Genomic DNA, 112614 nt, shown 5'->3' with positions numbered 1-112614 from the left:
GTCCTCCAAGCCGATCCGGGCCTGGACGCGTTTCGCGCCCGCGTGTTCCAGTAGGGGCCAACAGCTTTCGTCTTCGCCGTGCAACAACACCGGCATCGGCAGGTTGGCGGACATGATCTCGCCGAGGAGCACGTCGGCGGTGGTCGTGTCACTGTCAGGTGGCAGCTCCACCATGGCGCGCATACAGTGCTCGGCGAGATCTGACCCCGCCCACGCCAGCGCTGCCTCGGCGTCGAACAGCCCCGCCTCGACGCCGATGCCCTTGCTCAGCAAGAGCCGAGCGAGATCCTCGGTACCCGGCTCGTGCCAGTTGACCGATGCGAAGTCGGGCAGTACATCCCATGCCTCGACGGCCCGCAGTCGAGCCCGAGGATCGGGTAGTGCCCAGTAGCCGGTCGTGACACCGAGCGGTAGGCCGGGGACGGCTTGGCGCACCGCCGACACCGCCGCGGCGACGTGCTCGGGCGCCAGGGAGTCCACGCCGTCTGCGGTCTTGGGGTGCAGGTGCACGGCCACCGCCCCGGCACGATGGACCGCGACAGCCGCGTCGGCCAGTTGCTCAGGCGTCACCGGCAGGGATGGGTGTTGATCCGGGGTGCGTGCGCCGTTGATGCACGCCTTGAGGTAGATCTCGTGACGAGGCATGGTTTCAGAGGTACCCGCACCCACCCCGTCGACACACCTCAGCCCTGCAAAGATGACAGGTTGAACCCGGCTCCGGTCGGGTCGGCCACCGCGGCCAGCCTGCCGTACGGGGTGTCCTCGGCCGCGCGCGCCACCGAGCCGCCGTTCTCGACGATCAACTCGATGGTCTTGTCGACGTCTTCGGCGCCCATGAAGCAGGTCCACGTCGACGGCACGCCCTCCGGCAGGTACACGCTGCCGTCCATCACGCCTACGAGTTCCTCACCGTCGAATGCTGCTGTGCTGTAGCGGAATTCGTCGGTGTCCGACACCGTCTTGGTGGTCCAGCCGAACACCGTGCGGTAGAAGTCGAGCGATCCGGCATAGTCGCGGGTGGTCAGTTGGTGATACAGCGGCGCCCCATGTTCGTTGAACGCCTCCGATCCCTGATGCCCCGCGGGCTGCCACACCCCGAAGAACGCTCCGGCCGGGTCCGTGATCATCGCCATCCGGCCCTTGGCCGGGATGTCCATGACGCCACCACAGTTGCTGCCGCCGGCCGCAGTGGCCGCGGCCACGGTGGCCTCGGCGTCGGCGGTGTGCAGATAAGTGGTCCAGAAGTCGGGCGAATTCCACTGCGGATCGTTGTGCATGATCCCGGCGACCACGCGCCCGTCCAGGAACGCACTGACGTAGCCGCCGTACTCCTCGCCGCCGGTTTCGAAGGTCCAGCCGAACACCGCGCCGTAGAACCGCTTGGCCCGCTCGACGTCGGAGGTGGTCAGGTCGATCCAGGTGGGGGCGCCCAGCGGGGCGGTCTGACGGGTAACCACGATGTTGTCTCCTTCACGGTGTGCGGTCGGTCATGGGTACCGACCGCAGCCGCGAACAAAACTCATCGCGGACGTGTCAGGCGACGATGCGCAACGGGTTTTCGAGCAGCGTCGTCAGATCACGCAGGAACACCGCACCGGTCGCGCCGTCGATCGCCCGATGGTCTGCCGAGAGCGTCAGCCGCAGGATCTTTCGGGCCACCACCTCGCCGTCGATCAGGCGCAATTCGTCGCTGGCCGCGCCGACCGCGAGGATCGCGGCCTCGGGCGGATTGATGACCGCGGCGAACTGCTCGATACCGAACATGCCGAGGTTGGAGATCGTGAAAGTGCCGCCGGACATCTCGTCGGCCCGCAACTTGCCGATCCGGGCGCGCCCGGCCATCTCCTTGGTCTCGACGGCGATCTGCGACACGGACTTGCGGTCGGCGTCGCGGACCACCGGCACGACGAGACCGGCCTCCACCGCGACCGCGACGCCGATGTGCACACCGTGGTGGTGCAGCAGCACGTCACCGCCGAACGACACGTTCACGCCGGGATTGCTGCGGAGAGCCGATGCCACGGCCCGGACGATGAAGTCGTTGACGCTGACCTTGGGTCCGTCCGCGGCCAGCAGGCTGTCGTTGACGGTCTCCCGGAACGTCAGCAATGCGGTGACGTCCACGGCCGCGGTGAGATAGAAGTGCGGTGCGGTCTGCTTGCTCTCGGTGAGGCGCTTGGCCGCGACCCGCTGCAACGTGGTCAGCGGCACCGCGTCGAAGTCGCCTTCGACAGGGGTTGGGGCGGCGGGTGTTTCGGCGGGGCGCAGGTTCTCGACATCCTTGCGGATGATCCGGCCTCCGGGCCCACTCCCGGTCACGGCGGCCAGGTCGACACCGTTCTCGGCGGCGATCTTGCGAGCCAGCGGTGAGGCTTTCGGCCGATCGCCGGACGCCTGCGGTGCGGCTGGCGCAGGTGCCGGGGCTGGTGGGGTTGCGGCGGGAGCGGGCGCGGGCGTGGGTGCGGGGACCGGTTCGGTCGAGGCGCCGCTGCCGTCGCCGATGACGGCGATGGGGATGCCGATGGGCACCCGGTCGCCTTCCCCGGCGAGCATGCGCTCCAGGATGCCCTCGTCGTAGGACTCGAGCTCCATGATGGCCTTGTCGGTCTCGATCTCGGCAAGAATGTCGCCGCGCTCCACCCGATCGCCGATGTTCTTGTGCCAGGCGATGATTACGCCCTCTTCCATCGTGTCAGAGAGCCGGGGCATGGTGATTTCAGGCACGTGTGTTCCTCAGGTTGTCTCAGAGCCGGCCGACGGCGGCCAGTGTTTCGCGTGCCGCGGTGTAGAGCGATTCGGCCGAGGGCAGCGCGGCCTGCTCGAGCGGTTTGGCGTAGGGCAGGGGAACTTCGGCGGCCGCGACGCGGCGCACCGGGGCATCGAGGTAGTCGAACGCGCCGTCGGAGATGGACGCGGCGACCTCGGCGCCGATGCCGTAGGTGAGCCAGTCGTCCTCGGCGATGACGGCACAGCCGGTCTTGCGGACCGAATCCACCAGGGTGTCCCGGTCGAGCGGACGCAGGCTGCGCAGATCGATGACCTCGGCTTCGATTCCGTCCTCATCGTGCAGCCGCCGCGCGACCTGCTTTGCGACAGCGGCCATCCGGGAGTAGCCGATGATCGTGATGTCAGTTCCGGCCCGGCGCACCGCGGCCTTGCCGATCTCGGCGGGCGCGAGGTCGGCGGGTACCTCACCCTTGGTGTTGTAGAGCGCGAGGTTCTCCAGGAACAGCACGGGGTCGTCGTCGCGGATCGCGGCCCGCAACAGCGCACGTGCGTCGGCCGGGGTGCTCGGTGCGACCACCTTGAGCCCGGGGACGAACGCGTAGTAGAGCTCGATGTTCTGGGAATGCGTTGCGCCGAGCTGTTGTCCGCCACCGCCCGGCGTCCGGATGACCATGGGCACGCTGGTCTGCCCACCGAACATGCCGTAGATCTTGGCGGCGTGGTTGACGATCTGGTCGAGCGCGAGCAGCGAGAAGTTGATCGTCATGATCTCGACAACCGGCCGCAGCCCGAGCATCGCGGCCCCCACGGCAGCGCCGACGAAACCTTCCTCGGCGATCGGGGTATCGCGCACGCGCTTCTCGCCGAACTCGGCGAGCAGCCCGGCGGTGATCTTGTACGAGCCTTCGAAGATCCCGATCTCCTCGCCGATCAGGAAGACCGAATCGTCGCGCTGCATTTCCTCACGCAGGGTGTCGCGCAGCGCTTCGCGATAACTGATGACAGACAACGGTTTTCCTTCTTGCTGGGAATGCGGTCAGAACAACGGGTCAGCGGGCAGCCGGCGTGACTCACCGGGAACCGGGGTCGCATACGTGTAGTCGAACAACGTCGACGGATCGGGGTGCGGGCTGGCGTCGGCGAACGCGACGGCGGCGTCGGCCTCTTCCTGCGCGGATTTCTCCAGCGCCGCGGCGCCGTCTTCGTCGAAGGCACCGGCATGTAGCAGCGTGTGTTTGAAGAGCGTCAGCGGATCGGCCTCGTGCGCGGCGGCCACGTCACTTTCGGTGCGGTACTTGGCCGGATCGACCACGGAGTGCCCGCGCAGGCGATGGCTGACGGCTTCCAGCAGTGCGGGTTTGCCTTCGGAGCGGGCCGCCTCGACCAGCCGGCGTGCGGCGTCGCGGACTGCCAGCACATCGGTGCCGTCGACCCGCTCACCCGTCATGCGGTACGCCGCGGCTCGTTTGTAGAGCTCGGGTTCGGCCGACGACTTCTCGACGGTCGTGCCCATCCCGAGGTTGTTGTTGATCACGACGAACACCACGGGCAGCCGCCACAACGCGGCGATGTTGAGCGACTCGTGGAAGGCACCGATGTTGGTGGTGCCGTCGCCCATCTGGCACATCACGACGTCGTCGCCACCGCGGTAGTCGATCGCCAGCGCGGCGCCGACTGCGAGCGGAAGTTGGCCGCCGACAATGCCGTAACCGCCGAGCAGGCGTGTCTCGGTGTCGTACATGTGCATGGACCCACCCCACCCCTTGGAGGTGCCGGTGGTGCGGCCGAACAGTTCGGCCATGACCCGTTTGGGGTCGATGCCTTTGGCGATCGCGTAGCCGTGCTCGCGGTAGTTCGTGAACAGGTAGTCGGTGGGGCGCAGCGCAGCCATCAGGCCGACGACCGTTGCCTCCTCACCGAGGTTGAGATGGCAGTAACCACCCACCTTCGCCTGGGTGTAGCCCTGCGCGGCGCGCTCCTCGAACCGCCGGATCAACACCATCTGGCGGTAGTAGCCGCACAGGGTTTCGAGATCTTCTCCGACATGGGTCGGCCGGTCGATCGTGTCGGTCATCGGGTGCTCCTCAACGCTTCGGCGGAGTGATGTGTACGGGCAGGCCCAGCGCGGCGAGTGCGGCTTCCATGCCGATCTCGCCGAGCGTCGGGTGTGCGTGGATGGTGTCGGCGAGTTCGTCGAGCGTGGCCTCGAGCGTGATCGCCAACGCACCCTCGGTGATCAGGTCGCTGGCGGACGGACCGATGATGTGCACGCCGAGTACTTCACCGTACTTCCGGCCGGCGACGATCTTCACGAAACCCTCGGTGTCACCGAAGGTTCGGGCCCGGCCGAGCGCGGCGAACGGGAACTTCGCCGTGACCGGGTCGTGCCCGGCCGCCTTCGCCGCGTCCGCGGTGAGGCCGACGCTGGCGATCTCGGGGTGAGTGAACGTGGCGGCGGGCACGACGTTGTAGTCGATCTGCTTGTCGTGGCCGGCAAGGACGTCGGCCGCGGTGAGACCCTGGTGCGATGCGACGTGGGCGAGCAAGGCCTTACCGGTGACATCGCCGATCGCGTAGACGTGTTCGATGTTCGTGCGGAGTTTGTCGTCGACGGCGATGAACCCGCGCTCGTCGACCGCTACGCCCGCCGCGTCGAGGCTGAGGTCGGCCGTGTTCGGTTTGCGGCCCACCCCGAAAAGCACCACATCGGCGTCGATTTCGGCGGCCTTCGGCCCGTCGACCGTCACGCGCAATGCGTCCGCTTGGGCGATCGAGGTGACGGTGGATTCGGTGAGCACCGTGATGCCGCGTTGCTTGAACGAGCGGCCCAGTGCCGCACCGATTTCGGCGTCCTCGGCGGGGACGAGCGTACTGCGCATCTCGACGACGGTCACCGTGCTGCCGAATGCCGCGAACAGACTGGCCCATTCGGCGCCGACGGCGCTGCCCCCGACGATCACGACCCGTTCGGGCACACTGGTCAGCCCGAACGCGCCGTCTGACGTGATCACGCCGGGCAGGTCGGCACCCGGTATGGGCAACGGGATGGGCGTGGAACCGGTCGCGATGATGACGTCGCGCGCGGTGGCGGCGTCGACGAGCTGCCCCGGGGTGGCCGCGTAGCGCGGTCCGTCGATTGCTGCGACGTCGTAGATGTCGACCGTCGTCGCGCCGGTGAACCGGGCGTGTCCTTCAATCACGGTGACGCCGTTGGCTTTCAGCAATCCGGCGACACCGTCGGTCAGGCTGGTGACGACCTCGGTCATGCGGCCACGCACCGCGGCGTAGTCGAAACCGACGTTGTCGGCCCGTATTCCGTACTCGGCGGCGTCGCGCACGGTCTGCAGCACCTCGGCGGACCGCAGCATGGCCTTGGTGGGGATACAGCCCCAGTTCAGGCACACCCCGCCCGGACGTTCCTTTTCCACCAGACCGACCGAGAGCCCGTGTTGGGCCGCCCGGATCGCCGCCACATAGCCGCCGGGGCCACCGCCGATAACCAGAAGGTCGAACTCACGCACGCCCTTGAGTCTGCTGCGGTGTGAGCGCGGCCACCATGCGCGACGGCCCAGCGTTGAGTCACCCAGATTGGGCAGACTGCCCAATCTGCGGGAGGTCGAGCACCGACAGCGCGAGCGACAGTTCGACGTAGGCGGCTCTGCCGTGCAGTGTTCTGCCGACCAGCTCGGTGATCCGGTGCAGCCGGTTGAGCACCGTGTTGCGGTGGCAGTGCAGCCGCACCGCGGCGTTGGCGGTCGACCGGTCCTCCTCGAGCCAGACGACGAGCGTCTCGAGCAGGACCTCACGTTCGCGGGCGGGCCGGTCGAGGATGCCGCCGAGATTGCGGGCGACCAGCCGCTGAGCCAGGTCGGGCGACCGCACGAGCAGCGCCTCCGGGTAGTGCTCGTCGAGGCATACGAGCTCGGTCGCGGTCGACGGCGCCATGCTGAGCGCGATCATCGCGAGCGTGTAGGCGGTGGCGGCTTCGGCGAGCCCGGACACCGCGGGCGAGGCCGCGGACCGCCCCCGGGCCAACGGGCGAAGACATGCGACGACGTCGGCGGCGTCGCGCTGCTCCAGTGCCACCACGCCGATGCGGGTGTCGACCTTGGTCTGCCAGACCGACCGGAAGCCGAGCGCGTCGAGCACCGTTCGCGGGCCGGCGAGCGCGGGTGTTCCGTCCGGCCGGACATCGGCAACCACCACCAGATAACCGCCGGTCGCAGGCAGTTCCAGCTCGCGCGCGACGCGCGCGGCGAAACCGGTGTCGCCGGCTCGCCGCCCGAGCAGGTCCTCGATGAGGGCGTTGCGCCGCTGCTCGTCGTGGCGGACGCGCTCCTGCTCACTGTCGCGATAGGACGTCGACAGCGCCGAGGACAGCTCGTCGATCACGGTCCATGTGGCGGTGCCGGCGTCGAGTACATCGTCGGGGGCGACGCCCGTCTGCTCGGCGCGCTCCAGCAGCGCCTCCCACACGATCCGGCCGCCGAGCCGGAACGTACGCAGCATGACCTCCAACGGGACGCCCTGCTCGGCCCGGTGCCGGGCGATCGCCCCGACCACCTCGTCGGCCGGATCCGGGCCCGGCACCCGCCCACTCAGCAGTTCCAGCACGCGGGTGAGATAGTCCCGGCAGCCTTCGCGCAGGTCGTCGCGGGGCACACTGCCGTAATCGGTCCACTCGGGATTGTCGGTGAAGATCGCCGACAGCAACCGGTCGATCAGCGTTTCGACGTCGGGCAGGGTGGCTTCGGCCAACTCACGCGTGACGGTCGTCGCGAAGCCCGGGTGTCGCTTTTGCACAGGCCGCACCGTACTCCCACTACGGTCGGCACCTACCGATAACGCTGGGCCAGCCGGGCGCGGTGGGCTGCCGGGGATCCGAACAACGACCGGTTGAGCGCGGCTCGTTTGAGGTAGACGTGCACGCCGCTCTCCCACGTGTAACCGATGCCGCCGTGGAGTTGCATGGCCTTGCCTGCGATGTCCACGGCGGTGTCGCAGGCATAGGACTTGGCCATCGAGATCGCCGTGCTGTCGGAGTCGGCCACCGCGGCGGTCACGAGTTGGCGAGCCACCGAGATCTGCACGAGCATGTCGGCGCAGGCGTGTTTGACGGCCTGGAATGACCCGATCGGCCGGCCGAACTGCCGGCGCACCCCGACGTAGGAAACGGTGGTGTCGAGCATGGCCTGCGCGACACCGAGACTGTCGCAGGCGACCGCGAGCGCGGCCCGCTCCCCCAGCTCGCGCAGCCGCGTGTCCGGATCACCGTCGAAGCGCCATACCGCGGCGTGGTCGACCTCGACGCCGTGCGCGCTCACCGTGGCGAGGCTGCGACTCGCGTCGAGCACCGGCTGATCGGCGACCGTGAGTCCGACGGCATCGGCCGTGACGTCGACGATCACCGCAACCCCGTCGGAGTCGCGCGCGGGCAACAGCAGTCGCTGTGCGCCCACGGCGTCGGACACGAAGGTCGCCTGGCCGTGAACGCGCCAGCCGAGCCGCGTGGTGGCAAGCTCGAACGGTTCGTCGGCCGTTTCCCCTGGCAATGCGAGCGTGACCCGTTGGCGGCCTTCTACCGCCTCTGCCAGCAGCTCGTCGCGGAACTCGTTGGGCTCCAGGCCAAGAAGCGCACCGATGCCGAGCACTGCCCCGCCGAGATATGCGGTTTTCGCCGCCGCGCGGCCGATCTCCTCACAGATCACCGCAACCTCGGCGAACGTGGCGCCGGCGCCGCCGAGGTGGTCGGGCACGTCGAGGCCGACCCAGCCCGCCTGGATGAGCAGCGGCCAGTCGACGGTGTCTTTGGCGAGCAGATCGGCGGCAACCGAGCGCATTTCGTCATGGAGTTCGGAGAAGTTCATCGGGGCAGCCCCAGTCCGCGTTCGCCGATGATGGTCCGCTGAATCTCACTCGCCCCGCCGGGGATGGTCCATTCCCACGAGCCGATGAAGTCAAGCATCCATGCACCCGATTCCCAGCCGCTCGACACTGGTTTGGCGAGCACGGTATGGGCAGCAAGACCGCCGATCTCGGCACCGAAGCCGGTCATGCGCTGTAGCAGTTCGCTGTAGTACAGCTTGACAATCGAGGCATCGGCAGGTCCGGCCGCACCCGCCTCCGCCCGCTCGACCAGATCGCGGCAGAGCCCACGCAGCCCCGCAAGCTCGATCTCGAACTGTGCCAGTCGATCTGCCACAACCGAATCGGCCACGGGTGAGCACGCTTGCACGAGCCAACGGAATCCGGCGTTGCTCAGCCGCTCGGCCAACTCGAGCATCGTCATGCCGCGTTCGGCTCCCAGGGTGGCTTGGGCGACCTGCCAGCCCTCGTTCACCGGGCCGATCAGGTTCGCGGCCGGTACGACGACGTCGTTGAGGAAGATCTCGCAGAAGTGGGAATCGCCGACAGCGTTGCGGATGGGCCGCACGTCGATGCCCGGTGTCGTCATGTCCATCAGGAAGTACGAGATGCCATGGCGTTTCGGCGCGTCGGGGTCGGTGCGTGCCAACAGCAGGCACCAGTCCGCGTGCATGGCGCCGCTGGCCCAGAGCTTTTGACCGTTGACGATGAAGTTCTCGCCATCGGCGCGAGCACTCGTCCGCAATGCGGCGAGATCCGATCCGGCCTCGGGCTCGGAGAATCCCTGCACCCAGATCTCGCCGTCGAGGATCGCCGGCAGGTGTCGCTGTCGCTGCGCGTCGGTGCCGGCCGCCAACAATGTCGAGGCGGCGTGGTGGATCCCGACGAAGGCCAGCACGAGCCGCGGCGCGTCGTGCGCGGCAAGCTCCTGGAAGAGCACGATCTGCTGCGGCACCGGCATCGGCCCTGTTGCTCCTCGCGTCCGCAGTCCGCCGCCCCATTCGGCCGGCCAGTGCGGAACCGCATAACCGGCGCTGTGCAATTCGGCGAACCAGGATTTCTGGAACGTCACGAACTCCTCGTCGCTGACACCGGTCTGGGCTTCGCGCCAGTCTGTCGGCACATGCGCGTCACACCAGTCCCGCACGGTTGCGCGGAATTCATCGAGCTCGCTCACGAGAACAATCCCGTGAGTCCGCGCCGGCCAAGGCGGGCCGTCAGAGCGTCGCGGGTCTGCGACAGCCCGAACGGCAAGCGCCGCAACGGCTGGCTGTAGCGCGACAACCACGACAGCGTCGTCTCGTCACAGAACCCGACCGCGCCGTGCAGTTGATGGCAGACGCGAAAGACCACCTCTGAAGCCTCGACCGCGGCCATCCGCAGCGCGAGCGCGTCATTGACGGCATCCGGTGTGCCGAGGCTCCACAGCGCATATTTGGCGAGCATGTCGACGCCGCTGCGTTCCACCTCGGCCTCGGTCAGCTGGAACTGGACCCCCTGAAACGACGACAGCGTCTGGCCGAACTGCTTTCGCAAGCTCACGTGCGCGACGGTGAGATCGATCGCGCGGTCGAGCATGCCCAGCAGCGTCCAGCACGGCAGTACCAGGCCGAGTGCCACGTCTGCGTCACCGTCAACCGCGGCGAGCTCCAGCGCCGTGGTGAACGCCGGGCCGGCACCTGAGGTGCCGGCGACGCGAAAGCATCGGCCATCCAGTGTCACTGCAGCCCAACTGGTATCGAGCCCGGCGACAGCGGCTTGCGGAGCATCTTCTGCGATGACGAGTGTGCCGGCCAGCCGCTCGGCCACCGGATAGGGCAATGCCCAGTACCCGGCACTGCGGCACAGGGCCGCGGCCGCCTCCAGCGAGTCGGGATCGGTGCGCGGGTCGAGTTCGTGTGCACCGAGCCCGTCGAGCACCGGGGTCACCAGGGCCTCACGGGCTTCGGGTTTGGCCTCGGCTTGTTGCAACAGCGCATCTCCGCCTGCGGCTTCGAACGCGCGGAGTGCTTGGCGGCCAAACTCTTTCGCGTCGTCGCTGAGGTCGAGGTTCATGCCCGCGCCCCCGCCAGCATCGTGCGCGACAACAGGATGCGCTGCATCTCGATACTGCCCGACGACACCGTCGACGCCTGCGAATAGCGCCAGTGATCCTCCACCTCGGCGCGGAAGTACTCGCCGTCACCGCGCGGTAGAACCGCGGCTATCTCCATCAGCACCTCGGCGCTGTCTTGATCGAGGCGCGTCACCGCGATCCGATAGGCCGCGGCGTCACCGGGATTCACCCGCCCGGTGGCCTGCATCGCCACGACTCGGTAAGCCATCAGGCGGGCGCGCCGGCAATGCGTGAGCATCCGGGCCCACCTGCCGCGCAGTTCGGCGGGCAACTCCTCCCAGGCGTCGCCGAGCACATCGGGCGCGGCCTGCAGGAGCCGTTCACACCGGGCGTATCTGGCGATGCCGACCCGCTCGAACGACACCACATCCTGCACGATGGACCAGCCCTGGTCGACCGTGCCCAACACGTCGGCCTCGGTGACCTTCAACTCATCGAAGAACACCTCGTTGAGGTGGTGCGGACCCATCATGGTGCGAATGGGCCGGACCGTGATCGCCGGATCGTCCATCGGCACCAGAAAGATCGTCATGCCCTGCTGCTTCTTCTCGCCTTTGGAGGTGCGGGCCAGCAGGAAACACCACTGCGCCATGGTCGCGTACGACGTCCAGATCTTCTGGCCGTTGATGCGCCAGCCGTCGCCATCGCGGCGCGCCGAGGTGCGCAGCGACGCCAGGTCGGAGCCCGCCTCGGGCTCGGAAAATCCCTGGCACCAGATCACTTCGCCGTTGGCGATCGGCGGCAGGTGTTTGCGCTGCTGTTCCGGTGTTCCGTGGCGCATGATGATGGGGCCGACCCAGTTCACGCCCATGTACTGCGCACCGCGCGGTTCGTGGTGCGCCCACATCTCCTCGCGCACGACGGTCTGCTCCCACACCGACGCGTCGCCGCCGCCGAATTCCTTGGGCCAGGACATGCACAACAGCTGACGCTGGGCCAGCATGCGGCAGAACTGTTGGGCCACCGCGAGATCCGCCGGGTCGTCGGTGAATGCACCGAGAAAATCGGCGGGTACCTGCTCGCGGATCAGCTCACGCAACTCACCGCGCAGCGTGTCGGCCGACTCACCCAGATCGAAATCCACTCGAAGCCTCTCTATCCCGCTCTGTCGTGCGAGCTCAACTCGCCGAGCACCTCGGCGGTGTCCGCGCCCAACTCCGGCGCGTATCCGCCGACCCGGCCGGGTGTTCGCGAAAACCACGTCGGCACACCGGGGAACCTGACGGGACCGTGGGGTGTCTCGACGGTTTCGAACAGCCCGACGGCGTTCAGATGCGGGTTGTCGAACAATGCGTCCGGGCTGTTGATGGGTGCGGCGGGGATTTCCAGCACCCGGAAGAGATCCAGCCACTCGTCGGTCGTGCGTTCCTTGAGGGTCTGCGCCACCAGGCCGTATACGGTGTCGATCTGTTTGGCGCGGAGTTCGAGTGTGGCGAAAGCGTCGCTGTTCCAGGCGGGTTGCACGGCGTCGATGAATGCGTTCCAGTGCTTGTCGTTGTAGATCAGCGCGGCGATGTGACCATCCTTGGTCTCGTACGGCTTGCGGTTGGGCGCGACCGTGCGCGGATAGACGGCCGGCCCGAGTGGCGGGTCGAACATCGCACCGTTGGCATGTTCGACGAGCATGAACGAGGCCATGGTCTCGAACATGCTGACCTCGACCTCCTGCCCGTCGCCGGTACGTTCGCGATGGAACAGCGCCATCATGGTCGCGTAGAGCGCCGTCAGCCCGGCCACCTTGTCGGCCATGATGGTGCCGACGTAGGCCGCCTCCCCGGTCAATTGCTCTTGCACCGCGGGCAATCCGCATTCCGCCTGGATGGTGTCGTCGTAGGCCGGGCGGTCCGCGTCCGGTCCACGGCGGCCGTAGCCGTAGCAGTTGGTGTAGACGATGCGCGGGTTGATCGCGTTGACGTCGTCATAGCCGAAGCCGAGGCGGGCAACCGCCTTGGCCCGCATCGAGTGGATGAACACGTCGGCACCTGCGATCAGGTCTCGAAGCGTCTCCTTGCCCGCCTCGGCCTGCAGGTCGAGCACCACGCTGCGCTTGCCGCGGTTGACATTGACGAACACGCCGCTCATCCCCGGAGCGGGGCCGACCGAGATGTAGCGCGTGTTATCCCCTTGCGGGGGTTCGATTTTGATGACGTCGGCCCCCATGTCGGCCATGATCTGGGTGCAGTACGGACCCATCACCATCGCGGTGAGGTCCACCACCCGCACACCTTGCAGCGGACCGCCGGTCACGTCCCGACCCCCTGTGACGCCATTGCGAAGCTGTAGCGGATGTGATCGGCATGGCCGTCGGGCACCACGGGAAAGATCACCGAGTTCTCGAGATCCCGGATGGCGCCGAGGTTCTCGGCGACGTCCTCGATCGTCCACGACGGCCGGTAGACGCCGGAGGTCTCGGCGATCAGCGCCCTGGCCACCCGCCCGCCGATGGCGATCAGCATCTCACCGGACACCGAGCAGGACTCGTGGGCCAGCCAACCCACCGTCGGAGCGACCAGTTCGGGCCCCATCGGCGGGTAGGCCGAGGTGTCGATGCCCTCCGCCATCCGGGTGACTGCGCTGGGCACGATCACGTTGCATGTGACGCCTTCGGCGGCACCTTCGAGCGCGACGACGTTGGACAGTCCGATCAGCCCGGCCTTCGCGACGGCATAGTTCGCGACGTTGTGGTTGCCGTACAGCCCGCCGATCGACGAGGTCAACACCACTCTGCCGTACCCGGCATCGCACATGATCGGAAATGCCGGTCGCACAACGTGAAATGCGCCCCGCAGATGTACGTCGAGCACCGCTTCGAAATCGGCGAAGCTCATCTCTTTGAGTGAACCGCGCCGCACCGTTCCGGCGTTGTGGATGAGGATGTCGACACGGCCGAAGTGCTCGATCGCGGTGTCGATGATCGCCCGGCCGCCGTCGGGCGTGACCACCGAGTCCGTCGACACGACGGCCACGCCGCCGGCAGCCGCGATCTCGGCAGCCACGTCGTGCGCGGGTGCGGCGTCCGCGCCATCACCGGTCAGGCTTCCGCCGGAATCGTTGACCACGACCTTCGCGCCTCTGGACGCCAACAGCAGGGCGTAGGCGCGCCCGAGACCTCGTCCGGCGCCGGTGATGACGGCGACGCGGTCGTCGAACCTCAGCGTTGTCACTTGATCTCAAGACCTTCGAGGTCGCCCGTGGCCCGCCACTCCGCGATGAGCTCGTCGAAGGCGTAGAAGCCGGGCGAGTAGAACTCACCAAGGAACGCGCCGTTGCGCACCGCGCCGCCACGTCCCTCGTTGTTGTAGTAGCCGGGCGTGCAGGACAATTCGAATGCCGAGTTGTCGATCGCCAGTTCGCGGACCGTCGCGACCCAGGCGTCCTGGCCCTCCTGGCTGGGTTCGACCACGGTGGCGCCCCGGTTCTGCGCCTCGGCGACGATGTAGGCGATGTGCTTGGCCTGCTGCTCGAACATCGCCGTGGTGTTGGCCGACACGCCGCCCTGGATGAAGCCCATGAAGAACTGGTTGGGGAATCCGCGGCTGGTCATGCCGTGCAGGGTCTTGTAGTCGTTCTGCCAGTAGTCGAACAGTGACAGTCCGTCGCGGCCCACGATGCGGTCGATCGCGAACCGGCGGCTGATCTCGGTGGAGATCTCGAAGCCGCTCGCAAAGATCACGCAGTCGACCGCGTATTCGACGCCGTCGGCGACAATTCCCTTCTCCGTGAGCCGTTCCACACCTTTTGATGCCGACACGTCGACGAGCGTCACGTTGGGGCGGTTGAACGTCGCCAGATAGTGCTCACTCGAAGTCGGTCGCTTACACATGAAGCGGTAGTACGGCTTCAGCGCCTCGGCGGTGTCGGGATCCTCGACGATCTCGGCGACATGGCGACGCAGCCGCTCCATGATCTTGAAGTCTTCTTCCTCGCGGAAGGCCATGATCTGCTCGATGGTCACCTCTGCGGGGTTCTCGGTGGCCGCGATCCGGGCCGTCAGGTTGCGCCCGAGCTCGGTCCAGAAGTCACAGACCAGGTCTGGTTCACCGAACACCACCCCCACGAACGGCGACCAGTTGTGGAAGTTGCGCTTGCGCTCTTCCTGCCATCCCGGTTGCAGCGACGCCACCCAAGCCGGATCGGTGGCTGGGTTGGTTCGCGCGTCGACCGATGACGGGGTCCGCTGGAAGACGAACAACTCCTTGGCATCGCGGCCGAGGTGCGGCACCAACTGGATGCCCGTCGCACCGGTGCCGACAAGGGCGACGCGCTTGTCGGCCAGCTTGTCCAGGCCGCCGTCGGCAGTCCCGCCGGTGTAGTCGTAATCCCAGCGGGCGGAGTGGAACACGTGGCCGCCAGCAGCCCGGTAGTCCTTGATGCCGGGGATGCCCGGCAGCTTCGGACGGTTGTAGGAGCCCTGCGCCATGACCACGAAACGGGCCCGGATGTCGTCGCCGCGGTTCGTGCTGATCTGCCAGCGCTGTGAATCGTCGTCCCACCGCAGTTCACGCACCTGTGTGGAGAACAGTGCACCGTCGTAGAGGTCGAAATGCTTGCCGATGTTTTGGCAGTGCTGGAGGATCTCGGCGCCGTCGGCGAATTTCTTCGACGGCATGAAGCCGAGCTCTTCGAGTAGCGGGATGTAGCAGTAGGAGTCGTTGTCGCACTGGATACCCGGGAAGCGGTTCCAGTACCACACCCCACCGAAGTCGCCGGCCATCTCGATGACCCGGATGCCCTCGACGCCGGCTTTTTTCAGGTACGCCCCGGCGAGCAGCCCGGCGAAGCCGCCGCCGAGGATGACGACGTCGGCGTCCTCGGTGATCGGGTCCCGCTCGGTCACCGTTGTGTAGGGATCGACCTCGTAGAACTCGGCGTACTCACCTTCCAGTTCCAGGTATTGATCGCCGCCCTCGGGGCGCAGGCGCTTGGCCCGCTCTGCGGCGTATTTCTCGCGCAGTGCATCGATGTCGATGTCGGTTGGGGTTTCGGTGGGACCGCACGTCGTTTCCGTCATGCTTTGGCGCCTTCCGGGAGCACCGCGGGATGCAGCGGCGCGTCCATGTCGTGCACCGCGGGCAGCACCTCGGCGGCGAACAGCTTGACGCTCTCCATCGCGTCCTCGTACGGCATGGTGCCGAACTGCGGCACGATGGTGACCTCGGAGAACGAGCAGGCCTCCTGAGCGGCCTTGAGCCGCTTGAAGATCTCCTCGGGCGTGCCGATCAACAGGTTCGACGCGTGATAGCCCGGGGGGCCTTTCTTGTCACCGGGCTTCGGCCCGCCGGTTCCGTCGCCCTGCACCGATTCGGCGAGCAACGCCGTCGCCGATCCCTCGCGATTCGCATAGGCCTCATAGCCCTTGACGCCCTTGAAGTTCGACGCGTCGGCGAAACCGTAGTGCACCGTGACGTCCCGGTTGGCGGTGTAGATCCATTCCTCGGTCTTGGGTACGTCGTCCTCGGATGCCACGCAGTACATGAACATCACGTTCTTGGGCTGGCACGGCGGCAGGCCCTCTTCGGCGCGAAAGGTGTTGACCTTCTTGACTTCCTCACCGGCGTCCCAGATGGGCTTGTTGCCGACGAACAACGGCACCATGCCACGCCGGGCCAGGATCTCCAGGGACTCCGGCGTCGACGACGAGCTGTAGATGCGGTCGAACAGATCCTTGCTGAGCGGCTCAGGCCGCAGCGACATCTCCGGGAACTTGAAGATCTCACCGTCGTAGGAGAACCGCTCCCCGGAGAACGCGAGCTTGAGCACGTCGAGGGTCTCGTTGAACCGCTGCCGGCTCTCCTCGCGGGGCACGCCGACGGCGTCGAACTCACTCTTGGACACGCCACGGCCCAGGCCGATCGTCGTGTAACGGCCATTCGAGACGATGTCGAGGTAGGCGATCTGGTGGGCGAGCCGCACCGGATGCCACCACGGCGCCACCGCGACGAACGTGCCGAGGCTCACCCGCTCGGTGCGCGCGGCGAAGTACGTGAGCGCCTGAATGGGGTTGGGAGTCATGCCGTATGGCGTGCCCTGGTGCTCGGGGAACCAGATCCCGTCGAAGCCCAGCGGTTCGGCGAGATCGCCGAGCGCCAGCGCGGCCTGCACGCACTTGTAGTCGGGGGTGGCGGGCGGTGTGCTGAAGTCACCGGCCAGCACGCGATCCCAGTCATGGGAGTTCTGTGCTCCCGTACCCAGATTGACTTTCATTACGGCTCCTAACTGGAGTGATTTGTGCACCTTCAGCGGCGGTGGGCGCCGGTGGGTGTGCACAAATCACTGGATTTCGCGGGGCTCTCCGACACCCATGTATTTGGACAGTTGGTAGTGCAGGTTGACCGTGCTGCGTTCGCGGTACGGGTTCGGCTTCGTGCCGGGGAAGCCCATGGACTTCATGCCCTGCTGGACGGCGGCCATATTGGAAAAGTCCTGCGGCAACACCGAGAGCCAGTTGGGGCTGTCGGCCGGGGTGTACTGCCACTCGGTCTGCGGCTCTTCGCCTTTCGGATACAGCTCGAACACGCTGACCTCGAAGATGCACTTGTCCGGGTTGTAGCTCGGATCGGGCCTGGCGCTGTAGCACAGCGCGCTCGTGAGCCCCTGGCCGATCTGGAAGTTCGGGAAGATCTGCCACGCCGTACCGCTCTGCCCGAGGATGTCGGCGGGGATGGTCGGCCAGATCACGCCGCGAGCCTCATCGTCGCGGCGGGCCGAGGACAGCCAGTGCTCGAGCACCTTGTCGGCGGGCGTGCCCTCGGGAAGTTCGTCGACGAGCCGTTTGGCGGCATTGACCAGCGTCTGCGTGGTCGTCGCGTTGGTCTCCTCCATGGTGTAGACCTGCATCTCGGCGGTCGAGATGCGCGGATCACCGGTGCCAAGCCGGATCTTGGACTTGGTCTCGTCCATGCCCTTCGGGGCCTCATAGCCGATGTTGCTGTGCCGGCCCTGGGCTTTCGCCCAGCCCTTGAACTCGCCGAATCGGTTGAACTCGGGATGCGTGGTGAAGACGTGGTAGGTCTCGTTGAAGGCCTCCATCGCGACTTTCCAGTTGCAGTCGAAGTACAACCATTTGCGCCACTTGTAGCGCATGTTCTCCAAGCCGAACGGGTCGAGGATCTTCGCGGCCGGAAACAGGTAATCCGCAAGGGGTTCCGGGTCGGTGTCCATGTTGATGAACAGCCAGCCGCCCCAGGTGTCGACGGTCACGGGTGGCAGGTGGGTGTTCTGCGGTGTCAGCGCACCTTTCCAGTCGTCCTGTTCCCGGATGTGGGTGCATGCGCCGTTGAGGTCGTAGGTCCACCCGTGGAATCCGCACACGAACGACTTGCGGGTGCGGGCGCAGGCGTTCTTGGCCCCCTTCGGGGTATCGATGAGACGCCGGCCGCGGTGCATGCACACGTTGTGGTGGGCCGCGAACTCGTTCGGCCCGGTGCGTACCACGATGATCGAGTCGTCGAGGATGTCGTAAGTCAGGTAGCTGCCGATCTCAGGGATGTCCTCGACCCGGCCCACCTGCTGCCATACCTTGCGCCACAACCGGTCTCGTTCGGCGCGCGCGTACTCCGGTGAGATGTAGGCGTCGACGTCGATCGCCATCGGGTCGGCGAGCTCTTCGGTCATGAATTCTCCTCCTTCAGGGCCGGGTGATGGCCGCGCGGAAGTTCTCGTCTTTGAGGAACAGCGAGGTGTTGTCCCCGCCGAGGTGGGTCCAGCGCAGGTTCAGACCGCCGTCGACAAGCAGGGTCTGACCGGTGATATAGCTCGACAGATCGGACAGCAGAAAGAGGATCGCCCCGGCCTGCTCTTCTGGTGTGCCGCGGCGGCCCATCGCAATGGCGCGGCGGTCCCGTTCCGGGTCGGCATCGACATATGTTGCCGATGCCGCGGTTTCGGTCACGCCCGGCGCCACCGCGTTGACGCGGATACCGGCCGCGGCGAGTTCGGCCGCCATGGTGCGGGTAGCCGCGACGATCGCGGCCTTCGCCGTGCCGTAGGCGACATGGAAAGGCGCGGTGTTCATCCCGCTGATCGACGACACCGAGACGATCGAGCCCGGATTGCCGCCGGCCCGAATCTCGGCGGCCACGGCCTGGCTCATGAAGAACATCGTTTCGAGGTTCGCGGTGAACAGCTCGCGCCAGTCGGCGCGTGACACCCGGGTCGACGGCATCCACGTCGACGGCGCGGCACCGCCTGCGACGTTGACCAGACCGTAGAGATTGCCGTCGGTACGACGTACGGCGTCGAGCACGGTCGCGATGCCCTCGTCGGTCGATGCGTCGGCGGCCACCGAGATCACCGCAAGGCCCTTGTCGGCCAACGGGCCGACGTGAGCGTCGAGGTTGTCCTGCGACCGGCTGACCGCGACGACCGTGGCACCCGCCTCCGCGGCCATGCGGGTCACCGTCGTGCCGATGCCGCCGCCGCCGGCGCCCGACACCACCACGATGCGGCCGTCCAGGTTCAGTGGATTGTCCATGCCGGTCCTATTTGTCCGGACAACATACGGTGCTCTGCATATTGAAGAACACTATTCCGCAGGGATTATTCAGCCGTCAAGGCCGGATATTCACGATTCGACGCCTATTGTCTGGACTAGATGCGCTTGCTAACGTCCGAGGTCATGAGTGCGCTGTCGATATCGGACGCGAGATACACCGCAAACCCTTCCGTCGCCGAGGGGTGGCGGCTGCAGCAGGTCACCGCTCCGAGCCGGCTCTTCGGCGCAAACGGTCTGCGGACCGGCCCAGACGGCCGTATCTATGTCGCGCAGGTGACCGGAAGCCAGATCAGCGCGCTCGACATCGACACCGGGTGCATCGAGACCGTCAGCGCCAAGGGCGGCGACATCATCGCGCCTGACGACGTCGCCTTCGACCCGCGCGGCAACCTGTACGCGACCGAGGTGATGGACGGCCGCGTGAGCGTGCGCGACACCACCGGCACGTCGCGGGTGCTGCGCGACGACGTCCCGTCGGCCAACGGCATCACGTTCCATCAGGGGCGGCTATTTATCGGGGAATGCCGCGAGGGCGGAAGGCTCATGGAGTTCGATCTCAACGGCGGGGCTCCGCGGATCCTGCTCGACGACGTGCCATCGCCCAACGCCATGGAGGTCGGCCCCGACGGGCTCCTCTACTTCCCCGTCATGGGGGCCAATCAGATCTGGCGTATCGACCCTGACCAAACAGGCCCGGTCGAACCCGAGGTGGTCGCCGGCGACCTCGGCGTACCGGATGCGGTCAAGTTCGACGCCGACGGGTTCATCGTCTCGACTCAGGTGGCCAGTGGCCAGGTGTTGCGCATCGATCCACGCAGCGGCGCACAGACGCTTCTGGCGCAGCTCACCCCGGGTCTGGACAACCTCACGTTCGTCGGCGATCGGTTGTTCGTCTCGAACTTCACCGGGCAGATCACCGAGGTCCTCGACGGTCAGACCCGCACCCTGCTCGACGGCGGGCTGAACTGGCCGCTCGATCTCACGGTCGGGCACGACGGCAGCCTGTACGTCGCCGACGGCACGTACTTCTATCGCGTCGACGGCGCGCTGCAGACGGTCGGGATGCTGTTCTCGCCGGGGTACCCCGGCTTCCTCCGCGGGGTGACAGGCTCGGACACAGGCGAATTCGTCGTCACGACGGCCGGTGACCAAGTCGTGCGGTACCGTCCGGAAGCTTCCGAAAGTGAAGTTCTCGCCGACGGGGTGGATCAGCCTTATGGCGTGGCCCTAGCGCCGGATGGCACGCCCGTGGTCGTGGAGCAGGGCGCCGGACGCTTACTCGCCGTGCGGCCCGGCGGCATCGAGGTGCTGGCGACCGGTCTGGACACGCCGGTCGGTGTGGCGATCGGACCCGACGGTGCGCCGTTGGTGTCGGTGTCCGGCGGCGTGGTCCGGGTGACGAGTGTGGGCGTCACACCCCTGCTCGACGGATTACACACGCCGCAGGGCCTTCTCGTGCGCGATGGAGCGCTCTACATCGTCGACGCCGGCACCAAGGAACTGATCAACTACGACCTGGACACCGCTGCACGCACCACGATCGCCACCGGACTGCCGGTCGGCCCGCCGCCCGGTGTGGTTCCCAAGCCGCTGCGCGGGATGCCACCGTTCTCCGGTCCGCAGGGTCCGTTCGCCGGGATCACCGCGGGACCCGACGGCACGCTTTATGTTTCGGCCGACGGCGACGGCAGTGTGCTGGCGCTGCGGCGCGGCTAGGAGCATTATGACTGTCACCCCTGCCGAGCACCGCTACCTGCAAGTCGCACGCACGCTGCGCAAGGAGATCGTGGACGGCGTGTATCCGGTCGGTTCGCAACTGCCCACCGAGCACGAGCTCTGCGAACGTTTCGAGGTCAGCCGCTACACCATCCGCGAGGCACTGCGTCGCCTCCGCGACGACAACCTCGTGTCCTCCCGACCGAGGGCCGGAACTCTGGTGGTGCCCCGAGCCGCGACGAATTCCTATGCGCAGGACGTGATGTCGATCAACGACCTGCTGGCGTTCGCGACCGGTGCGCAGTTCACGATCGAATCCAACGCCATGGTCACGATCGACGACGAGCTGGCTGAGCGCACGGGCCTTCCGGTGGGCCAACAATGGCTCGCGGTGCGCGGCTATCGCCAGGCCGACGGCGACGCACCACCCGTCTGCCGCACCGAGTACTACATCAACCGCTCGTTCGCCGCCGTCGGGCGGTTGCTGCAACGCCACACCGGCCCTATCTTCCCGCTGATCGAGGACTTGTTCGGGGTCAGCATCGTCGAGGTCCACCAGGAAATCACCGCGGTGCTCGTGGATGCCGAGCTCGCCGAGCTGCTCAAGGTCGAACCCGGAAGCGCTGCACTGCAGATGCAGCGCACCTATACGACTTCGGACGGCGAGGTCGCCCAGGTCACCGTCAACACCCACCCCTCGGACCGGTTCCGCCACGCCATGACGATGCGCCGGGTCAAAGGCTGAGCCATGGTGCACACCACACTGGCCGATGCGCTCGCCGATGCGGCGCGCAACACCCCGGGCCGGGTGCTGCTGATCGACGGCGACGTTGAGCTGAGCTGCCGCGAACTGTCCGACCGGGCAACGGCGTTGGCAGGGCATATGACTCGGCGGATGCCCGCTGGCAGCGTCGTCTCCTTCATGCTGCCGAACTGGCATGAGGCCGCGATCATCTATCTGGCGGCGACGCTGGCCGGGATGGTGGCCAATCCGATCCTGCCGTCGCTGCGCGACCACGAACTACGCTTCATCCTCGAGGACGCCGACAGCCGGATGATCTTCATCCCCGAGCAGTTCGGCCAGCACGACTATGCGGGTATGCTCACGCGGGTGTGCGCCGACATGGCGTCGCCGCCCGATGTGGTGGTGGTCCGGGGACACTCGCACATCGCGTTCGATGGACTGAGCGGTTCACCGGATGCCGATCTGCCCGCGCTCGACCCAGACGCCGTCCGGATGATCCTCTACACCTCCGGCACCACCGGACGTCCCAAAGGTGTTCTGCACAGCCACAAGTCGATCAACGCGCTGATCTACCAGCTGCGCGATCATTGGTTGATCGAGCCGGGTGACACCTTCCTGGTGCCCTCCCCCATCGCGCACATCGGCGGGTCGATCTACGCCTTCGAATGTCCGTTGCTGCTGGGCACGACGGCGGTGTTGATGCAACGATGGAACGCCGATGACGGCGTTGCGCTCATGACCGAACACCGCTGCACGCACATGGCCGGGGCGACTCCGTTTCTGGAGCAACTGCTGAATGCGGCCGAACGGGCCGGCACCCGGCTGCCCGACTTGAAGGTGTTCATCTGCGGTGGCGCGTCGGTGCCCCCGTCGCTGATCCGGCGGGCGTCCGGGTACTTCGAACGTGCGCTGGTCAGTCGGGTGTACGGGTCCACCGAAGTCCCCGTCACCACGGTCGGCTCACTGCGGCCCGGCGATGTCGACCACGCCGCCGAAACCGACGGCAGGCCCGGCGTCGCCGAGATCCGCCTCGTATCGGGCGAAATCCGGGCCCGAGGACCACAGATGCTGCTGGGCTACCTACACCCGGAGGACAACGCCGACTCCTTCGACGCACAAGGATTTTTCCGCACCGGTGATCTCGGCCGCTGGGTCGACGGCGACTACCTCACGGTGACCGGCCGAGCGAAGGATCTCATCATCCGCAACGGCGAGAACATCTCCCCCAAGGAGGTCGAGGACATCTTGGTCGGTGAACTGGGGATCGCCGAGATCGCCGTCGTCGGCGTGCCAGATGACCGCACCGGCGAACGAGCGTGCGCGGTCATCGTGCCGGCCGACGATCGCCGTCCCGACGTCGCCGCGCTGGGCAAGGTGCTGGAGAAGGCTGGAGTGGCCAAGTTCAAAACGCCTGAGCAGGTGGAGATCTGGGAGGCATTACCCAAAAATGACGCCGGCAAGGTCCTGAAACACCAGATCCGGGCGACGCTTACGAAGGTGGACTGACATGCAGGTTGCGATCGTCACGGGGGCCAGCAGCGGTATCGGGTTCGGTTGTGCGACCAAGCTCGCCGAAGCCGGCATGGCAGTGCTGGGCGCCGGGCGAGACGAGGAACGCCTCGCTGCGCTGGAACGCGCGATCGGTGATCCTGAGCGCGTGCAGACAGTCGCTGCCGACTTGACCGCCGACGACGGGCCGAGCCGGGTGGTCGAGGCCGCCGTGCAGCGCTGGGGTCATGTCGACTTCCTGATCAACAACGCCGGTATCGGCAGCCCCAAACCGCTGCACGAGACCGACGACGAAACCCTGGACTACTTTCTCGGGATCATGCTGCGCGCGCCTTTCCGCTTGGCGCGGCATGTCTTGCCGCACATGGGTCCCGGCTCGGCCATCATCAACGTCACCTCGACTTTCGCGGTCGTCGGTGGGTTGCGCGGCGGCGCGTACTCGGCGGCCAAGGGCGGGCTCACTGCGCTCACCACGCACATCGCCTGCCAGTATGGCGCGCAGGGAATCCGCTGCAACGCGGTGGCCCCGGGTGTCACGGTGACTCCGATGGTCGAGCATCGGCTGCAGAACGAAGGATTCCGCAAGATGCAGACCGAGATGACGCCACACACCAGGCTCGGCCGGGTCGAGGACGTCGCTTCCACGGTGGCCTTCCTGTGCTCGGACGGCGGCAGTTTCATCAACGGGCAGACGATCGTCGTCGACGGCGGTTGGAGCTCCACGAAGTATCTGTCCGACCATGCACTCACCTCGGAGTGGGTGCCGCGATGAATCTCTTTGCGGTGCTGGATCAGGCCGCCTCCCGATTCGGCGACCGCGGGGCCCTGTTCCTGGGTGAGGAGCAGGTCTGCACGTGGTCGCAACTGCGAGACCGCGTGCTGCGGCTGGCGACGTCTCTTCAGGCGCTGGGTGATCGGGGCGCGCGGATCGCGGTCGCCAGCGAGAACCGCCCCGAGATCGTGGAGCTCATGTTCGCGATCTGGGCAGCCGAATGCGTGTATGTCCCGATCAATTACAAGCTTCATCCACGCGAGATGGCCGACATTGTCGCCGATTCCGGTGCGTCTCAGGTGTTCGCGTCGACGAAGATCGCCGCCGGGCTGTCGCTGGATGCACCCGTGGAAGTCATCGGCTCCGAAGCCTATGCGCGTCGCTTCGACGCCGAGCCGGCCGCGGTCCCGGTGACCGACCCGGCTACCCTCGCGTGGCTGTTCTACACCAGCGGCACCACCGGAAAGTCCAAGGGCGCCATGCTATCTCACCGCAACCTCATGGCGATGACCGTGTCACATCTGGCGGACTTCGACTCCCCCGACGAGAACTGCAGCCTGATTCACGGCGCGCCGATGTCGCACGGCTCCGGCCTGTACGTCCCGCCCTATGTCCTGCGCGGGGCTCGGCAAGTCGTGCCAGAATCCGCGGTATTCGAGCCTGACGAGTTTCTCAACCTCTGTGACCACCACCCGGGATGCAGTGCCTTTCTCGCACCGACCATGGTGCAGCGGCTGTTGGCAACCGGACGCGCCCGGCCGCGCAATCTGCAGACGATCGTCTACGGCGGCGGGCCGATGTACGTCGACAGCCTCAAGAAGGCGATGGCGGCGTACGGTTCGGTTTTCGTGCAGCTCTACGGTCAGGGTGAGGCGCCGATGACCATCACGGGGCTGCGTCGCGCCGATCATGTGGACGCGTCTGATGCGGTTCTGGGCTCGGTCGGGTACGCGCGATCCGGCGTCGAAGTCGCTGTGCTCCGCGAGGACGGTAGCCCGGCCGGCATCGACGAGATCGGCGAAATCGTCTGCCGCGGAGACGTCGTCATGTCCGGGTATTGGAACAATCCGGCCGCCACGGCGACGACCCTCAAAGACGGCTGGCTGCACACCGGCGACATGGGCTCATTCGATGCCCACGGCTACCTCACCCTGCGCGACCGCTCCAAGGACGTCGTGATCAGCGGCGGCAGCAACATCTATCCGCGCGAGATCGAGGAAGTCCTCCTCGAGCATCCGGCTGTGGTCGAGGCCGGTGTCGTCGGGGCGCCGGATGACGAGTGGGGCGAGATAGTCGTCGCGTTCATCGTCGGCTCGGTGTCGGCAGCTGAGCTCGACGCTCACCTCCTCGAACGCATCGCCCGGTTCAAACGGCCCAAACGCTACGAATTCATCGACGCGCTGCCGAAGAACAGCTACGGCAAGGTGCTGAAGCGGGAGTTGCGGGAGCGGTTGGGGCGCTAGGCGTCACCACATCAACCCACGGATCATCTCCGTCGGCGGAATGTCCTCGACCGCAACCAGTCCCGCGGGTGCGCGGCAGGCCCAGTCGATCGCGTTGACCGCGCGGGCTGCCGTCGAGAGGCAGCCGGCATCGGTCACGTCGAGGACCGGATGGGACAGGTGCGTGCTGACCTCGATGCGTGGCTCGCCCTCGACGATCACCTGGTGCACACCGGACAGGCCGTCGGGCGGATAGTCCCAATCCGGTGCCGCCGCGGGCGTGAGGCGAGTGGTGTGTTCGACGGTGATGACCGGCACGCCACCACGCATGCCTTCGACACCGAACCGCACTCCGGCCAGCTGTCCGGGCTCGACGGTCATCATCGTGCATTCGATGCGGTTGTCGGCGTACCACGGCTCATACCGCTGACGGACCTCGTCGAGAGTCACCCCGAGATGGCCGGCGAGATTGCGCACCAAGCCACCGAACATGGACGTGATGACTCCCGGCTGGAATGCCATCGGTGTGTCATCGTCCGGCGTGGTCCCGAAACCCATTGCCGTGCCGGTGTATTCGTAGTCATCGTAGTTGCCGTAGTCGAAGATCTCTTTGACGGTCACCGACTCGGCACGCGTCACCAGGCTCAGCGCGGCATGCACCGCGGTGTCCCCCGAATAGCCCGGGTCGATCCCATTGACATAGAGCGAGGAGTTGCCCGCCTGGCACGCCTGCTCGAGCGGGACCCGCAGCCAGTCGTCGGCCTGGCGTGGGGTCACCAGCCACACCATCGATGTTCCGACAACGTTGATCCCGGCGGCCAGGAGCTTCGACATCTGCTCGATCGCCTCCATCGGCCGGGTTTCGCCGAGAGCGGTGTAGACGACGCAGTCGGGCGTCAGCGCGATCAACGCGTCGAGGTCGTCGGTCGCGACCACCCCCGTCGGCTCCGAAAGCCCGCACAATTCGGCGGCGTCGCGCCCGACCTTGTCGGGGTTGGCTGCGTGCACACCGACGAGCTTCAGATCCGGGCGGCCGATGATCGCCCGCAGCGAGTGCCGACCGACATTGCCCGTGGAGAACTGCACCACTCTGCGCATAGATAACCCTCACTGGTTGGCGAGCAGGCACAGACTCGCACAGAAGTGCTCCGAAAGATGCGACTTTACGTCTGCTCGCGGGTGCTGAAACTAGCCGATTGACTACTGACGATTATTGACTACAGTCAGCGTCCATGAAGCTGCCGACGTTCAGCCCCAGCCGTGGCGGCACCAGGGAAGCCGCACGGCGCCCGTCGGCGAGCGGGCTCGACGAGCACATGGCGGCCTCGCGGCGCGCGCAGCGTCAGGCCGACAAATGGCTGATTTCCGGGAGCCTGCTGATCGGTACCGCAGCCCTCGGCATCTTCGGATTGCCGCTCTTCCTGCGCGGTGTGTGGCTGCTGCGCAAGGCGCAGCGCGACGGGCTGTCCGTCCGCCCGATGCTGGTCACGCTCATCGGCTATCTGGTCATCATCGACGCCGCGATCAACACCGTCGGCTGGGCACTGGACCTGGTCGCCAATCACACCATCCTGGCCCGAATCCTGTTGAACGGCTGGGGTGCGATGTTCGACGCCGGGTACTTCTGGCATTACAACGAGCTCTGGCTCGGTGGCGCATCGGGGCCCGGCGAGAAGGCCATGGAAGTCGGCATGATCCTCACCGTCTTCACCATGCGGATCGCCGCCGCGATCGGATTCCTGCAGATGAAGCGGTGGGGTCACCAGTGGATGATCATCACCTGCTGGATGGGCATCGTCATCTGGTGCCTCTACGTGTTCAACATGACGATGTTCGCCGACGTGCGATTCGCCGGCGTCGTACTGCCGGTCGTCGGGTGGTGGCTCTACGACATCTTCTACATCACCCCGTTCCTGGCGATCCCCTACCTGCATTCGGTCAACCGCGAGATCTTCTCCGACTAGTCGATGACTCAACTCATTGACTCAACTCAGTAATAAGTCTAGAAAGTACGAACATGGCGCCACAGCTCAAGCCGACGGCACGCGACTTGCGCCGCCTGCAGACGCGGGAGCGGATACTCGGCGCTGCCATCGCCGAGTTCCAGGCGTCGGGTATGGGCGGGGTAGACGTCGGCGCGATCGTCACTGCCGCGGGCGTGGCCCACGGTACGTTCTTCTTCCACTTCCCCAGCAAGGAGCACGTCCTGCTGGAGCTGCAGCGACGCGAAGAGACGCGCATGGCAACCGAATTCGCGCGCTTCCTCGACATCGATCATGATCTCGCGACGGCGCTGACCGAACTCGTCCGCCTCGTGACCCGCCTGGAGCAGCGCTTCGGCCCGATACTCTTCAAAGAAGTGTTGGCGCTCCACTTTTCGCCCTCACGCCCCACCAAGGACGAGTGGACCGACCACCCCCTCATCGTCCTGCTGGTCCGCGAGATCGAGCGCGCCCGCGGCGACGGCGAAGTACACCCCGAGGTCGACGCGTTCTACAGCGCCGCGTTCTTCCTGCTGGGGATCTATGGCGTGCTGACCACCACCGCCAACAACGAGAAGCGTGACGCGATGCTGACGGAACTCGTCGCGACGGCCCTACGCGGACTGGAGATATGACATGGACTGGGTTTGGGAAATACTGCGCTATGTGGTCGCCTGGGGCGGTACCGGCTTGATCATCTGGTTCTGGTACTGGATGTTCTCCAACATCGGCACGTTCTGAAGGCCCGGACGCACGCGATGTCGGAACTCAGCGACGCACATGCCATGGCGACCGAGCGCAGTTGCGCCGTCACCGCGGTGGCATTGAGCGGTCAGCGCCGCACCGGGGCTCGCCTGGTCAGCGGCCATCACCGCGGCTTCGGCCTGAGCTCGCTGCTCGACGTCGTACATGTGCCGTATCCACCGCATCACGATTGGACCCGCCGAACACTGACATGCGGTGTGGCACTGCAGTGCTCGCCGTCCAAGGACCGGATCGTCGACTATCGGCTCAACGAGCTGTCAACCCGCGAACTCGCCGCGCTCACCCTCATCGAGGCCGGCGTCGCTCTGGGTTGGGTCGCCGAGAACTGGCCCGGACTGCTGGCCGACCTGCACGCGAACCTGCCGCACCTCGAACCCGCCCGCGCCGACATGGACGCCGCGGAAATGCTGAACCGCGCAATCACGCTGGCACGCACCGCACAACAACTCCCACTGGACCCACTCCTCGGCAGCCTGCCGCGGGCATACACACTGCCACAGGGCTTGTCCGACAAGATGCGCCGCGCCTTCGGACGGCTGCCGTGGACATCCACGCAGAAGCGGCTGCCCCGAGCGCATTCCGTTCCCGTCGGCGGTGACGGCGGCGTGCGCAACCCGAATCTGCCGCCGCCCAGCCGGCCCCAGGACAACGACCTCGACATCACACCCGACCACCGGCCAGGTATCCCCTACCCGGAATGGAACGCGTGGACCAAGAGCTTCATGCCCGACCACGTCGCCGTTCTCGAGCAGACATACACCCAGCGCCACCGGCAGCCCGGCGTAATCGCGGTCGATGTCCGGAAGTGGTTCGAGGAGAACACCCATCGGGCGATGAAGAACCGGCTGGAGGACGGTTCCGACCTTGACGTCGACCAGTACGTCGACCACTACATCGACCTGACGACGGGCGAGGCGGTCGAACCGCGCCTCTTCCGTGAACTGTTGCCCGCAAGCCGCGACGTCACCACCGCCCTGATGCTCGATGGCAGCTCCTCGCTGGGGGTGCACGGGGGCAGGATCTTCAAACTCGAACTCGCGTGTGCCGACGCGCTGTCGCGCGCGATGACATCGGCCCGCGAACGCCACGGCATATTCACGTTCACCGGCAACACCCGCCATCGCGTGGAAGTGCGTTGTCTCAAGGACTTCGAAGAGCGCCGATTCGTTCCGCCCGGCAGCCTCGGCCTGTCCACCGGCGGCTACACCAGACTCGGTGCGCCGCTGCGGCACATGACGAGCCGCCTGCTCGCCCAACCATCGGAGAGACGGTTGCTCATCGTCATCGGTGACGGCCTGATCTCCGACGAGGGCTATGAGGGCCGCTACGCCTGGGCCGACGCCGCCCACGCGGTCGAGGAAGCCAACGAGGCCGGCGTCGCGATGTACTACGTCGGCGTCGGCCCCACCCGCGTCGATCCGTTGCCGGAAGTGTTCGGCCCCAAACGGTCCCAACGTATCCGCCGCGTCGAAGAACTTCCCCGCGTCCTCGCCCACGTCCACCGAGAGCTGGTCACCGCATGACAGACAACTATTTCGCCAACGGCAATGAGGTCCAGCTGTTCGAGCAGGCCTATCGACAGCGCCTGCCCGTCATGCTCACCGGCCCGACGGGATGCGGCAAGACCCGCCTCGTCGAGCACATGGGCCTGTTACTGAGCCGGCCGGTCATCACCATCAGCTGCCACGACGATCTGACGAGTTCCGACCTCGTCGGCCGGTTCATGGTCACCGGTGGTGACGTCGTGTGGACGGACGGCCCGCTCACGCGCGCGGTCAAGGAAGGTGCGATCTGCTACCTCGACGAGGTCGTCGAGGCGCGCCACGATTCACTGGCCGTCCTGCATTCGCTCACCGACCACCGGCGCACGCTCTACCTCGATCGCGCGGGTCAAGTCGTCCATGCACCAGAGACTTTCATGCTGGTGTGCTCCTACAATCCCGCCTACCGCAGCTCACTGAAGGAACTCAAGCCATCGTTTCGGCAGCGGTTCGTCACGCTGCCGATGCGGTATCTGCCGCCCGAGCGCGAAGCCGAGGTGATCGTCGCCGAGTCGGGGGTCGGACTGCCGACCGCGCAGCGTCTGGTCCGGTGTGCCACCGCCATCCGGACCGCGGACGAGGCGTTCCATTTCGAGCCGCCCTCGACCCGGGTGCTCGTCACAGCAGCGCACCTGATCGTCGCCGGCGCAACGGAACTCGAAGCCGCCGACGCCTGTGTTCTCGCACCGCTGTCGAGCGACGGCGCGATCACCGAAGGCCTGCGCGAGGTGGCCGCCGCGAGCCTCGCCGACGCCGAAAGCACAAGTACCTAGGAAGGAGACGCCGCCATGGTGGATCAGAAGGAACGCAACCGCAAGAAGGCGCTCATCGTCCTGCAGATCGTCATCTACGGATATCTGCTGACGATGTTCCTCATCCAGCTCTACATGTCGTTCGCACGCGGCTGGTGGGAATTGTGACGGCGACAACAGAATCCGGCAAGGAATCCCTCAGCCTCGACGAACATCACGAGCAGTCCCGGCTCGCGCAGCGCCGCGCCGACAAGTGGATGATCACCGGCGCCGCACTGATGGGCATGTGGGCGCCCGGGCTCATCGGCTTCCCGATCTTCATGCGTGGGGTGTGGTTACAGCGCCAGGCGTTACGCGCGGGGTATTCCGTGCGGCCGATGATCGTCACGCTCATCGGCTATCTCGTGCTGATCGACGGTATGCTCAACAGCCTCGGATGGGCGCTGGACCTTGTCGCCAACCACACCCTCATCAACCGGGTGCTGATGGTCGGCTGGGGCGCCATGTTCGACGCCGGTTACTTCTGGCACTACAACGAACTATGGATCGGCGGCGCCGCCGGGCCCGGTGAGAAGTCGATGGTGTTCGGCATGATCGTCACCGTCTTCGCGATGCGGTGCGCTGCCGCAATCGGATTCCTGCAGATGAAGCGCTGGGGCCACCAGTGGATGATCATCACCTGCTGGATGGGTGTGCTCATCTGGTGTCTCTACGTCTTCAACATGACGATGTTCGCCGATGTGCGCTTCGCGGGAGTCGTGTTCCCCGTCATCGGGTGGTGGCTCTACGACATCTTCTACATCACGCCCTTCCTCGCAATCCCGTACCTGCACACGGTGAATCGCGAAATCTTCACCGACTGAGGAGCAACTGTGACAACGACACCAGAAGCCACTGAGAAGTCCGAGGACCTCCCACCGGGCACCACGCCGTACTACGCCAGGATGCACAAGTGGATCAAGCGCGCGGTGCTCGTGTGCCTGGTCGCCCTCGTCATCGAGGGCGCGTTCACCCTGCCCTTCATGGCGGTCTACTACGGCTACCCCACCTTGAGTCTCACCGAGATCTGCAGTGAGCTGCTCAAAGTGCGCTATTCCGACGACACGCTCGAGTGCAAGGTTCCGTACCCGGCATTCGGTCCTCCGGAAGGCGCCGAAGGCAAAGACACCGCGCAGGACGAGTGGGGCATCCAGCCGGTACCCAAGTACAACCGGATCGGATTCCGTGAGCTCGTCCGGATCCACGACGAACGCGAGGCGCGTCAAGCCGCCGAACAGCAAGGCACGCCATGACATACCGGGTCATCCGGCCCCGCGGACTGGTCCGCCGATGATTCCGGCACTACCCCACGTCCGCTACGGCGACCTGCCCATGGCCCGTGACCGCGGCACAGGATGGGCGCACCTGCGCGATCTCGGGCCCGTCCTCTACGGCGACGGGTGGTACTACCTGACACGGCGTGAGGAAGTCCTTGCCGCACTGCGCAATCCAGAAGTCTTCTCGTCGCGGATTCCGTACGACGACATGATCAGCCCGGTTCCGTTGGTGCCGCTGGGTTTCGATCCTCCCGAACACACGCGGTATCGACGACTACTCCAGCCTTTCTTCAGTCCGCAGACGCTCGGCGCGCTGCTGCCGTCGCTTCAGGCCCAGGCCATCGAGATCGTCGAGTCGATCGCCGCCCGCGACGAGTGCGAGGCGATGGCTGACGTGGCCACACCATATCCGTCGCAGGTATTCCTCACTTTGTTCGGGCTTCCCCTCGAGGACCGCGAACGGCTCATCGCGTGGAAGGACGCGATCATCGCGTTCAGCCTGACGACCGATCCCGGCAGCGTCGACCTCGCACCGGCGGTGGAGCTCTATACCTATCTCACCGAAGCCATTGCCCAACAACGCGACAACCCACGTAGCGGCATTCTGTCCCACTTGCTGCACGGCGACGATCCACTCACCGACAACGAGGCCGTCGGACTATCGGTGGTCTTCGTACTCGCCGGCCTGGACACCGTCACCGCCACCATCGGCACCACGTTGCTGGAACTGGCCCGCAGGCCCGCGCTGCGCGCGGCGCTGGTGAAGAATCCGGACGGCGTCGCGGCGTTTGTCGAAGAGATGGTCCGGCTGGAACCGGCAGCTCCCGTGGTCGGACGGGTCACGACGCGCGACGTCACCATCGCGGGTGTCACATTGCCTGCCGGATCCGAAGTCCGCCTGTGTCTCGGCGCGATCAACCGCGACGGTAGCGACGAACTGTCCGGCGACGACTTCGTGCTGGACGGCAAGCTGCACAAGCACTGGGGCTTCGGCGGCGGCCCACACCGCTGCCTCGGGTCCCACCTGGCGCGGATGGAACTGAAACTGGTGGTCACCGAATGGCTGGCCCGCATACCCGAATTCGAGCTTGCCCCCGGCTACGTTCCGGAGATCACGTGGCCGTCGGCGACATGCAGCCTGCCCGAGCTGCCGCTACGCATTCTCAAGACGCACCTCCCGGCACACAACGGCTGAGTTCCGCAAGATCAGCATCGGCGATCTCGTGGTCCAAACCATGGACTGTGCGCCTTGACGGGCATACGCTGATGTGATCTAGACCACACGCCTGAGACCCGAGGAGGCGGGACGATGGCCACCCACCCCACGAAACAGACCACGCATTTCTCCAGAACGAAAGCGCCATGCGGACGCATGGCCGAAGGTGATCGCCACCTCGAGAACGACGACGACGGCCTGAGCTACGACGACCTCAAGTTCTCGTGCGGCTGCCGCGAGACCCGGCACACCTACCACGACGGATGCATCAGCGTCCGGACCATCCGACACGACGGCAGGATTTTGCGCGACGAACGCTGCGGCGAGCACGAGGCCTGGGAAGTGTGAGACTCGGCAGTGAGCTCCGACCGTGACGGCCTCGCACAACATCGTGGTGATCGGCGGGGGCGGCGCCGGACTGCGTGCTGCGATCGCCATCGCCGAGACCAACCCGAAGCTGTCGGTGGCAATCGTGTCGAAGGTGTACCCGATGCGCAGTCACACGGTGTCGGCCGAGGGTGGCGCGGCTGCCGTGGCCGACGCCGACGACAGCATCGACGAGCATGCGTACGACACCATCTCCGGCGGCGACTGGCTGTGTGACCAGGACGCGGTCGAGGCCTTCGTCAACGAGGCGCCGCTCGAACTCATGCAACTCGAACACTGGGGCTGCCCGTGGAGCCGTAAACCGGACGGGCACATCGCCGTGCGCGCCTTCGGCGGAATGAAGAAGCTCCGCACCTGGTTCGCCGCCGACAAGACCGGATTTCACCTGTTGCACACGCTGTTTCAGCGGGTGCTCGCCTACGGGGACATCGCGCGCTACGACGAGTGGTTCGCCACCACGCTGCTCGTCGAGGACGGGGTGGTTCGCGGCGTGGTGGCGATCGAACTGGCAACCGGTCGCATCGAGACCATCCTGGCCGACGCGGTGATCGTGTGCACCGGCGGATGCGGCCGGGTGTTCCCGTTCACCACCAACGCCAACATCAAGACCGGTGACGGCATGGCACTCGCGTTCCGGGCGGGCGCGCCGCTCAAGGACATGGAGTTCGTGCAGTACCACCCGACCGGGCTGCCGTTCACCGGCATCCTGATCACCGAAGCCGCACGCGCCGAAGGCGGTTGGTTGCTCAACAAAGACGGCTACCGCTACCTACAGGACTACGACCTGGGCACCCCGACTCCCGAGCCCAAGCTGCGCAGCATGGAACTCGGCCCGCGCGACCGGCTGTCACAGGCATTCGTACACGAACTCGACAAGGGCCGTACGGCGGAAACCCCTTATGGCCCGGTGGTTTACCTCGACCTCCGACATCTGGGCGCGCAGCTCATCGACGCCAAGCTACCGTTCGTGCGGGAGCTGTGCCGCGACTACCAGCACATCGACCCGGTGAGCGAGCTCGTTCCGGTGCGGCCGGTGGTGCACTACATGATGGGCGGCGTACACACCGACATCAATGGAGCCACACCGCTTTCCGGACTCTACGCCGCGGGTGAGACGGCGTGTGTGAGCATCAACGGGGCCAACCGGCTCGGCTCCAACTCACTGCCCGAACTGCTGGTGTTCGGGGCCAGGGCTGGGCAGGCCGCCGCCGAGTACGTCGGCAGCGCCGGCACCGCCACGTCCGCGGTCGAGCACATGGCGCGTGACGAGGAACGCCGGCTGGAACGGGAACTGCAGCGCCACAACGATGGTGGCGAGCGGATCGCCGACATCCGCACCGAGATGCAGACCATCCTGGAGACCGCGGCGGGCATCTACCGCGACGGGCCGACATTGGCCGAGGCCGCCGACAAGATCCGGGAATTGCAGGAGCGGTTCCTCAAATCCGGCCTCGACGACCACAGCCTCACGTTCAACACCGAACTGACCGGGTTGCTGGAGCTGTCCGGGATGCTCGATGTGGCGCAGACGATCGTCGAATCCGCCTTGCACCGCGAGGAATCCCGCGGCGCGCACCAACGCACCGATTTTCCGAAACGCGACGACGATCGATACCTCGCGCACAGCCTGATACATCGGCAGTCCGACGGTTCGGCACGTGTCGAGTATCTGCCGGTGACCATCACGCGCTGGCCACCGGGCGAACGTGTCTACGGGAGATGACCCATGAGCGCAGAACGAATTGTCATGGAAGTGACCCGATATCAGCCGGAGACCGACTCCGAGCCGACGCTGCAGGCGTACGAAGTGCCGCTGACCCGCGAGTGGGCGGTGCTCGACGGGCTGAACTACATCAAGGATCGACTGGACGGGACCCTGACGTTCCGATGGTCATGCCGCATGGGCATCTGCGGAAGCTGCGGCATGACGATCAACGGTGATCCGAAACTTGCCTGCGCGACGTTCCTCGTCGACTATCTGCCCGGGCCGGTCCGCGTCGAACCCATGCGCAACTTCCCGGTGATCCGCGATCTGGTGGTCGACATCAGCGACTTCATGGCCAAGCTTCCCCGCGTCAAGCCGTGGATCATCCGCGACGACGAACTCGCACCGGAGGACGGCGAATACCTGCAGACCCCAGCGGAATTGGAGGATTACAAGCGGTTCAGCATGTGCATCAACTGCATGCTGTGCTACTCGGCATGCCCGGTATACGGCCTGGAACCGGACTTTCTCGGACCGGCCGCGATCGCACTGGCCCAGCGCTACAACCTGGACTCCCGCGACGAAGGCGAACCCGAGCGCCGCGACGTGCTGGCCGCCGCCGACGGCGCATGGGCCTGCACCTACGTCGGCGAATGCTCGACCGCATGCCCGAAAGGCGTCGACCCCGCCGGCGCCATCCAGCAGTACAAGCTCACTGCCGCAAAGCATTCGGTCAGGGACCTGGTGATGCCCTTCCGGTCGAGGCGGGCCGTCCGATGAGCACCTCGATGCCCGAGTACCGTGCGCCGATGCCCATGCTCTGGTGGGCCAAACGCCGGTCCTACCTGGTGTTCATGCTGCGCGAACTCAGCAGTGTTCGTGGCGTGGTCCGTCGTCTATCTCGCGGTCGGGGTGTGGGCGGTGGGCGGCGGCGACTACCAGCAGTTCCTCGACTTCAGCGCGAACCCCGTGGTGGTCGTGCTCAACGTCGTCACGCTGTGCTTTTTGCTGCTGCACACCATCACCTGGCTCGGGTTGGCGCCCCACGCGATCGTGATTCACGTGCGGGGCCGGCGTGTGCCGGAGCGGACCGTGTTGGCCGGGCACTACGTGGCGTGGCTCGCGGTGTCGGCGATCGTCGCGTGGGTGGTGCTGATATGAGCGCACCCACCCGACGATCCCCCGAGCCGTTCTTCTGGCTGCTGTTCTCGGCGGGCGGCATGGTGTCCGCACTGGTCCTGCCGGTGCTGATGCTGTTGTTCGGCGTGGTGTTCCCACTCGGCCTGCTCGACGCCGACCCGGCACACCTCCTGGCCGTGGTGCGCCACCCGATCACCCGGGTCGCGTTGGCCGGCCTCTTCGTGCTGGCCCTGTTCCACTGGGCACATCGATTCCGGTTCACGCTCGAGCACGGGCTGCAGGTCGGCCGGTTCGACCCGGTGATCGCGGTGTGCTGTTACGGCGCAGCGGCTTTGGGTTCGCTCGCGGCGGTGTGGATGCTGGTCATCCTGTAGCGCGAACAGACGCGGAGGTACCCGAAAAGTGCCAATTTGGGGTACGTACGCGTCTGCTCGCCCAGGGAAATTGCGCCCGGGGAACTAGCTCGGGGCGTACAGCTCCTTGAACTTGTTCAGCGATTCCTGAATGTCGCTCTTGAGCGCAGCTGCAACGACCATGCCGATCGGCCCGAACAGGGCCGGCCCGCCGAGGTGCAGATCGAACCCGACCGTCGAGCCCTCACCCGCAGGCTTGATCTTGCCGATCAGTTTGACCTTGACCCCGCCGCGACCGTCGCCGTTGAGGGTCAGCGCCTCCGGTGGCTTGTAGTGGACCAGGGTCCACCTGACCCGGTTGAGCATGCCCTTGACCTCGACGATCGATTCGATGACGGTGCCCTTTTCCAGGGTTTCCGGCAACTTCGACCGCCAGGCGCGGTGAATGCTCAGCCATTCGTGGTAGCGGGACAGGTCAGAGGCGTACTCCCACGCCTTCTCCGGCGGCAGTGGAACCTCGACGGAGACTGAAAGTTTGGCCATGTGTTATTGCTGCGGTGCCTGCGGATCGTCTTTACGGATGGCGTTCTTGGCGGCGTCCTGCGCCTTGTCGACATGCTGGGCGTACTTGCCCTGCGTCTTCTTGTCGACGATGTCACCAGCCTTGTCGATCGCCGAATCGACCTTGTCGGCGTTCTTCGACAACGTGTCCTTCACCTTGTCCAGAAATCCCATTTGCCCACCCTATCGTTTCGATAACTCTGGGAACGGCCGCCATTCTTCCCGTTGCCAGCTATCTCCACAAGCGCCGCCGTTCGCCCAGTACAGCGCCCTGAACCCACCACAGCACCTCGATGAGCACGGCCCCGATGAGGCCGATGCCGAGTGCGGTCGCGGTGAGCGCCAGATTGGACGGGTCCAGCAGGAACAGGTGCTGAGTCCACGGCATCGCGAAGATCAGGAGGTACGCGACAACCGAGACCGCGACGAGGGCAACCCGCCACCACTCATACGGCCTGGCCACCACGGACAACACCCAGACCGACGACACCAGCAACGTTATTAACGCCGCCGTCGATGCCTGCGTCTCCTCAACCGGCGTCGCTGCCCGGCCTTGATACGCGATCAGGTACGAGACGAACGTGGCAGTGCCGACCACCAGACCCGACGGCAGCGCCGCCGTCATGACGCGCCGCACGAAGCCCGTGTGGGCCCGCTCATTGTTTGGTGCGAGCGACAGGATGAACGCCGGGATGCCGATCGTGAACCACGCCGCGATGGTGACGTGGATCGGCTGGAACGGGAACAACAGCGGATCGGTGCCGAAGAACCGCGCCGACAGGCCGCCGATACCCACCAGGATCGCCAGCAGCACCGAGTAGACCGTCTTGGTGAGGAACAGATTGGATACCCGCTCGATGTTGCCGATCACGCGGCGCCCCTCGCCCACCACGTAGGGCAGCGTCGCGAACTTGTTGTCCAGCAGCACGATCTGCGCGACCGCACGGGACGCGGAGCTGCCCGACCCCATCGCGACGCCGATGTCGGCGTCTTTGAGGGCGAGCACGTCGTTGACTCCGTCACCGGTCATCGCGACGGTGTGGCCACGCGATTGCAGCGCGTGCACCATGGCCCGTTTCTGATCCGGCCGCACCCGGCCGAACGTCGTGTACTCCTCGAGCGTGTCCGCGAGTTGCTCGGGCTCGTGCGGCAGCTGCCTGGCGTCCATGGTCTCGCCGTTCAGGCCGAGCTTGCCTGCCACCGCACCCACCGACACAGCGTTGTCGCCGGAGATGACCTTCACCGAGACATGCTGGGACGCAAAATAATCCAGCGTGTCGCCGGCATCGGGCCGAATCCGCTGCTCCAACACCACGAGCGCGACCGGGGTGACGGTGCCGGGCGCGTCCGGCGCATCGACCGCGACGTCGCACGATCCCACCAGCAGAACCCGCAGGCCTTGGGCGCCGATCTCCTCGGCCTGCTCGGCCACCGGAGACGTGGAGTCCAACAAGACGTCCGGCGCGCCGATCACCCAGTTGCCGTGCTCGCCGTAGGAAGCGCCGCTCCACTTGGTGGCCGATTTGAACGGGGCCGTCGCGGTCGCCGTCCAGCCCGGCGGCATCTTGTAGGCCTCGGCGATCGCGGCCATGCTGGCGTTGGGCCGTGGGTCGTCGGCCGCCAGCTGCGCCAGCACGTCGGCCACCGCACTTTCGGTGACAGGCTTGAGATCGCTGACCCGCATACCGTTCTCGGTCAGCGTGCCGGTCTTGTCCGCGCACACCACGTCGACGCGGGCCAGGCCCTCGATCGCAGGGAGCTCGTTGACCAGGCATTGACGCCTGCCCAGCCTGATCACGCCGACCGCGAACGCGATCGACGTCATCAGCACCAGGCCCTCGGGAACCATGGGCACCAGCGCACCGACCATCCGCAGCACCGCGTCGCGCCAGTCGGCATCGGTGGTGAACAGCTGCGTGTAGATCGTCAAAAGGCCGGCCGGGACCAACAGATACGTGATGAACTGCAGAATCTTGTTGATGCCGTTACGGAGTTCGGATTTCACCAACGTGAACTTCGAAGCCTCTTCGGCGAGCTTGGCGGCGTAGGCCTCCCGCCCGACTTTGGTCGCCCGGTAGGCGCCGGTTCCCGCGACGACGAAACTGCCCGACATGACGGCATCGCCCGCGTCTTTGGCTATCGGATCGGCCTCACCGGTGAGCAGGGACTCGTCGACCTCGAGGTTGGTTTCCTCGACGACCTCACCGTCGACGACGATCTGATCGCCGGGCCCCAATTCGATGATGTCGTCGAGCACGACCTCGCTGGGCATCACCGAACGGGTGCCCGACTGTCTGCGCACCGTCGGCTTCGCCTGGCCCACGATCGCCAGTTTGTCGAGCGTCTGCTTCGCCCGGATCTCCTGGATGATGCCGATCGCGCTGTTGGCGATGATGAGCAACCCGAACGCACCGTTGATCACCGAACCGGTGGACAACACGATGATCAGCAACACCCCGAGGATCGCGTTGATGCGCGTGAACACGTTGGCCCGCACGATTTCCGAGACCGTGCGGGCAGCGCGGGTCGGCACATCGTTCGTCTTGCCGTCGGCGACGCGCTCGGCGACCTCGGCGTCGGTGAGGCCGGTGGCAGTGATCGTCGTCATCTGTGCAATCTCTCTTCGCGCAAGCGGCTCATCGCAAAAAGGTCCCCATCCGGTCCTCGTCGTAGTACTCCAACGTCAGTCTGTCACCGGCGAACGTCGCCTTGGAGACCGTCCCCGGCGGGGCGTTTTCGGTGACGAACGAGAAGGTGAAGATGTCACCGTCCCAGTGCTGCAGCGGTACCACCAACTTCGGGCCCAGCGCCAACGACAGCTTGCCGTCCCGCTCGGTGACGGTGGCCGGCCCCCAATAGTCGTTGCGATAGACGCCGACATATTCCGAAAGTGGTTTGGCGGGAGCGGGTTTGGCCGGCGGTTGCTTACCGACCAGGTCACCTTCGGGAGCGTCCATGGGTGCGAACGCGTCGGCATAGAGCTTGCGCCAGTCCTGGCGGACCTCGCCGAACTGCACGAGGTCGGCGAACTCGGCGGTCAGCGTTTCGGGAATACCCGTCGGGCTCGCGTTGGTCAACGCGACGATCGCCACATCGGCCGAGGGGATGACGACGAAGTTGGTCGCGGCGCCGGTGTCGAAGCCGCCCGAATGGCTGATCTGGGTACGCGCGGCAGACGTCGTCCCGACGTTGAAGCCGTATCCGTAGAAACCCGACCGCATCGCGGGTTCGGTGGGATGGCTCGACACGATCTGCGGGCTCACCGCGGGCAGAAGTGCTTTCGCGTCGACGATCTGACGGCCCTCGAAGCTACCGTCGGCCAGGACCATGGTGAGCCAACGAGCCACGTCGTTGACCGATGAGCTCACCCCGCCCGCCGGCGACTGCGCGTCGGGGTCGCGCACATACTTGGGTTCGTAACGACCGTCGATCCGGATGTGGTCGACCGCGCGATCCGGATTGGCCTCGTAGTCGGCGAACCGCGAGCTTGCCGACTCCATGCCCAACGGCCCGTACAGGACCTCGTGTGAGAGGTCCTCCCAACTCTTGCCCGCAGCCGCGGCCACCGCCTCGGCCGCCGCGGTCAACCCGAAGTTGGTGTAGGCGTAGGAGATCCGGAACGGGTCGAGCGGTAGTTGACGGAGCCGGTCCAGCACCTGGCGGCGGTCGTAACCGAGATCTTCCAGCCGGTCACCGGCGTGGTCGGGCAGCCCGGACCGGTGGGCGAACATGTCCCCCACCGTGACCATCCGGGTGACGACGGGGTCCGACAGTGCGAACCACGGCAACTCGGACACGATCGGGGTGTCCCAACCGATCGCGCCCGCACCCACTTGATGTGCGACCACGGTGGCGGACAACGACTTCGACAGCGAGGCGAGCTGGAACACCGTGTCCGCATCGACCCGGTTGCCTTCGGCATCACCGCCGTCGGCGTTGCGCACCCCGAAACCTTTCGCGTACACGGTCTTTCCGCCATGAACGACGGCGACAGCCATGCCGGGAATCCCCGAATCGCGCATGAGTTCCTCGGCGATACGGTCAAGTTGGGCGACCGCGTTGTCGACAGCGTTCTCCGGCAACGGCATCGCGGGCACAAGAGGCGGCGGCTCGTCGGCGAACGATGACGCCCGCTGCGCGGCATCTGAGCAGCTCGTCAGTGCCAGACCCATCGCCACCGCGAGAGCCAACGTACGGAAGGTGGACACAGAACGCGAGTATGCCCGCAAACGCGCCGCCGAGCCGTGCATTGGCGCTACAACTGCCACCAGGGGTCAGCCACCGGCGAGTCCCGGTCCACCCGCTGACCCGGCTTCGGCACGGCGACCTGGATGCCGGCCGGGCCGGCAGCCGCGAGCAGCCGGCGCACCGGTTCGGCCCACGGGTGCGGAGCCAGGCGGAACGTCGCCCAGTGCACGGGCACCAGCAGTCCGGAATCCGTGATGTCGAGGTGTGCGCGGACCGCCTCTTCGGGATTCATGTGGATGTCCGGCCAGGCCGGGTGATACGCCCCGACCGGCAGCAGCGTCAGGTCGAAAGGCCCATGGTCCGACCCGATCTCGGCGAAACTCTTGGTGTAGCCGGTATCGCCGCCAAAAAATGCGCGGTGCGTCGGCCCGACGATCGCCCACGACGCCCACAGCGTGGAGTTCCGACGGAACATCCGACCGGAGAAGTGGCGGGCCGGCGTGCACACGAGCGTCAGGTCGCCGATGCGGTGGCTTTCGTTCCAATCGAGCTCGACGATCCGGTGCTCCGGTATGCCCCACTTGCGCAAGTGCGCACCGATGCCCAGCGGCACCACGAACGGCGACCGCTGCGTGCGGGCCAACCCGATGATGGTGTCGATGTCCAGGTGGTCGTAGTGATCGTGGCTGATCAGCACGGCATCCACCGCGGGCAACGCTTCCAGCGGCAGCGGCGGTTCGTGCAGCCGCTGCGGCCCCACCACCCGTGACGGCGAGCAGCGCCTGCTCCAGATCGGATCGGTGAGCACGCGGTAGCCGTCGACCTCGATCAGCGCGGTGGAGTGGCCGTACCACGACACCGCGCACGCCTCTGCCTCACCGTCGGCGGGTTCGGCCAGCGGGATCGGCCCGGTGGGCCAGCTCGCGCCCTTGCTGCCGAACATCTCCGTGAGCAGCAGCCGCCGCTCCTCGCGGTTCATGCTGATGCCCGGCGAGGCAGGCTCGATGTTGACGAACACGTCGCCGTCGTACTGCGGCGACCGCCCCGCCACCGGGCGGATGTCCCGCCGCCCCGCACCGACCGACGCATACGTGCCGCTCAACGCGCGCAACAGCCAACCTCCGGCCAGCAGGGACGCCGACCGGACCCCCCATTGCAGCGCCGCGCGCAACACGTCAGGCTCCGGTGAAGTTCGGCGGCCGCTTCTCGATGCGGGCCACCTGTGCCTCGATGACGTCCTTGGAGGCCCACGCCTTGTCGAACAGTTCCTTGTGGGCCGGCCACTGTTCCTCGTATGCGCCGTCGTCGTTCAGCACGCGCTTGGCGTGCTGCAGTGCCAGCGGCGCGAACCCCGCGATCTCGGCAGCCCACTTCTGCGCATCGGCGAGCGTGCCGATGCGGTTGGCCATCCCGGTCTGCAGCGCGACATCGGAGGTGAGCCGCTCGGCGGCGAGCAGCATGCCCCGCGCGCGGCCGTAGCCGACCAGCGAGGTCAACCGGCGGATGCTCCAGTTATCAAGTGCAAGGCCGTATTTCGCGACGGGGAACTGGAAGTATGCGTCCGGGGCGACGACCCGGAGATCGCAGATCATCGCGAGGATGACGCCTGCGCCGATCGCCGGACCATTGATCGCGCCGATGACGGGAACCGGCGTCTTGTCGATCGCCAGGTTCAGCGCGAGCGCCTTGTCGGGCAGCTTCTCCGCCATCCCGGCGGCGTCGGTCAGGTCGGCGCCGGAGCTGAAGACCGGGCCCTGGCCGGTCAGCACGATCGCACGGACATCCTCGTTGGCGGCGTTCTCCACCGCTTCCCGCAGGCTGTCGACGAGTTCACAGTTCAGCGCGTTGCGCCGCTCAGCGCGTTGGAGCTCCAGGGTCAGGACGTTGCCGTCTCGGGTGACACCAATCATGCGGCCAGCCTATATACGCTCAGACCGTGAGTCGGATCGGCGCCCTGGCCCTTCGTGATGCAGTGCTCGACGAGGGCTCGTTCCATAGCTGGGACGCGCCGCCGCTCGACGTCGCGACCAGCGACGAGTACCGGCGCGAACTGGCCGAGGCGTCGTCGAAGACCGGGCTCGACGAATCGGTGCTGACCGGCGAGGGCACGGTGTTCGGCCGCCGTGTCGCGGTCGTGGCCTGTGAGTTCGACTTCCTGGCGGGCTCGATCGGCGTGGCCGCGGCCGAGCGGATCACCGCCGCGGTACAGCGGGCGACCGCCGAGGGGCTGCCGCTGCTGGCCTCGCCGAGCTCGGGCGGCACCCGCATGCAGGAGGGCACGGTCGCGTTCCTGCAGATGGTGAAGATCGCCGCCGCCGTCGAGCTGCACAAACAGGCCCATCTCCCCTACCTGGTCTACCTGCGCCACCCCACGACCGGCGGGGTGTTCGCGTCGTGGGGTTCGCTCGGCCATGTCACCGCGGCCGAGCCCGGCGCGCTCGTCGGCTTCCTCGGGCCCCGCGTGTACGAGCACCTGTACGGCGAACCGTTCCCCACCGGCGTCCAGACCGCCGAGAACCTGCATGCCCACGGCGTCATCGACGGCGTGGTACCACTCGCGCTGCTGCGCGACACGCTGGACCGCACGCTGCGGGTCGTTGCCGATCCACCGGGCCCACCACCGCAGGCGGCGCCGCCGGAGCCGCTGCCCGACGTGCCGGCCTGGGAGTCCGTCGAGGCGTCCCGACGGCCCGACCGGCCCGAGGTCGGGTTCCTGCTGCGGCATGGCGCGACGGATCGGGTACTGCTTTCGGGCACCGAGCGGGGTGAGGCGGCGACGACGTTGCTCGCCCTGGCCCGATTCTCGGGTCAGCCCGCCGTCGTGGTCGGCCAGCGGCGCATCGTCGGCGGTCTCGTGGGGCCAGAGGCGCTTCGGGAGGCGCGACGCGGCATGGCCTTGGCCGCAGAGCTGCGGCTGCCGCTGGTTCTCGTGATCGACACGGCGGGGCCTGCGTTGTCGACCGAGGCCGAGCAGGGCGGGCTGGCCGGTGAGATCGCGCGCTGCCTTGCCGAACTCGTCACGCTGGACACCCCGACGGTGTCGGTGCTGATGGGTCAGGGCAGCGGCGGGCCCGCGCTCGCGATGGTGCCGGCCGACCGCGTGCTGGCGGCCTCGAACGGCTGGCTGGCCCCGCTGCCACCCGAAGGCGCCAGCGCCATCGTGTACCGCGACACCGAGCACGCGGCCGAACTGGCTGCGGCGCAAGGGGTCCGGTCGATGGATCTGCTGCGGCACGGCATCGTCGACGTCGTCGTGCCCGAGCTTCCCGACGCCGCCGACGAGCCCCGCGCGTTCACGTCGAGGCTCTCGACGGCCATCGCCACCGAGCTGCACGCGCTCCGTGCGGTGCCCGGTGAACAACGGCTGCAGGCCCGGCTCGAGCGCTATCGCAGGATCGGCCTGGGCTGATCCTGCGCTCAGCCCGTCAGGTGTCGTCCTGCCCGCATATCAGCGACAATGTCGCGGAAACCGCCTCTTGCGTAACAGCATTCGCAGCTATCCCACGCCGGAGATAACACCTGCCACACCATGCTCGAATGACACTTGGTTAACGCATTTTTCGGTGCCCGCCTTACAGCGACAATATCGCTGGCAGGCGGTCATCGACATTCGTTGGGCCGGAACATGGGAAGCACCCCTGCGGCTAATTGTTCACTCTGCCGAGGGTTGCAGTCAGTATGTGGCAGCGGTCCTCGGCGTAGACGTCACAACGAATGTCGTTGACAATCAAGGTCATCCGTTGCACACCTGGCGAGCGACAATGTCGCTCGTATGCGGGCACGCAACTGCTGAGGTTGATGTTGCGCCAGAGATTTCTGTGGCCGATGAACCCAAAACCGGTGTGGCAATTGAGATAACCGATGCAGCAGAGGCGATTTCCGCGACATTGTCGCTAGTAGCCGGGCAGGAGGCTACCCCGGCCCGGCTCCCCTGTGACGGCTACGCGAGCGCCCCCTCACACTTCGATGGGTGGATGCAGCCGATCCATCGTGTACTGCCGGTTTCGCCGGGCCGCCCACGAACTCGCGGCGAGCGACACCGCCAACAGGCCGACGAGCACGGCGATCGCGATCCACAGCCGCGAATCGATCCCGCCGACGATCAGTTGGCGAAGCCCGTTGACCGCGTAGGTCATCGGGTCCACGGGGTGCAGGATCTGGAACGGTTTGGCCGTGGTCTCGACGGGATAGATGCCGCCGGCCGACACGAGCTGCAGCATCAGGAACGCGAGTGTGACCACGCGGCCGACCGACACTCCGAACAGCGCGTTGAAGGCCTGGATGAGCGCCAGGAAGGCGGCTCCGACGAGCACCAGGAACGCGACCGTCGCCACCGGGTATTTGGCCTGCAGGCCGACGCCGAAGTGCACGACCACATACATGACCGCCACCTGGCAGGCCACGATGAGCAGCGCAGGCCAGTACGACGCCAGCACCACCCGCAACGCGCCGAGGCCGTTGACCACCGGACGAGCCTGCAACGGAGTCAACAACATCCAGATGATCAGGGCGCCGATGAACAGTGCGAGCGGCAGGAAGAACGGCGCGAACCCGGTGCCGAACGTGGCGGCCGGGTTGTGGGTCTGGATGTCGAGCGCCACGGGCGCCGCCAGGGTCCGCGCGACCTCGGTGCGCTGCTGCGGCGTCCATGACGGAACCTGTGTCGAGCCCTCGCGAAGGGCCGTGGCAAGCTGCTGACTGCCGCCTTGGAGCTGTTCGGTTCCGTTGGCGAGTTCGTCTGCACCGTTGGATAGTTGGCGGCTTCCGTTGGTCAGCTGGACCAGACCGCTGTTGAGCTGTTGCGCTCCGGTGTTGAGCTGATGCGCACCGTCGCGCAACCTGACGACGTCGGCGCGCAGGCCCCCGTTGAGCGCCTTGGTGATGAATGTCCGCAGCTTGCTGTTCGGGTCGCCGAGTTCGGTCTCGAGTTGAGCGGCGTTGTCACGCAGTCGGATCAGCCCGTCATCGGTCGTGGGGTCGATACCGCGGGACTTCAGCAGCCGCTGGGCGCCGGCCAGGAATTCGCCGGTGTCGCGCACGGTCGGGTCTGGGCTGTTGCGCAGGATGCCCACCGCCTGGTCGACGATCGCGGCGGCCTGGGCCTGATCGATGTTCAACGCGGCGATGCGGTCCGTGGTCGAGCGCACCGCACCAGAGAGTCGCTGCGCGGCCATGCCGACCTCGTTGGGATCCAGGCCGAGGCCGCTGACCCGGTCGAGCACCGTGAGCAGCGGATCGGTCGCGGTGTCGACGGCCGTCGACAGTTGGCGCGTGCCCGCGGCCAATTGCGCGGAGCCGTCTCGCGCGGTCACCAAACCCGTGGTGAGTGCGTCGGCCCCGGCGGCCAGACGGTGCGCACCGTCGTTGGCCGCGGTGGTCCCGTCCGCGAGTTGTTGTGCGCCGTCGGCCGCTTTCACCAGCCCGGCACCGGCGTCGGTCAGTCCCGTCAGAACCGTCCCGACGGTGCGTTCCCCGATCTTGGCGTTGATCTGGTTGAGCACTTCACGCGCGGCGTTCTGCCCGATGATCGAGCCCAGGTAGTTGTTGGCGTCGTTGAAGGTGAACCGGATCTTGGCCTGCTGGGGCGAGCCGCCCGACGGCGACGAGATGTTGGCGCTGAAATCCGACGGCAGGGTGATCGAGAAGTAGTACTTGCCGCTGGCGACGCCATCGGCGGCCTCCGCGGCCGACACCCGGTGCAGTTGCAGTTGGCCCGAATCGACCAGGGCGTCGGCGACCTCGTCGCCGGCCTTGAGTTCCTGCCCTTCGGCGACGGTGCCCTGATCTTCGTTGACCAATGCCACCGGAACCTTGTTCACCTCGCCGAACGGGTTCCAGAACGCCCACAGATACATCGCGCCATACAGCAGCGGCATGAGGATCACCGTCACCAACGCGATGCGTGGCATCGTGCCGCGGGAGAACCGTTTGAGGTCGGTGCCCAGAGACATTCCGGCTAGCACGGCTACTCGCCACCTTTCTGCGCGGCGGCCAGTTCGGCCGGCGTCGTGTTGGGCACATTCAGTTGCGTGACGGCCGGGTTGGCCACCCCGTTGACGTTTGCGGTGATGACGGTTTGCTGCTCGCCGAGGGCGACGAGCCGGTCCAGCAGCAGGATCCGGTTGCGGTCATCGGTGAGATGGTCGAGATTGCCGACCACCAACAGCGGCGGCCTGGCGGTGTTGGCCAGGGCGACGCGCAGCAGGATCTGGTCGAGTTCGGTGAGGGCGTCGAAGTACTCCGCGAGCGGTGGCAGCGGCAGATCACCGAACACCGGCGCGCACAGTGCGGCGAGATCGTTCTCGTCGGCACGGCGCACCAGGCGGTACCAGGCGGCGTCCCAACGGCGTTGCTCGGTGATGAGGTCGCGCACCGTCACGGATTCGGACACCGTGTCGATCTCATCGATACCGGCCAGCGCCGCGACGCGGAAGATGTCGCGGGCACGGGTGCGCCCGAACACCGTCAGCGCACCGCCCGCCGGGCGCATGCGACCCGCAAGCGTCATCAACAGCGCCGTGCGGCCCGAACCCGATGGCGCGACGAGCACCGTGACGCCGCCTTCGGCGATGTCGAGGTCGATCGGGCCGTACACCGGGCCCCACGGCCCGTGCATCGTGAGCGCCCGTGCTGTGATGGCCGGTGGTCTTTGCTCGTCCTCGTCGGCGTCAGGCTCGGGACTTAGCTGCGACATGGCCCAATCACAACACATCCGTAGGGCCCGCACAGGGAATGGCATTCTGGGATTTGTGGAGCCTCTGCTGCATTTCGCAGGGAATTTCTGGTGGCTGATCTTTCCGCTGGGCGGGATGATCGGCGGCGGCATCAAGGCCGTCGCAGCCGCCAACGAGCGGCGTGCTGAGCGGCGGCTCGAGCGGTACCGCATCAAGCAGCAGACCAAGATCGAGATGGCTCGAGCGGCCGGGGCGGCGAAGTCGGCCGATGCGGCGCACCAGCGCGAGATGGCGAAGGTCCTCGAGCAGCACGATCGCACCAATGCCCGCTGGCTCGATTACGAGATCGACATCGCCAAACTCCTCGATTTCCCGGTGATGACCGATATGCGCGACCCGTTGACGATCGCCTTCCACAAGGCACGAAGCCGGGCCGACCTGTTGCGGCCCGACGACGTCGGCGACCTCGACCGCGCTGCGCAACTCGAATACCGCGATGCGGTGCACGAGTACGTGACGGCCTTCGACATCGCCGAGGCCGAGGCGATCCGCCGGCGACGCAGCGATTTCTCGGCCGAAGCCCAGGAGCGGCTGGCACGGGCCCAACAACTCCTGCGGCTCGCATCCGACGACGGCGCCACGCCGCAGGAGCGCCAGAACGCCTACACGCGGGCGCAGAAGGAACTCGACGGCCTCGTCGTGCTCCCGGTCACGACGCGGGCGAGCATCGAGCGCAAGATCCTCGGAGAGCTGGAGGCCTGATCCGCTAACCGCGCGGGGCCACGACTCCGGAATGCTCGGCACATATCCGCTGCCTGCCGTCGAGATCACCGGCACGGCTGACGATGCCCGTCGGATAGGCGCAATACAACGAGAATTTCGCGGTGCGGGCGAGGTCGTTCCACATGGCTTCGAGCCCCAGCGCTCCTGGCACGTTGCCGTCGGCCCACAGCAGGGCCACCATCTCGCCGAACGCCCGCACGTGACGACCGCCCGACGAGGCGTCGGCGATGACTCCGCCGATCACTTCGACGAACCGTTCTTGGCTCAACGCACCGTCGACGGTGAAGGCCGCGAGCGTCTCTGCGGCGTCGTGACACCGATAGCGGCCGTCGCCACGAGCCGCCGCCAAATCGATACCGTGCGCAGTCAGCTTGGCGGACAACGACTCTCGATGCTCAGCGGTCGCGATCACCACCACCGCCTCACCGGCGGACAGGCCGGCCCCCAGGAAGCGGCTGACGTCGTCGACCATATCGTCGTCGGTGTCGTAGAAGTTCACGACGTGATCGTGGGGGCGTGCAGGCTCCGGCACCGCGACGGTCCGGTGCGCCTCGATCAAGGCTCGCGCCATCACTTTGGCGCGCCGCGCCGCGCGTCGGTCGCCTTCGGCCGCGGCGACGATCGCACCCGTCATCAGCATGTGCCAGCTGCAGGCGAACTCATCGGGATCCCGCAGGCCGGCCTTCAGCGCCCGCTCCCGCACGATCGCTCGGATGTTCTCCAGATAGGCGATGGCCGCCCGCCCGGCCGGATGACCTGCCCTCATCTCCAGCAAGACGTTGACGAACGAACATGCCTCGAACTCCTCGTCGGCGAACCATTCGTCGAACAGGTCGAAGATCGCCAGGAGCTGCTCTTCGGCGCTGACGCCGCGGAGGTCGGACTGCTGCTCGAGGAAATCCCGGGTCCAGAGTTGTTCGCGGCGTTCCAGGAACGCCAGCACCAGCTCGTCTTTGCTGCGGAAGTGCTTGTACAGCGAGGCCTTGGCGACGCCCGCCCGGGCGATCACCTCGTCGATGCCGACATCGCGGATGCCGCGCCGGGCGAACAGTTCGTAGGCCGTCGCCAATATCCGTTCACGCGCGCTCATCGCGGTCACCCGCCCGCCATCCGTCGAGCATAGACCTTCGCGCCACAGCGGTGTACAGACCGGTCTGTCCGTGATAGGAATGAGGGACGGTTGAGACACAGCCGAGGTACCGGCAACCGTCCACGGCTATGGCCCCGATGACGTGGTCCGGGACTGGCCGCCTCCGTGTACACATCGGGTTGGGCGGAGCCGAACACCAAAACGATCCATGACCGGAGGTCTGGATGTCTCACCTGATCGCACACACCAAGAGCAAGCAGCCGATACCGACCAGATCCACCGTTTTCGGCTTCACCACCAGCCAGCCGTGGCCGGGCGTGACGCTGTGCTCCGTTTCCGGAGCGCTGGACGCGTGCACAGCCGACCAGTTCAGAACCGAATTGCTTCAGGCACTCGACGCCGCCGCGGCGACCGTTGTGGTCGACCTGTCCCGCATCGAATTTCTCGGTGTTGCAGGGTTGCAGGCTTTGCTACAAGCCCAAACCTGGACTGAGAACCGGGCCGCCTCAAGCCGATTCCGACTGGTCACCGGTGTGCGCTGTGCCGATCGCCTGCTGGAGATCAGTGGTCACCGCAGCAGCTTCGACACCTACCAGAACCTCGATGCCGCACTCCATGACGCCGCCACCGTGAGCTCGACCGGGGACGGCAATGTGGGATCAACGCTAGGTGCTTAACGCCGGATTGCATCCGCACATCGCCTTGCCGAGAGCACAGACGCAACCAGCCAGCTCCGGCCATTCCATGCATTCCCAGGGCGCCGGCGTCCCAACCTGGTTTGGTACCGGTTTTCAGGCCACGGCCAACGCCGTCAGCATCGCCACACACGTGACCGCGTCGAGCGGCAGCCGCAACACACTGCGCCTGGTCCAGCGGACGGCCGCGGCCTCGTCGACGCCGACCGGATCGGCCTTCTCGAACGCCACCGCCTTGGGCACGAAGTCGACCAGTGACCACACCCGCATCACCACATGGGCGGCGAGCGCGATCAGGAGTGCGAGCCTGACGTCGGGGTGGCCCCAGGCGACGATCAGCGTGACGATCAGCAGAACCTCGAAGACCGTATGGACGGGAATCCAGAACCGCCGTCGGGAGATTCCGCCGTTATGTGCCTGGATGATGCCGGGACGTTTCGGCCAGGCGGGGTCGATCACCAGGACTTCGTAGAGGCCCCCGCCCAGCAGCGCGCAGGCGAGAAGTGTCGTGGCAGCGATCAGGACGAGCGTCGGAGTCCACACGTACGCCAATTATGGCCGTGGACCGTTCACCGCACCGGCGGGGTGGTGACCGATCGATGGCGCGTCAGGCAGTAAAGCACGACCCCGGCGATCGTGACCTCCGCGAGGGCCAGCATCACGGTCAGCGTCATCACGGTCGACTGTGCGGGCAGCGCGGCCGGTCCGGCGCCGTGATGGTGCGCGGGCATCGGGGTGTGCAACGCGACCATCGCGAGGTTCATCAGCGCCACGGTGCACCAGATTCCCGGCGTGCCGCGCCGCCAAAGATCACGCGCGCAGTACAGACATCCGGCGATCATCGCCGCGAGCAAACCACCGGCCACCGGATTCGGGGCGTGGGTGAGCATGTAGACGTGCAGTAACGCCGAACTCGCCGCGAGCACCGCACACGACCGCCGCCCGAGGACGGCGGTCGTGTGGACGGTAGACATGGCTCAATCCTCGCAGCAATGGGACTTCGGCGCTGCCGGAACGTTCAACGCGGGATTTCGGTCGAAGAAGCCGACCGGCTTGAGCTTGAACCCGGCGTAGTCCACCGGCATGACCGGCCAGTCCTCGGGCCGCGGGAAGTGGGTCAAGCCGAAGGTGTGCCACACCACGAGGTCCTCGCCGTCGATGTCGCGGTCCTGCGCGACGTAAGACGGCAGCCCCGCATTGCCCGGATGCTGGTTGACGAACTGGCCTGCCGGATACCGTTCGGCGGGATCGTATTTCGTCACCCAGAGATGCTTCGTGGAGAACGCCGCCCGCTTGGCGATCGAACTCGACGGGTCGGCCAGCAACACCGGTTGGCCCTCCGGATGCAGTGCGTAGCCGACGTTCTGGCCGAGCCGGTTCTGCTTGGTCGGGTTGGTGATGTGCCAGACCCTGGCCTTGAGGTTGTCGGCGACGCGCATCGCCTGTGATTCGCGTGTCAGCTTGGTCTTCTGCGGGCGGAATGCGTTGCCCCACGGGTTGTCCGGGCCGACGGGTACCGCCACCGCGTCGACTTCCTCGACGGTGTTGGTGTTGCCGTCCACCGCCATGTCCAGGCGGGCGGAGAACAGATGCTGGTGGAACGGCGCACCGAGGCCGGGAGCCATTTCGGTGGCGTACCCGTCGGGACCGCGGTAGGCCGACGAGAACACGATGCCGGTGGCCTTGGCTTCCAGCTCGATCGTGCCGTCGAGGTACAGGTACCAGTAGAAGCCGTAGTCGTAGTTACCGATCGTCAGGAAGAACGAGATGACCAGACGACGCGAACGACGCACCTCGGCCATGCCGTTGAACAGGTCGGTGTGCTTCCAGAGCACCCCGAAATCCTCTTCGTGCAAACAGATCGCGTTCTTCATGAGCCTCGGGTGACCGTCCTCGTCGGCGATCGTCACGTCGAAGTACTTGATCTCGCCGAGGCAGTCACAGCCCAGTTCCAGCGAGTTGGTGTAGCGGCCGAACAGGTACTCGCCCTGGTCGAAGTAGTTCTGCCAGTAGCGGACCGGCGAGGGATCGGCATAGGGCACCACCATCTCGGCGATCGACGCGCGGTAGACGACCGGACGGCCGTCGATCGACAGCTGGTGCAGCGTGAGCCCCTCGCGCACGTCGAACCCGAACCGGAATTTCCAATCGGCCCAGGTGATCTGGTTGCCGTCGACGCTGAAGCTCGGCCCTTCGGGTTGAGTGATCTCGATGGGCTTCAGATCCGTGCGGACGGGAGTGGCGTGCGGTTCGGCATCCCACTGACCGCGCTCGGCGGGCAGCGGCAACTCGATCTCGTCGATCACTTTGACGACCGTGCGCTTGGTGAGGTCGACGTAGGCCACCACGCCGTCGATCGGGTGTGCCCACGGCAGGTCGGCGGCGTCGTACTGGTAGAAACCGAGCACCCGCACGATGCGCCGGCCGACTTCGTCCTCGTGCCCGAACACCCCGGCCGACAACGGAACCGCGCGCACGTTGGCCGGAACCAGATCGCGCTTGCGCATGGCCTCAACCCATTCGGGGCACTCGAGCAGGAACGACTCGATGTCCTCGAATTCCTGATCCAGGATGGGCACGTGGCCGTCGACCGCGCTGTCGACCGGCACCTGGGTGACGATGCGCTCGCCGGTGATCGACACGACGAGATCGCTGCCGTGCCCGGTGGCCCGGTCCAGCAGCAAGACCCGGGCGTTGCGGTCGATCGGGTCACCCGGCGTATACGCGAGCACGGTGTTCTTGTGCGGCTCGTCGAGCGCGACGTAGACGAAGCGCACGCTGTCGCCGAGCAGACCGTTGTCGGCGACGATGCGGCGCACGGCGCGGATCTCGTCGGCGCTCAGCGGTGTGAGCGGGTGATCGGGGGCGTCGGTCTTCTGAGCCGGTTCGATGGTGGCAGTCATTGTGCGATCTCCTTTGCGATTTCGGGGTTTTCGTGATGACCGGCGTGCGGGCGCAGTACCGCGACCGCGGCGCCGCCGAGGAAGGTTCCAGCCAGCAGCACGCCGATGACTGCGGCAAGGGTGGCCGAGCCGCCGACGAGCAGCGGCAGGTTCGCGGCGGTCAGGACCGACAGTGCGGCCAGACCGAGGAAGCCGAGGCCGGGTGCGATCAGCGTGTGCCAGACCCGCGTGTCGAACCGCGTGCGGCGGAAGTACACGACGACGGCCGCGGACGTCAGCGTCATCAGCACGACGATCCCGACCGATGCCGCACCGACGAACCACGCGAACACCTGCGTCACGGGGTCGAGGTGGGCCAGCACCGATGCCACGATCAACACGAGCGCGGAGACGGTCTGCACGACCGACGCAATGTGCGGCGACGAGTGCCGGATGTGTGAGCGACCGCAGCGCTGCGGCAACGCCCGCGTGTTGCCGAGCGAGAAGATGTAGCGCGACAACACGTTGTGGAACGACAGCAACGCCGCGAAAAGGCTTGTGATCAAAAAGATCTGGACGAGGTCCCCGGTCACCGATCCGACGTAGCGCGTCGCGGTCTCGGTCAGGATTCCCTCCGGGTTGTCGGCGGCCATCGCGACCACGCCGCCGTCGCCCCAGGCGCTGACCATCGCCCAACTGCTCAGTGCGTAGAAGCCGCCGATCAGCAGCAGCGCCACGTACGTGGCGCGCGGGATGGTGCGCGCCGGATCACGGGCCTCGTCCCGGAACACCGCGGTGGCCTCGAAGCCGATGTAGCCGGCGAGCGCGAAGATCAGCGCGATGCCCGGCGCGCCTGCGAAGAAGTTGCCCGGGTGCAGCACCGCCGTCGACAGCCCTTCCGCGCCACCACGGCCGATCACCGCGAGGTTGATCACCAGGACGATGCCGACCTCGCAGACCAGCAAGACGCCGAGCACCTTGCCGGACAGTTCGATGTGGCGGTAGCCGAGCATGCCGACCACGGCCAGCATCGCCAGCGCGTACAGATACCAGGGCACCGACGGCCCGCCGTGCGCGGTCACGAAGCCGTCGAGCGCCGCGCCGATGTAGCCGTAGACCCCGCCCTGGACCGCGGTGTAGGACAGCAAGGCCAGGAACGCTGCGCCCAGACCGACGTGGCGACCGAAGCCGTGCGCGATGTAGGTGTAGAACGCCCCCGCGCCGCGGATGTGGCGGGCCATCGCGGTGAAGCCGACCGCGAACAGCAGCAGGACGGCGGTACACACCGCGTAGGACGCCGGGAAGGCGGGGCCGTTGCCCGCGGCGATGCCGATCGGGAAGGTCCCGGCTACGACGGTCAGCGGTGCGGCAGCCGCCACGACCATGAACACGATCGCGGTGGGGCCGAGCCGGCCCGCCAGCCGGCGACCCTGACCGCCGGTGGCCACGCCTGGCTCGAGTACTGCATCAGTTGTCATGGCATTACTTTCGGTGCAATTGAATGTGCGGTGGTTGCGGTGCGGTAAGACTTTTGTGGGTTCAAATGAGAATGGCCGGAATACCGATTCTCATTTGAGCGGGAATTCAGAGTGCGATGTTGACGGCTTTCGTCTGGGTGTATTCGGCGATCGCGCCCTCGCCGAGTTCGGCTCCAGCCGGAGTCGAAGCGTCGGCCCGCTGAGCGCAGTTGTCATGCAGGCCATAATTACGCGTCGTTGTGGTGCGCGTCACCACTTATTTCGAATGGGTATTCGGCCATTCCGGATTCTCATTTGACGACGTCTTCGAATTCTCATTCGACGTGCGGAGTATTCGCAGTTGACCGTGCGCCGGCGTCCGGCACATCGCCGATTCGGGGGCTGCGGCGGCCGTGGATTCTCATTTGAAGTTGTCGAAGATTTACCTGACAACGCTGTGACCGCCACCGGTGATCGGCTACGTTGCGACGGATGGGACGGCAACCCCGAAAAGGGATGAGGAGCAGCTCGCCGGTCTCGGGGCTCCGGCGCGCGCAGTTGTCGTTCGTACAAGTGCTGGGCCAGTCGGTGTCGGCGGTGGCGCCTTCGGCGGTCATGGTGACGTTGCCCGCGCTCGTCATGCCCGCGGCCGGCGGCGCGACGTTGGCCGTGTTCGTGGTGACGGCCCTGCTGATGACCGCCGTCGGCTACTGCGTCACCCAGTTCTCGACGCGCATGGTCGCGGTGAGCGGACTCTACAGCTATACGGTCAAAGGTCTCGGGCCCATCCCGGGCATCGCCGCCGGCTGGTCTGTCGTCATCGGCTACGCCGCGGCAGCCATGGCCAGCACACTCGGCGCGGCAAGCTATCTCACGGCGCTGCTGAGCCGGCTGGGCGTGCCCGGCACGCAGGTCACCATCGCGGTGCTGGCAGTCCTCGTCGGCGCCGTGGCGCTGATCCTCATGGTGCGCGGTATTCGGCTGTCGGCGCGAATCACGTTGGCTATCGAGGTGTTCGCGATCGCCGCCGCGGCGGCGGTGTTGATCATCGCGTTCACCGGATCGGTGACTGGCGGGCATGACCCGCCGAAAACATCCGTCGCCGAGGCTCATCCGGCGTTGGGCTTCGCGCTGCTGCTCGCGATCACCTCCTACGTCGGGTTCGAGAGCGCGGGCACCGTCGCCCGCGAAGCCCAGCGGCCGTTTCTCACCGTCACGCGCGCCATCCGCTGGACGCCCCTCGCGCTCGGCGTGCTCTATACCTTCGCCGCGGCAATGCAATCCACGGGCAGCATCCGCGCCGGCATCGGATCGGTCCCGATCGTGCTCACGCTGCCGGATTCGGCGAGTACCGCCTCGGTGGTGTTGTCGATCGTGATGGAGCTCGGCATCACCGCATCGTGGTTCGCGTGCGTCATCGGGTCGACGACCGCGCTGTCGCGCACGCTGTTCGCGATGGGCCGCGAAGGGGTGGTGTCCGAGCGGATCGGTCACGCCCACCGCGCGTACCGCACCCCGCATGTCGCTCTGTGCCTGGCCATGCCGGTCATCGTCGCGGTTCCGGTCTGCTACCTGTTCTTCTCCGGTTCCAGCCGCGAGGTGCTGATCGGGCTGCTCGCGGTCTCGGCGCACGGGTACATCGGCGCCTACCTGCTCGTGTGTCTTGCCACCCCGGCATTCCTGCGGCGCATCGGCGAACTCACGCGGACGCCCTTGGTGATCGGGCTGGCCACCGCGGCCATGATGGTCGCGATCATCGGCTGGGCCGCACTGACTGTCGAATCCCCGGTGTGGATCGCCACCGCGGTGTACTGTGCGCTTCTGGCAACAGGTTTCGTGGTCTTCGCGGTCCGGCACCGCGCGGTCCCCGACCTTGCCGAGCGGGTCGGCGTGTTCGACGAAACCGTCGCCGGCGACGTGTTCGCGGATTACAACCCGTGGGAGGTGCGCCGATGAGCCCCGCCGACGGTGCGCTCTCGGGTCGTCAGCCCAAGGCCGTGCAGAGTGCGTTGCAGGTGTTGGAAGCCGTCGCGCTCGCCGGGGTTGGCGTGACGGCGAAAGAAATCGCCGAGCAACTGTCGATGCCGTCGGCCACGACCTACCGTCTGCTCAATCTCCTTGTCGCAGACGGCTACATCGTGCGCCTGCCCGACCTCTCGGGCTTCTCACTCGGGCCCCGGATGGGCGTGTTGATCGACGCCGCGGTATCGCCCAACGTCTGTACGGCCGCCCGCGATGCGCTTGCCGAGCTCAGGCTGTCGGTGCGGTTCGGGGTGCACCTGTTCTATTTCACCAACACGTCGGTGCGCATCGCCGACTCCGATGACGAATATCCGCCGCCCGCAGAGGAATCGGTGCTGAACCACCATCTCCATGCCTGCGCGGTGGGCAAGCTGCTGCTGGCCGAGAAGCGCGATGTTGACGAGCTGCTGACATACCCCTTGAGGGCCTTGACCGATGACACGGTGACGTCGCGGTCCGCGCTCGCCGAGCAGTTGGAGACCATCCGTGGCCGGGGTGTCGCCACGCAAACCGGTGAACTGCGCGGCGATTCCGCGTGCATCGCGGTGCCGGTGCGCTCACCGGTCGGCGCGCTCGTGGCGGCACTCGCGATGTCCGGACGTTCCGATCAGGATCAGCTGCTTCTGCGTCAGGTCCCGACGCTGGCCGAGTACGCGTCCAGGTTGAGCCCGCTGTTGGCATAAAACGCTTGGCGGATCGGACCGGTGGAACCTAATCGAGCCCCAGAATCCGCACACTCTCGGCGCGCATGTCGACCTTGCGGATCTTGCCGGTGACCGTCATCGGAAATTCGTCGACGATGTGCACATAGCGTGGGATCTTGTAGTGCGCCAGCTTGCCGGTCGCGAAAGCCCGTACCGCATCGGCGTCGAGGGGGTCCCGGCCCGGCTTCATCCGGATCCAGGCGCAGATCTCCTCGCCGTACTTGTCGTCGGGAACTCCGATCACCTGGGCATCGTCGATATCGGGATGGGTGTAGAGGAACTCCTCGATCTCGCGCGGATAGACGTTTTCGCCACCGCGGATCACCATGTCCTTGATGCGGCCCACGATCGTGCAATAGCCGTCCTCGCGCATGACCGCGAGATCGCCGGTGTGCATCCAGTTCTCGTCGTCCACGGCCTCATGGGTCTTGGTCTCGTCGTCCCAGTAGCCCAGCATGACCGAGTAACCGCGCGTGCAGAACTCACCGGGTTGACCGCGTTCCACGGTTTCGCCGGTGTCGGGATCGACGATCTTGATCTCGACATGCGGGTGCGCCCGGCCGATCGTGGCGGTACGGCGCTCGAGATCGTCGTCGAACAACGTCTGACAGGACACCGGGGACGTTTCGGTCATGCCGTAGCAGATCGCCACCTCGGCCATGTGCATGTCGGCCACAACGCGTTTCATCACCTCGACCGGACAGACCGAGCCGGCCATGATGCCGGTTCGCAAGGTGGACAGATCGAAGCTCGCGAAGTCGGGATGTCCGAGCATCGCGATGAACATCGTCGGCACGCCGTACACACCGGTGCAACGCTCGGACTCGATCGCGGCCAGTGTCGCGCCGGGATCGAACCCCGGTGCGGGGATGACGATCGTCGCGGCGTGCGAGATCGCGCCCAGCGTGCCCATGACCATGCCGAAGCAGTGATAGAACGGCACCGGGATGCACAGCCGGTCCTCGGATGTGAGGTTGATCAGCTCGGTGACGAAGTACCCGTTGTTGAGGATGTTGCGGTGGCTCAGGGTCGCGCCTTTGGGGAAACCCGTTGTCCCTGACGTGTATTGGATGTTGATCGGATCGGTGTTGGCCAGGCCGGCGAGCCGTCGGCGCAGCTGTTCGTCGTCGACCTGATCGGCGCAGAGCCGGTCCCAGTCCTCGGCGCCAAGGAACACGACGTCGGTCAGGGCCGGGCACTGTGGGCGCACCTCGGTGACCATCGACACGTAGTCCGAGGTCTTGAACGACGTGGCCGAGACCAAGGTTCGCACGCCGGATTGCTTGAGCACATACGCGAGTTCATGCGTGCGGTAGGCCGGGTTGATGTTGACCAGGATCGCGCCGATCTTCGCCGACGCGAACTGAACCATCACCCACTCGGCACAGTTCGGCGCCCAGATCCCGACCCGATCGCCCTTCTCGATGCCGAGGGCCATCAAACCGCGGGCCACCGTGTCGATCTCGGCGTTGAGCTCGGCATAGGTCCAGCGTCGGCCTGAGGCCACGTCCACGAGCGCCTCGCCGTCCGGCCGGCCGGTGGCGGCCCGTTCGAAGTTCGCGCCGATGGTGTCCTCGAGCAGGGGCGCATCGGTGGGCCCGGCGTCATAGGAGATCGTCATCCCAGCAGATCCTCGTATCGGTATTCGGTCGAAATCTGTTCGCCGGCTTGGTGTGCCACGTCTTCACGCTTGCGCAGCTCGACGCGGCGGATCTTGCCGGAGATCGTCTTGGGCAGGTCGAAGAACTCGACTCGTCGCACCTTCAGGTACGGCGCGAGGTGGTCGCGGGCGTAGGCCATGACCTCTTTCGCGGTGTCGGCGTTGGCTTCCCACCCCTCGGCCAACGCCACGTAGGCCTTGGGCACCGCCAGGCGGGTGTCGTCGGGCTGGGGCACCACCGCGGCCTCCACGACGGCCGGATGTTCGATGAGCACGCTCTCCAACTCGAACGGTGACACCTTGTAGTCGCTGGATTTGAACACGTCGTCGGTGCGCCCGATGTAGGTGATGTACCCGTCGGCGTCGCGGCTGGCAACGTCACCGGTGTGGTAGTAGCCACCGGCCATGACGGCTTCGTTGCGCTGCGGATCACCGAGGTAGCCCGTCATGAGGTTGCGCGGATTCGCCGAGAGGTCCAGGCAGATCTCGCCCTCATCGGCGAGCTCACCGGTGATCGGGTCGACGAGCACGACCGGGACGCCCGGCATGGGCCGGCCCATCGAGCCCGGCTTGACCGGCTGGCCCGGGGTGTTGCCGACCTGCAGGGTGGTCTCGGTCTGCCCGAAGCCGTCGCGGATGGTCAAGCCCCAGGCGTTCTCGACCTGCGCGATGACGTCCGGGTTGAGCGGTTCACCGGCACCGAGGATCTCGCGCAGCCCCTCGGGCTTGTCACCCAGGTCGGACTGGATGAGCATGCGCCAGACGGTCGGCGGGGCACAGAACGTGTTGACCTTCGCCCGGCGCAGCTGGTGCAGCAACGCGGCGGCGTCGAATCGGCTGTAGTTGTAGACGAAGATCGTCGCCTCGGCGATCCACGGCGCGAAGAAGCAGCTCCAGGCGTGCTTGGCCCAGCCCGGCGAGCTGATCGCGAGGTGCACGTCGCCGGGCTTCACGCCGATCCACGCCATGGTCGACAGGTGCCCGACCGGATAGCTGACCTGGGAGTGTTCGACGAGCTTGGGCTTACTGGTGGTGCCGGACGTGAAGTAGATGAGCATCGTGTCGTCGACAGTCGTGGTGGCTTCGAACAGAACCGGCTCGACCGCGTACGCATCGGAGTAGTCGTGCCAGCCCTCGGCCGGACCGCCGACGACGATGCGCGTGTAGTCACCGGGCACGTCGGCGAACTTGCCCGTATCGGCGGCATTGGCGATCGCGAACCGCGCGCCACCGCGGCTGATGCGGTCGGCGAGGTCAGCGGGGCCGAGGGCGCCTGTGGTCGGCATGATGACGCCGCCAAGTTTGGCGATCGCCAGCATCGCCTCCCACAGCTCGACCTGGTTACCGAGCATGAGGATCACCCGGTCGCCCTTGCCGACGCCGAGGTTTTTCAGCCAGGCCGCGACGCGGTCGGAGCGCTCGGCCATGTCGGCGAAGCTGACCTTCCGCTCGGTGCCGTCCTCCTCGACGATCCACAGCGCGGTGCGCGGATTGTCTCTGGCGATGGTGTCGAACCAGTCGATCGCCCAGTTGAAGGTCCCGCTCAGCTCGGGCCAGGCGAATGTCTCGACGGCCTTGTCGTAATCGGCGATGCTCGCGACGAGCTCGTCGCGGGCGCTGCGGTAGCGGTCCGTGTTGGTCATGTCGACATTCATGACAGCTATGCTCTACGTCACACTTGTCCGTCGCCACCCCCGAAAGAGGGTATTGCCCGTGCCCGTCCGACCGACGTTGCTGCGACCGCGCGATGCCGACGCGGTGCGTGCCGAGCTGCGTCAAATGGCAGGTGAGACGGGTTTGCCGTTGACGTTCGGCGGCGAGGTACACGGCGACACGTTGCTGCTCAGCGAGTTCTTCGGGACCCGCACGAGCGCGATGCGCGGCCTCGCGGTGCGGCCGAGCGCCGGTCTGGGCGGGGCGACCATGGTGGCCCGGCGACCGATCTCGGTGGCCGACTACCGGCACGCCTCGGCCATCACCCATGACTACGACGGCCCGGTGCTGTCCGAGGGCATCCGTTCGATCCTGGCGGTTCCGGTTGTCGTGGACGGTGAGGCCCGGGCCGTCCTGTACGGCGCGTACCGGCAATCGGCTCCGATCGGGGACCGGACGGCTGCCGCCATGGTGGCCTCGGCCCGACGGCTGAGCCACGAACTCTCCGTGCGCGACGAGGTCGACCGGCGCATGCGCATGCGCGAAGCGCACCTCGCACACTTCGGCGACAACGTCGCCAGTGCCGAACAGATCCGCGAGGTGCACGCCGATCTGCGCAGGATCGCCGCGCACGCTTCCAAGCCGCTCGCCACTCAGCTCGGCGAGCTGGCCGACCGGCTGGCCCGCGCACTGTCCGGGGACGTCCCCACGGCCACGCCGCTGACCGCGCGGGAGGTCGACGTGCTGTCACAGATCGCATTGGGCTGCACCAACGCCGAGGCAGCCCAACGTCTTTCGCTGAAGCCGGAAACCGTCAAGAGCTATCTGCGCAGTGCGTCAAGCAAACTCGGTGCCCATAGCAGGCACGAGGCCGTGTCCAAGGCGCGGCGGCTGCGTCAGATTCCCTGATCGCCGGTCCGGGCCGACGCGAAGCTCACCGCCTCGAAGCCGTGCTCATGTGCATCGCTCTGTGCCTTGGCTTGTTCTCCGGCCAGATCGAGCGATCTCGCCATCAGAAGATAAGCCACGGCGGAGGCGAACAACCCGACGAACAGCGCGACGTCGACGTCGCCGAGCGCCTTGGCGACCGGACCCGTGTACCAGACGGTGACCACGAACGGGACCATCGCGATGATTCCGATCGCGTAGGCAGCCAGGCCGCGCCATCCCCAGGTGCCGTACACGCCGCCCCGTGGCACGAAGATCTCGCGGATGGCATAGCGCCCGCGGCGGACGAAGTAGTAATCGACGAGGTTCACCGAAGTCCACGGCACGAGCAGGTACAACAGGATCACCAGGAAACTGCTGAAGTTGTCGAGGAACTCGCCCGTGCTCAGCACTGCGCCCGACAAGCCGGCCAAGCCGATCACCACGCATGCGCCGACCCTGAGCCTGCGGGTCGGCGACACCGCACGGAACGAGTCGATGATCGTGATCAGCTCGATCGACGATGCGTAGATGTTGACCGTGATTACCGTGATCAGGCCGGGCAGCGCCGCGACGAGCAGCCACAGGCCCGCACCCGGCAGGACGGCGTCGGCCGCCTGCTTGACCGCCTCCAGCGGTGAGACGTCGGCGAACAGTGCTGCGACGAACGCCCCCAGGACCATCAGCCAGGAACTACCGACGAACACCCCGCCGTACGTGTAGAACAGCGCCTTGCCCGGGCTCGTCTGGGGCGGCAGATACCGGGAGTAGTCGGATACATACGGGGCCCAGCCCAAGGCGTATGCCGCGGCGGCGGCGAACTGAACGAGGAAGGCCGGCCAGCTGAAACCGGCGAAACCGAACTGCCCGTGGGGCAGGTGCAGCGTGATGAGCGCGACGACCGTGAACACCCCGAAGGTCGCCAAAAACAGCCAGGTGAGCCAATTTTGGACGCGATGGATCCAGTGGTAGCCGTAGATGGCAAGGGCGAGCGCAAGCGCGGTGATGAGCACGAACCACAGATTGCGGGCATCGACGCCCGTGGTCATCGTGAGCACATCACCGGCGAGGATCTGGTTGAAGATGTTGAAGCCCACGATGCTGAAGATCACGACGGCGCAGATCACCACGACGCCGCGATACCCGAATTGCGCACGTGACTGAATCATCTGCGGCAGGCCCAATTGCGGGCCCTGTGCAGAGTGGAACGCGGTGAACACCGTCCCAACGGCAGCGCCGAGAACGATGGCAACCAAAGACGTCAAAAATGATGCGCCGAGGGCCGCACCGACCATGCCGGTGGCAAGGGTCGTGAGATTCGCATTCGACATGAACCACAACGGAAACAGCATCGAGGGCTTGCCGCGGCGTTCGCCGAGCGGAATCCAGTCGATCGACTTCGATTCGATCGATGCAGAGTCGGTGGCCATGAGATCTCGTTCCTAGTCAGGGATATCGGTGACGACTCCGCCAGATTCGACAAGGTCGCCATACAGGTCGGGGCGACGATCGGCCAGCGCGTCGTTGAGATCGCCGATCGTCTTGCTGTCAGTCAGGTCCAGGACGGCCGTCGCGATCGTCTCGTCGCCGTGTGGCGCTGCCTTGATCCAGCCGTCCGGGCCGATCACGGCGGTGCCGCCGGTCCACCGGACACCGCGCTCCGTGCCGCGGCGGTCGGAGATCACGGTCGCCAATTGCGACGACCGCGCGGCAGCCATCGCCTGGATGGTTTCGGGGGCATGCTCGCCCTCCGGCCGGTCGGCCAGCGGCCAATTCACCGGCAGAGCCAACACCTCGGCTCCGCGAAGTGCGAGTCTTCTTGGCAGTTCCGGGAATTCGTTGTCGTAACAGATCGCGACCCCGAGCCGGCAGATCGGGGTGTCGATGACCGTGCCCGCCTCGACGCCGGTCGCGAAGACCTCGGGCTCGGCCGCCCACAGGTGCGCTTTGCGGTACGTACCGAAAACCCTGCCGTCACCGATGACGATCGCCGAGTTGTACAGCGTGTCACCTTCGGCCTCCGCGAAGCCCACCACGGCGACACAATCCGCGGGGACATCATCGGCCAGCGCGGTCAACCGGGCGTCGTCGGCGCGCAATGCCAGCCCGCGGGCCTCGTCGACATCGGCGAACACATACCCGCTCGTCGCGAGTTCGGGCAACACGGCCAGATGCGGGCGCACCCACTCGATCGCCCGCAGGGCGGTGTGCAGCCGTGCGAGGTTGCCATCGAGGTCGCCGATCACGATGTCGGGCGTGACCGCCGAGACGCGTAGCTTCCTGTTCATCCAGACCTTCCCTTCATCGGCGGCTCGCCGCGGGCGTGCCGTCGAAAACCGCTGAGTTACGACCGATCTCTTCAATTCTGATCGTGGCCGTTGCCTCGTGCGCAGCCAGTCCTTCGAATGCCGAGATACGCTCGACCGCGGGTGCCAGTTCGGCGGTCGCCTCACGGGCCGCGCGCTGATAGGTCAGCGGTTTGACGAATCGCGAAACCGAGAGGCCGGCGTTGTAGCGCGCCGTCTTACCGGTCGGCAGCACGTGGTTGGTGCCTGCGATGCCCTTGTCGGAGTACGCGACGGTGCTCCACCTGCCCAGAAACAGGGACCCGTAGTTGCGCAGCCGCTTGAGGAAGTAGTCGTCGTCGGCGGTCTGCACTTCGAGATGCTCAGGTCCGAGAACGTCGGCGATCGCCGCGGCCTGTTCGGCATCGCAGGCCACGACCACCGATCCGAAATCGCGCCACGCCGGCCCGGCGACCTCACGGGTCGCCAACGTCTCAAGCTGCCGGTCGACGGCCTCGATCACCTTGCGGCCCAACGTCTCCGATGTCGTGATCAGGGCGGCCGGCGAGTTCGGACCGTGTTCGGCCTGGCCAAGCAAGTCGGCGGCGACCCATTCCGGATCCGCTGTCTCGTCGGCGAGCACGGCGACTTCCGACGGGCCCGCGAGCAGGTCGATTCCGACCCGGCCGAAAAGCTGGCGCTTGGCTTCGGTGACGAACGCGTTGCCCGCGCCGACGAGCATGTCGACAGGTCCGTCGCCGATGAGCCCGAATGCCATGGCGCCCAGAGCCTGTACCCCGCCGACGGCGAAAACCGAGTCAGCGCGCGACAGGTAGGCACCGTACAGCACCGCGGGGTGGGCACCGTGCTCACCCGTCGGCGGTGTGCAGGCCAGCACCGTGGGAACGCCGGCTGCCTTGGCGACGCCGACGGTCATGAACGCGCTGGCCAGGAGCGGGAACCGACCGGCGGGCAGGTAGGCCCCCACCCGGTTGACCGGTACGTACTGAACGCCTCCGCTCACTCCGGGCGCGAGTTCGATCTCGAAGTCGGTCAGCCGCGCACGTTGCGCGACGGCGAACCGGTTGGTGCGCTCGTAGCCCAGCTCCAACGCTTCTCGCACATCGGCCGGGAGCGCATCACCGCTCTTGCGCAGTTCGTCGGCGCTGATCTCGAGCGGGCCCGACCACCCGTCGAGCTCCTGGGCGTAGGCACGCACCGCGTCGAGGCCCCGGCGTTCGATGTCGAGCAGCATCTGCGACACCCGCTCGACCACCTTCGGATCGCGCTGCGCCGGCGGGCCGTCGACTGCGGGCTTCTTCAGCCAGGTGAAGGGTCCGAGGGTGCGAGCTTCTTCGGTCGTGATCTGCATGCCGGCGACGGTAGGCCGAAATCAGACAAAGGACTAGATGGGTAACTCCTGGATTAACCGAAGGATAACCCTATAGATGCTGGCTCAGCGTGCTCGGCGGGCGATCAGCGGAGCAACTTCGTTGTGACCGGACAGCGCGGATTCGATGTGCAACTCCCGGATGGTGTCCTCGGCGAGACGCGCGAACTCGCGGGTGGCGTTGGACAGCGGGCGAGCGCGATGCTGCGCGAGGGCGATGACGTCGTACAACGGCTCGGCGAACGGTGCGGTGTACAGGCCAGCCGGGAACGCGTCGCTGTCGATGACAGCACCGCTGGCGATCGTGTCGCCCACCTTGCCTGCGGCCAGTTTCAGCGCGGCCTCGACATGTTCGATCTCGATCATCGGTTCCAACCGCAGACCGGCCAGTTGCGCACGCTCCGCCAATTGGCGGCGGGTCGGATCCTTCCAGCCGTAATGCGCGTCGTAGAGCACGAGGTCGGCCTCGGAGAACTGTTGAATCGTAACGGGTTTCGCGGCACGCGCCGGATCGGCCGTCACGTAGAAGACCTCGTCGCGCAGCAACGGGCGGACCGTCAGATCCTCGTCGTCGATCGGCAGGATGAGCATGCCCGCTTCGATCTCGCCGGCCTGTATCGCCGCGGCGGTCTCGGCGGAGTTCTGGCCGACCAACCGCACGCGCACCGCGGGATAGCGCATGTGGAAGGTCTGGACCAGGCTCGACAGCAGGTAGTAATCCGCATTGCGGGGCATACCGAAGGTTGCGGTTCCGCCACCGAGCGAGCCGAGTGACCGCACCGCGTGCACGCCACCGTCGGCCGCGTGCACGGCCTGCTCCGCGTAGGGCAACAGCTCTTGACCTGCGGCGGTGAGCGCGAGTTTGCGACTGCCGCGAACGAACAACTGAGCGTCGAGCTCTTCTTCGAGACGGCGCACCAGTTCGGAGATCGACGCCTGGGCGACGGCCAGCGCATCGGCGGCAGCCGTGAACGAGCCGAGGCGGTGCGCTTCGACGAAAGCCCGAAGTTGATTGAGCGTCATACCGTGCAGTATTGACCCATGACCGACTCGTTGATCCGCCCATTCCGCATCGCCGTACCCGACGCCGATCTCGACGACCTCAAGCAGCGCCTGTCCCGCACCCGCTGGCCCGAGCCGGAATGCGTCGACGACTGGACGCAGGGCATACCGCTGAGCTACACGCGCGACCTCGCCGAGTACTGGGCCACCGAATACGACTGGCGGTCGCGGGAAACCGCGCTCAACCGGTTCGACCACTACACCACCGAGATCGACGGGCTCGACATCCACTTCATTCACCAGCGCTCGACGCGCGAGGACGCGTTTCCGCTCGTCATCACGCACGGCTGGCCGGGATCGATCGTCGAATTCCACAAGGTGATCGAACCGTTGACCGAGGCCGGCTTTCACGTGGTGTGCCCATCGCTGCCGGGCTACGGATTCTCCGGCAAGCCCACGACGACCGGATGGGGCATCGGCAAGATCGCCCAGGCGTGGGACACGCTCATGGCCCGGCTGGGATATGAGCGGTACGGCGCGCAAGGCGGCGACTGGGGCGCGGCCGTCACGACCCAGATCGGCCGCAACGTCGGCAATTGTGTTGGCATCCACGTGAATATGCCGATCGCGCAGCCACCCGCAGAAGGCGTCGGTGAAATGACCGAGGACCTGCAGAAGGCGCTGGCCCGCATCGACTACTACCGCAAGTGGGATTCGGGCTACATGAAGCAGCAGTCGACCCGGCCGCAGACCGTGGGCTACGGGCTCGTGGACTCCCCCGTCGGCCAGCTCGCGTGGATCGTCGAGAAGTTCTGGTCGTGGACGGATTGCGACGGGCATCCCGAGAACGTGCTCAGCCGCGACGAACTGCTCGACAACGTCATGCTCTATTGGGTGACGGCCTCGGCCGCGTCGTCGGCCCGGCTGTACTGGGAAAGTCACGACACCTTCGGGGCAGGCGACTACGTGACACTGCCCACCGGCGTGGCCTCGTTCCCGAAGGAGATCCTGCGTGCGCCGCGCAGTTGGTGCGAGAACAGCTACAACGTCACGCACTTCACGACGATGCCCCGCGGCGGGCACTTCGCGGCATTCGAACAGCCCGAACTGTACGTCGAGGATGTGCGCACGTTCTTCGACACCGTGCGCTGAGTTCTTCTGCCGAGCAGACGCGGGGGTACCCAAAATTGTTGGAAATAGGGTACTTCCGCGTCTCAGTGTCATTGTGAGTGTGCCGGGTTTACGGCGGGTCTGCGTGACAGCTGCTGTGGCGCGGTGGTTGGTTACGTTTCACCTGGTGTCTGGCTCCCTACGCGTCTGTCGCCCTCGGGGTTGGCGTTGAGCAGTAGTGCCGGCATCAGGTGAGACGGACCGGCCGACCTGACTTGATAGGAGCGTGGCATCGCCCCGACTGAGATGTGTCGGCCGACCGGTCCAACCTCAACACCCTCTCCACAGAGCGAAGGAGGCAACTCTCATGATTGTTGTTGGCGCCGATGTGCACAAGCGCTCACACACCTTTGTCGCCGTCAACGAGGTGGGCCGGCGGCTGGGCGAAAAGACCGTCAAGGCCACCACCGAGGGCCACCAGGCGGCGTTGATATGGGCACGCGAACAGTTCGGCACGGATCTGATCTGGGGTATCGAGGACTGCCGCAACATGTCGGCACGGCTCGAACGTGACCTGCTTGGTGCCGGGCAGAAGGTGGTGCGGGTACCCACCAAACTCTCAGCCCAGGGAGGTGTCAGATGGTTTGTGTAAGGGGTGTGGTGTCCTGACGGAGAGTCGACACTGATGATTGTGATTGATCCTGAAGTTCGTGAGCAGCGGCGTCGTGAGATGAAAGCGGCGACTGACAAGCTCAAGGCCTCTGGTGCTCTCGATGATTTGTTCGCCAAGATCGATTCTGGCGAGGTCGAGCTCGAGGGCCATGACGGTCTGATTCAGCAGCTGATCAAAGCTGGTCTCGAACGCGGCTTGCAGGCCGAGCTCAGTGATCACCTCGGCTATGAACGCGGTGATCCCCAGGCCAGTTTGCTGCCCAATTCGCGCAATGGTTCGTATCCGAAAACGGTGGCCTCTCAGGTCGGCGACGTTGAGCTGTCGATCCCGCGGGATCGCGAGGGAACTTTCTCACCGACGTTGGTACCCAAGGGTTCTCGCCGTCTCGGCGGGCTAGATGAGATGATCATCTCGCTGTATGCCGGCGGCATGACGCTGCGCGACATCGAACACCACCTGGCTACCACGATCGGCACCGAGATCAGCCGCGAGACGCTGTCGAAGATCGTCGATGAAATCAGCGATGAAGTCATGGCCTGGCAGCGCCGGCCGCTGGAACGGTTCTACCCGGTGATCTACCTCGACGCCTTGGTCGTCAAGGTCCGCGACGGCGCCCACGTGCGTAACAAGCACGCTCATATCGCCGTCGGTGTCGATATGGACGGCATCAAGCACGTCCTGGGCATCTGGGTGCAAGCCGCCGAAGGCGCGAAATTCTGGGCCGGAGTGTGCGCAGAGCTGGCCAACCGCGGCGTGGCCGATGTGCTTATCGTCTGCTGTGACGGGCTGACCGGCTTTCCCGAGGCCATCGAAGCGACCTGGCCGGCGGCCACGGTGCAAACCTGCGTGGTGCATCTGATCCGTACCGCGATGCGGTTCGTGTCCTATAACCAGCGCAAAAAGGTCGCCACCGCACTCAAACCCATCTACCAGGCCACCGACGCCGAGGCCGCCCTGGCTGAGCTCGACGATTTCGCTAAATCCGAACTCGGACAACAAAATCCGCATACCGTTGCAGCGTTTCGCAACGCTTGGGAACGGTTCACTCCGTTCCTGGCGTTTCCCCCGATGGTGCGCCGGGTCATCTACACCACCAACTCCATCGAATCGCTGAACTACCAACTGCGCAAAATCATCAAAAACCGTGGCCATTTCCCCGGTGACGATTCCGTGGTCAAGCTGCTGTGGCTGGCCATCTGCACCATCGAAGACAAACGCGCCCGAGAACGTGAAAAGCAACGAGGAAAACCGGCCAACGAACGCACCGCACCCAGCCGCCTGATCGAGGGCCAAGTCACCACCAACTGGAAACAAGCACTCGGCCAACTCGCCATCGTCTACCCCGACCGCATCAACCCCTACCTATAACCCGACCGACCACTCACTTACACAAACAACTTGACAGGCTCCAGCCCAGACACGCAAGTCCGCACGCACCCGGGGCAAGTCCGATCCCATCGATGCCGAGGCGGTCGCGCGGGCGGTATTGCGTGAACCCGACCTTCCAGTGGCCTGCCATGACGAGACCTCACGCGAGCTCAAGCTGCTCACCGACCGCCGCGATATCCTTGTCGCCCAACGCACCTCGGCGATCAATCGACTGCGCTGGCATGTCCATGAACTCGACCCCGAGCAGGCCCCAGCCGCGCGCAAGCTCAAATTGACCACACACCAGCAAGCCCTACAGGACTGGCTGCAGACCCTTGCCGGGCTCATCGCCGAGATCGCGCGTGACGAGCTGGCCGACATCATCCGACTCACCGCTGAGATCAACGCCCTCGAAAAGCGCCTGGCCGCCCGCATCCGCGACCTCGCTCCCACACTGCTGGCCATCGACGGCTGCGCGGAGCTGACCGCGGCCAAGATCGTCGGCGAGGCCGCCGGCATCGAACGGTTCACCGGCGAGGCCGCCTTCGCCTGCCATGCCGGCGTGGCACCCATCCCGGCATGGTCGGGCGCCAACGCCGGCCAAATGCGGTTAAGCCGCTCAGGCAACCGCCAACTCAACACCGCCATCCACCGCATCGCCGTCACCCAGGCCCGGATGGAAGGCAGCCAAGGCCATACCTACTATCACCGACTGATCGCCGAGGGCAAAACTAAGGCCAAAGCCCGACGCTGCCTCAAACGCCGCATCAGCCGCCGCGTCTACCAAGCCCTGCTCACCGACCGCCAAATCCCACACCACACCCAACAATCAGCTGCCGCTTGACATAGGAGCTATTGCTCGCGCCAGGGCAGCTAGGTAAGCACCTCGACGTAACCCTCGGTTCCGTGCAGCCGGATGCGCTGTCCGTCGCGGATCAGCGTGGTGGCGTTCTCGACGCCGACGACGGCGGGGAGCCCGTATTCGCGGGCGATCACCGCGCCGTGGGTCATCAGGCCGCCCACTTCGGTCACCAGACCCGCGATTCCGACGAACAGCGGCGTCCAGCTTGGGTCGGTGTACGCCGTGACGAGGATGTCGCCGGGTTCGAGTTGAGCCTGTTCGATGTCGACGACGACCCGGGCCCGGCCCTCGACGGTGCCTGCCGAAACGGCAAGGCCCACCAGGGCGTCCGGCGGAAGGTCGGCGCGCCGGTAAGACCCGGCGACGGCCTCGCCGTCGGACGTCAGAACCCGCGGCGGTCTCAGGGCCTCGTAGGTCTGAAATGCCGCCCGGCGGTCCTGGATGAGTTCGTGGTCTGCTGAGTTGGTGCGCATGACCTCGTAGAGTTCGTCGAACCTGAGGTAGAAGACGTCGTCCGGCGCGTGCAGAACCTGGGCCTCGACGAGGCGGCCGGCCTCCCTGAGCAGTGCTTGCTTGTAGCTGAAATAGCGGCTGACCATGCCGTACTTGGGGTATTCGCGGTAGCCGGCGAAATTGCGGACGCGCCTGATCATGCGTTCGGTCTCGGCGGCCTTGCGCTCGCCATCGGGCAGCGCGCGCAGTCGCGCCAACAGCTCGCGTTCCTTCGAATCCGCTTGCCGCAGACCCTCCTCGAAGCGCCGCGCGGCCGCACCCGGCTCGAAGTTGTCGACGTTGGCGAGGATCGTCGGCACGAGCGTGGCCGGCCGTTCGCGCCAGCGCGGCCTGGTGATGTCGATCTCGCCGACGCAACGCATGCCGTATTTGTCGAGGAACGCCTCGAACGCTCGGTGTGCGTCGAGCCCGCCGGCGACTGTCGTGAGATCGGCGAGGTCGTCGCTGCCCTCGGCCGCGACGCGGCGCAGGAACGCCACCACCTCGGGATGCGGTCGTATCGCGTCGGCGACATCGAGCAGCGCCAGGCCCATCTCCGACGTGACGTTGTGCGGCACCGACTGCGTCAGGACGTCGGCCGCGTTCTTCTCCCCCAGCCACTCCTGCAGGTGGTCGTTGAGCCATTGGGCTGCGTCCATACCGGCCACGATCACCTGATGGCTGCGTGGAGCGAACAGCGTCTGCTGCAGGTCCGCGATGTCGGCCCGGATGAAGTCGAGCAGTTCGGGTCCGGACTTCGTCTGGATGTCGCGTCGCAGTGCGGCGACGGCGGCCTGGTTCTCCTCGATGAGCTCGACGACCACGGCCGGGTCCATTTCGATCGCGGCCTGCGCCGCGCTCGGCGCCGGCCCCTGATCCACATCGGGGACGATGTCGATGAACCCGCGGTCGAGAACCGTCCGCAGGGCGTCGGCGATCAACGGATCGGATCTGCCGAAACCGTCGAGGAAGTTCGCGCGGCTGCGCGGCGACTGCAGCAGTTTCGCGACGTCGACGAACAACCGGCCGCCGGCCTCGGCCATCGGCCGGGGCGTCGTCAACTGCCACACCGACAGACCAAGGGGCTTCATCGGGTCGGTCATCATCTGCTGATGGCCGACCGAGAGGTAGACGTGGTTCTGACCGTCCTGCTGCTCGGGAATCGAGAACAGCGTGGTGATCGGCCGAGCCTGAACGATGTGGAAAGCATCGTCGAGCAGGCACCATTCGATGTCTTGCGGACAACCGAAGTGGGCTTCGATGCGCCGGCCCAACTCGCTCAAACGTAGGGCTTGCGCATCGTTGAGCGTCGGGTATTTTGCGGCGATCCTGGCCACGACCTCGCCGTCCCGGACCGTGTAGCGGTCCGGCTCGGCCCGCCCGGACACCAGGGCCTCGCCGAGGCCGAATACTGCCTCGATCGCGGCAACCCTACGGTGACCGGACACGGGATCCGCGGTGAACAGGACGCCCGCCGCTTGCGCGGGCACCATGCGCTGCACGACCACCGCCATCTGCACCTGCCGGTGGTCGACGCCAGTGCGCTGCCGGTAGACCATGGCCCGCTCGGTGAACAGCGAGGCCCAGCACCGCTTGACGTGGTCGAGCACCGCCACCGGTCCGACGACGTTCAAATACGAGTCGAGCTGGCCTGCGAACGACGCGGCCGCCGAGTCCTCCGTCGTCGCGCTCGAGCGAACGGCATACGAGCCGTCCACGCCGACGCGCTCAAGTGCATCGATGACCGCGGCCGCGATGTCGGCGGGCATCTCCGTCTCGTCGATGCTCCCTCCCGGCGGCACGTCGGCCATGAACCGTCGAAAGGCCTCGGTCGTCACGCAGAAGCCGTCGGGCACCTGCACCCCCGCGATGCCGGACAACTCGCCGAGCCGCGCGCCCTTGCCGCCGACCATCGCGACCGACGTCCGGTCAACCTCGTCAAGATTCACCACATAAGCCATTACCGCTGCTCCCCCATCGTTCTCGGCTTGCGAACGGCGATTATGGACCAAGATTTCGCGTCTCATGAGCGCCCCGAAATCCAGCTAGAATGAAGGCAACACGAGCGATTTGCTAATACTGGCTTGGTGGGCCTGGTATCCGCTTGGGGGAAAACCCCACTGACACGCGTGCTGTTGGTGGGCATTCTGGTGGGGATGACACTGCTGCTGTGGGCTCCCACGGTGCGAGCCGACGGCGCCGGGTCGGACACCGATATCCACGTCGCGCAATCGCTTGGCGGCCGCGAACTCACGGTCGTCATCCGACGCGTCGGACCGGTTCTCGGTCCGTTGCATGTCGACGTGGTCACCCACCAGGGCGACGCGCCCGGAACACTGCATCTCACTGCCACCTCGGGCGGAACCGCCACGAGCAGTGGACAGATCGAGCTCGGGCCGCGTCCCGGCATCTATTCGACGACGCTGAACGTCGACCGGGCCGGGCCGTGGGAGCTGCTCGTCGACGACGGAACCACGGTGGCCCGTATCCCGTTTCTCGTTCCGGTGCAAGTGATCCCGCCGTGGAAGAAGGCCAGCGACTACGGCTTCTTCGCGGCGGGCGCGCTGCTCATCGTTTCGTTGGGCGTGGCGCTGCGGTCGCGCCGCAGTTGGGTCGCGTTGATCCCGGCGACCGGGATGGTCGTCGCACTGACGGTCGCGGTGACCGGGGCGGTGCTGTCGGCGTATTCGCCGCCACCGCCGCAGCCGGGGCAGGATCTCGACCCCACCCTCGACAACATGCGTGACCCGTACGCCCGCATCGCATCGAATTCCCTGACTCCAGTGGACTATTCGCGGCCGCCGGTCAACCTGGCCGTGACAATGCACGGCCAGACGATGCAGCTCGGCCTCATCGACTCGTCCACCGGCCGACCGGTCGACGACCTTCTGATCCACCACGGAGCGTTGATCCACCTCATCGTCGTCTCGCCGTCAGGCGCCATGTCGCACCTGCATCCCGTGCGGGTTGCGCCGGGCCGCTACGAAGTCCAGTTCCATCCCGCCGAATCCGGCACCTATGCAATCGCCGCCGAAATCGCCCGTCGCGGTGGCGGAGTGCAACTGGTGCGCTCCTCGGTGACCGGCGGGTCGCCCGACGCACCTTCCCGGGTGGAAACGATCTCGAAAGGCGAGATCACCACGACCATCGCCAAGGCCGGGACACCCAGCACTGTCCGGGCGCGGTTCGGGGACACCGCCGATCTGCAGCCCTGGCTCGGGATGACCGGACACATGATGGTGATCGGTCCGCTACCCGCGGGGGCCGCGACCGACATCGGCGACCACGCTCTCGTCGCCCCGGTGTGGTCACATGCGCATGCCATGGTGCCGCCCGCTCCCGGCGCCGCAGGCGGCCAGCCCGACGAATCGGTGGCGCGGTACGGTCCCGAGGTCGAATTCACCTACACGTTCGCGCTTCCCGGCCGCTACAAGGTGTGGGTGCAAGCCGAACGTGACTACGCCATCCTTACCGCGCCAACCGAAGTCGAGGTCCCGTGAGCCGCCAACGTCTGCTCGTCACCACCGTTGTGGTCGTCGCCGTCGCGGCCGGTGTGGGGTGGCTGTTGTGGCCCACATCCGCGGCCCCGAGCGCCGCCGCTGTCACCGCGGGCCCCTACCAGGTGCGGTTGATCGGCGATCCGCCGAAGGTCGGTACCGGTCCGGTCACGGTCGAGATAACCGGCAGTGGCGACGAGGCGCCGACACCCGACACGGTGAGTTTCGAACCCGCCATGCCTCAAATGGGTCATGCCACAACACCTGTGGTCGCAACCGCCGAAGGCGACGGCCGGTACCGCGGTGACGTGGACCTGTCGATGCCGGGGCAATGGGAGATCACGGTCCGAATCACCTCCGGGACACAGACACACAACGCGGTGTTCAGCGTCACCACCAACGGCTAGGAAGGGCACCATGACGGAGTCATCGGGCAAGTCACCGGGCAAGCTGCCGGCATTCGTGATGTTGGCAGGCACGCTGATCTCGCTGTCCGGGCTGACGTGGGACATCGGCTGGCACAGCGATGTCGGACCGGACAGCTTCTTCACGCTGCCGCACCTGTTCGTCTATTCCGGTGGTGCGATCGCCGGGTTGACGAGCCTGGCGATGGTGTTGCGCGCGACCGCGGCACAGCGCAACGGCCAGACTCCCGATCCCGCAGTCGGCGGCCGGGCGTTCAAGGTGCTCGGCGTATTCGCCGCCCCCATCGGCTATCTCGTCGGCGGTATCGCCGCGGCGTCGTTCCTGCTGTACGGACTGTGGGACGAATGGTGGCACGGCCTTTACGGATTCGACGTCACGATCGCCTCACCGCCGCACCAGGGCTGGCTGACCTCGATCTGCGTCACGATGATCGGCACCGCAATCGTGTTCGCCGCGGCCCGCGAACATCGCTGGGGCCGATGGGGATTCATGACGGCGATCGCGGCGTTCGGGTCGTATGCGTCGATCACCAGCACCGCGCTCGCCGAGGTCAACCTCGGCACGACCATCGACTGGTTCACCGTCACCTGGATCACCCTCCCGCTCGTGTGTGTCCTGCTGGGCTCACAGGTCATCGGCCGCGGCGGGGCCGCGGGCACCGGACTCGTCACATTCCTGATCAACCTGGTCATGTGGTCGTTCGCGGAATGGGCGGTGGGCTGGTACGCCGAACTGCAACACCTGTCGCTGCGCGACTACGTCGTGCTGAGCTTCCCCATCGACATGCTGCTGATTCCCGCGGTGGTGTGCGTGTTCGGTGTTCTCGTCGAACTGCTGCTGCGCTGGAAGGACGCCACCGCCTGGCTGCTGGCCGGTTGCGGCGCGGCAGGCGCGATCGCGATCACCTGGTGGATCAGCTCAGGTGCCCAGTCCGAAGGCATCGAGGGTGCGGGGCCCGGCGAACACACCACCAACGTGCTCCTCACGTGCCTCGCGGCCGGGGTGCTCGCCGCGCTTCTGGGTGGCGCGACGTGGCGACTCGGCCGGGCGCTCCGGGCGTCGAACACCGCGCCGGCCCCGGCCGCCGAGGCGGTCGCGGCATGACACTACGCGCGGTTCTCGCGATGCTGTGCGCCGGCGTGACGCTCGCGATCGGCGCGGCGCCTGCGGCCGCGGCCAATCCGCTCGACTACGTCGTGCACACCGAACACGTTCAGGTGGGGCCGTATCCGGTGACCGTCGGCTTCACCGTATGGCCGCTGCGGGCCATGCAATCGCTCGATTTCACGTTCGAACCCGAGGGCGGCATCGCAGGCAAGTCGGGGACGATCGCCACGATCGCACCCGACGGCGGCACCGACGTCGACCGGCTCGCACGCCACCCGCGCAACCGCGACGTGTGGGGACTGGACGTGCAGTCGCTCAACTCGTCCGGCACCTGGACACTGCGGTTCACGATCGACGGCCCCCAGGGTGAGGGCACCGGCGATCTGACCGTCGACGTGCTCAAGCAGCCCGGGCCGCCGCTGCCGTTGAGTTGGGCGATCGGCCTCATACCGCTGACGTTGACGTTGGTGTTCTTCGGCGTGGTGTGGGCGCGCACGGGCCGGCGCAGCGACGCTGAGATCTAGGCCAGCGAGTCGACCCAGGCCCGGTGCAGGGCCGCGTACGCACCGCCGGCACGCTCGATGAGATCGGCAGGCGGACCGTCTTCGACGATGCGGCCGTGCTCGAGGACGAGCACGCGATCGGCGATCTGCACGGTCGAAAGCCGGTGTGCGATAACCAGTGCCGTGCGGTCGGCGAGCACCGTCTCCAGCGCACGCTGCACCATGCGCTCGCTCGGGATGTCGAGCGAGGACGTCGCCTCGTCGAGGATCAGCACGGCCGGATCGGCGAGGAACGCCCGGGCGAACGCGACGAGTTGACGCTGGCCCGCCGAGAGCCTGCCGCCGCGCTTGGCGACGTCGGTGTCGTAGCCGTCGGCCAGGGTTGCGATGAACCGGTCGGCCCCCACGGCCTGCGCGGCAGCCCGCACCTGCTCGTCGGTGGCGTCGGGGCGGCCGAACCGGATGTTGTCGGCGATGGTGCCCTCGAACATGAAGTTCTCCTGCGTGACCATCACGACATGACGGCGCAATTCGGACTGCGACAGGTCACGCAGGTCGATGCCGTCCAGCGTCACCGCGCCCGACGTCGGGTCGTAGAACCGGGCGATCAGCTTGGCGATCGTGGTCTTGCCCGCGCCCGTGGTGCCGACGAGTGCCACGGTCTGGCCGGCAGGCACCTGCAGCGTCAAACCGGGCAGCACCGGACGGCCGGGCGTATAGGAGAACTGCACATCGTGAAACTCGATATCTCCCTTCACCTCCGACAACGCCACCGGATGCGCCGGATCGGCGATACCCGGCTTCTCGGCCAGCACGCCTGCCAATTTCTCCAGCGCCGACGACGCCGACTGGAAGGTGTTGAAGAACTGCGAGATCTCCTGCATCGGCTCGAAGAACATCCGCAGATAGAGCAGGAACGCGGCGAGCGTGCCGATGGTCATCTCACCGTTCAGCACGCGGTAACCGCCGTAGAGCAGGACGACGCCCGTGGTGATGTTGCCGACCAGTTTGACGCCGGGCATGAAGATCGCCAGCAGCTTGAACGTCTTCTCGTTGATCGCGCGGTAGTCGTCGGCGATGTCCTCGAAGATCTCCTGGTTGCGCGGTTCGCGGCGGTAGGCCTGAACGGCCTTGATACCGGTCATGGTCTCGACGAACTGCACGATGACCAGCGCCGCACTCTCGCGCACCAGGCGGTAGGTCTTGGCCGACTCGTTGCGGAACCACCACACCAGCGCGACCAGGATCGGGAACGCCGCCAGGCACATCAGGCCGAGCCGCCAGTCCAGCGCGATCAGCAGGATCGCGGTGCCGAACAACGTGAGCACCGCGGTGATGAGGCTGTCGAACCCGGTTTCCAGCATGTCCTGGATGGCTTCGACATCGTTGGTGGACCGGCTGACCACACGGCCTGACGTGTAGCGGTCATGGAATGCGACATCGAGGCGCTGGAAATGCCGGAACACCCGGCGACGAAGCTCCAGCAGCACCTCCTGCCCGATCCGGCCCGAGCGGCGCAGGAAGAACATCCGGCTGACCGCCTGGATGACCACCACCGTGCACAGCGTGCCGACGATCAGCATCAGCTCGCGGGCCGGGCCGCCGTCGATGATCGGCGGGATGCCGCGGTCGATGCCGCGCTGCACGAGGATCGGAACCGACAGGCGCGCAAGGTTTTCCACGATGACGACGAGGGCGAGTGCGCCGACCGTCCAGCGGTAGGGCCGCAGCAACGAGCCCAACAGCGCCCTGGCTTCGCGGCGGCGCGGCACGCTCTCGTCGATCGGCAGGTCGTCGTCCTGCTCGTCTTTGATGCGGCCGCGCCATTCGGTGGTGCTCATCGGCGCTGCACCTCCGACGGAACCGGCCGCTCGACCTGATCGATCGCGGCCCGCTCGTCATGGACCCGCTGCAGCCGGGCCAGCTCTTCGTCGTCCTCCCAATCGCAGCTGCGCTCGCACGCATCGTCGAGCTCGTCGTCGGCGGCCAGCAGATACCGGTACTGCGGCACCTCGGCGAGCAACTCGGCATGCGTGCCGATGTGGGTGATGGTGCCGGCTCCGTCGACATTCTCGAGCAGCGCGACCTTGTCGGCCAACAGCACGGTCGAGGCGCGATGCGCGACGATGATGCCGGTCACCTGGTCGAGCACGCGGCCGAGCGCCTCGGTCACGACTGCCTCGGTGTGCACGTCGAGCGCCGACAGGGTGTCGTCGAGCACGAGGATCTTCGGCGCGGCGAGGATCGCGCGGGCCAGCGAAAGACGTTGCCGCTGACCGCCGGACAAGCTCATGCCCTGCTCGCCGATGCGGGTGTCGAGGCCGAACGGCAGGTCGTAGGCGAACTGCGCGGCGGCGATCTCGATGGCCTGCGCGAGTTGCTCGTCGGACGCGTCCGGCCGCCCCAGCCGCAGGTTCTCGGCCACCGACATCGAGAACAGTGTCGGATCCTCGAACGCGGTGGCCACGGCCTGGCGCAGCGCGGGCAGACTCAACTCGCGGATGTCGCGGCCGTCGATGAGAATCTGGCCCTCGGTGACGTCGTAGAGCCGGGAGAACAGCGCGGCGAGCACTGACTTGCCCGAGCCTGTCGAGCCGACCAGGGCGAGCGTTTCACCGGGCTCGACCGTGACGGTGACGTGGCGCAGTGCCCACTCGCCGTCGCTGTCCGGAAACCTGAACCCGACGTCACGCAGTTCGAGGCGGCCGCCGCGGGGCGCCGAAGCCGACGGGCCGTCCGTGATCTCCCTTGGCGCATCGAAGATCTCGGCGATCCGATTCGCCGCGGTGAACGACTCCTGTGTCATAGACAGCAGAAATCCCAGTGAGGCGATGGGCCACACGAGCGACAGCATCATCGTGATGAAGGCGACGAGCGTGCCCATCGTGACATACCCGTGGCCTGCGGCGTAGGCACCGAACCCGAGCACCACGATCAACGTCAGGCTGGGGATGACTTCGAGCAGCGTCCAGAACTTCGCCGATACGGTGACCCGGCTGACCTGGGTGTCGAACAGCTTGGAGGCCTGGTCGTCGAACCTGTCGTAGACGTAGTCCTCACGGCCGAAGGACTTGACGACCCGCAGCCCGAGCGCGGACTCCTCGACGTGTGTTGCGACATGGCCGGTCTGATCCTGGGCGAGCCGCGACAACCGCGTGTACTCACGCTCGAAATGCAGGACGGTGGCAGCGATCGGCACGATCGACACCACCACGACCACGCCGAGCGGCCAGTACATCGCCAGCAGGATCGCGGTGACGACCGTGATCTGCAGGGCATTGAGGATCAGGAACACCAGCCCGAACGACATGAACCGGCGAATGGTGGACAGATCGTTCATCACCCGCGACAGCAGCTGGCCCGACTGCCAGCGGCCGTGAAAGCTCATCGGCAGAATCTGCAGCCGCGCATAGAGATCCTTGCGGATGTCGGCCTCGACACCCATCGTCGCGCGCGCCACGAGCCAGCGCCGGATGAACCACAGCACCGCCTCGGAGATGCCCACCGCCGTCGCCGCGGCGCCGAGCACCCACAGGCCCTGCTGATCCTGATGGCGTACCGGACCATCGATGACGGCCTTGGTCATCAACGGGATCGCGACGGTGGCGGCGAGGCTCGCGATCGCGACGACGATCATCGCGGTCCAGCGCGCCCGGTAGGGCAACAGGTACGGCAGCAGCCGCCAGAGATCCGAGCTAGCCCTCATCCGCGCCGGGCGAGGGGCTATCGCCGGCGCCGAACGCAGGGCATCTCTGGTCGGTTCAGTCACAACGTCTCAATTTTCCCATGTGCGGCAAGCGAATAACCTCATGCGACCGCAGCGTCGTCGGCGAACTGCGTGTAGTACAGCTCGGCGTACCGGCCGTTGCGGGCCAGCAGTTGTTCGTGAGTACCCCGTTCGACGATGCGTCCGTCCTCGACGACCAAGATGACGTCGGCGGCACGAACCGTGGACAGGCGGTGCGCGATGACGATCGATGTGCGGCCGTCGAGCGCCTCGGCGAGGGCCTGCTGCACCGCAGCCTCGGACGCCGAGTCCAGCGACGCCGTAGCCTCATCGAGCACCACCACCCGTGATCGTCCCAACAGCAGACGCGCGATGGTCAGTCGCTGCCGCTGTCCTCCGGACAGACGGTATCCGCGCTCACCGACAACCGTGTCCAAGCCGTCGGGCATCGCCGCGACCACGTCGTCCAGCCGGGCCCGTCGCAGCGCCTCCCACAGCTGGTCATCGGTCGCACCCGGCGCGGCCAAGCGCAGGTTCGACCGGATCGTCTCGTGGAACAGGTGCCCGTCCTGGGTGACCATGCCCACGGTGTCCTTGAGCGAGGCGAACGTCGCGTCACGCACGTCGACGCCGTTGAGCCGCACCGCACCGCCGTCGACGTCGTAGAGCCGGGCCAGCAGCGACGCGATGGTCGACTTGCCCGCGCCAGACGAGCCGACGAGCGCCACCATCTGGCCGGGCTGCGCGGTGAACGAGATACCGTGCAGCACCTCGTCGCCGCCGCGCTCGTCGAGCACCGCGACCTCTTCCAACGAGGCCAGCGACACCTTGTCGGCCGACGGATAGGCGAACCGGACGTCGTCGAATTCGATGCCGACCGGACCTTCCGGGATGGCGACGGCACCGGACTTCTCGGCGATCAGCGGCGCCAGATCGAGCACTTCGAAAACCCGCTCGAACGACACCAGGGCGCTCGCGATCTCGACGCGGGCGTTGGCCAGCGCGGTCAGCGGCGCGTAGAGCCGCGTGAGCAGCAGAGCCAGCGACACGATCGCCCCGGCCTGCAATTGCCCGCCGATCGCGAGCACCCCACCGAGGCCGTACACGAGGGCCAGCGCGAGCGCCGACATGAGCGTCAGCGAGTTCATGAACGTCGACTGCAGCATCGCCGTGCGCACGCCGATGTCGCGGACGGCGTCGGCGCGCACCGCGAACTCGGCCGATTCGCGGGCCGGGCTGCCGAACAGCTTGACGAGCGTGGCGCCGGGCGCCGAGAAGCGTTCGGTCATCTGGGTGTTCATCGTGGCGTTGTGGGCGGCCGCCTCACGCGACAGCCCGGCCATGCGGGTGCCGATGCGACGGGCCGGCACCACGAACAGCGGGACCAGCAGCAGCGACAGCAGCGTGATCTGCCACGAGATGCTCAGCATCACCGCGAGCGTCAGCGTCAGGGTCACGAGATTGGTGACGATGCCCGACAGCGTGTCGGAGAACGCGCGCTGTGCCCCGATCACGTCGTTGCCGAGCCGGCTCACGAGTGCGCCCGTTCGGGTGCGCGTGAAGAACGCGACCGGCATCTTCTGCACGTGGTCGAACACCGCGGTGCGCAGATCCAGGATCAGGCCTTCGCCGATGTTCGACGACAACCAGCGGGTGACCAGTGACACCGCGGCCTCGCCCACGGCGATCGCGGCGATCGCGCACGCCAGCAGCACCACGACCGACGCCGAACCGGCACCGGTGATCTCGTCGACGACGCGCCCGGCCAGCACCGGGGTCGTGACCGCCAGCCCGGCACCGACGACGCTGACCGCCAGGAACACGCCGAGCCGGCGATGATGCCGGCCCGCGAAGCGCCAGATACGCGCGAGCAACCGACGGTCGGCCAGCGCGTGCAGATCGCCGCCGCGGGCATGCGCCTGCCGGTACAGGGTCTGCCTGGCGACCGTTTCGATACTCATGAGCCTCACCGTAAAACCTCAACAATTGATGAGGTCAACGACTTCCCGCAGGTGGCTCAGACCAAACCGAAGTAGCCGATCACCCCGGCAGCGACCACGATGAGCAAGGGGTTGACCTTGCTGAACACGAAGATCGCGGTACACGCCGCCGTCAGCACATACGCGCGCCAATCGTGGTCGGCGGCGCGGCTCATGACCAGCGAGGTCGCCAGGATCAAGCCGACCGTCAGCGGCGCGAAGCCCTTCTCGACCGCCTGCCGCAGCCGCGACTTCTCGGCCTTCTGCCAGAACAGCGTGACGATGTAGACGAACGACGCCGCCGGAACCACCATCGCGGCCGTCGCGACCACGCCACCGAGAATCGCGCCAGGTACCCCGCCGACGTGCAGGCCGGCCCCGTAGCCGACCATCGTCACGATCAGGATGCTCGGCCCCGGTGCGGTCTGCGAGATGGAGAACAGATCGGCGAACTGGCTGTCGGTCACCCAGTGCCGGTCGTTGACCGCCCGCATGTGCATCTCGGGCAACACCACGTTGCCGCCGCCGATCGACAGCAGCGACAGCGTGCCGAACAGGGCGATCAGTTGGACATAGGTCTGCACGGCACTCATGCCGCCCGCTTGCGCGGCCAGGCCCAGATCAGGCTCAGCGGCGCCAGGATCGCGAGCGTGCCCAGCAGCGGCCAGCGCAGTAGTCCGTTGAGCACGAACGCCCCGGCGAACAACAGAACCGGCACCAGCCCGGTCAGGCACTGCCTGCCGGTCTTGACCACCATGGCGACGGTCAGCGCGACCGCGGCCGCCGATGCCCCGTGCAGCACTCCTTTGACGGCAGGCACCTCCTTGAACCGGAAGTACGCGAACGCCATGACGAGCACGATGACCATCGGCACCAGGCACAGGCCCACGACCGCGGCGACCGCGCCCGGCAGGCCGCGCATCTTGGTCCCCGCGAACACCGCCATGTTGACCTGGTTGGCGCCAGGCAGGATGCGGCACATCGTCATCGCGGACAGGAACTCCGCCTCACCGAGCCAGCGCTTCTCGACCACCAGTACCTCGCGCGACCACGCCGACAGCCCGCCGCCGAACGAGGCCAGCGCGATGTGGTTGAACGTCCAGGCCAGCTCGGCGAGCGAGACCCGCTGCACGGGCGGGTCGAGCCGCTCATTCATGGACGAGATCTGCGTCGTCGGGAAAGTCGTGCGGCGCGTCGTCCTCGTGGTGGGTTTCGGGGTGCAGGGGATCCGGCGGCTCGTAGTGGTGCGACGTCTCCCAGTCCGCGTCGAACACCTCGCGGAGCCGCTCGACGGCAGCCGGATCGTCGACCGTCAGGCCGAGTTCGCGACGCAGGTCGAAGGCGCTGCGGTCGATGTTCATCGAGCCCACGAGGGCGTGATCGTCGGCGATGAGCAGTTTGGCGTGCACCCGCAGGTTCTTCTGTTTGCGCACCTTCACGCCGAAGCGGCGCAGCGTCCGCAGCGACGCGAACGTGTCGAGCACATCCCATTCGCTGATGCCGTGCCTGCCGCCGCACAGCACGTGCACGTTCACGCCGCGTCCCGCGGCCGCGGCGATGTGGTCGAGGATCACCGCGTCGACGTACTTGGGGTGCTGGATGCGGAGCCGGTGCTGGGCCGTGTCGATGAACTTGGCCATGTGGTAGCGCGAATTCGAGTTGCTCCACAACAGGCCGCGATAGACCGACGGCTCCCAGTCGGCGTGGTTCCAGTCGGCGTCGAACGCCTCGACGATCTGCGCGACCTGCGAGCCGTCGGTGGTCACGATGCCGTAGTCGCGCGTGCGGGTGAAGTACTTCTCGCACAGGTTGAACGTGGCCACCAGCGCCGCCCGCTCATCGACCACGATCGACTTCTCGTGCGTCACGTAGAAGGACGGATTGGACCACTGGACCGTCACGCCGGCCGCGGCCAACTGCTCGAACGTCTCGTCGTTCGCGCGGTCCCCGCCGGATCGTTTCGGATTCAACATCACCCGGACCGCCACCCCGGCGCGGTGCCGGTCGATCACCGCATCGATGAGCGACGGCTCGGTGAAGGTGAATTGCTTGACGAGCAATGAGCTTTGGGCCGAGCCGATGAATTCGCGGACCGGCGCCACGCCGTCGTCCGGTTGAACCATGACCCGCGGCGTGACAGGCAGCATAAGGGCCGGATGCTAGCACCGATTCATGTCGGGGACGTGCCTGCGCCAATCGTGGTTGTTCATCGGGCAAGATGGCGGGCATGGACAGTACTGCCAGCGGTATGGCTTCCCCCCGCGTACTCGTGGTGGACGACGACCCTGACGTGCTCGCCTCACTCGAACGCGGACTGCGGCTGTCCGGTTTCGACGTGTCGACGGCCGTGGACGGGGCCGAAGCTCTGCGCAGCGCGACCGAGACCCGACCGGACGCGATCGTGCTCGACATCAACATGCCGGTGCTCGACGGCGTCAGCGTGGTCACCGCGCTGCGCGCGATGGACAACGACGTCCCGGTCTGCGTGCTGTCGGCGCGCAGCAGTGTCGACGATCGCGTGGCCGGGCTCGAAGCCGGTGCCGACGACTATCTCGTCAAGCCGTTCGTGCTCGCCGAATTGGTGGCCCGCGTCAAGGCCCTGCTGCGCAGGCGCGGCTCGTCGGCGACGTTCTCGTCCGAGACCATCCAGGTCGGCCCGCTCGAGGTCGACATCCCGGGCCGGCGCGCGCGGGTCAACGGCGTCGACGTCGATCTGACCAAACGCGAATTCGACCTGTTGGCCGTGCTGGCCGAGCACAAGACCGCGGTGCTGTCGCGTGCGCAGCTGCTTGAGCTGGTGTGGGGCTACGACTTCGCCGCCGACACCAACGTCGTCGACGTGTTCATCGGTTATCTGCGCCGCAAGCTCGAGGCGGGTGGCGCGCCCCGGCTGCTGCACACCGTGCGCGGCGTCGGCTTCGTGTTGCGAACTCAGTAGCGCCTCCCATGAGCCTGCTCGCCCGGATCTTCCGCCGCACCCCGTCACTGCGGACCCGGGTGGCGTTCGCGACGGCCATCGGCGCGGCGATCGTCGTCGTCATCGTCGGCACGATCGTGTGGGTCGGCATCACCAACGACCGCAAGGAACGGCTGGACCGCCGCCTCGACGAGGCCGCGGGCTTCGCCATCCCGTTCCTGCCCCGCGGCCTCGACCAGATCCCCCGCTCCCCCAACGATCAGGACGCGGTCATCACGGTGCGCCAAACCGGTTCGGTGACCTCGAACTCGACCGTCGTGCTGCCCGAACTGCCCGCCGGTTACGCCGACACGTACATCGACGGCGTGCGCTGGCGTGTGCGCACGGTCGAGATCCCGGCGCCAGGACCGATGTGGGTCGCGGTCGGTGCGACCTACGACGGCACGATCGCCGACACCAACAACCTGCACCGCCGCGTGATCGTGATCTGTGTGTTCGCGGTCGGTGCGGCGACCGTGCTCGGCTGGGTGCTCGCGGCGTTCGCGGTGCGCCCGCTCAAACGGCTGGCCGAGCAGACGCGCCAGATCGAGGCCGGCGACGAGGCACCCGACGTCGAGGTCCGCGGCGCGACCGAGGCCGTCGAGATCGCCGACGCGGTCAACGGCATGCTCAAGCGCATCTGGAAGGAACAGGACCGCACCAAGGCGGCGCTGGCGTCGGCACGCGATTTCGCCTCGGTGTCCGCCCACGAACTGCGCACGCCGCTCACGGCCATGCGCACCAACCTGGAGGTGCTGGCGACCCTCGACCTGCCCGACGAACAGCGCAAGGAAGTGGTCAACGACGTCATCCGCACGCAGTCGCGGATCGAGGCCACCCTCGGTGCGCTGGAGCGCCTGGCGCAGGGTGAGCTGACCACCACCGACGACCATGTGACCGTCGACATCACCGAACTGCTCGACCGGGCCGCCCACGACGCCATGCGCGTGTATCCCGAACTCGATGTGTCGCTGGCGCCGTCGCCGACGGTGATCATCGTCGGATTGCCGACCGGGCTGCGGCTCGCGGTGGACAACGCGATCGCCAACGCCGTCAAGCACGGCGGGGCGACCAGGGTGCAGTTGTCGGCGGTCAGCTCACGCGAAGGCGTCGAGATCGCCGTCGACGACGACGGGTGCGGGGTGCCCGAAGAGGAACGCAAGCTGGTCTTCGACCGGTTCTCCAGAGGCTCGACGGCGTCCCGGTCGGGATCGGGTCTCGGTCTCGCCCTGGTCGCACAACAAGCCGAACTGCACGGCGGCACGGCCTCGCTCGAGTCGAGCCCGCTGGGCGGGGCCCGGCTGCTGCTGCGGCTTCCCGGGCCCCGCTAGCGGGGCTATCGCCCGCGTTGCGATTTGCCGCTGTCCCAGCGCGCGAAACCGGCCTCCTGTGCCGATTCCTCATCGCGGAACCAGATCTCGGCGATCGTCTGTTTGTAGGACGGGCTCTCCGGCGAGTGATACAGCATCGAATCCTCGTTGCCCTTGATCGTGTAGCCGGCCGGGGTGCCGCGGCCCGACACCCGCACCGAATTCGCACCGTACGGCGCCTCCTCGACGACCGTGGGCTGCTCGGCCTGGCCGGTCTCACCGGTCGAGGCGAGCTTTGCCACACCGGCTGCACCCGCCGCACCGGCCGCACCTGCGACACCCGCGCCGCCACGGGCGGAGTCCCAGCGGGCAAAGCCGGCGCGCTCCGCGGTATCGGCGTCGCGGAACCAGATCTCGGCGACGGTCTGTTCGTAGGACGGGCTTTCCGGCGAGTGATACAGCATCGAGTTCTCGTTGCCCTTGATGGTGTAGCCGGCCGGCGCCGTGGTAGCCGCGGCCGTGCGAATCGACCCGGCGCCATACGGTTCGTCGTCCGTACCGCGGCCGCTGAGCTTCGCGGCGCCGACCCCCGCCGCACCACCTGCGGCCGCCACCCCGGCTGCCGCGGCACCCGGCGTGCCGACCTTCGGCAATTTGGCGGTCGCGTCGTCGACCTTCGGCAGCCTCGTGGTCGCGTCGTCGGCGCCCGCCAATGTCGCTGCGCCGCCGCCGGTTTCGGGACGCCGGCCGAGCGCACCGTAGACCGGCACCTCCCGTTTGACCCTGCGCACCGTGAGCGCCAGGGTCAGCACGAGCCCGAGGACGAATGACAGGGCCATGAGCCACCAGTTCACGTTGTTCATCACTGCGCTCCGATCTCACGCGACTCGGGAAGTGCGGCGAGCGCCTCGTCCTCGCTGGTGTTCTTGATCGTGACGATCGTCAGCAGCCACGCGACGAGCGCGCCGAGCACGAATGCGAGCAGGTACCAAAACCATTGAATGATGAAGTCCATGTCGAATCTCCCTAGTTGACCGTGATCTCGACGCGGCGGTTCTGCGCCCTGCCCTGGGGGGTGTCGTTGCCTGCGATCGGATTCGCCGATCCGGCGCCGCTGGACGTCACGTGATCCGGTGCCAGACCCTGCGAAACCAGGTAGTCGGCAACGGCTTTGGCGCGATTCGCGCTGAGCGGAACGTTGATCGCGTCATTGCCGGAGCTGTCGGTGTAGCCCGTCACCGCTGCCCGCGCTCCCGGGCAGGTCTTCAATTTGTCGGCCACCTGGGTGAGCAGCTGCTCGGATCCCGAGGTCAGGCCGAACCCGTCGGTGTCGAAGTTGATCGGCGTGCGCAACAACGCGGAGACATCGTCCTGCAGCGCCGCGCACGGGCCGGGTGCCGGAGCTGGGGCCGATGGTGGGGAAGGAGCGGTGGGTGCCGGTGGCACCGGGCCGACCGTGATGTTGTTGGTCAACTGGAGGTTTGGCCAACCCTGTTTCACGGCGGCCTCGACGGCCGCCCGCACCTCGTCGGAGGTCGCGGTCCCGGTGAGCGTCAGGCGGTCACCGTCGAGCTTGAAATCGAAATCCGGAATCCCGGCCGCCGCCGCCTGGAACACCGAACCGAGTGCAGCGGGATCCGGGGTGTTGACACCGGGCTTGATGTTCAAGTTGTCCACGAGGTTCACATCGGGACCGAACTGGGCCCGAAGGGATTCGAGCAGTGCGGTTTTCGCCGCGTCGTCGGGCAGGTCACCGGAGAGCGTTATGTCGTTGCCGTTGCGGGTGATCGACAACGGCGCGAACGACAGGTTCGGTGCGTTGACGTCAGGCGCGTTGGGGGCGTTGAGGTTCGGCGCGTTGACGTCCGGTGCACTCAACGTCGCCGACGGGTTAACGCTTGGCAAAGTCATTGCCGCGCCGTCGCCGGACCTGTCGGTCGAACTCCAACCGATCAGGCCCAGCAACAGCGGTACGGCGAGAAGTGCGAGCAACCAACCTATTCCAGGTGGTCGCCGATAGAACTTGGAGGCTGTTTGCCAGCCCGTGATGGTCCGAGTTTCGTCCGAACTCGACATTAGGTACTCCTGAAGTCGACTGAACAACTACCTACGGCGGCCAAACAGTTCGACCGTAGCAGCAAACAACAGGAGTGTGGACGGCTCGCGGAAACTCGTTGTGCAGGTCAGCGCGCCGCGAGCAGATCGATCACGAAGATCAACGTCTTACCCGAAAGCCGGTGACCGGAACCAGCCGGACCGTAGGCCTGGGCAGGCGGGATGACGAGTTTGCGGCGCCCGCCGACGCGCATCCCCGGGATGCCGTCCTGCCAGCCCTGGATCAGACCGCGCAGCGGAAACTCAATCGACTCACCGCGATTCCAGGAGCTGTCGAACTCCTCGCCGGTGTCGTACTCGACGCCGACATAGTGCACCTCGACAGTTCCGCCGGGCACGGCTTCGGGACCGTCGCCGACCACCAGATCGGTGATGACCAGCTCGGTGGGCGCAGGTCCATCCGGGAACTCGATCTCAGGTTTTGTACTCACCGGACCAACCGTAGTCGGGCAGACTGGCGGTGTGGCTAAAGATCAGGACATCCTCGCCGAAGTTCACCGACTCGTCGCAGAAGAGCAGGAGCTTCGCTCCAAACTGCAGCGTCGGGAGATCGACGAGGACGAAGAGCATCGGCGACTGCAGTCGCTGGAGGTGGCGCTGGACCAGTGCTGGGACCTGTTGCGGCAACGCCGGGCCTTGCGGGAGACCGGCCAGGACCCGCGGGAGGCCCAAGTCCGCCCGGCCGATGAAGTCGAGGGCTACAAGAACTGACCGGGCCGGCTCGACGTGACCCAACCACGGCTTGACGCCGTCATCGTCGGCGGCGGACACAACGGTCTGGTGGCCGCCGCCTATCTGGCCCGCGCCGGACGCCGGGTCGTCGTGCTCGAGCGTCTCGACCATGTGGGCGGTGCGGCCGTCTCCGCGCACGCCTTCGACGGCGTCGATGCCCGGCTCTCGCGGTATTCGTACCTCGTGAGCCTGTTGCCGCGGCGCATCGTCGAAGACATCGGTGCGCGGATCCGGCTGGCGCGCCGCCACTATTCGTCGTACACGCCCGATCCGTCCACCGCGGGGCGCACCGGACTGCTGATCGGGCCGGAGTCGACGTTCGCCGCCGTGGGAGCCGAGGCCGACGCCACGAGTTTTCGTGAGTTCTACCGGCGCTGCGGCCTTGTCACCGAACGGATCTGGCCGACGCTGTTGCAGCCGTTGCGCACTCGCAGCGGGCTGCGCGGCCACGTGCTCGCCGGGCAGGATGCCGAGGCCGCCGCGGCGTGGGAGGCGCTGACCGAACGGCCGATCGGCGATGCGATAACCGCCGCCGTGCAAAACGATCTGGTGCGCGGCGTCATGGCCACCGACGCACTGATCGGCACGTTCGCCGACACCGGCGACCCATCGCTGCTGCAGAACGTGTGCTTCCTCTACCACCTCGTGGGCGGCGGTACCGGCGACTGGGATGTCCCGATCGGCGGGATGGGCGCCGTGACCGGCGCACTCGCCGCGTCCGCGGCCGGGTTCGGGGCTGAGATCATCACGGGTGCAGAGGTTCACGGGATCGACCCGGACGGTCAGGTGCGCTACCGCCACAACGGCAAGGCGCACCAACTCAGCGCCGAGCACATCCTGGCCAACGTCACGCCCGCCGTGCTGGCCGACCTGCTCGGCGAACCGGCGCCCGACACCGCACCGGGTGCCCAGGTGAAGGTCAATCTGATGCTTCGTCGACTGCCCCGGCTTCGCGACGACAGCGTCACGCCACAGCAGGCGTTCGGGGGCACGTTTCACATCAACGAGACGTTCAGTCAACTCGGCGACGCCTATGCGGCCGCGGCCGACGGGCGAGTGCCCGAGCCACTGCCCTGCGAAATCTATTGCCACTCATTGACCGACCCGAGCATCCTGTCCGACGACCTGCGGGCATCCGGAGCGCAGACGCTCACCGTGTTCGGCCTGCACACCCCGCACGCACTGGCTGCCGGCGACCCGGACCGGATGCGGGACAGGCTTACCTCCGCGGTGCTCAACTCACTGAATTCCGTTCTGGCCGAACCCATACAAGACGTTCTCATGGAGGACGCCGCGGGCCGGTTGTGCATCGAGGCCAAGACGACCGTCGACCTGGACCGGGCATTGGGGATGACCGCGGGCAACATCTTCCACGGCGCGTTGCGCTGGCCGTTCACCGAGGACGACGAACCGCTCGACACCCCGGCCCAGCGGTGGGGGGTCGCGACCGCGCACGATCGGATCCTGTTGTGCGGGTCCGGTTCCCGGCGTGGCGGCGCGGTGTCGGGCATCGGCGGACACAACGCGGCGATGGCGGTCCTGGAAGGCTGAGCGCCCAGCCCGCCGAAACTGCATCCAGGGCTGTAAAGAACGCGGCTAAGCAACCGGGAATGCAGTTCCGCGGAGTCTTGGCTGAGCGCCTAGCCCGAGACCTTGGCCAGGATTTCGCGCAGGATGTCGAGATCGGCCGCGTCGAGCGCGCCGAGCGCCGCGGGCGCCGGATCGTCGACGGCCTCGATGGCTTTCCACACGTCGCGGCCCGCCTCGGTGATCGACACCGTCTTGCACCGGCGATTGGCCGGATCGACCTTGCGGACGACCAACCCACGTTCTTCGAGATCGTTGACGGCCACCGTCGCGGCGGGCGCGTCCATGGTGGCGGCGTGCGCGAGCTGTTTGACCGTCATCGGCGCCTGGGCCAGCCGGCGCAGGATGCGAATCCGGCTGAACGGCAGACCGCTGCGCTCGATCACCGCGCGCTTCCAGCTGTCACGGTTGTCGAACACCAGCGCGGTCAGGGCGCGCCAGACTTCGTCGGCCGCCGGATTACCGGACATGTGCCACCTCGGAGCTGCGATGGTGCTGGCCGATCAACGGCGCCAGCCGCTCCGCCGAACGCAGTGCCCACGGCGACGTGGACACGATGCCCAGCACGAAGATCAGCACACCAAAACCGGCGAATACCAACCACAGTGGCCGGGCGGCGGCCGCGAAGTCGATCGAGTTGTCGGTCAACGCCGCACCCAACGCCGAACCGCACAGCGCCACACCGAGGCTCACGCCGACCTGGCGGCTGGTCGACGCCACGGCCGAGGCGGCGCCCGCCCGGTCGGTGGGCATCCCGCTGACGGCCGTGTTGGTGATGGGCGCGTTGACCATCGAGAACCCGATGCCGATCACCGCGAACACGATCAACAGCTGCCACACCGGCGTGGTGCCGGTGATCTGGGTGAGCATCAGGGTGGAAGTGGTCAGCAGCGCACCGGAGATCAGCAGTGACGGCCTGGCCCCGAACCGTCCGACCATCCGCCCCGACAGCGGCGAAAAGATCAGGGCGCCAACGGCTACCGGCAGATAGATGAGCCCGGTGTGCATTGCCGAAAAGCCCCGGTGATCCTGCAGGTACAGCGACATCAAGAACAGGAACGCGCCCCACGTCGCGAACGCACACACCGCGATCCCGGTCGCGGACGCGAACGGAACGCTGCGGAAGAACCGCAGGTCGATGAACGGATCACGGCGTCGCGACTCGAAGCGCAGGAACACCACGAAGGCGATCACGGCGACAACACCGATCCCGACGATGAGCGGGTGATCCCAGCCGAGGAACGGTCCCTCGATCAGCACGAAGACGACACCGAACAGGAATGCCACCCCCAGCAGCTGGCCGATCGGATCGATGTCGCGCATCGTTGCCGACTTGGACTCCGGCACGAAGATCGCCGTGAGGAGGATGGCCAGTGCGCAGATCGGCAGGTTGATCCAGAACACCGCACGCCAGTCCACGTACTCGATCAGGGCGCCCCCGACGATCGGGCCGAGCGCCATGGAGATACCGACAACACCGCCCCACACGCCGATGGCGCGTGCTCGTTCCACCCGGCCGGTGAACACCTGCGTGATGATCGACATCGCGACCGGGTTCATCATCGAACCGCCCAGTGCCTGCAGGAACCGGGCGGCGATCAGGGTTTCGATGTTGGGTGCGATGCTGCACAGCAGTGATGCCGTCGCAAAGACCGTCAGGCCGATCTGGAACGTGCGCCGCCTGCCGAAGCGATCGCCTGCGGCACCCGACAGCAGCAGTACCGACGCCAACGCGAGCGTGTAGATGTCGATGACCCACTGCAGCTGCGACGGTGAGGCATCGAGATCGGCGCGGATGCTCGGGATGGCGACGTTGACGATGGTCGCGTCCATCGACACGATCAGCAGGCTCAAACAGCACGAGACGAGGATGATCGCCTTGCGCCGAGCGCTGAGCGGTTCGACGGTTTCAATCACACAACGATTGTGAATCTACAACTATTGTTCTCGCAAGCACCCACCATCGGTGAGAATCGTCACCGTGAACGAACGGAACTCCCGCGTGGCGGCCGCTGTCGCCGCCGCAGGCATCGAACCGGCCATCAAGATCCTCGACGCCGACGCCAAGACCGCCGCCGCGGCGGCCGCCCAATTGGGTTGTGAAGTCGGCGCCATCGCCAACAGTCTCGTATTCGAATGCGACGGCGAGCCACTGCTCGTCATGGCCAGCGGGGCGGCACGGGTGAACACCGACGTGCTGGCACAACACCTGGGAGCCCACACGATCGCCAAGGCCGACGCGAAACTCGTGCGCAGTGCAACGGGCCAAGTCATCGGCGGTGTCGCGCCCACGGGCCATCCTGCCCCGTTACGGACGGTCGTGGACGAGACGCTGGCGTCCTACCCGCTGATCTGGACCGCCGCGGGCACGGCCGACTCGGTGATGCCGTTGACCTACGACCAGCTGCTGAGCCTCACCGGAGGAAAGGCCGTCGCGGTCCGCTAGGTCTTGCGGGCTAGCGGCCCGAGATGTCGGAGTACGCGCGCTCGGTGTAGCCGGTGTAGATCTGGCGCGGGCGGCCGATCTTGTTCGGCTCGGAGTGCATCTCACGCCAGTGTGCGATCCAGCCGGGCAGCCGGCCGAGCGCGAACAGCACGGTGAACATGCGGGTCGGGAAGCCCATGGCCCGGTAGATCACGCCGGTGTAGTAGTCGACGTTCGGGTAGAGCTTGCGCTCGATGAAGAATTCGTCGGTCAGCGCGATCTCTTCGAGAGCCTTGGCGATGTCGAGCAGTTCGTCGTCACCGCCGAGCTTGCCCAGGATCTTGTCGGCCTGCTCCTTGACGATGCGTGCGCGCGGGTCGTAGTTCTTGTAGACCCGGTGGCCGAAGCCCATGAGCTTGACGCCGTCCTCGCGGTTCTTGACCTTCTTGACGAAGTCGTGAACGTCGCCGCCCTCGGTGCGGATCTTCTCCAGCATCTCCAACACAGCCTGGTTGGCGCCGCCGTGCAGCGGGCCCCACAGCGCGTTGATGCCACCCGAGATCGAGGTGAACAGGTTGGCCTGCGACGAGCCGACCAGCCGCACCGTCGACGTCGAGCAGTTCTGCTCGTGATCGGCGTGCAGGATCAGCAGCATGTCCAGCGCGCGCACGATCTCCGGATCGACCTCATAGGGCTCGGCCGGGAAGCCGAACGTCATACGCAGGAAGTTCTCGACCAAGGTCAGCGAGTTGTCCGGGTACAGGAACGGCTGGCCGACCGACTTCTTGTAGGCGTAGGCCGCGATGGTCGGCAGCTTGGCCAGCAGCCGGATCGTCGACAGCTCGACCTGATCGTTGTCGAGCGGATCGAGCGAATCCTGGTAGTACGCGCTCAACGCGTTGGCCGCACTCGACAGCACCGGCATGGGGTGCGCATTGCGCGGGAACCCGTCGAAGAACCGCTTGAGGTCCTCGTGCAGCAGGGTGTGGCGCTGAATCTGGGTGGTGAACTTCTCCAGCTGCTCGGCCGTCGGCAGCTCGCCGTAGATCAGCAGGTAGCTGACCTCGATGAACGTCGACTTCTCGGCCAGCTGCTCGATCGGGTAGCCCCGGTAACGCAGAATTCCGGCATCACCGTCGATATAAGTGATGGCGGACTTGGTGGACGCGGTGTTGACGAAGCCACCATCGAACGTGGTGTAGCCGGACTTGGCCAGCAACGGGCCAAGCGCGATTCCGTCAGCGCCCTCGGTGGCGTGGACAATCTCCAGATCGAGCTCGCCACCTGGGTACTGGAGGGTGGCGTGCTCTTGCCCACTCGACGGGTTTTCGGCCACGGGAATCCCTTCATCGACGCTGGGAACCGACAACTGCTCTACAAAAGGTAGTCGCATTCAGTCGGCGGTGCCCGCGGGGGGTTACCAACCGGTCACACCAACTGGCCGACCGGTTGGTGAAGCCCGGCGGTTACCTCCAGAAACTCTGCATAGGTGCTCTCGATGCGGGCGACGATGCCGTCGACGGTCATGGTCGCCCAGTCCACGTCCGGCCCCAGCTGCGCCAGCGACGTCATGATGATCGAACCCCACACCGCGGCCGTCAGCTGGAGTCGGCGGTCGTCGCCGGACACCCCCATCCGCTTCGCGAGAGCGGCGTTGACGGCGTCCATCCGGAACTGTGACGCCGCGTGCATGAGCGCGGCCGACGACGTGATGATGCGAGCCGAGGCGAGCAGCCGGTCGGCCGTCAGCCGGCTGGGCGGTGCGGTCTTGGTCTTGGTGAACGCCTGCACGTGCGCCCGGTATAGGGCCTCGATGTCGCTGACTTCCGGAGGCTGTTCGGCGAGTTCGACCGCGACCATGTCGACCACCTCGTCGATGAACGCCAACACCACGGCGTCCTTGGTGGCGAAGTACCGACTGAACGTGCGCGGCGACACTTCGGCGACCGCGGCGATCTGGTCGACGGTCGTCTGTTCGAATCCCTGCCGATTGCACAGCTCGACCGCGGCGTCGATCAACGTCGCCCGAGTGCGCTGCTTCTTCCGCTCGCGCAGACCGGGCTCGGTCTGCCGCACATCTTGCGCCACGACCGGATGCTATCCCCATTACCTGAGGGTTACGGGCAACTAAGTGACAACCGGTGCAATTTGCCGGTGCTCAGACTTTGTCCGGCTCGGACCGATCGTCACGAGCCGCGAACCCGGCGACGCGATATCGCACGAATGCCGGGACGACCAGCGCCGCGATCACCACGCCGATGACCACGAGCGCTCCGCCGCCTGCCGCCGCCACCGTCGTACCGACCGCAGCCGCGGCCGCACCGTGCAACGTGTCAGCAAGCCGCGGACCGCCCGCCACAACGACGGTGAAGACGCCCTGCAGCCGCCCGCGAAGCTCGTCCGAGGCGGCCTGCTGCAGGATCGTCGACCGGAACGCCGCCGACACCATGTCCGCAGCGCCACCAATTGCCAAGAACGCCAACGCAATCCACAAGAACGTCCCGGCGGTCCCGCCCGCCAGCCCACCTGCGAGACCGAACCCGACCATCGCGACGCCCCAGGCCACGATGGCCACGACGACCGCAAGGCCCTGCCTGCGGATCCGTGGCAGCCAACCCGAGAACACCCCGCCCAGCACCGCGCCTCCCGACATCGCCGCGGCCAGCAGCGCCATCACGGTGCCGCCTTCGACCGGGCCGCCGAAGCTCTCGTGCGCCATCTGCGGGAACAGCGCACGCGGCATGCCGAAGATCATCGCGATGAGGTCGACGACGAACGACATCAGCACCACGCGGTTGCCGGCGAGGTAGCGGAAGCCTTCCCAGACCGAGCGGACGGCGCCGAAACCCCACATCGAGCCCTGTTCGGTGCTCGTTGGCGGCATCGGCGCGAGGCGCACCGTGGCCCAGATCGGCGCCAGGCACGTGATCGCATCGATCAGATACAGCGTCGAGAGGTCCACCCAGCTGAGCAACAGGCCGGCCAGCAGCGGGCCGACAATGGCGCCGAACTGCATGACTGTCATGTTCAGCGAGTTGGCCGCGGGCAACTGTTCGCCCGGCACCATTCGGGGGATCGCCGCGGACCGCGTCGGGCTGTTGATCGCGTAGAACGCCTGCTGCACCGACAGCAGACAGAGCACCACCCAGACGTTGTCGAGCCCGGCGGCCGCCTGCACCCACAGCAGCACCGAAGACACGGCCAGCCCGATCGACGCGATGATCAGCAGCAGCCTGCGGTCCATCGCGTCGGCCCACGCACCGCCCCACAAGCCGAACACGATCAACGGCACCAAGGCGAACAAACCCGACAGCCCGACGTAGGCCGAGTTCTGGGTGAGCGCGTACAGCTGCACCGGCACCGCGAAGATCGTCAGGTTGGCGCCGATGACGGTCGGGATGCCGGCCAGCCACAACCGGCGGAAGTCCGGTGAGCGCAGCGGTGTGGTGTCGGCGAAGAAGCCCCGCACAGGTTACGGCTGAAGCCGCTCGACGCGGCAGCCATCTGCCGGCGCGTCGGCGCCCTCTATGCGAATCCGGTTGTGCACCCGGTTTTCCCGGCCCTGCCAGAACTCGACGACCTCCGGGGCGATCAGATAACCGCCCCAGTTGGGCGGTACCGGTACCTCGTCGAGTTCGGCGAACCGTTCGGTGACCTCGGCGAGCCGCTCCATGAGCGCCGCGCGGCTGTCGATCGGGCGCGACTGCTGCGACGCCCACGCACCCAGCTGCGACCCCCGCGGACGCTTCGACCAGTATTCCGCGGTGGCCTCGGCCGTCACCTTGGTGACCGGACCGCGTACGTGTACCTGACGGCCCAGCTGATACCACGGGAACGTCGCCGACGCATACGGATTCGCGGCGAGCTGCTCGCCCTTGGTGGAGTCGTAGTTCGTGTAGAACGTGATGCCGGTCTGATCCACGCTCTTGCACAACACCGACCGCGTCACGGGCCTTCCCCGCTCGTCGACGGTGGCGACCACCATCGCGTTCGGCTCGGCCACCCGGGCCTGATGAGCCTCGGAAAGCCAGGTCCGCAGCAAGGTCAGCCAGCCGGTCGCGGGATCGTCACCGAGCCAATCCACGTCGAGATCGCCGTGGCCGTCCTTCTCCACGTATTCGACGCGCATGGCCGCCAGGTCTGCGTCTTCTCTGCCGTCATCCGGTATTGCCACCGCGATAACGCTACGCCTGCACGCGGGTGCGAGAATCTGCCCATGGCAGCCGTACCGGACGACTTCATCGCCGGATTGGAAGGCGTCGTCGCCTTCACCACCGAGATCGCAGAGCCCGACAAGGACGGTGGCGCGCTGCGTTACCGCGGCGTCGACATCGAAGAACTGGTCACCCGGCGCGTCACATTCGGTGACGTGTGGGGGTTGTTGGTCGACGGCAGTTTCGGCACCGGCCTGCCGCCCGCCGAACCGTTCCCGTTGCCGATCCACAGCGGTGACGTCCGCGTCGACGTCCAGGCCGGGCTCGCGATGCTCGCCCCGATCTGGGGTTACGCCCCCATACTCGACGTCGACGACTCCACGGCGCGCGAACAGTTGGCCCGCGCGTCGGTGATGGCGCTGTCCTACGTCGCGCAGTCTGCCCGTGGCATCTATCAGCCCGCGGTGCCGCAGCGCACGATCGACGAATGCCCCACTGTGACAGCACGTTTCATGACGCGCTGGCAAGGCGACCCGGACCCCAAGCACGTCGAGGCGATCGACGCCTATTGGGTGACCGCCGCCGAACACGGCATGAACGCGTCCACCTTCACCGCCAGGGTGATCGCCTCCACCGGAGCCGACGTGGCGGCCGCGTTGTCCGGAGCAGTCGGCGCGATGAGCGGCCCGCTGCACGGCGGCGCCCCGGCACGTGTGCTGCCGATGATCGAAGAGGTCGAGAAGTCCGGAGACGCGCGCGCCGTGGTGAAGGCCATCCTCGACAGCGGGGACAAGCTCATGGGATTCGGGCACCGCGTGTACCGCGCCGAGGATCCGCGGGCCCGCGTATTGCGGGCGACCGCGCAGCGGTTGGGCGCCCCACGCTATGAGGTGGCAGTGGCACTCGAGCAGGCGGCGTTGGCCGAGCTGCGCGAACGCCGGCCCGACCGCGCGATCGAGACCAACGTCGAGTTCTGGGCCGCGGTGATCCTGGACTTCGCCCAGGTGCCCGCGACGATGATGCCCGCGATGTTCACGTGCGGGCGCACGGCGGGCTGGTGTGCGCACATTCTCGAACAGAAGCGGCTGGGCAAGCTCGTGCGCCCATCTGCCATCTACGTCGGCCCCGAGCCACGCAGCGCGGAATCCGTTGCCGGGTGGGACAAGATCGCGGTGCGATGACCGCCGACGTCTTCGCTTCCGCGGCACACGCATTCGCCCGGCTGGTGCGGGCACTGCCCGCGGACATGTTCGACGGCCCCGGGCTCGGCGAGTGGGATCTGCGTGCGCTCGTCGGCCACACCTCGCGGTCGCTGGTCACCGTCAGCACCTACCTGCACTCCCCCGCAGCGCAGGCCACCCTCGCCGGGCCGGTCGAGTACTACGTCGCGATCCGGGACTTCATGTCCGAAGCCGGCGCCGAGGCGATCGTCGAGCGCGGCAGGCAGGCCGGCCGCGACCTCGGCGACGATCCCGTTGCCGCGGTGGAACAGCTTGTAGAGCAAGCGCTTTCGGATATCGACGGGGTGGGCGACCCGCCGATCACGGTGATCGGCGGCTACGGCATCCGGTTGAGCGACTACCTGCAGACCCGCATCTTCGAGCTGGCCGTCCACAGCCTCGACATCGCCCGCGCGACCGGGGTGGCGGCACGCCTGCCCGCCGACGTCCTGGCGGCGGCGACGACGCTGGCGGCCGGGATCGGCGTGGCGCTGGGCGACGGTGAGACGGTGCTTTTGGCGCTCACCGGTCGAGCCGGATTACCGGAGTCGTTCTCCGTCGTCTAGCGCTGCAGGGCTAGGTCTGCTGTGCGATCTGGATCAGATTGCCGCACGTGTCGTCGAACACCGCGGTGATGACGGGCCCCATCGCGGTCGGCTTCTGCGTGAACTGCACGCCGAGTGCAGACAGCCGTTCGTATTCGGCCGCGACATCGTCGACCGCGAACGATGTGAACGGGATACCGTCGGCCACAAGGGCGTCCTTGAACGGCTTCACCGCCGGATGGCCGTCGGGTTCGAGCACCAGCTCGGTGCCGTCGGGGTCCTGCGGGGACACCACGGTGATCCACCTCGCCCCGCCCATCGGAATGTCGGTTTTGGGCACGAAGCCCAGCACGTCGGTGTAGAAGCGGAGGCCTTTCTCCTGGTCGTCCACGAGCACGCTGGTCAGATTGATTCTCATGTCGGTCCCTCTCCCCCATCGGTTTCGGTGTGCTTGTCACGGGGCTGCTTGAGCCAGCGCTCGACGATCGGTTCGAGCGGTGCGGTGTTGATGTGGTGGAACTTGTACCTGCCCGCGCGCCTGGTCTCGATCAGGCCGGCGCCCTCGAGCACGTCGAGGTGCTGCGAGACCGCCTGCCGGGTCGAGGACAGGCCGTGGTTGGTCAGCAGCCGGGCACAGATCTCGAACAGCGTCTGGCCGTCGCGTTCGGTCAGCTCGTCGAGAATTGTCCGCCGGGTGGGATCGGCCAAGGCCTTGAAGACGTCACCCACACCGGCAACGATAGGCAAGCGGCCACTTGCATGTCAATGTTCGCGAGGTTGTCGGACCCTCGTGGTTGCATGGGTCATGCCGCAGCGATGAGATCCGCCCACGCGACGGGTCTGCATTGTGTCCGCCCACTATCACCAGGAGACAACCATGGCGATCGAAGTAACTCCCGCAGTGTCACCGCACCTCGTCGTCGACGACGCGGCTGCCGCGATCGACTTCTATGTCAAGGCTTTTGACGCCACCGAGCTGGGCCGGGTGCCCGGCCCGGACGGCAAGCTCATCCACGCGGCGGTCAACATCAACGGGTCCACCGTCATGCTCAACGACGATTTCCCCGAGTTCAGCGAAGGCAAGTCGTCGACACCCAAGGCGCTGGGCGGCACACCCGTGACCATCCACCTGACGGTCACCGACGTCGACGCCAAATTCGCCCGCGCGGTCGAGGCCGGCGCCGAGGTCGTCCACCCGCTCGAAGACCAGTTCTGGGGTGATCGCTACGGCGTGGTCCGCGACCCGTTCGGACACCAGTGGTCGCTGGGCCAGCCGGTACGCGAGGTCAGCATGGAGGAGATCGAAGAGGCGATGAAGTCAGCGCAGTAACGGTCAGCTTGCCGAGGGCGTCGATGATCTCGCTGTCGGCGCCGTTGGTCTTGGCGTGCTCGATCAGGTCCTGCTTGGAGGACGGGTACTTCGCCCCGGACAGAGCCTTCTGCACATCGATGGGATTCGGCATTGGCGATGCTCCCTTCACGTGACTATCGGTCGGGAGTAGCCGGGCGCCGAAATTCGAAACCTCTTGTCACATATCGCCGCGGCGTGTCCGCGTCGTGGCGCTGGCGGCCTGCGCGGCGTCGTCGCGCAGGATACCGCCGAGAACTGCTTCGAGCAGTCCGGGATAGCGCGCGTCAAGGTCATCGCGGCGCAATGACAGCAGGTTCTCGCGACCGGACGGCTGCTGCCAGATGACGCCGCTTTCGCGCAGCACGCGCCAGTGATGTGTCATCGTCGACTTCGACGTCACGCCCAGCACTTTCAGCACACTGCCGCAGTTCTGCTCACCCCCGCCGAGCAGCACCCGCACAACGGCCAGCCGTAGCGGATTTCCCAACGCGGACAACACGCGATCGATCTTGATCTGGTCGCGTGTCGGATGGTGAAGCTCCACGACGGCATTGTACGTGAATGATCTAACCGTTTGCAGTTGCCCGCAGTACTCATGATCGCCCGGCTTCCCGCCAGCACCAGAGCTTCTGGAATCCGACGACGCCGCCGACTTGCGATTCTGTACGTATGTACGCCAATATACGTACAGTTTTGACGAGAGGTGCGCACATGCTCGGTCTTCCACGCGTTCTACACACACTCCGAATCCGGCGACGTGGCGCGCTCATTCTCGTGGCCCTCGCCGCGGTCGTCGTCGTGACCGCGAGCCTCATCCACGCGTCGGCGTCGCCGCCGTCGGCGGCACCCTCGTGCGTCAGCCCGGAGGCACCGCAGAGCCTCGGCCATGATTCGGCAACCCGCGACGACGTGGACTTCAACCGGGATTTCCGGCATTGCTTCACGACGGTCGACGGCGTGCAGATGCACTACGTCATCGGCGGCACCGGGCCGCAGACGATGGTGTTGCTCCATGGTTGGCCGGAGAGCTGGTATGAGTTTCGCGGCGTGATGCCGGCACTCCTACCCGGCCGCACCGTCATCGCGATCGACCTACCCGGATTGGGTGATTCCACCGGAGAACCGGCCTCGTACGCCAAGGCAACACTGGCGGACTATGTCCACGGCCTGCTCACCAGGCTCGGCAAAGAGCGCGATGTCCAGATCGTGGCGCACGACTTCGGCGTCGGCGTGGCCTATGCCCTGGCCGCCGAATACCCGCAGCAGGCCGCCGGCTTGCTGCTGATGGACTTTCCTCTCGTCGGGCGGAATCTCAGTTTCGATGCCGTACAGCCCCTGTCCTGGCACTTCTCGTTCAACCGGCAGGATCGGTTGGCCGAAGACCTCGTCACCGGCCGTGTCGGCACGTTTCTGAACTACTTCTTCGACCACAGCCAGATATCCAGTGCCACAACAACATCCGAGCCACCGTCGCCGGCACACCCCGTGCCTGCGCACGCGATGGCCGAATACATCAGGGTGTATTCACGACCCCAGGTGTTGCACGGCGGGTTCGAGCTCTACCGGACCTGGCCCCGGGACGAAGCCGACAACAAACGTCTTCAGGAGACGCCGCTGGATATCCCGGTCCGCCTGCTTGCTCAGGACGGCTTCCTGGAGCTGATGCTGGCGGCACTACGAGCCGGTGCACCCGACGCCGCCGGAACCGAGGTGGACAACGCCGGGCATTGGCTGGTCGAAGACGAGCCCGAACGCGTCGTCGACGAGATCAACGCGTTCTACCCGACCGACGGACAGCCGTAGCGTCGCGGCGACCAGTTAGCGGAGCAGCCCGGCCAGCAGACGCTGGTGCACCGGTGGTGTCGGCGCGGTCGCGGCGGCCGCGAGCATCGCGTCGACGGTCGTGAACTTGTCGCGCGGGCGGTCCTCGCCGCCGCGGGCGATCTCGGCGGCGTCGATCGCCTGCCAGCCGGCGGCGTCGACGACGTCAGGCTGACGCGTATGCACGAGCTTGTCGAGCGCGGACGGCTTGTGGGCGGGATCGGCCAGCGTTCCCGCGTTGTAGTCGTCGACCAGGTTGCGGACGGTCTCGGCCGCGCACGACTTGTTAGTACCGATGAACCCGGTGGGCCCACGCTTGATCCAGCCGGCGACATACGCGCCGCGCACCGGCTTGCCGGTCGCCCGATCCATCACGCGGCCACCGTCGTTGGGCACGACCGATGCGGCGTCGTCGAACGGCAGATCGGCAATCGCCTTGCCGCGGTAGCCGATTGACGTGAGCACCAACCCGGCGTCGATCGTGCGAACCTGATCGGTGCCGGTGACTCCGAATTCGATGCCGGTCACGCGGCCGTCGCCCAGCACGCGTTGTGGCGTGAGCTGGTAGGCCAGCCGGATACGCGGCCGGGTGATCGGCGCGGACGCGTCGCCCAGCTTCGACAGAATCTCGAGTTTGTTGCGGGTCAACGGATCCGACGCGGTGGCCAGATCGCGCTGCACCAGTTCGTGATCGGCCGCGTCGAGCACGACGTCGCACGTCGCCGTCAGCCCGATCAGCTCGGGCAGGGTGAACGCCGAGGAAGCCGGCCCGCGCCGGGCCGCGACAACCACTTCCTGCACCTGCGACGACCGCAACGCGGCGAGCGCATGGTCGGAGATGTCGGTGCGCGCCAACGCATCCGGATCGGTGGTGAGCACCCGCGCGACGTCGAACGCGACATTGCCATTGCCGACGATGACCACCCGTTCGTGACTCAGGTCGACCGGCAGCGCGGTGAATTCCGGATGCCCGTTGATCCAGGCCACCATCTCGGTGGCGGTCCCGGTGCCGGGCAGGCCCATGCCGTCGATCTCCAGGCGCCGGTCGTTGGGGGCGCCGACGGCGTACAGCACCGCGTGGTGGTGTTCGAGCAGATCGGCATGCGACAGATGCTTGCCGACCTCGACGTTGAGGAAGAACTTGAATCCCCGCTGCTGGGCCATGCGGTCGAACAGGCGCGTGACGCGCTTGGTGCTCTGATGGTCGGGCGCGACCCCGGCACGCACGAGCCCGTACGGCGTCGGCAGCTTCTCGAACACGTTGACGCGCACACCGCGCTGCGTGAGCAGTTCGTCGGCCGCGTACATCGCGGCCGGCCCCGACCCGACGATCGCGACCGTCAGCGGGCCGCCCCGCGTGATCTTCGGCGCAGGCAACACCGGCGCCAGCTTGGACGTCGGCGGCAGCTTGCCCTCACGCTTCGGATAGAAGGACGCGTTCAGTTCGATGAACGGCAGCTGCTTGGGCTCCAGCTTGGTGTCCGGCGCGATCGCGCCGACCGGGCACGCGCTGACGCACGCACCACAGTCGACACACGCGTCGGGATCGATGTAGAGCATCTCCGCCGTCGCGAAGCCCGGCTCATCCGGTGACGGATGGATGCAGTTCACCGGGCACGCGTAGACACAGGACCCGTCGCTGCAACACGACTGGGTGATCACATGGGGCATGCGAGACCTCTAGGCGACCGACACCAGGTGCTCGCGCTGCGGCTCGCTGCGATAGCGGCTCGGCGGCCCGTCGATCTTGCAGATCTTCCACATGAGCTTGGCGATCGGGTTCATCAGGCCCGTGTCGTAGCACAGCATCCGGACGTCACCGAACATGTCCCGCAACATCTTCCGAGACTCGGGAGATCCGAAGAACAGCTCCTTGCGCACCGAGCGCGGGATGTCGAACTCCTTCCAGAACGCGCGCGGCGGAACGATGATCGCCGAGCACAGGATGCGCATGGTCAGCGGCACGAACAACGACAGCAGCCACCGCTGGCGGCGACGCAGGTGCGGAACACGCTTGTGCAGGTACTGGTGCGCGAACGAGATGTGGCGCGCCTCCTCGGCGACGTGAATCGCCATGACCCGCTCCATGATCGGGTGCAGGGACTTGCCCTCGCGCAGCACGTTCTTCTGCGTGTGGTCGATGGGCTCCTCACCGGCGAGCACGCCGAAGAAGAACGGGATCGGCAGGGGGCCCGCCGCCAGCGGGATCAGTGGCTGCAGCCACTTGAGCAGCCGCGGCATGCCCGGGACGTCCTTGCCGATGCGGTTCACCATCTCCTGGAACATCAGGGTGTGGTTGCACTCCTCGACGGACTCGTGCAGGCAGTACCGGTATTCCGGCGAGCCGTTGGGCACCCAGAACGAGTACTCCATCAGACCGCGGATGAGGATGTTCTCGAAGTGCAGACCGACCTTGGCGACGTTGGCCTGGCGCCACATGCCGATCTCGATCTGCCGCTCCTGGGGTTGCGCCTGGTACCACGGGTGGCCGCCCATCGGGTCGGTCGCCGGCAGGATCCAGCGGGGATCGTTGGGGACGACGGCAAACTCCGGCGAGTCCCACTCGATGTCCTTGTACGGATTGAAGTTGCGCCGCACCGACCCCTCGGACAGTGTGGTGAGCATGTCAACGTACTGGGTGTCGTCGCTGACATCCATGTTCCGACGCCAACGCCTGACCATCTTGGTCCGAGCCATGTTGCAGAACCTCTCGTTCTCGTGTTGAGGTTTACATCTACCCACTTGTTGTACAACGGTACCGCAGGTATCGAGTAAATGTCCATGCCTGATTTGAAGAGTTTGCTAAGGAATCGGTCGCCGTGGTCGAGCTGAAGACAAAAGACGAGGTCGAGGCCATGGCTTCCGCGGGCGCAGTCGTCGCCGAAGCATTGCGCGCAGTCGTCGCACACGGCGCTCCGGGTCGCACGACCGCCGATCTCGACCGAATCGCGGCTGAAGTGTTGGCCTCGCACGGCGCCACGTCGCCGTTTCTGAACTACCACCCGCGCTGGGCGCCGAGCCCGTTTCCGGCGGTGCTGTGCGTGAGCGTCAACGACGCCGTCGTGCACGGCGTGCCGAACGGCCAGGTGCTCGCCGACGGTGACCTCGTGTCGGTGGACTTCGGAGCAATCTTGAACGGCTGGTGTGGCGACGCCGCCCGCAGTTTCGTCGTCGGAACGCCGCGCCCCGCCGACACCGCGTTGATCGAGGCGACCGATGCGGCGCTGGCCGCGGGCATCGCGGCGGTCCGGCCGGGCAACACGCTCGGCGACATCGGCCACGCCATCGCGTCGGTGGCCCGCGGCGCGGGATACGGCCAGCTCGCAGACCACGGCGGGCACGGCATCGGCCGAACGATGCACGAGGATCCGCACGTCCCGAACGAGGGAAGGCCTGGCAAGGGCATGAAGCTGCGACCGGGAATGGTGCTCGCGATCGAGCCGATGCTCATCGCCGACGGCACAGACGACTACCTCCACGATTCCGACGGCTGGACCTTGCGTACCGCGACCGGCGCCCGCGCCGCGCACAGCGAGCACACCGTGGCCGTGACGGCCGACGGCGCCCGAATTCTGACGCTCTAGTGTCGACCGTGTGGTCCGTGCACGAATTCCGGCCGGTTTGCGTGCACAGGGCCCACGCTCGGCCGGTCGACAGCAGGTCTTTAGGCTTGTGGGCATGGCTGAACTGACGATTCCCGCCGACCTCAAGCCCCGCGACGGCCGTTTCGGCTGCGGACCGTCCAAGGTCCGGCCCGAGCAGCTGAGTGCGCTGGCCGCTGCGGGCGATCTGTTCGGCACGAGCCACCGGCAGGCTCCGGTGAAAAACCTGGTAGGCCGCGTGCGCGACGGCCTGCGTCAGCTGTTCTCCCTGCCCGACGGCTACGAGGTGATCCTCGGCAACGGCGGGTCGACCGCGTTCTGGGACGCCGCGGCCTTCGGCCTCATCGACAAGCGCTCGCTGCACCTCACCTACGGCGAGTTCAGCTCGAAGTTCGCGTCGGCCGTCGCCAAGAACCCCTTCATCGGCGATCCGATCGTGGTCAAGTCGGACCCGGGCACGGCACCGGAGCCGCAGTCCGACCCGTCGGTCGACGCGATCGCCTGGGCCCACAACGAGACCTCGACGGGCGTGGCGGTGCCGGTGCGGCGTCCCGCCGGTTCCGATGACGCGCTCGTCCTGATCGACGCCACCTCGGCGGCCGGCGGCCTGCCCGTCGACATCACCGACGTCGACGCGTATTACTTTGCGCCGCAAAAGAACTTCGCCGGCGACGGCGGGCTGTGGCTTGCCGTCATGAGCCCGGCGGCACTGGCCCGCATCGAGGCCATCGCGGCGTCGGACCGGTGGGTGCCCGACTTCCTGTCGCTGCCCATCGCGGTCGAGAACAGCGTCAAGAACCAGACCTACAACACCCCGGCGATCGCCACGCTGATCCTGTTGGCCGAACAGCTCGACTGGCTGAACGGCAACGGCGGCCTCGAGTGGGCGGTCAAGCGCACGGCCGACTCGTCGCAGCGGCTCTACTCGTGGGCCGAGGCGGCGTCGTTCGCCACGCCGTTCGTCACCGACCCGGCGTTGCGCTCGCAGGTCGTCGGCACGGTCGACTTCAGCGATGACGTGGACGCCGCCGCGGTGGCAAAGGTGCTGCGGGCAAACGGAATTGTCGATACCGAGCCGTATCGCAAGCTGGGCCGCAACCAGTTGCGCATCGGCATGTTCCCGGCCGTTGACCCTGACGATGTGAGTGCTCTGACCAGCTGCGTGGACTGGGTAGTCGAAAATCTCTGAGTGAAGACGCCTCCGGTCCCGCGTGTCAGCGCGGTAACGAGCCGATAACGCAGTAGGGTTCGCGCAGGAGGTCGGTATGCGAGCACTCAGGGTCGTCGGGTTGGATGTCGACGGCAAACGCATCATCTGTGAGGCCGACGACTCCACCGAGATGTTCAGTTTGCGTGTCGACGACCGTTTGCGGGCCGCCGTGCGCGGCGACAAAGTCGCCTCGAATCAGACACAAATCGATGTAGAGGTTCAAAGCGTGCTGCGCCCCAAGGAAATTCAAGCAAAGATCCGCGCCGGCGCATCGGTCGAGCAGTTGGCCGCCGCCGCGGGAGTTCCGGTCGAGCGGGTTGAGCGGTTCGCCCATCCGGTCCTGCTGGAGCGAGCACGTGCGGCCGAACTCGCCACCGCCGCGCATCCGGTGCTCGCCGACGGACCCGCGGTGCTGACCCTGCTGGAGATGGTGACGACGGCGCTCGTGGCGCGCGGGCTCGATCCCGACGCGGCCGCATGGGATGCCTGGCGTAACGAGGACAGCCGCTGGACCGTGCAGTTGACGTGGAAGGCCGGCAGGTCCGACATCCAGGCTCACTTCCGGTTCACGCCCGGCGCGCACGGCGGCACCGTCACCGCGTCGGACGACGCCGCACAACAGCTGATCAACCCGGATTTCGGCCGGCCATTGCGCCCGGTCGCCGCCGTGCCCGAGCTGGACTTCGAGGCTCCCGCGCCACCGGTGGCCACGCCCGAGCCGGCCGCCGCCGAGCCCGAACCCGAAGCCGCCCCGGCACCCAAGCGCGGCCGCAAGGCCAGGCCCGCGGTTCCGGCCTGGGAAGACGTTCTGCTCGGCGTGCGATCCTCGGGCACGCAGCGCTGACGTCTTGACCTGAAGCGTTCTTGAGGTCATAGCGTCGTGCGCATGATCTCCCTCGGCCCGATCGGGCTGGCCAGCAGCAATCCCTTCACCGATGATGCGGCCGTGGTGGCCGACGAGGCGCGCCATGCCGAGGCCCTCGGCTTCGCGACGCTGTGGCGTTCGGGCAATCTGCCGATGCTCGCGGCCGCCGTGCGCGCGACCTCGTCGATACCCGTCGCGACCGGCATCATCCCGGTGGTGCGCGTATCCGCCGCCGACGTCATCGCCACCCACGCCGAGCTGGAACGCAGGCATCCCGGCCGGTTCGTCGTGGGCATCGGCGGCGCACACGGTCCACAGCCCATGGCCACCCTCAACGCCTATCTGGACGAACTGGACGCCGCCGGGATCGATTCGAGGGTTCTCGCCGCGCTCGGCCCCAACATGCTGGCGCTCGCGCGGGACCGCGCCTCAGGCGCGTATCCGTACCTCGTCACGCCGTCATACGTCTCGGCGGCCCGCGCGGCCCTCGGCCCCGACGGGCTGCTGGCCGTCCTGCTGATGGTCATCCCGGTCACCGACCGCGACGCTGCCCGTGACCGGCTGCTCGATGGGATCGCAGCCTGGGGTTCCCCTGAGCGCATCGCCGAACGCATCGCGGACTATCACGGGGCGGGAGCCGATCAGGTGGTGCTGCGCATCTTGGGCGTCGACGATATGGGCACCTGGCGCGCTCGGCTGGCCCGCACGCTGTTCGGATCGGCCTGAGTTACCGGCTGAGCGCGACCGCGAGCAGTGCCACCCACCCGACGGCCACGCCGATCCCGGCGCCCAGTACGAACCAGCGCCATACGGGCCGGGTGCGCCATCCCCAGACCGTGGGCGCCAACCCGCCGACGGCCACCATGTTCAGACCGACCGCCAGCAGTGGGTGGACCCGGATCAGGCCCACCCCGAGCACCACGATCGCCGCGGCGAGTACGGCCGCCACGAATCCGGCCACCGTCAGGCCTGTCCCCCACGGCGTGGATTCATCGGTCACGATGTCAATTTAGCGTCAATTCAGTGCGCGAGCCTGGACCGCTCGTAGAACGCGAGGGCGGCCGCGGTCGCGACGTTGAGGGAATCCGTGCCGCGCGACATGGGAATCCGCACGCGAACGTCGCTGGCCCGCATGGTGCGTTCGGTCAGGCCGGGCCCCTCGGCTCCGACGAGGATGGCGACCCGGTCCTTCTCGAGTTGCGCCATGGCATCCGACAGTGTCGCCGCTGCCGCGTCCGGCGTCATGGCAAGCAAACGAAAACCCTTGGTACGCAACAGCTCAAGGTCGTCCGGCCACGAGGCGGCACGAGCGAAGGGCACCAACAGGGCATGGCCCATCGACACCCGGACGGCACGACGGTAGAGCGGATCGGCGCAGCCCGCGCCGAACACCACCGCATCCACCGCCAGACCGGCGGCGTTGCGGAAGATCGAACCCAGATTCTCGTGATCGTTGACGCCTTCGAGCACTGCGACGGTGTGTGCCCCGGACACGACCTGCTCGACGGCCAACTCCGGCGGGCGTGACGCCGACGCCAGCACGCCGCGATTGAGATGGAAGCCGACCGCGGTGGCCATCACCTCGGCACTGGCCCGGTAGAACGGCACGTCGACCCCGTCGAGGTCGGCGGCGAGTTCACCGAGCCGCCGATCGGTACCGAGCAGCGCACGCGGAACGAAGCGGGACGCCAGCATGCGCTGGACGACGAGGACACCTTCGGCGATCACCAGGCCCTTGCCGGTCGGCAGATCCGGCCTGCGGTCCACGCTGTTGAGATCCCGGAAGTCGTCGATGCGCGGATCCGCCGGATCCTCGATGTCGATGACGTGCAGCGCGCTCACGCGCTTTCGTCGACCATCGCCGACATCAGATCCGCTGCGGCAAGCAAGGTCTGGCGTTCTTCGGGTTCGAGCCGGGCGAGCTGCTTCAACAGCCACTCCTGGCTCGCGCGGCGCTCGGCCTCGACCAGGTTGACACCGGCCGGTGAGGCGGAGACGACGATCTGGCGTCCGTCCACCGGATGTGCGGCCCGCGCCACCAGGCCCTGCTCGGCCAGCGAAGTGAGCACGCGCGTCATCGACGGCGGGCGGACACGCTCACGCACAGCTAACGCCCCTGGAGTCATCGCACCCTCTTTGGCCAGCGTCGACAACGCCGAAAGCTGGGTCAGCGACACCGGCGATTCGGAACGCCGCACCCGTAATTGCCGGGCGAATCGGACAACGGCGAGTGCGAGGTCGCTCGCAAGCCGAGCCTCCGGATCTTTCACAAAGCAAATAATACTGAGCCTCGGCAACGATAAGGGCTAAAACCAGGGCCATTGTACGTTCTGCCGGTCGGCTAGGTTGGTGGCGATGACCGGAGACCCGAACGGCACAGCAGACCCGGCGCCCCAGCCGCCGCCGTTGCCCGCGGCGCTGCTGGAACCGTGGCCGGTGGTGCTCGTGATCGCGACCGGTTGGCTCATCGTGACCGTGCTGGCCTTCACCGTGCCCGATCTGCACAGCTGGCGGCCATACGCCGTGGCCGGTCTCGGCATCGGGGCCCTTGGCACATCGATCTTCCTGTGGCAACGTCGTGCGGTGCGACGCGGATCTCGCGGCGCCCAAAGCGGATTGACCTGAGGAGACGGTATGGCGGCGCCGCTGTTGCAAGCACAGATCGACATCAACGCACCGGTCGACAGGGTTTGGGCCCTGGTGTCGGACCTGCGCCGGATGCCGGAGTGGAGCCCACAGTGCCGGCTGATGAAGACCCTCGGACCGGTGCGGCCCGGGGCGCGGACATTCAACCTCAACCGCCGCAAGTTCATGTTCTGGCCGACCACGTCCCGCATCACCGAGGTGATCCCGGAGCAGAAGCTGGCGTTTCGCGTCGACGCCAACAACACCATCTGGACGTACGAACTCGAGCCCACCGAGACGGGCACCAAACTGATCGAGAGCCGCCACGCCGAGAACGGCACGTCGGCGGTGTCGAACGCATTGGTCAACGCGTTGTTCGGCGGTGTACCGAGCTTCGAGAACGAACTCGTCGAGGGCATGAACGCGTCGCTGGCCCGGATCAAGGCCGCCGCCGAGCGCTGATCGGCGCTCAGTCGGCGAGGTCGAGCACGCCGTCGTCGTACGGCTCGTACATCGGTGAGCCCGTTCCGGGCGGCTGCGGCGTGTCCGAATGGGCACCGCAGCCGTACTCGGCGTCGACCACGTGGCCGTCGGCGGCCAACTCGTTGGCGCACACCCCGAACATGGGGCCGAGCGCGCCGCCGAGGGGCAGGTAGAAACCGCAGTCGCGGCAGACCCGGCGGGTCGACCGGGCCATCGCCGAAGCCGGCCCGTAGTCACCGTCGTGCCAGCGTTGGGCAGCGCCCGCACGGCCCCAATCACTGAGCACCTGGCGGCGGCCGAAGCCGAGCTCGACCGCGGTGTCGTCGATGAGTGGATCGCCCGTCGCCAGATACCCGGGCACCAGCCGAGGATCGGCAGGCGGCGGGGCCAGCAGATCACCTGGGCTCAGATCACCGGGCCGGATCCGTTCGTTCCAGGGCACCCACTTCGGCGCGAGCAGCGCCGTCGGCCCAGGAACCAGGACGAGCTCACTGATGGTCGCGTGATCGGCACCGGGGTAGGCAGCGACCACGACAGCCCACTGCCAGCCGCGATAGCCGGGCAGATTGGCGAGGAAGCGGTGTGTCGCCGAGCTCGGATCCTCGAATGTCGCGCCGAGGTACTCGCCGACCGTGTCCTCACCGCTGAACTCGCTCAACGCCGCGCGCGCCTGCTCGACGGCGCCCAAAAGCAGCGACTCCAACCGCGGCTCGGGCTCCACGCTGGTCGCCAAGCCGGAACTCAGACCCGCTTCACGGGCCTGCTCAGCTGATTCGGTCACACTTTCCATCGCATCCATAGTGCCTGACCGGCCCGACCGCGGGCCACACCGGTCGCCTATGCGTCGCGCGCGGCGCGGATAAGAGAGAATCGTGGGGTGACCTACTACCCGCCGCGGCCGCCTGGCGATCGTGGCGAGGAGCATCCCGGGATGGCCAATTACCCGAGCGGCGAGACGCCCCGCAAGCCGCGCAGGCCGTCCGGTGCAAGCTCGAACCGCTGGCTGCCGCCGCTGGACGAACAGCCGACCGCCGCGCACACCTCGCGTGAGCGCTCGGTCCCGCCGCGTGGAGCCGGATACGCGGCAGGCGAGGCGGCAGGCGAGAAGGTGACCGTCACGCGTGCCGCGGCTGCCCGCAGCCGTGAAATGGGTTCGCGAATGTACGGTTTGGTGCACCGCGCGGCCACCGCGGACGGTGCCGACAAATCGGGGCTGACGGCGCTGACCTGGCCGGTGGTGGCCAACTTCGCCGTCGACGCCGCGATGGCCGTCGCCCTGGCCAACACGTTGTTCTTCGCCGCGGCCAGCGGCGAGTCCAAGAGCAAGGTCGCGCTCTACCTGTTGATCACGAT

General features: G+C 66.7%; 109 protein-coding genes and 5 pseudogenes (2 of these 114 running past the window's edge). 48 read left to right on the top strand and 66 right to left on the bottom strand.

What is annotated here, in order from left to right; translation table 11 throughout:
• The 17 genes from ACOI2T_RS06230 to ACOI2T_RS06150 all read right to left on the bottom strand — a co-directional run.
• Positions 1–645, bottom strand: the 5' portion of a protein-coding gene (locus ACOI2T_RS06230) for a 3-keto-5-aminohexanoate cleavage protein (RefSeq protein ID WP_409506175.1). Its footprint begins 81 nt before the window's first position; the window shows 645 of its 726 coding nt (coding positions 1–645); it begins with the start codon at positions 643–645; its stop codon lies beyond the left edge, outside the window.
• A gap of 38 nt (positions 646–683) precedes the next feature.
• Entirely contained in the window at positions 684–1457 is a 774-nt protein-coding gene (locus ACOI2T_RS06225; protein ID WP_409506174.1) for a VOC family protein, read from the bottom strand.
• A 76-nt stretch (positions 1458–1533) separates the two neighbouring features.
• Positions 1534–2724 (bottom strand): dihydrolipoamide acetyltransferase family protein, encoded by a 1191-nt coding sequence (locus ACOI2T_RS06220; RefSeq protein ID WP_409506173.1) that lies wholly within the window; start codon positions 2722–2724, stop codon positions 1534–1536.
• Between the two features lie 19 nt (positions 2725–2743).
• Positions 2744–3727, bottom strand: a complete 984-nt coding sequence (locus ACOI2T_RS06215) for an alpha-ketoacid dehydrogenase subunit beta (protein ID WP_409506218.1) — start codon at positions 3725–3727, stop codon at positions 2744–2746.
• 36 nt (positions 3728–3763) lie between these two features.
• Complete coding sequence (gene pdhA / locus ACOI2T_RS06210; protein WP_409506172.1) at positions 3764–4801, bottom strand: pyruvate dehydrogenase (acetyl-transferring) E1 component subunit alpha; 1038 nt, start codon at positions 4799–4801, stop codon at positions 3764–3766.
• Positions 4802–4811: 10 nt separating this feature from the next.
• Entirely contained in the window at positions 4812–6248 is a 1437-nt protein-coding gene (lpdA, locus tag ACOI2T_RS06205; RefSeq protein WP_409506171.1) for a dihydrolipoyl dehydrogenase, read from the bottom strand.
• A gap of 58 nt (positions 6249–6306) precedes the next feature.
• A complete protein-coding gene (locus ACOI2T_RS06200; RefSeq protein ID WP_409506170.1) occupies positions 6307–7530 on the bottom strand; it encodes a PucR family transcriptional regulator in 1224 nt (407 codons plus the stop codon).
• A gap of 32 nt (positions 7531–7562) precedes the next feature.
• Positions 7563–8594, bottom strand: a complete 1032-nt coding sequence (locus ACOI2T_RS06195) for an acyl-CoA dehydrogenase family protein (protein WP_409506169.1) — start codon at positions 8592–8594, stop codon at positions 7563–7565.
• Positions 8591–9769: an acyl-CoA dehydrogenase family protein gene (locus tag ACOI2T_RS06190; RefSeq protein WP_409506168.1), complete on the bottom strand. Its 1179-nt coding sequence runs from the start codon at positions 9767–9769 to the stop codon at positions 8591–8593. The genes ACOI2T_RS06195 and ACOI2T_RS06190 overlap by 4 nt, the downstream gene beginning before the upstream one ends.
• Complete coding sequence (locus ACOI2T_RS06185) at positions 9766–10647, bottom strand: acyl-CoA dehydrogenase family protein (protein WP_409506167.1); 882 nt, start codon at positions 10645–10647, stop codon at positions 9766–9768. The genes ACOI2T_RS06190 and ACOI2T_RS06185 overlap by 4 nt, the downstream gene beginning before the upstream one ends.
• Positions 10644–11792 (bottom strand): acyl-CoA dehydrogenase family protein, encoded by a 1149-nt coding sequence (locus tag ACOI2T_RS06180; RefSeq protein ID WP_409506166.1) that lies wholly within the window; start codon positions 11790–11792, stop codon positions 10644–10646. The genes ACOI2T_RS06185 and ACOI2T_RS06180 overlap by 4 nt, the downstream gene beginning before the upstream one ends.
• 11 nt (positions 11793–11803) lie before the next feature.
• Entirely contained in the window at positions 11804–12907 is a 1104-nt protein-coding gene (locus ACOI2T_RS06175; RefSeq protein ID WP_421877229.1) for a CaiB/BaiF CoA transferase family protein, read from the bottom strand.
• Between the two features lie 44 nt (positions 12908–12951).
• Positions 12952–13872, bottom strand: coding sequence for an SDR family NAD(P)-dependent oxidoreductase (locus ACOI2T_RS06170; protein WP_409506164.1), 921 nt, complete (start codon positions 13870–13872; stop codon positions 12952–12954).
• Positions 13869–15719, bottom strand: a complete 1851-nt coding sequence (locus tag ACOI2T_RS06165) for a flavin-containing monooxygenase (RefSeq protein ID WP_409506163.1) — start codon at positions 15717–15719, stop codon at positions 13869–13871. The genes ACOI2T_RS06170 and ACOI2T_RS06165 overlap by 4 nt, the downstream gene beginning before the upstream one ends.
• On the bottom strand, positions 15716–16912 hold the full coding sequence (locus ACOI2T_RS06160) for an LLM class flavin-dependent oxidoreductase (protein ID WP_085144265.1): 1197 nt from the start codon (positions 16910–16912) through the stop codon (positions 15716–15718). The genes ACOI2T_RS06165 and ACOI2T_RS06160 overlap by 4 nt, the downstream gene beginning before the upstream one ends.
• A gap of 66 nt (positions 16913–16978) precedes the next feature.
• On the bottom strand, positions 16979–18322 hold the full coding sequence (locus ACOI2T_RS06155) for an aromatic ring-hydroxylating oxygenase subunit alpha (RefSeq protein WP_409506162.1): 1344 nt from the start codon (positions 18320–18322) through the stop codon (positions 16979–16981).
• Between the two features lie 13 nt (positions 18323–18335).
• Positions 18336–19181: an SDR family NAD(P)-dependent oxidoreductase gene (locus tag ACOI2T_RS06150; protein WP_409506161.1), complete on the bottom strand. Its 846-nt coding sequence runs from the start codon at positions 19179–19181 to the stop codon at positions 18336–18338.
• Between the two features lie 144 nt (positions 19182–19325).
• Here ACOI2T_RS06150 and ACOI2T_RS06145 point away from each other — a divergent pair, with 144 nt between their 5' ends.
• The 5 genes from ACOI2T_RS06145 to ACOI2T_RS06125 are packed head-to-tail and all read left to right on the top strand — an operon-like array spanning position 19326 to position 25407.
• Positions 19326–20918: an SMP-30/gluconolactonase/LRE family protein gene (locus ACOI2T_RS06145; RefSeq protein WP_409506160.1), complete on the top strand. Its 1593-nt coding sequence runs from the start codon at positions 19326–19328 to the stop codon at positions 20916–20918.
• Positions 20919–20925: 7 nt separating this feature from the next.
• Positions 20926–21663, top strand: coding sequence for a GntR family transcriptional regulator (locus ACOI2T_RS06140; protein WP_409506159.1), 738 nt, complete (start codon positions 20926–20928; stop codon positions 21661–21663).
• A 3-nt stretch (positions 21664–21666) separates the two neighbouring features.
• The gene (locus ACOI2T_RS06135; RefSeq protein WP_409506158.1) at positions 21667–23169 is read left to right on the top strand and encodes an AMP-binding protein; all 1503 of its coding nucleotides are present in this window, start codon (positions 21667–21669) and stop codon (positions 23167–23169) included.
• Between the two features lies 1 nt (position 23170).
• Positions 23171–23944: an SDR family NAD(P)-dependent oxidoreductase gene (locus ACOI2T_RS06130; protein WP_409506157.1), complete on the top strand. Its 774-nt coding sequence runs from the start codon at positions 23171–23173 to the stop codon at positions 23942–23944.
• Positions 23941–25407, top strand: coding sequence for an acyl-CoA synthetase (locus ACOI2T_RS06125; protein ID WP_409506156.1), 1467 nt, complete (start codon positions 23941–23943; stop codon positions 25405–25407). The genes ACOI2T_RS06130 and ACOI2T_RS06125 overlap by 4 nt, the downstream gene beginning before the upstream one ends.
• Positions 25408–25410: 3 nt before the next feature.
• Here ACOI2T_RS06125 and ACOI2T_RS06120 read toward each other — a convergent pair whose 3' ends face one another.
• Positions 25411–26484, bottom strand: coding sequence for an NAD(P)H-dependent amine dehydrogenase family protein (locus ACOI2T_RS06120; protein WP_409506155.1), 1074 nt, complete (start codon positions 26482–26484; stop codon positions 25411–25413).
• A gap of 134 nt (positions 26485–26618) precedes the next feature.
• On the opposite strand from ACOI2T_RS06120, the gene ACOI2T_RS06115 reads away from it, so the two are divergent.
• The 13 genes and pseudogenes from ACOI2T_RS06115 (at position 26619) to frdD (ending at position 36564) form a co-directional block, all read left to right on the top strand.
• Positions 26619–27350 carry a hypothetical protein gene (locus ACOI2T_RS06115; RefSeq protein ID WP_409506154.1) on the top strand — a complete coding sequence of 244 codons (732 nt, stop codon included), beginning with the start codon at positions 26619–26621 and terminating at the stop codon, positions 27348–27350.
• A 53-nt stretch (positions 27351–27403) separates the two neighbouring features.
• The gene (locus ACOI2T_RS06110; RefSeq protein ID WP_409506153.1) at positions 27404–28003 is read left to right on the top strand and encodes a TetR/AcrR family transcriptional regulator; all 600 of its coding nucleotides are present in this window, start codon (positions 27404–27406) and stop codon (positions 28001–28003) included.
• Between the two features lie 123 nt (positions 28004–28126).
• Positions 28127–29656: a nitric oxide reductase activation protein NorD gene (locus tag ACOI2T_RS06105; RefSeq protein ID WP_409506152.1), complete on the top strand. Its 1530-nt coding sequence runs from the start codon at positions 28127–28129 to the stop codon at positions 29654–29656.
• A complete protein-coding gene (locus ACOI2T_RS06100; RefSeq protein ID WP_409506151.1) occupies positions 29653–30447 on the top strand; it encodes a CbbQ/NirQ/NorQ/GpvN family protein in 795 nt (264 codons plus the stop codon). Before ACOI2T_RS06105 ends, ACOI2T_RS06100 begins: the two co-directional genes overlap by 4 nt.
• 15 nt (positions 30448–30462) lie before the next feature.
• Positions 30463–30594: a hypothetical protein gene (locus ACOI2T_RS06095; protein ID WP_264050544.1), complete on the top strand. Its 132-nt coding sequence runs from the start codon at positions 30463–30465 to the stop codon at positions 30592–30594.
• Positions 30591–31289 (top strand): hypothetical protein, encoded by a 699-nt coding sequence (locus ACOI2T_RS06090; protein WP_085144276.1) that lies wholly within the window; start codon positions 30591–30593, stop codon positions 31287–31289. The genes ACOI2T_RS06095 and ACOI2T_RS06090 overlap by 4 nt, the downstream gene beginning before the upstream one ends.
• Positions 31290–31298: 9 nt before the next feature.
• Positions 31299–31718, top strand: a complete 420-nt coding sequence (locus ACOI2T_RS06085; protein ID WP_409506150.1) for a hypothetical protein — start codon at positions 31299–31301, stop codon at positions 31716–31718.
• A gap of 37 nt (positions 31719–31755) precedes the next feature.
• Positions 31756–32937, top strand: coding sequence for a cytochrome P450 (locus ACOI2T_RS06080; protein ID WP_409506149.1), 1182 nt, complete (start codon positions 31756–31758; stop codon positions 32935–32937).
• 114 nt (positions 32938–33051) lie between these two features.
• Entirely contained in the window at positions 33052–33306 is a 255-nt protein-coding gene (locus ACOI2T_RS06075) for a hypothetical protein (protein ID WP_234790771.1), read from the top strand.
• Positions 33307–33328: 22 nt separating this feature from the next.
• On the top strand, positions 33329–35068 hold the full coding sequence (gene frdA, locus ACOI2T_RS06070; protein ID WP_409506148.1) for a fumarate reductase (quinol) flavoprotein subunit: 1740 nt from the start codon (positions 33329–33331) through the stop codon (positions 35066–35068).
• 3 nt (positions 35069–35071) lie between these two features.
• On the top strand, positions 35072–35830 hold the full coding sequence (locus tag ACOI2T_RS06065; RefSeq protein ID WP_409506147.1) for a succinate dehydrogenase/fumarate reductase iron-sulfur subunit: 759 nt from the start codon (positions 35072–35074) through the stop codon (positions 35828–35830).
• A gap of 8 nt (positions 35831–35838) precedes the next feature.
• Positions 35839–36211 (top strand): annotated as a pseudogene (locus ACOI2T_RS06060) (succinate dehydrogenase/fumarate reductase transmembrane subunit).
• Positions 36208–36564 carry a fumarate reductase subunit FrdD gene (frdD, locus tag ACOI2T_RS06055; RefSeq protein WP_409506146.1) on the top strand — a complete coding sequence of 119 codons (357 nt, stop codon included), beginning with the start codon at positions 36208–36210 and terminating at the stop codon, positions 36562–36564. Before ACOI2T_RS06060 ends, frdD begins: the two are co-directional and overlap by 4 nt.
• A gap of 84 nt (positions 36565–36648) precedes the next feature.
• Here frdD and ACOI2T_RS06050 read toward each other — a convergent pair whose 3' ends face one another.
• The 6 genes from ACOI2T_RS06050 to ACOI2T_RS06025 all read right to left on the bottom strand — a co-directional run bounded on the left by ACOI2T_RS06050 (position 36649) and on the right by ACOI2T_RS06025 (position 43202).
• The gene (locus ACOI2T_RS06050; protein ID WP_409506145.1) at positions 36649–37086 is read right to left on the bottom strand and encodes a type II toxin-antitoxin system Rv0910 family toxin; all 438 of its coding nucleotides are present in this window, start codon (positions 37084–37086) and stop codon (positions 36649–36651) included.
• 3 nt (positions 37087–37089) lie between these two features.
• Positions 37090–37278: an antitoxin gene (locus ACOI2T_RS06045; protein ID WP_067846061.1), complete on the bottom strand. Its 189-nt coding sequence runs from the start codon at positions 37276–37278 to the stop codon at positions 37090–37092.
• A gap of 58 nt (positions 37279–37336) precedes the next feature.
• Positions 37337–39712, bottom strand: coding sequence for a cation-translocating P-type ATPase (locus ACOI2T_RS06040; protein WP_409506144.1), 2376 nt, complete (start codon positions 39710–39712; stop codon positions 37337–37339).
• A gap of 28 nt (positions 39713–39740) precedes the next feature.
• The gene (locus ACOI2T_RS06035; RefSeq protein WP_409506217.1) at positions 39741–41276 is read right to left on the bottom strand and encodes a serine hydrolase; all 1536 of its coding nucleotides are present in this window, start codon (positions 41274–41276) and stop codon (positions 39741–39743) included.
• Between the two features lie 83 nt (positions 41277–41359).
• The gene (locus ACOI2T_RS06030) at positions 41360–42466 is read right to left on the bottom strand and encodes an MBL fold metallo-hydrolase (protein ID WP_409506143.1); all 1107 of its coding nucleotides are present in this window, start codon (positions 42464–42466) and stop codon (positions 41360–41362) included.
• A 1-nt stretch (position 42467) separates the two neighbouring features.
• Complete coding sequence (locus tag ACOI2T_RS06025) at positions 42468–43202, bottom strand: enoyl-CoA hydratase (protein ID WP_067846072.1); 735 nt, start codon at positions 43200–43202, stop codon at positions 42468–42470.
• Between the two features lie 26 nt (positions 43203–43228).
• Here ACOI2T_RS06025 and ACOI2T_RS06020 point away from each other — a divergent pair, with 26 nt between their 5' ends.
• Complete coding sequence (locus ACOI2T_RS06020; protein WP_409506142.1) at positions 43229–44701, top strand: carboxyl transferase domain-containing protein; 1473 nt, start codon at positions 43229–43231, stop codon at positions 44699–44701.
• Positions 44702–45248: 547 nt separating this feature from the next.
• Here the strand turns inward: ACOI2T_RS06020 and ACOI2T_RS06015 are convergent.
• Entirely contained in the window at positions 45249–47243 is a 1995-nt protein-coding gene (locus ACOI2T_RS06015) for a YhgE/Pip family protein (RefSeq protein ID WP_409506216.1), read from the bottom strand.
• Positions 47244–47257: 14 nt separating this feature from the next.
• A complete protein-coding gene (locus ACOI2T_RS06010; protein ID WP_409506141.1) occupies positions 47258–47986 on the bottom strand; it encodes an ATP-binding cassette domain-containing protein in 729 nt (242 codons plus the stop codon).
• Positions 47987–48041: 55 nt separating this feature from the next.
• Between ACOI2T_RS06010 and ACOI2T_RS06005 the strand changes: the two genes are divergently transcribed.
• Positions 48042–48728, top strand: coding sequence for a hypothetical protein (locus ACOI2T_RS06005; RefSeq protein ID WP_409506140.1), 687 nt, complete (start codon positions 48042–48044; stop codon positions 48726–48728).
• Positions 48729–48732: 4 nt separating this feature from the next.
• On the opposite strand, the pseudogene ACOI2T_RS06000 reads toward ACOI2T_RS06005, so the two are convergent.
• Together ACOI2T_RS06000 and ACOI2T_RS05995 are read right to left on the bottom strand one after the other, a co-directional pair.
• Positions 48733–49197: pseudogene (locus ACOI2T_RS06000) on the bottom strand (MEDS domain-containing protein); the annotation flags it as partial.
• A gap of 75 nt (positions 49198–49272) precedes the next feature.
• Positions 49273–49839 (bottom strand): annotated as a pseudogene (locus ACOI2T_RS05995) (TetR/AcrR family transcriptional regulator); the annotation flags it as partial.
• A 224-nt stretch (positions 49840–50063) separates the two neighbouring features.
• Between ACOI2T_RS05995 and ACOI2T_RS05990 the strand changes: the two are divergent.
• A complete protein-coding gene (locus ACOI2T_RS05990) occupies positions 50064–50516 on the top strand; it encodes an STAS domain-containing protein (protein WP_409506139.1) in 453 nt (150 codons plus the stop codon).
• Positions 50517–50630: 114 nt separating this feature from the next.
• On the opposite strand, the gene ACOI2T_RS05985 is transcribed toward ACOI2T_RS05990, so the two are convergent.
• From ACOI2T_RS05985 to ACOI2T_RS05965, 5 genes are all read right to left on the bottom strand, one after another.
• On the bottom strand, positions 50631–51077 hold the full coding sequence (locus ACOI2T_RS05985; protein ID WP_409506138.1) for a hypothetical protein: 447 nt from the start codon (positions 51075–51077) through the stop codon (positions 50631–50633).
• Positions 51078–51103: 26 nt separating this feature from the next.
• Positions 51104–51508: a hypothetical protein gene (locus ACOI2T_RS05980; protein WP_409506137.1), complete on the bottom strand. Its 405-nt coding sequence runs from the start codon at positions 51506–51508 to the stop codon at positions 51104–51106.
• A 3-nt stretch (positions 51509–51511) separates the two neighbouring features.
• On the bottom strand, positions 51512–53437 hold the full coding sequence (locus ACOI2T_RS05975; RefSeq protein WP_409506136.1) for a primary-amine oxidase: 1926 nt from the start codon (positions 53435–53437) through the stop codon (positions 51512–51514).
• Positions 53434–54894 (bottom strand): APC family permease, encoded by a 1461-nt coding sequence (locus tag ACOI2T_RS05970; protein WP_409506135.1) that lies wholly within the window; start codon positions 54892–54894, stop codon positions 53434–53436. The genes ACOI2T_RS05975 and ACOI2T_RS05970 overlap by 4 nt, the downstream gene beginning before the upstream one ends.
• Before the next feature lie 106 nt (positions 54895–55000).
• The gene (locus tag ACOI2T_RS05965; protein ID WP_165765964.1) at positions 55001–55147 is read right to left on the bottom strand and encodes a hypothetical protein; all 147 of its coding nucleotides are present in this window, start codon (positions 55145–55147) and stop codon (positions 55001–55003) included.
• A gap of 218 nt (positions 55148–55365) precedes the next feature.
• Here ACOI2T_RS05965 and ACOI2T_RS05960 point away from each other — a divergent pair, with 218 nt between their 5' ends.
• Both ACOI2T_RS05960 and ACOI2T_RS05955 read left to right on the top strand, forming a co-directional pair.
• A complete protein-coding gene (locus ACOI2T_RS05960) occupies positions 55366–56829 on the top strand; it encodes an APC family permease (RefSeq protein ID WP_409506134.1) in 1464 nt (487 codons plus the stop codon).
• Positions 56826–57578 carry an IclR family transcriptional regulator gene (locus tag ACOI2T_RS05955; RefSeq protein ID WP_409506133.1) on the top strand — a complete coding sequence of 251 codons (753 nt, stop codon included), beginning with the start codon at positions 56826–56828 and terminating at the stop codon, positions 57576–57578. Before ACOI2T_RS05960 ends, ACOI2T_RS05955 begins: the two co-directional genes overlap by 4 nt.
• Before the next feature lie 28 nt (positions 57579–57606).
• Here the strand turns inward: ACOI2T_RS05955 and ACOI2T_RS05950 are convergent, their stop codons facing one another.
• Both ACOI2T_RS05950 and ACOI2T_RS05945 read right to left on the bottom strand, forming a co-directional pair.
• Positions 57607–59220 (bottom strand): AMP-binding protein, encoded by a 1614-nt coding sequence (locus ACOI2T_RS05950; protein ID WP_409506132.1) that lies wholly within the window; start codon positions 59218–59220, stop codon positions 57607–57609.
• Positions 59217–60902: an AMP-binding protein gene (locus ACOI2T_RS05945; RefSeq protein WP_409506131.1), complete on the bottom strand. Its 1686-nt coding sequence runs from the start codon at positions 60900–60902 to the stop codon at positions 59217–59219. The genes ACOI2T_RS05950 and ACOI2T_RS05945 overlap by 4 nt, the downstream gene beginning before the upstream one ends.
• 19 nt (positions 60903–60921) lie before the next feature.
• On the opposite strand from ACOI2T_RS05945, the gene ACOI2T_RS05940 reads away from it, so the two are divergent.
• Positions 60922–61821, top strand: coding sequence for a LuxR C-terminal-related transcriptional regulator (locus ACOI2T_RS05940; RefSeq protein ID WP_067846115.1), 900 nt, complete (start codon positions 60922–60924; stop codon positions 61819–61821).
• Here ACOI2T_RS05940 and ACOI2T_RS05935 read toward each other — a convergent pair.
• The 4 genes from ACOI2T_RS05935 to ACOI2T_RS05920 all read right to left on the bottom strand — a co-directional run bounded on the left by ACOI2T_RS05935 (position 61809) and on the right by ACOI2T_RS05920 (position 66537).
• The gene (locus ACOI2T_RS05935; protein ID WP_409506130.1) at positions 61809–63269 is read right to left on the bottom strand and encodes a purine-cytosine permease family protein; all 1461 of its coding nucleotides are present in this window, start codon (positions 63267–63269) and stop codon (positions 61809–61811) included. The genes ACOI2T_RS05940 and ACOI2T_RS05935 overlap by 13 nt on opposite strands.
• 12 nt (positions 63270–63281) lie before the next feature.
• A complete protein-coding gene (locus ACOI2T_RS05930; RefSeq protein ID WP_409506129.1) occupies positions 63282–64127 on the bottom strand; it encodes a nitrilase-related carbon-nitrogen hydrolase in 846 nt (281 codons plus the stop codon).
• Positions 64128–64140: 13 nt separating this feature from the next.
• A complete protein-coding gene (gene hisD / locus ACOI2T_RS05925) occupies positions 64141–65496 on the bottom strand; it encodes a histidinol dehydrogenase (RefSeq protein WP_409506128.1) in 1356 nt (451 codons plus the stop codon).
• Between the two features lie 84 nt (positions 65497–65580).
• Positions 65581–66537: a LysR family transcriptional regulator gene (locus ACOI2T_RS05920; protein WP_409506127.1), complete on the bottom strand. Its 957-nt coding sequence runs from the start codon at positions 66535–66537 to the stop codon at positions 65581–65583.
• Positions 66538–66555: 18 nt separating this feature from the next.
• Between ACOI2T_RS05920 and ACOI2T_RS05915 the strand changes: the two genes are divergently transcribed.
• The 4 genes and pseudogenes from ACOI2T_RS05915 to ACOI2T_RS05900 all read left to right on the top strand — a co-directional run.
• A complete protein-coding gene (locus ACOI2T_RS05915; RefSeq protein WP_409506126.1) occupies positions 66556–67668 on the top strand; it encodes an epoxide hydrolase family protein in 1113 nt (370 codons plus the stop codon).
• 325 nt (positions 67669–67993) lie between these two features.
• Positions 67994–68254, top strand: a pseudogene (locus ACOI2T_RS05910) (IS110 family transposase); the annotation flags it as partial.
• 102 nt (positions 68255–68356) lie between these two features.
• Positions 68357–69667, top strand: a complete 1311-nt coding sequence (locus tag ACOI2T_RS05905; protein WP_409506543.1) for an IS256 family transposase — start codon at positions 68357–68359, stop codon at positions 69665–69667.
• Positions 69668–69710: 43 nt separating this feature from the next.
• A pseudogene (locus ACOI2T_RS05900) lies at positions 69711–70511 on the top strand (IS110 family RNA-guided transposase); the annotation flags it as partial.
• Between the two features lie 29 nt (positions 70512–70540).
• On the opposite strand, the gene rph reads toward ACOI2T_RS05900, so the two are convergent.
• Positions 70541–72982 (bottom strand): rifamycin-inactivating phosphotransferase, encoded by a 2442-nt coding sequence (gene rph, locus ACOI2T_RS05895; protein WP_409503703.1) that lies wholly within the window; start codon positions 72980–72982, stop codon positions 70541–70543.
• A 126-nt stretch (positions 72983–73108) separates the two neighbouring features.
• On the opposite strand from rph, the gene ACOI2T_RS05890 reads away from it, so the two are divergent.
• The 4 genes from ACOI2T_RS05890 to ACOI2T_RS05875 are packed head-to-tail and all read left to right on the top strand — an operon-like array spanning position 73109 to position 76575.
• A complete protein-coding gene (locus ACOI2T_RS05890; protein WP_409503704.1) occupies positions 73109–74521 on the top strand; it encodes a DUF8832 domain-containing protein in 1413 nt (470 codons plus the stop codon).
• A complete protein-coding gene (locus ACOI2T_RS05885) occupies positions 74518–74925 on the top strand; it encodes a FixH family protein (RefSeq protein ID WP_085144845.1) in 408 nt (135 codons plus the stop codon). The genes ACOI2T_RS05890 and ACOI2T_RS05885 overlap by 4 nt, the downstream gene beginning before the upstream one ends.
• A gap of 10 nt (positions 74926–74935) precedes the next feature.
• Positions 74936–76048, top strand: a complete 1113-nt coding sequence (locus tag ACOI2T_RS05880; protein ID WP_409503705.1) for a hypothetical protein — start codon at positions 74936–74938, stop codon at positions 76046–76048.
• A complete protein-coding gene (locus ACOI2T_RS05875) occupies positions 76045–76575 on the top strand; it encodes a hypothetical protein (protein ID WP_409503706.1) in 531 nt (176 codons plus the stop codon). Before ACOI2T_RS05880 ends, ACOI2T_RS05875 begins: the two co-directional genes overlap by 4 nt.
• Here ACOI2T_RS05875 and ACOI2T_RS05870 read toward each other — a convergent pair.
• The 6 genes from ACOI2T_RS05870 to ACOI2T_RS05845 all read right to left on the bottom strand — a co-directional run bounded on the left by ACOI2T_RS05870 (position 76572) and on the right by ACOI2T_RS05845 (position 84407).
• Entirely contained in the window at positions 76572–78395 is a 1824-nt protein-coding gene (locus ACOI2T_RS05870; RefSeq protein WP_409503707.1) for an ABC transporter ATP-binding protein, read from the bottom strand. The two genes, ACOI2T_RS05875 and ACOI2T_RS05870, sit on opposite strands and share 4 nt — an antisense overlap.
• Positions 78392–80260: an ABC transporter ATP-binding protein gene (locus ACOI2T_RS05865; protein WP_234816857.1), complete on the bottom strand. Its 1869-nt coding sequence runs from the start codon at positions 80258–80260 to the stop codon at positions 78392–78394. The genes ACOI2T_RS05870 and ACOI2T_RS05865 overlap by 4 nt, the downstream gene beginning before the upstream one ends.
• Before the next feature lie 101 nt (positions 80261–80361).
• Positions 80362–82242 (bottom strand): ABC transporter ATP-binding protein, encoded by a 1881-nt coding sequence (locus ACOI2T_RS05860; protein ID WP_409503708.1) that lies wholly within the window; start codon positions 82240–82242, stop codon positions 80362–80364.
• Between the two features lie 56 nt (positions 82243–82298).
• Complete coding sequence (locus tag ACOI2T_RS05855; RefSeq protein ID WP_409503709.1) at positions 82299–82853, bottom strand: chromate transporter; 555 nt, start codon at positions 82851–82853, stop codon at positions 82299–82301.
• On the bottom strand, positions 82850–83416 hold the full coding sequence (locus tag ACOI2T_RS05850) for a chromate transporter (RefSeq protein ID WP_409503710.1): 567 nt from the start codon (positions 83414–83416) through the stop codon (positions 82850–82852). Before ACOI2T_RS05850 ends, ACOI2T_RS05855 begins: the two co-directional genes overlap by 4 nt.
• Complete coding sequence (locus ACOI2T_RS05845; RefSeq protein WP_067846157.1) at positions 83409–84407, bottom strand: phospholipase D-like domain-containing protein; 999 nt, start codon at positions 84405–84407, stop codon at positions 83409–83411. The genes ACOI2T_RS05850 and ACOI2T_RS05845 overlap by 8 nt, the downstream gene beginning before the upstream one ends.
• Positions 84408–84478: 71 nt before the next feature.
• Here ACOI2T_RS05845 and prrA point away from each other — a divergent pair, with 71 nt between their 5' ends.
• Both prrA and ACOI2T_RS05835 read left to right on the top strand, forming a co-directional pair.
• Positions 84479–85198 carry a two-component system response regulator PrrA gene (gene prrA, locus ACOI2T_RS05840; protein ID WP_198538820.1) on the top strand — a complete coding sequence of 240 codons (720 nt, stop codon included), beginning with the start codon at positions 84479–84481 and terminating at the stop codon, positions 85196–85198.
• An 8-nt stretch (positions 85199–85206) separates the two neighbouring features.
• Complete coding sequence (locus ACOI2T_RS05835; RefSeq protein ID WP_409503711.1) at positions 85207–86547, top strand: sensor histidine kinase; 1341 nt, start codon at positions 85207–85209, stop codon at positions 86545–86547.
• Between the two features lie 5 nt (positions 86548–86552).
• Here the strand turns inward: ACOI2T_RS05835 and arfC are convergent, their stop codons facing one another.
• From arfC to ACOI2T_RS05815, 4 genes are all read right to left on the bottom strand, one after another.
• The gene (gene arfC / locus ACOI2T_RS05830) at positions 86553–87389 is read right to left on the bottom strand and encodes a channel accessory protein ArfC, sunset domain variant (RefSeq protein ID WP_409503712.1); all 837 of its coding nucleotides are present in this window, start codon (positions 87387–87389) and stop codon (positions 86553–86555) included.
• A complete protein-coding gene (arfB, locus tag ACOI2T_RS05825) occupies positions 87389–87541 on the bottom strand; it encodes a channel accessory protein ArfB (protein WP_165765965.1) in 153 nt (50 codons plus the stop codon). The genes arfC and arfB overlap by 1 nt, the downstream gene beginning before the upstream one ends.
• A gap of 11 nt (positions 87542–87552) precedes the next feature.
• Positions 87553–88602, bottom strand: coding sequence for a channel-forming protein ArfA/OmpATb (gene arfA / locus ACOI2T_RS05820; protein ID WP_458127390.1), 1050 nt, complete (start codon positions 88600–88602; stop codon positions 87553–87555).
• Positions 88603–88709: 107 nt separating this feature from the next.
• Positions 88710–89072 (bottom strand): FKBP-type peptidyl-prolyl cis-trans isomerase, encoded by a 363-nt coding sequence (locus ACOI2T_RS05815; protein ID WP_036433691.1) that lies wholly within the window; start codon positions 89070–89072, stop codon positions 88710–88712.
• 31 nt (positions 89073–89103) lie between these two features.
• Here ACOI2T_RS05815 and ACOI2T_RS05810 point away from each other — a divergent pair, with 31 nt between their 5' ends.
• Together ACOI2T_RS05810 and ACOI2T_RS05805 are read left to right on the top strand one after the other, a co-directional pair.
• Positions 89104–89352 carry a DUF2630 family protein gene (locus ACOI2T_RS05810; RefSeq protein WP_084356506.1) on the top strand — a complete coding sequence of 83 codons (249 nt, stop codon included), beginning with the start codon at positions 89104–89106 and terminating at the stop codon, positions 89350–89352.
• Positions 89353–89367: 15 nt separating this feature from the next.
• The gene (locus tag ACOI2T_RS05805; RefSeq protein ID WP_409503714.1) at positions 89368–90924 is read left to right on the top strand and encodes a phytoene desaturase family protein; all 1557 of its coding nucleotides are present in this window, start codon (positions 89368–89370) and stop codon (positions 90922–90924) included.
• 89 nt (positions 90925–91013) lie between these two features.
• On the opposite strand, the gene ACOI2T_RS05800 is transcribed toward ACOI2T_RS05805, so the two are convergent.
• Together ACOI2T_RS05800 and ACOI2T_RS05795 are read right to left on the bottom strand one after the other, a co-directional pair.
• Complete coding sequence (locus tag ACOI2T_RS05800) at positions 91014–91430, bottom strand: MarR family winged helix-turn-helix transcriptional regulator (protein WP_409503715.1); 417 nt, start codon at positions 91428–91430, stop codon at positions 91014–91016.
• Entirely contained in the window at positions 91420–92877 is a 1458-nt protein-coding gene (locus ACOI2T_RS05795) for an MFS transporter (protein WP_409503716.1), read from the bottom strand. The genes ACOI2T_RS05800 and ACOI2T_RS05795 overlap by 11 nt, the downstream gene beginning before the upstream one ends.
• A 64-nt stretch (positions 92878–92941) precedes the next feature.
• On the opposite strand from ACOI2T_RS05795, the gene ACOI2T_RS05790 reads away from it, so the two are divergent.
• A complete protein-coding gene (locus ACOI2T_RS05790; protein WP_234816855.1) occupies positions 92942–93406 on the top strand; it encodes a YbaK/EbsC family protein in 465 nt (154 codons plus the stop codon).
• A 10-nt stretch (positions 93407–93416) separates the two neighbouring features.
• Here ACOI2T_RS05790 and ACOI2T_RS05785 read toward each other — a convergent pair whose 3' ends face one another.
• The 4 genes from ACOI2T_RS05785 to pdxH form a co-directional block, all read right to left on the bottom strand.
• Positions 93417–94721, bottom strand: coding sequence for a citrate synthase (locus ACOI2T_RS05785; RefSeq protein WP_067846185.1), 1305 nt, complete (start codon positions 94719–94721; stop codon positions 93417–93419).
• A 92-nt stretch (positions 94722–94813) separates the two neighbouring features.
• On the bottom strand, positions 94814–95473 hold the full coding sequence (locus ACOI2T_RS05780; protein WP_409503717.1) for a TetR family transcriptional regulator: 660 nt from the start codon (positions 95471–95473) through the stop codon (positions 94814–94816).
• Positions 95474–95543: 70 nt separating this feature from the next.
• The gene (locus ACOI2T_RS05775; protein ID WP_409503718.1) at positions 95544–96854 is read right to left on the bottom strand and encodes an MFS transporter; all 1311 of its coding nucleotides are present in this window, start codon (positions 96852–96854) and stop codon (positions 95544–95546) included.
• A gap of 3 nt (positions 96855–96857) precedes the next feature.
• Entirely contained in the window at positions 96858–97559 is a 702-nt protein-coding gene (pdxH, locus tag ACOI2T_RS05770; protein ID WP_409503719.1) for a pyridoxamine 5'-phosphate oxidase, read from the bottom strand.
• A 42-nt stretch (positions 97560–97601) separates the two neighbouring features.
• Between pdxH and ACOI2T_RS05765 the strand changes: the two genes are divergently transcribed.
• Both ACOI2T_RS05765 and ACOI2T_RS05760 read left to right on the top strand, forming a co-directional pair.
• Positions 97602–98720, top strand: coding sequence for a citrate synthase 2 (locus tag ACOI2T_RS05765; protein WP_409503720.1), 1119 nt, complete (start codon positions 97602–97604; stop codon positions 98718–98720).
• Positions 98717–99325 carry a maleylpyruvate isomerase N-terminal domain-containing protein gene (locus tag ACOI2T_RS05760; protein WP_409503721.1) on the top strand — a complete coding sequence of 203 codons (609 nt, stop codon included), beginning with the start codon at positions 98717–98719 and terminating at the stop codon, positions 99323–99325. Before ACOI2T_RS05765 ends, ACOI2T_RS05760 begins: the two co-directional genes overlap by 4 nt.
• Positions 99326–99335: 10 nt before the next feature.
• Here the strand turns inward: ACOI2T_RS05760 and ACOI2T_RS05755 are convergent, their stop codons facing one another.
• Positions 99336–99722, bottom strand: a complete 387-nt coding sequence (locus ACOI2T_RS05755; protein ID WP_409503722.1) for a VOC family protein — start codon at positions 99720–99722, stop codon at positions 99336–99338.
• Positions 99719–100033 carry an ArsR/SmtB family transcription factor gene (locus ACOI2T_RS05750; protein ID WP_409503723.1) on the bottom strand — a complete coding sequence of 105 codons (315 nt, stop codon included), beginning with the start codon at positions 100031–100033 and terminating at the stop codon, positions 99719–99721. The genes ACOI2T_RS05755 and ACOI2T_RS05750 overlap by 4 nt, the downstream gene beginning before the upstream one ends.
• Positions 100034–100181: 148 nt before the next feature.
• Between ACOI2T_RS05750 and ACOI2T_RS05745 the strand changes: the two genes are divergently transcribed.
• Positions 100182–100634: a VOC family protein gene (locus ACOI2T_RS05745; RefSeq protein WP_067846930.1), complete on the top strand. Its 453-nt coding sequence runs from the start codon at positions 100182–100184 to the stop codon at positions 100632–100634.
• Here the strand turns inward: ACOI2T_RS05745 and ACOI2T_RS05740 are convergent.
• Both ACOI2T_RS05740 and ACOI2T_RS05735 read right to left on the bottom strand, forming a co-directional pair.
• Complete coding sequence (locus ACOI2T_RS05740; protein WP_409503724.1) at positions 100591–100767, bottom strand: DUF2795 domain-containing protein; 177 nt, start codon at positions 100765–100767, stop codon at positions 100591–100593. The two genes, ACOI2T_RS05745 and ACOI2T_RS05740, sit on opposite strands and share 44 nt — an antisense overlap.
• Before the next feature lie 66 nt (positions 100768–100833).
• On the bottom strand, positions 100834–101199 hold the full coding sequence (locus tag ACOI2T_RS05735) for an ArsR/SmtB family transcription factor (protein ID WP_409503725.1): 366 nt from the start codon (positions 101197–101199) through the stop codon (positions 100834–100836).
• Positions 101200–101429: 230 nt separating this feature from the next.
• Here ACOI2T_RS05735 and ACOI2T_RS05730 point away from each other — a divergent pair, with 230 nt between their 5' ends.
• Entirely contained in the window at positions 101430–102458 is a 1029-nt protein-coding gene (locus tag ACOI2T_RS05730) for an alpha/beta fold hydrolase (RefSeq protein WP_409503726.1), read from the top strand.
• Positions 102459–102473: 15 nt separating this feature from the next.
• Here ACOI2T_RS05730 and ACOI2T_RS05725 read toward each other — a convergent pair whose 3' ends face one another.
• Positions 102474–104147: a 4Fe-4S binding protein gene (locus ACOI2T_RS05725; protein ID WP_409503727.1), complete on the bottom strand. Its 1674-nt coding sequence runs from the start codon at positions 104145–104147 to the stop codon at positions 102474–102476.
• 9 nt (positions 104148–104156) lie between these two features.
• Complete coding sequence (locus ACOI2T_RS05720) at positions 104157–105173, bottom strand: AurF N-oxygenase family protein (protein ID WP_067846217.1); 1017 nt, start codon at positions 105171–105173, stop codon at positions 104157–104159.
• 122 nt (positions 105174–105295) lie between these two features.
• Between ACOI2T_RS05720 and map the strand changes: the two genes are divergently transcribed.
• The 4 genes from map (at position 105296) to ACOI2T_RS05700 (ending at position 108879) form a co-directional block, all read left to right on the top strand.
• Positions 105296–106060: a type I methionyl aminopeptidase gene (map, locus tag ACOI2T_RS05715; protein WP_085144868.1), complete on the top strand. Its 765-nt coding sequence runs from the start codon at positions 105296–105298 to the stop codon at positions 106058–106060.
• A 94-nt stretch (positions 106061–106154) separates the two neighbouring features.
• Entirely contained in the window at positions 106155–107267 is a 1113-nt protein-coding gene (serC, locus tag ACOI2T_RS05710) for a phosphoserine transaminase (RefSeq protein WP_409503728.1), read from the top strand.
• Between the two features lie 76 nt (positions 107268–107343).
• Complete coding sequence (sepH, locus tag ACOI2T_RS05705; RefSeq protein WP_067846226.1) at positions 107344–108132, top strand: septation protein SepH; 789 nt, start codon at positions 107344–107346, stop codon at positions 108130–108132.
• 42 nt (positions 108133–108174) lie between these two features.
• Entirely contained in the window at positions 108175–108879 is a 705-nt protein-coding gene (locus ACOI2T_RS05700; protein ID WP_409503729.1) for an LLM class flavin-dependent oxidoreductase, read from the top strand.
• A gap of 1 nt (position 108880) precedes the next feature.
• Here the strand turns inward: ACOI2T_RS05700 and ACOI2T_RS05695 are convergent, their stop codons facing one another.
• The 3 genes from ACOI2T_RS05695 to ACOI2T_RS05685 are packed head-to-tail and all read right to left on the bottom strand — an operon-like array spanning position 108881 to position 110423.
• Positions 108881–109153: a DUF2537 domain-containing protein gene (locus ACOI2T_RS05695; protein WP_085144871.1), complete on the bottom strand. Its 273-nt coding sequence runs from the start codon at positions 109151–109153 to the stop codon at positions 108881–108883.
• 20 nt (positions 109154–109173) lie between these two features.
• Complete coding sequence (locus ACOI2T_RS05690; RefSeq protein ID WP_409503730.1) at positions 109174–109995, bottom strand: TrmH family RNA methyltransferase; 822 nt, start codon at positions 109993–109995, stop codon at positions 109174–109176.
• Entirely contained in the window at positions 109992–110423 is a 432-nt protein-coding gene (locus ACOI2T_RS05685) for an Rv0880 family HTH-type transcriptional regulator (RefSeq protein ID WP_067846238.1), read from the bottom strand. The genes ACOI2T_RS05690 and ACOI2T_RS05685 overlap by 4 nt, the downstream gene beginning before the upstream one ends.
• A gap of 85 nt (positions 110424–110508) precedes the next feature.
• Between ACOI2T_RS05685 and ACOI2T_RS05680 the strand changes: the two genes are divergently transcribed.
• Complete coding sequence (locus tag ACOI2T_RS05680; protein ID WP_409503731.1) at positions 110509–110778, top strand: DUF2530 domain-containing protein; 270 nt, start codon at positions 110509–110511, stop codon at positions 110776–110778.
• A gap of 9 nt (positions 110779–110787) precedes the next feature.
• Positions 110788–111240 carry an SRPBCC family protein gene (locus tag ACOI2T_RS05675; protein WP_067846244.1) on the top strand — a complete coding sequence of 151 codons (453 nt, stop codon included), beginning with the start codon at positions 110788–110790 and terminating at the stop codon, positions 111238–111240.
• A gap of 7 nt (positions 111241–111247) precedes the next feature.
• Here ACOI2T_RS05675 and ACOI2T_RS05670 read toward each other — a convergent pair whose 3' ends face one another.
• Positions 111248–112051 (bottom strand): DUF3027 domain-containing protein, encoded by an 804-nt coding sequence (locus ACOI2T_RS05670; RefSeq protein ID WP_409503732.1) that lies wholly within the window; start codon positions 112049–112051, stop codon positions 111248–111250.
• Positions 112052–112192: 141 nt separating this feature from the next.
• On the opposite strand from ACOI2T_RS05670, the gene ACOI2T_RS05665 reads away from it, so the two are divergent.
• Positions 112193–112614 carry the 5' portion of an MFS transporter gene (locus ACOI2T_RS05665; protein WP_409503970.1) on the top strand. Its footprint extends 1177 nt past the window's final position, so only the first 422 of its 1599 coding nucleotides appear in the window; its start codon is at positions 112193–112195; the stop codon falls past the right edge of the window.

Origin of the sequence: Mycolicibacterium wolinskyi str. Jessa 2025 (genome assembly GCF_049241375.1) — a bacterium.
In the GTDB taxonomy this organism is placed as follows: domain Bacteria; phylum Actinomycetota; class Actinomycetes; order Mycobacteriales; family Mycobacteriaceae; genus Mycobacterium; species Mycobacterium wolinskyi.
Note: the sequence above shows the minus strand (reverse complement) of the source record. Positions and strands in the feature narration are given on the sequence as shown.

What these genes read in the sequence shown, in the direction of transcription:
- ACOI2T_RS05950 (WP_409506132.1), bottom strand. Translation starts at nt 59,220, where the DNA reads ATGACGATCTCCTATGACGCCGGGCCCACCGATGCGCCCCTGCTCGAG.
- ACOI2T_RS05675 (WP_067846244.1), top strand. Translation starts at nt 110,788, where the DNA reads ATGGCGGCGCCGCTGTTGCAAGCACAGATCGACATCAACGCACCGGTC.
- ACOI2T_RS05880 (WP_409503705.1), top strand. Translation starts at nt 74,936, where the DNA reads ATGACGGAGTCATCGGGCAAGTCACCGGGCAAGCTGCCGGCATTCGTG.
- ACOI2T_RS06015 (WP_409506216.1), bottom strand. Translation starts at nt 47,243, where the DNA reads ATGTCTCTGGGCACCGACCTCAAACGGTTCTCCCGCGGCACGATGCCA.
- ACOI2T_RS05990 (WP_409506139.1), top strand. Translation starts at nt 50,064, where the DNA reads ATGTCTCACCTGATCGCACACACCAAGAGCAAGCAGCCGATACCGACC.
- ACOI2T_RS06065 (WP_409506147.1), top strand. Translation starts at nt 35,072, where the DNA reads ATGAGCGCAGAACGAATTGTCATGGAAGTGACCCGATATCAGCCGGAG.
- ACOI2T_RS06035 (WP_409506217.1), bottom strand. Translation starts at nt 41,276, where the DNA reads ATGGGTCTGGCACTGACGAGCTGCTCAGATGCCGCGCAGCGGGCGTCA.
- ACOI2T_RS05845 (WP_067846157.1), bottom strand. Translation starts at nt 84,407, where the DNA reads ATGCTGCCTGTCACGCCGCGGGTCATGGTTCAACCGGACGACGGCGTG.
- ACOI2T_RS06185 (WP_409506167.1), bottom strand. Translation starts at nt 10,647, where the DNA reads ATGAACCTCGACCTCAGCGACGACGCGAAAGAGTTTGGCCGCCAAGCA.
- ACOI2T_RS05740 (WP_409503724.1), bottom strand. Translation starts at nt 100,767, where the DNA reads ATGCCGAATCCCATCGATGTGCAGAAGGCTCTGTCCGGGGCGAAGTAC.
- ACOI2T_RS05975 (WP_409506136.1), bottom strand. Translation starts at nt 53,437, where the DNA reads ATGACTGCCACCATCGAACCGGCTCAGAAGACCGACGCCCCCGATCAC.
- ACOI2T_RS05955 (WP_409506133.1), top strand. Translation starts at nt 56,826, where the DNA reads ATGAGCCCCGCCGACGGTGCGCTCTCGGGTCGTCAGCCCAAGGCCGTG.
- ACOI2T_RS06130 (WP_409506157.1), top strand. Translation starts at nt 23,171, where the DNA reads ATGCAGGTTGCGATCGTCACGGGGGCCAGCAGCGGTATCGGGTTCGGT.
- ACOI2T_RS06040 (WP_409506144.1), bottom strand. Translation starts at nt 39,712, where the DNA reads ATGACGACGATCACTGCCACCGGCCTCACCGACGCCGAGGTCGCCGAG.
- ACOI2T_RS05970 (WP_409506135.1), bottom strand. Translation starts at nt 54,894, where the DNA reads ATGACAACTGATGCAGTACTCGAGCCAGGCGTGGCCACCGGCGGTCAG.
- ACOI2T_RS06080 (WP_409506149.1), top strand. Translation starts at nt 31,756, where the DNA reads ATGATTCCGGCACTACCCCACGTCCGCTACGGCGACCTGCCCATGGCC.
- arfB (WP_165765965.1), bottom strand. Translation starts at nt 87,541, where the DNA reads ATGGACTTCATCATTCAATGGTTTTGGTACCTGCTCGCATTCGTGCTC.
- ACOI2T_RS06110 (WP_409506153.1), top strand. Translation starts at nt 27,404, where the DNA reads ATGGCGCCACAGCTCAAGCCGACGGCACGCGACTTGCGCCGCCTGCAG.
- ACOI2T_RS05855 (WP_409503709.1), bottom strand. Translation starts at nt 82,853, where the DNA reads ATGAGTGCCGTGCAGACCTATGTCCAACTGATCGCCCTGTTCGGCACG.
- ACOI2T_RS05745 (WP_067846930.1), top strand. Translation starts at nt 100,182, where the DNA reads ATGGCGATCGAAGTAACTCCCGCAGTGTCACCGCACCTCGTCGTCGAC.
- ACOI2T_RS05765 (WP_409503720.1), top strand. Translation starts at nt 97,602, where the DNA reads ATGGCAGCCGTACCGGACGACTTCATCGCCGGATTGGAAGGCGTCGTC.
- ACOI2T_RS06165 (WP_409506163.1), bottom strand. Translation starts at nt 15,719, where the DNA reads ATGACGGAAACGACGTGCGGTCCCACCGAAACCCCAACCGACATCGAC.
- serC (WP_409503728.1), top strand. Translation starts at nt 106,155, where the DNA reads ATGGCTGAACTGACGATTCCCGCCGACCTCAAGCCCCGCGACGGCCGT.
- ACOI2T_RS06155 (WP_409506162.1), bottom strand. Translation starts at nt 18,322, where the DNA reads ATGACCGAAGAGCTCGCCGACCCGATGGCGATCGACGTCGACGCCTAC.
- rph (WP_409503703.1), bottom strand. Translation starts at nt 72,982, where the DNA reads ATGGCTTATGTGGTGAATCTTGACGAGGTTGACCGGACGTCGGTCGCG.
- ACOI2T_RS05940 (WP_067846115.1), top strand. Translation starts at nt 60,922, where the DNA reads ATGCTCTACGTCACACTTGTCCGTCGCCACCCCCGAAAGAGGGTATTG.
- ACOI2T_RS05935 (WP_409506130.1), bottom strand. Translation starts at nt 63,269, where the DNA reads ATGGCCACCGACTCTGCATCGATCGAATCGAAGTCGATCGACTGGATT.
- ACOI2T_RS06025 (WP_067846072.1), bottom strand. Translation starts at nt 43,202, where the DNA reads ATGATTGGTGTCACCCGAGACGGCAACGTCCTGACCCTGGAGCTCCAA.
- ACOI2T_RS06160 (WP_085144265.1), bottom strand. Translation starts at nt 16,912, where the DNA reads ATGAAAGTCAATCTGGGTACGGGAGCACAGAACTCCCATGACTGGGAT.
- prrA (WP_198538820.1), top strand. Translation starts at nt 84,479, where the DNA reads ATGGCGGGCATGGACAGTACTGCCAGCGGTATGGCTTCCCCCCGCGTA.
- ACOI2T_RS05670 (WP_409503732.1), bottom strand. Translation starts at nt 112,051, where the DNA reads ATGGAAAGTGTGACCGAATCAGCTGAGCAGGCCCGTGAAGCGGGTCTG.
- ACOI2T_RS05850 (WP_409503710.1), bottom strand. Translation starts at nt 83,416, where the DNA reads ATGAATGAGCGGCTCGACCCGCCCGTGCAGCGGGTCTCGCTCGCCGAG.
- ACOI2T_RS06095 (WP_264050544.1), top strand. Translation starts at nt 30,463, where the DNA reads ATGGTGGATCAGAAGGAACGCAACCGCAAGAAGGCGCTCATCGTCCTG.
- ACOI2T_RS05680 (WP_409503731.1), top strand. Translation starts at nt 110,509, where the DNA reads ATGACCGGAGACCCGAACGGCACAGCAGACCCGGCGCCCCAGCCGCCG.
- ACOI2T_RS05800 (WP_409503715.1), bottom strand. Translation starts at nt 91,430, where the DNA reads ATGTCCGGTAATCCGGCGGCCGACGAAGTCTGGCGCGCCCTGACCGCG.
- ACOI2T_RS05875 (WP_409503706.1), top strand. Translation starts at nt 76,045, where the DNA reads ATGACACTACGCGCGGTTCTCGCGATGCTGTGCGCCGGCGTGACGCTC.
- ACOI2T_RS05720 (WP_067846217.1), bottom strand. Translation starts at nt 105,173, where the DNA reads ATGGCTCGGACCAAGATGGTCAGGCGTTGGCGTCGGAACATGGATGTC.
- ACOI2T_RS05920 (WP_409506127.1), bottom strand. Translation starts at nt 66,537, where the DNA reads ATGACGCTCAATCAACTTCGGGCTTTCGTCGAAGCGCACCGCCTCGGC.
- ACOI2T_RS06140 (WP_409506159.1), top strand. Translation starts at nt 20,926, where the DNA reads ATGACTGTCACCCCTGCCGAGCACCGCTACCTGCAAGTCGCACGCACG.
- ACOI2T_RS05860 (WP_409503708.1), bottom strand. Translation starts at nt 82,242, where the DNA reads ATGAGTATCGAAACGGTCGCCAGGCAGACCCTGTACCGGCAGGCGCAT.
- ACOI2T_RS06100 (WP_409506151.1), top strand. Translation starts at nt 29,653, where the DNA reads ATGACAGACAACTATTTCGCCAACGGCAATGAGGTCCAGCTGTTCGAG.
- ACOI2T_RS05835 (WP_409503711.1), top strand. Translation starts at nt 85,207, where the DNA reads ATGAGCCTGCTCGCCCGGATCTTCCGCCGCACCCCGTCACTGCGGACC.
- ACOI2T_RS05865 (WP_234816857.1), bottom strand. Translation starts at nt 80,260, where the DNA reads ATGAGGGCTAGCTCGGATCTCTGGCGGCTGCTGCCGTACCTGTTGCCC.
- ACOI2T_RS05870 (WP_409503707.1), bottom strand. Translation starts at nt 78,395, where the DNA reads ATGAGCACCACCGAATGGCGCGGCCGCATCAAAGACGAGCAGGACGAC.
- ACOI2T_RS05960 (WP_409506134.1), top strand. Translation starts at nt 55,366, where the DNA reads ATGGGACGGCAACCCCGAAAAGGGATGAGGAGCAGCTCGCCGGTCTCG.
- hisD (WP_409506128.1), bottom strand. Translation starts at nt 65,496, where the DNA reads ATGCAGATCACGACCGAAGAAGCTCGCACCCTCGGACCCTTCACCTGG.
- ACOI2T_RS06105 (WP_409506152.1), top strand. Translation starts at nt 28,127, where the DNA reads ATGTCGGAACTCAGCGACGCACATGCCATGGCGACCGAGCGCAGTTGC.
- pdhA (WP_409506172.1), bottom strand. Translation starts at nt 4,801, where the DNA reads ATGACCGACACGATCGACCGGCCGACCCATGTCGGAGAAGATCTCGAA.
- ACOI2T_RS06050 (WP_409506145.1), bottom strand. Translation starts at nt 37,086, where the DNA reads ATGGCCAAACTTTCAGTCTCCGTCGAGGTTCCACTGCCGCCGGAGAAG.
- arfA (WP_458127390.1), bottom strand. Translation starts at nt 88,602, where the DNA reads ATGTCGAGTTCGGACGAAACTCGGACCATCACGGGCTGGCAAACAGCC.
- ACOI2T_RS06120 (WP_409506155.1), bottom strand. Translation starts at nt 26,484, where the DNA reads ATGCGCAGAGTGGTGCAGTTCTCCACGGGCAATGTCGGTCGGCACTCG.
- ACOI2T_RS06195 (WP_409506169.1), bottom strand. Translation starts at nt 8,594, where the DNA reads ATGAACTTCTCCGAACTCCATGACGAAATGCGCTCGGTTGCCGCCGAT.
- ACOI2T_RS05930 (WP_409506129.1), bottom strand. Translation starts at nt 64,127, where the DNA reads ATGAACAGGAAGCTACGCGTCTCGGCGGTCACGCCCGACATCGTGATC.
- arfC (WP_409503712.1), bottom strand. Translation starts at nt 87,389, where the DNA reads ATGAACAACGTGAACTGGTGGCTCATGGCCCTGTCATTCGTCCTCGGG.
- ACOI2T_RS06045 (WP_067846061.1), bottom strand. Translation starts at nt 37,278, where the DNA reads ATGGGATTTCTGGACAAGGTGAAGGACACGTTGTCGAAGAACGCCGAC.
- ACOI2T_RS06135 (WP_409506158.1), top strand. Translation starts at nt 21,667, where the DNA reads ATGGTGCACACCACACTGGCCGATGCGCTCGCCGATGCGGCGCGCAAC.
- ACOI2T_RS06010 (WP_409506141.1), bottom strand. Translation starts at nt 47,986, where the DNA reads ATGTCGCAGCTAAGTCCCGAGCCTGACGCCGACGAGGACGAGCAAAGA.
- ACOI2T_RS05760 (WP_409503721.1), top strand. Translation starts at nt 98,717, where the DNA reads ATGACCGCCGACGTCTTCGCTTCCGCGGCACACGCATTCGCCCGGCTG.
- ACOI2T_RS05915 (WP_409506126.1), top strand. Translation starts at nt 66,556, where the DNA reads ATGACCGACTCGTTGATCCGCCCATTCCGCATCGCCGTACCCGACGCC.
- ACOI2T_RS05945 (WP_409506131.1), bottom strand. Translation starts at nt 60,902, where the DNA reads ATGACCAACACGGACCGCTACCGCAGCGCCCGCGACGAGCTCGTCGCG.
- ACOI2T_RS05725 (WP_409503727.1), bottom strand. Translation starts at nt 104,147, where the DNA reads ATGCCCCATGTGATCACCCAGTCGTGTTGCAGCGACGGGTCCTGTGTC.
- ACOI2T_RS05980 (WP_409506137.1), bottom strand. Translation starts at nt 51,508, where the DNA reads ATGTCTACCGTCCACACGACCGCCGTCCTCGGGCGGCGGTCGTGTGCG.
- frdD (WP_409506146.1), top strand. Translation starts at nt 36,208, where the DNA reads ATGAGCGCACCCACCCGACGATCCCCCGAGCCGTTCTTCTGGCTGCTG.
- ACOI2T_RS06115 (WP_409506154.1), top strand. Translation starts at nt 26,619, where the DNA reads ATGAAGCTGCCGACGTTCAGCCCCAGCCGTGGCGGCACCAGGGAAGCC.
- ACOI2T_RS06175 (WP_421877229.1), bottom strand. Translation starts at nt 12,907, where the DNA reads ATGGTGATGGGTCCGTACTGCACCCAGATCATGGCCGACATGGGGGCC.
- ACOI2T_RS05755 (WP_409503722.1), bottom strand. Translation starts at nt 99,722, where the DNA reads ATGAGAATCAATCTGACCAGCGTGCTCGTGGACGACCAGGAGAAAGGC.
- ACOI2T_RS06150 (WP_409506161.1), bottom strand. Translation starts at nt 19,181, where the DNA reads ATGGACAATCCACTGAACCTGGACGGCCGCATCGTGGTGGTGTCGGGC.
- ACOI2T_RS05700 (WP_409503729.1), top strand. Translation starts at nt 108,175, where the DNA reads ATGATCTCCCTCGGCCCGATCGGGCTGGCCAGCAGCAATCCCTTCACC.
- sepH (WP_067846226.1), top strand. Translation starts at nt 107,344, where the DNA reads ATGCGAGCACTCAGGGTCGTCGGGTTGGATGTCGACGGCAAACGCATC.
- ACOI2T_RS06125 (WP_409506156.1), top strand. Translation starts at nt 23,941, where the DNA reads ATGAATCTCTTTGCGGTGCTGGATCAGGCCGCCTCCCGATTCGGCGAC.
- ACOI2T_RS06145 (WP_409506160.1), top strand. Translation starts at nt 19,326, where the DNA reads ATGAGTGCGCTGTCGATATCGGACGCGAGATACACCGCAAACCCTTCC.
- ACOI2T_RS05905 (WP_409506543.1), top strand. Translation starts at nt 68,357, where the DNA reads ATGAAAGCGGCGACTGACAAGCTCAAGGCCTCTGGTGCTCTCGATGAT.
- ACOI2T_RS06075 (WP_234790771.1), top strand. Translation starts at nt 33,052, where the DNA reads ATGGCCACCCACCCCACGAAACAGACCACGCATTTCTCCAGAACGAAA.